Annotated in this window: 97 protein-coding genes, 1 other RNA gene and 1 pseudogene (2 of these 99 cut by a window edge); 38 read left to right on the forward strand and 61 right to left on the reverse strand. The window is 67.7% G+C overall.

Annotated elements, in window-relative coordinates:
- Together cysI and IB227_RS11280 are read left to right on the forward strand one after the other, a co-directional pair.
- On the forward strand, positions 1–1,050 hold the 3' portion of the coding sequence (gene cysI / locus IB227_RS11275) for an assimilatory sulfite reductase (NADPH) hemoprotein subunit (RefSeq protein ID WP_192287482.1). It extends 657 nt beyond the left edge of the window; 1,050 of the gene's 1,707 nt are visible here — the last part of the coding sequence; its start codon lies beyond the left edge, outside the window; it ends in the stop codon at positions 1,048–1,050.
- Complete coding sequence (locus tag IB227_RS11280) at positions 1,047–1,784, forward strand: phosphoadenylyl-sulfate reductase (RefSeq protein WP_132865416.1); 738 nt, start codon at positions 1,047–1,049, stop codon at positions 1,782–1,784. The genes cysI and IB227_RS11280 overlap by 4 nt, the downstream gene beginning before the upstream one ends.
- A 145-nt stretch (positions 1,785–1,929) precedes the next feature.
- On the opposite strand, the gene IB227_RS11285 is transcribed toward IB227_RS11280, so the two are convergent.
- From IB227_RS11285 to IB227_RS11310, 6 genes are all read right to left on the reverse strand, one after another.
- Positions 1,930–2,370, reverse strand: a complete 441-nt coding sequence (locus tag IB227_RS11285) for a BLUF domain-containing protein (RefSeq protein WP_165931199.1) — start codon at positions 2,368–2,370, stop codon at positions 1,930–1,932.
- A gap of 82 nt (positions 2,371–2,452) precedes the next feature.
- Positions 2,453–4,456 (reverse strand): TonB-dependent copper receptor, encoded by a 2,004-nt coding sequence (locus IB227_RS11290; protein WP_225591849.1) that lies wholly within the window; start codon positions 4,454–4,456, stop codon positions 2,453–2,455.
- A 129-nt stretch (positions 4,457–4,585) separates the two neighbouring features.
- Complete coding sequence (locus IB227_RS11295) at positions 4,586–5,011, reverse strand: DUF2946 family protein (protein WP_192287484.1); 426 nt, start codon at positions 5,009–5,011, stop codon at positions 4,586–4,588.
- An 87-nt stretch (positions 5,012–5,098) separates the two neighbouring features.
- Positions 5,099–5,839 (reverse strand): alpha/beta hydrolase, encoded by a 741-nt coding sequence (locus tag IB227_RS11300; protein ID WP_192287485.1) that lies wholly within the window; start codon positions 5,837–5,839, stop codon positions 5,099–5,101.
- A 20-nt stretch (positions 5,840–5,859) separates the two neighbouring features.
- Positions 5,860–6,141, reverse strand: coding sequence for a hypothetical protein (locus IB227_RS11305; protein WP_132865421.1), 282 nt, complete (start codon positions 6,139–6,141; stop codon positions 5,860–5,862).
- Between the two features lie 223 nt (positions 6,142–6,364).
- The gene (locus IB227_RS11310; protein WP_132865422.1) at positions 6,365–7,348 is read right to left on the reverse strand and encodes a LysR family transcriptional regulator; all 984 of its coding nucleotides are present in this window, start codon (positions 7,346–7,348) and stop codon (positions 6,365–6,367) included.
- A 165-nt stretch (positions 7,349–7,513) separates the two neighbouring features.
- On the opposite strand from IB227_RS11310, the gene cysG reads away from it, so the two are divergent.
- The 3 genes from cysG (at position 7,514) to IB227_RS11325 (ending at position 10,721) form a co-directional block, all read left to right on the forward strand.
- Entirely contained in the window at positions 7,514–8,977 is a 1,464-nt protein-coding gene (gene cysG, locus IB227_RS11315) for a siroheme synthase CysG (RefSeq protein ID WP_225591798.1), read from the forward strand.
- A 22-nt stretch (positions 8,978–8,999) separates the two neighbouring features.
- Positions 9,000–9,959 (forward strand): cysteine synthase A, encoded by a 960-nt coding sequence (cysK, locus tag IB227_RS11320; RefSeq protein WP_192287487.1) that lies wholly within the window; start codon positions 9,000–9,002, stop codon positions 9,957–9,959.
- Positions 9,960–10,136: 177 nt separating this feature from the next.
- The gene (locus tag IB227_RS11325; protein WP_132865425.1) at positions 10,137–10,721 is read left to right on the forward strand and encodes an O-acetyl-ADP-ribose deacetylase; all 585 of its coding nucleotides are present in this window, start codon (positions 10,137–10,139) and stop codon (positions 10,719–10,721) included.
- A gap of 112 nt (positions 10,722–10,833) precedes the next feature.
- Here the strand turns inward: IB227_RS11325 and IB227_RS11330 are convergent, their stop codons facing one another.
- The 5 genes from IB227_RS11330 to IB227_RS11350 all read right to left on the reverse strand — a co-directional run bounded on the left by IB227_RS11330 (position 10,834) and on the right by IB227_RS11350 (position 17,233).
- Entirely contained in the window at positions 10,834–12,159 is a 1,326-nt protein-coding gene (locus IB227_RS11330) for a M1 family metallopeptidase (RefSeq protein WP_192287488.1), read from the reverse strand.
- A gap of 262 nt (positions 12,160–12,421) precedes the next feature.
- Complete coding sequence (locus IB227_RS11335) at positions 12,422–13,426, reverse strand: class I fructose-bisphosphate aldolase (RefSeq protein ID WP_132865427.1); 1,005 nt, start codon at positions 13,424–13,426, stop codon at positions 12,422–12,424.
- A gap of 165 nt (positions 13,427–13,591) precedes the next feature.
- The gene (pyk, locus tag IB227_RS11340; RefSeq protein WP_192287489.1) at positions 13,592–15,058 is read right to left on the reverse strand and encodes a pyruvate kinase; all 1,467 of its coding nucleotides are present in this window, start codon (positions 15,056–15,058) and stop codon (positions 13,592–13,594) included.
- A 355-nt stretch (positions 15,059–15,413) separates the two neighbouring features.
- The gene (locus IB227_RS11345) at positions 15,414–16,058 is read right to left on the reverse strand and encodes an HAD hydrolase-like protein (protein ID WP_192287490.1); all 645 of its coding nucleotides are present in this window, start codon (positions 16,056–16,058) and stop codon (positions 15,414–15,416) included.
- Positions 16,055–17,233: a phosphoglycerate kinase gene (locus IB227_RS11350; RefSeq protein WP_192287491.1), complete on the reverse strand. Its 1,179-nt coding sequence runs from the start codon at positions 17,231–17,233 to the stop codon at positions 16,055–16,057. Before IB227_RS11350 ends, IB227_RS11345 begins: the two co-directional genes overlap by 4 nt.
- A gap of 81 nt (positions 17,234–17,314) precedes the next feature.
- Here IB227_RS11350 and IB227_RS11355 point away from each other — a divergent pair, with 81 nt between their 5' ends.
- Positions 17,315–17,875: a GNAT family N-acetyltransferase gene (locus tag IB227_RS11355; protein WP_192287492.1), complete on the forward strand. Its 561-nt coding sequence runs from the start codon at positions 17,315–17,317 to the stop codon at positions 17,873–17,875.
- Positions 17,876–18,131: 256 nt separating this feature from the next.
- Here IB227_RS11355 and IB227_RS11360 read toward each other — a convergent pair whose 3' ends face one another.
- The 3 genes from IB227_RS11360 to IB227_RS11370 form a co-directional block, all read right to left on the reverse strand.
- The gene (locus tag IB227_RS11360) at positions 18,132–19,511 is read right to left on the reverse strand and encodes a DUF3999 domain-containing protein (protein ID WP_192287493.1); all 1,380 of its coding nucleotides are present in this window, start codon (positions 19,509–19,511) and stop codon (positions 18,132–18,134) included.
- A complete protein-coding gene (locus IB227_RS11365) occupies positions 19,508–22,219 on the reverse strand; it encodes a DUF2339 domain-containing protein (RefSeq protein WP_192287494.1) in 2,712 nt (903 codons plus the stop codon). Before IB227_RS11365 ends, IB227_RS11360 begins: the two co-directional genes overlap by 4 nt.
- A gap of 97 nt (positions 22,220–22,316) precedes the next feature.
- A complete protein-coding gene (locus tag IB227_RS11370; protein ID WP_192287495.1) occupies positions 22,317–22,724 on the reverse strand; it encodes a helix-turn-helix domain-containing protein in 408 nt (135 codons plus the stop codon).
- A gap of 119 nt (positions 22,725–22,843) precedes the next feature.
- Between IB227_RS11370 and IB227_RS11375 the strand changes: the two genes are divergently transcribed.
- Positions 22,844–23,884 carry a pirin family protein gene (locus IB227_RS11375; RefSeq protein ID WP_192287496.1) on the forward strand — a complete coding sequence of 347 codons (1,041 nt, stop codon included), beginning with the start codon at positions 22,844–22,846 and terminating at the stop codon, positions 23,882–23,884.
- A 125-nt stretch (positions 23,885–24,009) separates the two neighbouring features.
- On the opposite strand, the gene gap is transcribed toward IB227_RS11375, so the two are convergent.
- On the reverse strand, positions 24,010–25,011 hold the full coding sequence (gene gap, locus IB227_RS11380) for a type I glyceraldehyde-3-phosphate dehydrogenase (protein ID WP_192287497.1): 1,002 nt from the start codon (positions 25,009–25,011) through the stop codon (positions 24,010–24,012).
- 211 nt (positions 25,012–25,222) lie between these two features.
- Here gap and IB227_RS11385 point away from each other — a divergent pair, with 211 nt between their 5' ends.
- Together IB227_RS11385 and IB227_RS11390 are read left to right on the forward strand one after the other, a co-directional pair.
- Entirely contained in the window at positions 25,223–25,867 is a 645-nt protein-coding gene (locus IB227_RS11385; RefSeq protein WP_132865437.1) for an OmpW family outer membrane protein, read from the forward strand.
- Positions 25,868–25,972: 105 nt separating this feature from the next.
- Entirely contained in the window at positions 25,973–26,791 is an 819-nt protein-coding gene (locus tag IB227_RS11390; protein WP_192287498.1) for a S1/P1 nuclease, read from the forward strand.
- 48 nt (positions 26,792–26,839) lie between these two features.
- Here IB227_RS11390 and IB227_RS11395 read toward each other — a convergent pair whose 3' ends face one another.
- Genes IB227_RS11395 through IB227_RS11405 form a run of 3 tightly spaced genes read right to left on the reverse strand, consistent with a single transcriptional unit; the run spans position 26,840 to position 29,305 of the window.
- Positions 26,840–27,409, reverse strand: a complete 570-nt coding sequence (locus IB227_RS11395; protein WP_192287499.1) for a hypothetical protein — start codon at positions 27,407–27,409, stop codon at positions 26,840–26,842.
- Positions 27,410–27,411: 2 nt separating this feature from the next.
- Positions 27,412–28,947 carry a TonB family protein gene (locus IB227_RS11400; protein ID WP_192287500.1) on the reverse strand — a complete coding sequence of 512 codons (1,536 nt, stop codon included), beginning with the start codon at positions 28,945–28,947 and terminating at the stop codon, positions 27,412–27,414.
- Positions 28,934–29,305, reverse strand: a complete 372-nt coding sequence (locus IB227_RS11405) for a BlaI/MecI/CopY family transcriptional regulator (protein ID WP_192287919.1) — start codon at positions 29,303–29,305, stop codon at positions 28,934–28,936. Before IB227_RS11405 ends, IB227_RS11400 begins: the two co-directional genes overlap by 14 nt.
- A gap of 121 nt (positions 29,306–29,426) precedes the next feature.
- Here IB227_RS11405 and IB227_RS11410 point away from each other — a divergent pair, with 121 nt between their 5' ends.
- The 4 genes from IB227_RS11410 (at position 29,427) to IB227_RS11425 (ending at position 37,146) form a co-directional block, all read left to right on the forward strand.
- On the forward strand, positions 29,427–31,385 hold the full coding sequence (locus IB227_RS11410; RefSeq protein ID WP_192287501.1) for an acetyl-CoA hydrolase/transferase C-terminal domain-containing protein: 1,959 nt from the start codon (positions 29,427–29,429) through the stop codon (positions 31,383–31,385).
- A gap of 300 nt (positions 31,386–31,685) precedes the next feature.
- The gene (locus IB227_RS11415) at positions 31,686–33,416 is read left to right on the forward strand and encodes a M10 family metallopeptidase C-terminal domain-containing protein (protein WP_192287502.1); all 1,731 of its coding nucleotides are present in this window, start codon (positions 31,686–31,688) and stop codon (positions 33,414–33,416) included.
- Between the two features lie 186 nt (positions 33,417–33,602).
- On the forward strand, positions 33,603–35,732 hold the full coding sequence (locus tag IB227_RS11420) for a type I secretion system permease/ATPase (RefSeq protein ID WP_192287503.1): 2,130 nt from the start codon (positions 33,603–33,605) through the stop codon (positions 35,730–35,732).
- Between the two features lie 10 nt (positions 35,733–35,742).
- Positions 35,743–37,146, forward strand: coding sequence for an HlyD family type I secretion periplasmic adaptor subunit (locus IB227_RS11425; RefSeq protein WP_192287504.1), 1,404 nt, complete (start codon positions 35,743–35,745; stop codon positions 37,144–37,146).
- A 55-nt stretch (positions 37,147–37,201) separates the two neighbouring features.
- Here IB227_RS11425 and IB227_RS11430 read toward each other — a convergent pair whose 3' ends face one another.
- The 14 genes from IB227_RS11430 to IB227_RS11495 form a co-directional block, all read right to left on the reverse strand.
- The gene (locus IB227_RS11430) at positions 37,202–37,597 is read right to left on the reverse strand and encodes a hypothetical protein (protein WP_192287505.1); all 396 of its coding nucleotides are present in this window, start codon (positions 37,595–37,597) and stop codon (positions 37,202–37,204) included.
- A 406-nt stretch (positions 37,598–38,003) separates the two neighbouring features.
- Complete coding sequence (gene tkt / locus IB227_RS11435) at positions 38,004–40,010, reverse strand: transketolase (protein ID WP_192287506.1); 2,007 nt, start codon at positions 40,008–40,010, stop codon at positions 38,004–38,006.
- A gap of 171 nt (positions 40,011–40,181) precedes the next feature.
- Positions 40,182–41,489 (reverse strand): dicarboxylate/amino acid:cation symporter, encoded by a 1,308-nt coding sequence (locus IB227_RS11440; protein ID WP_192287507.1) that lies wholly within the window; start codon positions 41,487–41,489, stop codon positions 40,182–40,184.
- Positions 41,490–41,545: 56 nt separating this feature from the next.
- Positions 41,546–43,189: a BatD family protein gene (locus IB227_RS11445; protein WP_225591800.1), complete on the reverse strand. Its 1,644-nt coding sequence runs from the start codon at positions 43,187–43,189 to the stop codon at positions 41,546–41,548.
- A 35-nt stretch (positions 43,190–43,224) separates the two neighbouring features.
- Positions 43,225–45,123 (reverse strand): VWA domain-containing protein, encoded by a 1,899-nt coding sequence (locus tag IB227_RS11450; RefSeq protein ID WP_192287509.1) that lies wholly within the window; start codon positions 45,121–45,123, stop codon positions 43,225–43,227.
- Positions 45,120–46,121: a VWA domain-containing protein gene (locus tag IB227_RS11455; protein ID WP_132865449.1), complete on the reverse strand. Its 1,002-nt coding sequence runs from the start codon at positions 46,119–46,121 to the stop codon at positions 45,120–45,122. Before IB227_RS11455 ends, IB227_RS11450 begins: the two co-directional genes overlap by 4 nt.
- Positions 46,121–46,573, reverse strand: coding sequence for a DUF4381 domain-containing protein (locus IB227_RS11460; RefSeq protein WP_192287510.1), 453 nt, complete (start codon positions 46,571–46,573; stop codon positions 46,121–46,123). The genes IB227_RS11455 and IB227_RS11460 overlap by 1 nt, the downstream gene beginning before the upstream one ends.
- Entirely contained in the window at positions 46,573–47,499 is a 927-nt protein-coding gene (locus IB227_RS11465; protein WP_192287511.1) for a DUF58 domain-containing protein, read from the reverse strand. Before IB227_RS11465 ends, IB227_RS11460 begins: the two co-directional genes overlap by 1 nt.
- Positions 47,500–47,567: 68 nt before the next feature.
- Positions 47,568–48,587: a MoxR family ATPase gene (locus IB227_RS11470; protein WP_192287512.1), complete on the reverse strand. Its 1,020-nt coding sequence runs from the start codon at positions 48,585–48,587 to the stop codon at positions 47,568–47,570.
- Positions 48,588–48,684: 97 nt separating this feature from the next.
- A complete protein-coding gene (locus IB227_RS11475; protein ID WP_192287513.1) occupies positions 48,685–50,574 on the reverse strand; it encodes a type IV pilus secretin PilQ family protein in 1,890 nt (629 codons plus the stop codon).
- Positions 50,575–50,593: 19 nt separating this feature from the next.
- Entirely contained in the window at positions 50,594–51,103 is a 510-nt protein-coding gene (locus tag IB227_RS11480; protein ID WP_225591801.1) for a pilus assembly protein PilP, read from the reverse strand.
- Between the two features lie 24 nt (positions 51,104–51,127).
- Positions 51,128–51,799, reverse strand: coding sequence for a type 4a pilus biogenesis protein PilO (pilO, locus tag IB227_RS11485; protein WP_243694036.1), 672 nt, complete (start codon positions 51,797–51,799; stop codon positions 51,128–51,130).
- Positions 51,796–52,551: a PilN domain-containing protein gene (locus tag IB227_RS11490; RefSeq protein ID WP_192287515.1), complete on the reverse strand. Its 756-nt coding sequence runs from the start codon at positions 52,549–52,551 to the stop codon at positions 51,796–51,798. The genes pilO and IB227_RS11490 overlap by 4 nt, the downstream gene beginning before the upstream one ends.
- Positions 52,551–53,609 (reverse strand): pilus assembly protein PilM, encoded by a 1,059-nt coding sequence (locus IB227_RS11495; RefSeq protein ID WP_132865456.1) that lies wholly within the window; start codon positions 53,607–53,609, stop codon positions 52,551–52,553. The genes IB227_RS11490 and IB227_RS11495 overlap by 1 nt, the downstream gene beginning before the upstream one ends.
- 213 nt (positions 53,610–53,822) lie before the next feature.
- Between IB227_RS11495 and IB227_RS11500 the strand changes: the two genes are divergently transcribed.
- Positions 53,823–56,255 (forward strand): penicillin-binding protein 1A, encoded by a 2,433-nt coding sequence (locus tag IB227_RS11500; RefSeq protein WP_192287517.1) that lies wholly within the window; start codon positions 53,823–53,825, stop codon positions 56,253–56,255.
- Between the two features lie 77 nt (positions 56,256–56,332).
- On the forward strand, positions 56,333–56,953 hold the full coding sequence (locus IB227_RS11505; protein ID WP_192287518.1) for a hypothetical protein: 621 nt from the start codon (positions 56,333–56,335) through the stop codon (positions 56,951–56,953).
- A gap of 249 nt (positions 56,954–57,202) precedes the next feature.
- Here IB227_RS11505 and IB227_RS11510 read toward each other — a convergent pair whose 3' ends face one another.
- The 7 genes from IB227_RS11510 to IB227_RS11540 all read right to left on the reverse strand — a co-directional run bounded on the left by IB227_RS11510 (position 57,203) and on the right by IB227_RS11540 (position 67,316).
- Positions 57,203–58,477 (reverse strand): citrate synthase, encoded by a 1,275-nt coding sequence (locus IB227_RS11510; RefSeq protein WP_132865459.1) that lies wholly within the window; start codon positions 58,475–58,477, stop codon positions 57,203–57,205.
- 296 nt (positions 58,478–58,773) lie between these two features.
- Positions 58,774–59,016, reverse strand: a complete 243-nt coding sequence (locus tag IB227_RS11515; RefSeq protein WP_132865460.1) for a type B 50S ribosomal protein L31 — start codon at positions 59,014–59,016, stop codon at positions 58,774–58,776.
- An 86-nt stretch (positions 59,017–59,102) separates the two neighbouring features.
- Entirely contained in the window at positions 59,103–60,038 is a 936-nt protein-coding gene (locus tag IB227_RS11520) for a nucleoside hydrolase (protein ID WP_192287519.1), read from the reverse strand.
- Positions 60,039–60,102: 64 nt separating this feature from the next.
- Positions 60,103–62,208 (reverse strand): ATP-dependent DNA helicase RecG, encoded by a 2,106-nt coding sequence (recG, locus tag IB227_RS11525; protein ID WP_192287520.1) that lies wholly within the window; start codon positions 62,206–62,208, stop codon positions 60,103–60,105.
- Between the two features lie 198 nt (positions 62,209–62,406).
- A complete protein-coding gene (locus IB227_RS11530) occupies positions 62,407–64,824 on the reverse strand; it encodes a TonB-dependent receptor (RefSeq protein WP_192287521.1) in 2,418 nt (805 codons plus the stop codon).
- A 56-nt stretch (positions 64,825–64,880) separates the two neighbouring features.
- Complete coding sequence (locus IB227_RS11535; RefSeq protein ID WP_225591802.1) at positions 64,881–66,071, reverse strand: SO2930 family diheme c-type cytochrome; 1,191 nt, start codon at positions 66,069–66,071, stop codon at positions 64,881–64,883.
- Between the two features lie 9 nt (positions 66,072–66,080).
- Positions 66,081–67,316, reverse strand: coding sequence for a parallel beta-helix domain-containing protein (locus IB227_RS11540; protein WP_192287522.1), 1,236 nt, complete (start codon positions 67,314–67,316; stop codon positions 66,081–66,083).
- A gap of 119 nt (positions 67,317–67,435) precedes the next feature.
- Between IB227_RS11540 and IB227_RS11545 the strand changes: the two genes are divergently transcribed.
- The gene (locus IB227_RS11545; RefSeq protein WP_225591803.1) at positions 67,436–68,467 is read left to right on the forward strand and encodes an AraC family transcriptional regulator; all 1,032 of its coding nucleotides are present in this window, start codon (positions 67,436–67,438) and stop codon (positions 68,465–68,467) included.
- A gap of 33 nt (positions 68,468–68,500) precedes the next feature.
- Here the strand turns inward: IB227_RS11545 and IB227_RS11550 are convergent, their stop codons facing one another.
- The 5 genes from IB227_RS11550 to IB227_RS11570 all read right to left on the reverse strand — a co-directional run bounded on the left by IB227_RS11550 (position 68,501) and on the right by IB227_RS11570 (position 73,938).
- Complete coding sequence (locus IB227_RS11550; RefSeq protein ID WP_192287523.1) at positions 68,501–68,884, reverse strand: RidA family protein; 384 nt, start codon at positions 68,882–68,884, stop codon at positions 68,501–68,503.
- Between the two features lie 716 nt (positions 68,885–69,600).
- Positions 69,601–71,760 (reverse strand): bifunctional (p)ppGpp synthetase/guanosine-3',5'-bis(diphosphate) 3'-pyrophosphohydrolase, encoded by a 2,160-nt coding sequence (locus tag IB227_RS11555; RefSeq protein WP_132865466.1) that lies wholly within the window; start codon positions 71,758–71,760, stop codon positions 69,601–69,603.
- Positions 71,761–71,867: 107 nt separating this feature from the next.
- Positions 71,868–72,167: a DNA-directed RNA polymerase subunit omega gene (gene rpoZ / locus IB227_RS11560; RefSeq protein ID WP_132865467.1), complete on the reverse strand. Its 300-nt coding sequence runs from the start codon at positions 72,165–72,167 to the stop codon at positions 71,868–71,870.
- 123 nt (positions 72,168–72,290) lie between these two features.
- Positions 72,291–72,911, reverse strand: coding sequence for a guanylate kinase (gmk, locus tag IB227_RS11565; RefSeq protein WP_192287524.1), 621 nt, complete (start codon positions 72,909–72,911; stop codon positions 72,291–72,293).
- A gap of 166 nt (positions 72,912–73,077) precedes the next feature.
- Positions 73,078–73,938 (reverse strand): YicC/YloC family endoribonuclease, encoded by an 861-nt coding sequence (locus IB227_RS11570; RefSeq protein WP_192287525.1) that lies wholly within the window; start codon positions 73,936–73,938, stop codon positions 73,078–73,080.
- Positions 73,939–74,048: 110 nt separating this feature from the next.
- On the opposite strand from IB227_RS11570, the gene rph reads away from it, so the two are divergent.
- From rph to pepQ, 8 genes are all read left to right on the forward strand, one after another.
- Positions 74,049–74,777, forward strand: coding sequence for a ribonuclease PH (rph, locus tag IB227_RS11575; RefSeq protein WP_192287526.1), 729 nt, complete (start codon positions 74,049–74,051; stop codon positions 74,775–74,777).
- Positions 74,774–75,163: a VOC family protein gene (locus tag IB227_RS11580; RefSeq protein WP_192287527.1), complete on the forward strand. Its 390-nt coding sequence runs from the start codon at positions 74,774–74,776 to the stop codon at positions 75,161–75,163. The genes rph and IB227_RS11580 overlap by 4 nt, the downstream gene beginning before the upstream one ends.
- Complete coding sequence (gene rdgB / locus IB227_RS11585) at positions 75,160–75,759, forward strand: RdgB/HAM1 family non-canonical purine NTP pyrophosphatase (protein ID WP_192287528.1); 600 nt, start codon at positions 75,160–75,162, stop codon at positions 75,757–75,759. The genes IB227_RS11580 and rdgB overlap by 4 nt, the downstream gene beginning before the upstream one ends.
- Before the next feature lie 47 nt (positions 75,760–75,806).
- Positions 75,807–76,271, forward strand: coding sequence for a hypothetical protein (locus IB227_RS11590; protein WP_192287529.1), 465 nt, complete (start codon positions 75,807–75,809; stop codon positions 76,269–76,271).
- 41 nt (positions 76,272–76,312) lie between these two features.
- Entirely contained in the window at positions 76,313–77,542 is a 1,230-nt protein-coding gene (gene hemW, locus IB227_RS11595) for a radical SAM family heme chaperone HemW (RefSeq protein ID WP_192287530.1), read from the forward strand.
- A 75-nt stretch (positions 77,543–77,617) separates the two neighbouring features.
- On the forward strand, positions 77,618–80,032 hold the full coding sequence (locus IB227_RS11600; RefSeq protein ID WP_192287531.1) for a DUF1631 domain-containing protein: 2,415 nt from the start codon (positions 77,618–77,620) through the stop codon (positions 80,030–80,032).
- Positions 80,029–80,376 (forward strand): PilZ domain-containing protein, encoded by a 348-nt coding sequence (locus IB227_RS11605; protein WP_192287532.1) that lies wholly within the window; start codon positions 80,029–80,031, stop codon positions 80,374–80,376. The genes IB227_RS11600 and IB227_RS11605 overlap by 4 nt, the downstream gene beginning before the upstream one ends.
- Before the next feature lie 82 nt (positions 80,377–80,458).
- On the forward strand, positions 80,459–81,784 hold the full coding sequence (gene pepQ, locus IB227_RS11610) for a Xaa-Pro dipeptidase (protein ID WP_192287533.1): 1,326 nt from the start codon (positions 80,459–80,461) through the stop codon (positions 81,782–81,784).
- Between the two features lie 140 nt (positions 81,785–81,924).
- Here pepQ and IB227_RS11615 read toward each other — a convergent pair whose 3' ends face one another.
- The 3 genes from IB227_RS11615 to IB227_RS11625 form a co-directional block, all read right to left on the reverse strand.
- Positions 81,925–83,910, reverse strand: coding sequence for a trehalase family glycosidase (locus IB227_RS11615; RefSeq protein WP_192287534.1), 1,986 nt, complete (start codon positions 83,908–83,910; stop codon positions 81,925–81,927).
- 111 nt (positions 83,911–84,021) lie between these two features.
- Positions 84,022–85,347: a Xaa-Pro aminopeptidase gene (gene pepP / locus IB227_RS11620; RefSeq protein WP_132865479.1), complete on the reverse strand. Its 1,326-nt coding sequence runs from the start codon at positions 85,345–85,347 to the stop codon at positions 84,022–84,024.
- A gap of 8 nt (positions 85,348–85,355) precedes the next feature.
- Entirely contained in the window at positions 85,356–85,901 is a 546-nt protein-coding gene (locus IB227_RS11625) for a YecA family protein (RefSeq protein WP_192287535.1), read from the reverse strand.
- 127 nt (positions 85,902–86,028) lie between these two features.
- Here IB227_RS11625 and IB227_RS11630 point away from each other — a divergent pair, with 127 nt between their 5' ends.
- The 8 genes from IB227_RS11630 (at position 86,029) to IB227_RS11665 (ending at position 90,305) form a co-directional block, all read left to right on the forward strand.
- The gene (locus IB227_RS11630; RefSeq protein ID WP_132866209.1) at positions 86,029–86,250 is read left to right on the forward strand and encodes a TIGR02449 family protein; all 222 of its coding nucleotides are present in this window, start codon (positions 86,029–86,031) and stop codon (positions 86,248–86,250) included.
- Positions 86,247–86,546, forward strand: coding sequence for a cell division protein ZapA (locus IB227_RS11635; RefSeq protein ID WP_132865481.1), 300 nt, complete (start codon positions 86,247–86,249; stop codon positions 86,544–86,546). Before IB227_RS11630 ends, IB227_RS11635 begins: the two co-directional genes overlap by 4 nt.
- An 85-nt stretch (positions 86,547–86,631) precedes the next feature.
- Positions 86,632–86,816, forward strand: a non-coding RNA gene (gene ssrS, locus IB227_RS11640) — 6S RNA.
- Positions 86,817–87,013: 197 nt separating this feature from the next.
- Positions 87,014–87,604: a 5-formyltetrahydrofolate cyclo-ligase gene (locus tag IB227_RS11645; protein WP_132865482.1), complete on the forward strand. Its 591-nt coding sequence runs from the start codon at positions 87,014–87,016 to the stop codon at positions 87,602–87,604.
- Positions 87,601–88,083 (forward strand): EVE domain-containing protein, encoded by a 483-nt coding sequence (locus IB227_RS11650; RefSeq protein WP_192287536.1) that lies wholly within the window; start codon positions 87,601–87,603, stop codon positions 88,081–88,083. The genes IB227_RS11645 and IB227_RS11650 overlap by 4 nt, the downstream gene beginning before the upstream one ends.
- Positions 88,084–88,222: 139 nt before the next feature.
- Positions 88,223–88,870: a ribose-5-phosphate isomerase RpiA gene (rpiA, locus tag IB227_RS11655; protein WP_132865484.1), complete on the forward strand. Its 648-nt coding sequence runs from the start codon at positions 88,223–88,225 to the stop codon at positions 88,868–88,870.
- 79 nt (positions 88,871–88,949) lie between these two features.
- Positions 88,950–89,402 carry a DUF192 domain-containing protein gene (locus IB227_RS11660; RefSeq protein WP_132865485.1) on the forward strand — a complete coding sequence of 151 codons (453 nt, stop codon included), beginning with the start codon at positions 88,950–88,952 and terminating at the stop codon, positions 89,400–89,402.
- A gap of 54 nt (positions 89,403–89,456) precedes the next feature.
- Complete coding sequence (locus IB227_RS11665) at positions 89,457–90,305, forward strand: SirB1 family protein (protein ID WP_192287537.1); 849 nt, start codon at positions 89,457–89,459, stop codon at positions 90,303–90,305.
- A gap of 155 nt (positions 90,306–90,460) precedes the next feature.
- On the opposite strand, the gene IB227_RS11670 is transcribed toward IB227_RS11665, so the two are convergent.
- Positions 90,461–90,652: a rubredoxin gene (locus tag IB227_RS11670; protein WP_132865487.1), complete on the reverse strand. Its 192-nt coding sequence runs from the start codon at positions 90,650–90,652 to the stop codon at positions 90,461–90,463.
- A 68-nt stretch (positions 90,653–90,720) separates the two neighbouring features.
- Between IB227_RS11670 and thiE the strand changes: the two genes are divergently transcribed.
- Positions 90,721–91,350 (forward strand): thiamine phosphate synthase, encoded by a 630-nt coding sequence (thiE, locus tag IB227_RS11675; RefSeq protein ID WP_192287538.1) that lies wholly within the window; start codon positions 90,721–90,723, stop codon positions 91,348–91,350.
- Positions 91,351–91,538: 188 nt separating this feature from the next.
- Positions 91,539–92,831: a glutamate-1-semialdehyde 2,1-aminomutase gene (hemL, locus tag IB227_RS11680; protein WP_192287539.1), complete on the forward strand. Its 1,293-nt coding sequence runs from the start codon at positions 91,539–91,541 to the stop codon at positions 92,829–92,831.
- Positions 92,832–93,050: 219 nt separating this feature from the next.
- Here the strand turns inward: hemL and azu are convergent, their stop codons facing one another.
- Positions 93,051–93,500, reverse strand: a complete 450-nt coding sequence (azu, locus tag IB227_RS11685; RefSeq protein ID WP_192287540.1) for an azurin — start codon at positions 93,498–93,500, stop codon at positions 93,051–93,053.
- A 137-nt stretch (positions 93,501–93,637) separates the two neighbouring features.
- Here azu and IB227_RS11690 point away from each other — a divergent pair, with 137 nt between their 5' ends.
- Positions 93,638–94,231 carry an HAD-IA family hydrolase gene (locus IB227_RS11690; RefSeq protein ID WP_192287541.1) on the forward strand — a complete coding sequence of 198 codons (594 nt, stop codon included), beginning with the start codon at positions 93,638–93,640 and terminating at the stop codon, positions 94,229–94,231.
- Between the two features lie 50 nt (positions 94,232–94,281).
- Here IB227_RS11690 and IB227_RS11695 read toward each other — a convergent pair whose 3' ends face one another.
- Both IB227_RS11695 and IB227_RS11700 read right to left on the reverse strand, forming a co-directional pair.
- Positions 94,282–100,416: an IPT/TIG domain-containing protein gene (locus IB227_RS11695; protein WP_192287542.1), complete on the reverse strand. Its 6,135-nt coding sequence runs from the start codon at positions 100,414–100,416 to the stop codon at positions 94,282–94,284.
- Positions 100,417–100,882: 466 nt separating this feature from the next.
- Entirely contained in the window at positions 100,883–102,109 is a 1,227-nt protein-coding gene (locus tag IB227_RS11700) for an acetylornithine transaminase (protein ID WP_192287543.1), read from the reverse strand.
- A gap of 69 nt (positions 102,110–102,178) precedes the next feature.
- Between IB227_RS11700 and IB227_RS11705 the strand changes: the two genes are divergently transcribed.
- Positions 102,179–103,042: an ion transporter gene (locus IB227_RS11705; protein WP_192287544.1), complete on the forward strand. Its 864-nt coding sequence runs from the start codon at positions 102,179–102,181 to the stop codon at positions 103,040–103,042.
- Between the two features lie 164 nt (positions 103,043–103,206).
- On the opposite strand, the gene IB227_RS11710 is transcribed toward IB227_RS11705, so the two are convergent.
- Positions 103,207–104,025, reverse strand: a complete 819-nt coding sequence (locus tag IB227_RS11710) for an NAD(P)-dependent oxidoreductase (RefSeq protein WP_192287545.1) — start codon at positions 104,023–104,025, stop codon at positions 103,207–103,209.
- 121 nt (positions 104,026–104,146) lie between these two features.
- Between IB227_RS11710 and IB227_RS11715 the strand changes: the two genes are divergently transcribed.
- Positions 104,147–104,824, forward strand: coding sequence for a hypothetical protein (locus IB227_RS11715; RefSeq protein ID WP_192287546.1), 678 nt, complete (start codon positions 104,147–104,149; stop codon positions 104,822–104,824).
- Positions 104,825–104,882: 58 nt separating this feature from the next.
- On the opposite strand, the gene IB227_RS11720 is transcribed toward IB227_RS11715, so the two are convergent.
- Positions 104,883–105,545 (reverse strand): serine/threonine protein kinase, encoded by a 663-nt coding sequence (locus tag IB227_RS11720; protein ID WP_192287547.1) that lies wholly within the window; start codon positions 105,543–105,545, stop codon positions 104,883–104,885.
- A gap of 126 nt (positions 105,546–105,671) precedes the next feature.
- Here IB227_RS11720 and IB227_RS11725 point away from each other — a divergent pair, with 126 nt between their 5' ends.
- A complete protein-coding gene (locus tag IB227_RS11725; RefSeq protein WP_132865497.1) occupies positions 105,672–107,681 on the forward strand; it encodes a bifunctional DedA family/phosphatase PAP2 family protein in 2,010 nt (669 codons plus the stop codon).
- 76 nt (positions 107,682–107,757) lie between these two features.
- Here IB227_RS11725 and IB227_RS11730 read toward each other — a convergent pair whose 3' ends face one another.
- The 8 genes and pseudogenes from IB227_RS11730 to IB227_RS11765 form a co-directional block, all read right to left on the reverse strand.
- Positions 107,758–108,375, reverse strand: a complete 618-nt coding sequence (locus IB227_RS11730; protein ID WP_192287922.1) for an LON peptidase substrate-binding domain-containing protein — start codon at positions 108,373–108,375, stop codon at positions 107,758–107,760.
- A 71-nt stretch (positions 108,376–108,446) separates the two neighbouring features.
- On the reverse strand, positions 108,447–109,817 hold the full coding sequence (locus IB227_RS11735; protein ID WP_192287548.1) for a DcaP family trimeric outer membrane transporter: 1,371 nt from the start codon (positions 109,815–109,817) through the stop codon (positions 108,447–108,449).
- 198 nt (positions 109,818–110,015) lie between these two features.
- Entirely contained in the window at positions 110,016–110,804 is a 789-nt protein-coding gene (dmpH, locus tag IB227_RS11740; protein ID WP_192287549.1) for a 2-oxo-3-hexenedioate decarboxylase, read from the reverse strand.
- Positions 110,801–111,841 (reverse strand): 4-hydroxy-2-oxovalerate aldolase, encoded by a 1,041-nt coding sequence (dmpG, locus tag IB227_RS11745; RefSeq protein ID WP_192287550.1) that lies wholly within the window; start codon positions 111,839–111,841, stop codon positions 110,801–110,803. The genes dmpH and dmpG overlap by 4 nt, the downstream gene beginning before the upstream one ends.
- Positions 111,842–111,851: 10 nt before the next feature.
- A complete protein-coding gene (locus IB227_RS11750; protein ID WP_192287551.1) occupies positions 111,852–112,790 on the reverse strand; it encodes an acetaldehyde dehydrogenase (acetylating) in 939 nt (312 codons plus the stop codon).
- A gap of 40 nt (positions 112,791–112,830) precedes the next feature.
- Positions 112,831–113,628 (reverse strand): fumarylacetoacetate hydrolase family protein, encoded by a 798-nt coding sequence (locus IB227_RS11755; protein ID WP_192287552.1) that lies wholly within the window; start codon positions 113,626–113,628, stop codon positions 112,831–112,833.
- Positions 113,625–113,828, reverse strand: a pseudogene (locus IB227_RS11760) (tautomerase family protein); the annotation flags it as partial. The gene IB227_RS11755 and the pseudogene IB227_RS11760, both read right to left, overlap by 4 nt.
- Before the next feature lie 19 nt (positions 113,829–113,847).
- Positions 113,848–115,092 carry the 3' portion of an MFS transporter gene (locus IB227_RS11765; RefSeq protein WP_192287554.1) on the reverse strand. 21 nt of this gene lie beyond the right edge of the window, so the window shows 1,245 of its 1,266 coding nt (coding positions 22–1,266); its start codon lies beyond the right edge, outside the window; the stop codon is at positions 113,848–113,850.

Here is a 115,092-nt window from a genome sequence, read left to right on the forward strand (position 1 = left end):
TTCGCCAACGACTTGGGGTTCATCGGCGTGCTCGACGATGCCGGCACGCTGCTCGGCTACGACGTCAGCATCGGCGGCGGCATGGGGGCGACCCACGGCGATGCCGAGACCTACCCGCGCCTGGCCAACATCGCAGGCTTCATCCCGCGCGACGCCCTGCTCGATGTCGCCACCGCGGTGGTCACCACCCAGCGCGACCTCGGCAACCGCGACCTGCGCAAACGCGCCCGCTTCAAGTACACCATCGACGACCACGGCCTGGACACCGTGATCGCCGAGATCCAGCGCCGCGCCGGCATCGCCTTCCAGCCGCGCCGCTCGCTGCCGTTCGCGCACAACGGCGACCGCTACGGCTGGAACGAGGGCGAGGATGGCCGCTGGCACCTGACCCTGTCGCTGCCGGCCGGCCGCATCGCCGACCTGCCCGGCGCGCCGCACCTGACCGCGCTGCGTGAGATCGCGCGCCTCCACGCCGGCGAGTTCCGCATGACCGGCAACCAGAACCTGGTCATCGCCGGCGTCCCCGCCGCACAGCGCGCGCAGATCGATGCGCTGGTGCGCAGCGCCGGGCTGGATGCCGGCAACCAGGCCCCCACCGCGCTGGCACGCGCCGCCATGGCCTGCGTCGCCCTGCCCACCTGCGGGCTGGCCATGGCCGAGGCCGAGCGCTACCTGCCCGACTTCAGCGCCAAGCTGCAGCCGCTGCTGGAACAGCACGGCCTGGCCGAAGCGCCGATCCTGCTGCGCATCTCCGGCTGCCCGAATGGCTGCTCGCGCCCATACCTGGGCGAGATCGCCCTGGTCGGCAAGGCACCGGGCCGCTACAACCTGATGCTCGGCGCCGACCATCGCGGCCAACGGCTGAACACCCTGTACCGCGAGAACATCACCGAGCCGGACGTCCTGTCCGCGCTGGAGCCGTTGTTCGCCCGCTACGCCGGCGAGCGCACGGCGGACGAGGGCTTCGGCGACTTCCTGCACCGCGCCGGCATCGTCGACCTGCCGACCTACCCCACCCACCGCCAGATTCCCGTGGAACTGCACGCATGAGCGCCCTGCCCCGATCCTCGAACGATGCCATCGTCACCCCGCCGTTGCCGGATGACCTGGGCCCGCTCAACGCCGAACTGGAGGCCCTGGACGCCGTCTCGCGCGTGCGCTGGGCGCTGCAGCATGCCCCCGGCACGCACGTGCTGTCGTCCAGCTTCGGCGCGCAGTCGGCGGTGACGCTGCACCTGCTCAGCAGCCAGCAGCCGGACGTGCCGGTGATCCTGATCGACACCGGCTACCTGTTCCCGGAAACCTACCGCTTCGCCGATGAGCTGACCGACCGGCTCAAGCTCAACCTCAAGGTCTACCGTCCGCTGGTCAGCCGCGCCTGGATGGAAGCCCGCCATGGCCGCCTGTGGGAACAGGGCGTGGTCGGCATCGAGCAGTACAACAACCTGCGCAAGGTCGAGCCGATGAAGCGCGCGCTCGACGACCTGCAGGTCGGCACCTGGTTCACCGGCCTGCGCCGCAGCCAGTCGGCCAGCCGCGCCGGCACCCCGGTGCTGCAGCGGCGGGGCGAGCGCTACAAGGTCAACCCGATCGCCGACTGGAGCGACCGCGACGTGTGGAAGTACCTCAAGCAGCACGACCTGCCCTACCACCCGCTGTGGGAACAGGGGTACGTGTCGATCGGCGACTTCCACACCACCCGCCGCTGGGAGCCGGGCATGCGCGAGGAGGACACCCGCTTCTTCGGCTTGAAGCGTGAGTGCGGATTGCACGAGGAAATCTGATCCGCGTCGCGATGCGCCCTGCGTGGCGCGACACCCGTCAAGGCGGCGGTGGTCAACGCGGCACGGGTTTGGCGGCCGAGGCCGCTGCTGCCTGCGTTGCCCCCCTCCCTCCCGCGCACCAGAGGGAAAGGCCAGGGCGGGGGCTTCAGCCCTCGGCCTGCACCTGTTCCCAGAACGAGAGCAGCTCACGCAACGCGGGAGTACCCTGCCCGGCTTCGGCAACGTCCTCCTGCAGCAGCTCCGCTTCACGCAGCCACTGCTGGTTGCTCAATTTCTGCAGCACGCTGCCCTCGGCATGGCTGCTGCCCATGTGCCACTGGCTGAAGTACAGCTGGTCGACGTGCCCATCGTGCAGCACGCGCACGTTCACGTGCATGGTCGAGGCCATGATGCGTTCGTAGACCCGGGCCACGCCCTCCTGGCTGCCTTCGAAGTACTGGAAGAACTGCTGCCCGTCGTACAGCAGCACGCCGGTCACACCGGCCAGTTGGTTGTGCGCCCGCGCATCCACCAGCAGATGGTCGATGTCGGCCGGCGTCAGCCCGGCAACAGCGGTACTTGCATATGCCACTGCGCGATACGTCATGTCCGTGGAAAGCTCCGAGCCAATGCCTGCCGAGCATGCCATAGCGCCCCCACCACCGCGAGCGGTGGCGGGGGCGCCGTCCTCAGTACCGGTAGTCCAGCTTCAGCCACGCGGCACGGCCCGGCTCGTTGATCCGCACCGGGTCGGCCGGGAAGCCGAAGTCGGCACTGCCGGCCAGGTTCAGGTGCTCGGCGTAGGCGCGGTCGAACACGTTGTCCACGCCGACGCTGGCGCGCAGGTGGTCGCTGATGCGGTACGCGGCGTTGAGCGAAAGCGTGGCAAACCCGGCCGTCGGCCCAAGGTCGCGCGCGATCACGTTGCCTTCGTCGGTGGCCACCCGGTTCTGCCGGTGCACGCCCCGCAACAGGCCACCGACCGACCAGCGGCCATGCTCGTAGGAGGCGTTCAGGCGTGCCTCCAGCGGCGGGATCTGCGGCAACGGCCGGTCTTCGCTGCGGTTCTCGCCCCAGGCGTAGGCCAGCGTGCCGCCCAGTTTCCAGCCCGGCGCGAGTCGCCACGCCAACCCCGCTTCACCGCCGGCGATCCGCGCCTCGACATTGGAGGCCTGCGTGGTGCTGCCCATCATGCCGCCGCTGCGGTAGGCAAACAGGATGTAGTCCTGAAGGCGCCCGGCATAGGCCGACACCCAGGCATCCAGGCGTTCGCTGCGGAACTGCAGGCCCAGATCCAGCTGGGTGGTCTTCTCCGGCCGCACGCCGCTGAAGGCATTGGGGCTGTCCGTCGGCCCGCTGTTGGCGGAGAACAGCTCCCAGTAGTCGGGCATGCGTTCGCTGCGGCCCACGCCGGCATACCAGGTCCAGGCCTGGCCATGGTCGCGCTCGTAGCGCAGGAAGCCACTGCCCAGGGTTTCGTCACGGCGTTGGCCGGCGGTCGGGTTGGGCATGTTCATCATGCCCGTCGTGGCCCGGCGGTCCTTGACCTGCGCCGTGTCCACGCGCAGCCCGCTGACCCAACGCTGCGCGGTACCTTCGCCAAAGGTCAGCTCGGTGAACACGCCCTGGTTGCTGAAGTCCGCATCGCGCGTCCACGCCGCCTGCCGCCAGGTGCCGCGGCCCATGCCGTTGCGGCTGCGATGGCGGCTGTCCTGCGCGTCCACGCCGGCAACGATGGCCACGTCCTGCCAACGCCATTCGCTGCTGACCCGGCCACCGGTGGTGCGCCGCTCGACGTTGGAGGCCATCGGCATCGGCATGCTGCTGTGCGGGTTCGGCGTGCGCAGCGTGTAGTTGTCCATCAGGTGGTCGGCGTTGTTGTAGTACAGGTTGGCCTGCAGCTTGTCCCAGGCGCCGGGCAGGTTGTCCTTCTCGAAACGTAGCCCGTAACTGTCGCGCTTGAAGCCGGCGCCATCCATGCCGCGGCCAGCATAGCGGGCGACCGCATCGCCGGTGCCGGCACTGAGTTCGACCACGGTGTCGGCATCGGGCGTCCAGCCGATGGCGGCATCGGCATTCCACTTGCGCCAGCGCGACGGCACCACCGCGCCGTTGCCGTCGCGGTAGTCGTCCGATTCGGAGCGGTTGCCGTTGACGCGCACATAGCCCGGCGTGCTGCCAAAGGTGGCGTCGAGCATCTGGTCATTGCGGTTGTTGGAGCCGCCCAGCGCGCTGGCCTTCAACTCCATGCCCGGCGCATCGAAGCGCGGGGTTTCACGCTCGAAGCGCACCGTGCCGGCCGAAGCCCCGGCCCCCCAGCGCACGCTCTGCGGGCCCTTGATCACGGTCAGCCGGTCGTAGGTTTCCGGGGCGATGTAGGACAGCGGGTTGTCCATGCGCGAGGGACACGCGCCGATCAGGTTGCCGTCGTTGCTGAGGATGTTCAGCCGCGAGCCGCCCATGCCGCGCAGCACCGGGTCGCCATTGGTGCCGCCGTTGCGGATCGCCGAAAAGCCCGGAACGGTCTTGAGGTAGTCGGCACCGTCACTGGCCGGCACCGGTTGCCGCGGCAGGCGCGGGTCGGTCACCCATTGCAGCGGCGAGGACGGCGCGGCGGCGGTGACCACCAGCGTATCCAGGGTCTTGGCCGGGTCACGCGCCTGGGCGTATCCCGGCGGTGAAAACAGCGCCATGCAGATGCAGGCAGACAGGCACGCCGGTGCACCCGGCATACGGGAAAGGGAAATCATGCAGTTCTCCAATACGACACAGCCGCGCCCTGCCCGATGGCAGCGCGCGACGAAGGAAAGAGGGGATGTCGTTCAGGAGAACAGCGGCGGGCCACGCACCGGGTGCGCGGGCCAGCGCAGGCTGGGCGGCAGTTGGATGCTGCGTGGTGAGGCCGGCGCAAGCCGGTACAACAACGGGGCCAGTACCAGCAGCACCGCCAACCATGGCAGCAACCGCGAGGCCATGGTGCAGTAGTCGCAGGCCTCGCCGTGCGCGGCATGCGGATCGGGCGGTGCCTTGGCCGGCGCTGCGGCCGGCGCATGCCCGGCCAGGTGATGCGCATGCGCTGCATCGGTCATCGCCGCATGGCCAGCGTGCGCCCCCGGCAGGGCCATCGCACGGGTGTGCTGGACGTGCCCGGCCTGCACCCAGCGACTGACCACCGGCGCCAACGCCATCAACAGCGTGGCGGCCAGGGCCAGATACAGCAGCAGGGTTTGAAAACGGGCCGTGCGCATGACCCGGGCATTCTATCGGCGCAGGCCAGGATTACCGGTTCAGCGCAGGTGCGACCGTTTGCCGCACGAGCGCCACCCGCGCCGGCCTCACCGCACCCAGCCCAGCTGCACGGCCTGTGCTTTCACCGCCGCCGCACAGGCCGGTGCCGCCGCCTGCAACAGCAGGTGCGGCCCTTGCATGTCCAGGCAGATGCAATCCGCCACGTTGCGTGTGATCAACCGCCCTGCGCCCGCGGCGAGCAGGCGGTCACCGCTCGCCCGCAGGTAGACCACCGACACCAGGATGCGTTGCAGCAGCCCGACCACATCCACCCGCATCGCCAGCCCGGCACGATGGCGCAGGACCCGCGGGCTGACCTGCCGCATTGCCCGCCGCAACGCACGGTCCAGCACAGGCGAACTCCAGCGTCCCAGCAACCACCAGCGCAGTACCGCCAATGGCACGCCGTGCACCGGTGCAACACGGGTGATCGGGGCCAGCAGCCGCGACAACGGCACCGGCGCACGCGCGAACGTGGTCGACAGGACCAGCCCGCGCAGGTTGGCGGGCGGATCGGCGGCGATGGCGATCGCCAACGGGCCGGAGAAGGATTCCCCCAGTAACACGAAGGGCGCTTGGTCGGGCAGAGCCGCACGGACCCGCCGTTCCAGTGATGGGTAATCCAACACGGCGTCGGCGGGATAGGCCATCACCTGCACCGTGGCAAAGGTGGTGCCCAGCGCTGCGATGAAGTCCTCGTGCAGGGTTCCCGTACCGTCCAGGCCGGGAAGGATCACAAGCCGGGTCACGCGCGCCTCGACGGGAGTTTCGAGGAGGATACGCTGCATACAGGTGCCTGGAACGGCGATCAGTTCACCGCGATCGCATGCCGCACCTTGAGGGCGCCGTAGCAGAGGTCGCAGACGATGGCCATGTCGTTGAATGCGGCGAAGGCCTCGGTCAGGCCGCGTTCCTGCTGGAACTTTTCCTCGCAGCGATGGCACCAGGCCTGCAGGTTGTTGGGGTCGCTGCTGTTCTCGATGAAGCCGGTGGGTGCCCCTTCGGCCCGCAGCATGTGCTGGCAGACCACCGCCGACACCCGCTGCCCATGCGGGCCGCAGTTCACCATGAGGGGTTCGTTCTCGTCCATGTGGGTTCGGCTCCTTGCTGAAAGGGGAAGCACTGCATCACTTCTCCGGCAATGGTTCCAGATAGGCCAACGACAGGGACCGGAAGGACGCCCTTCATGAAGGTAGGCCAACGGCGTGGACGGACCGCAGCCCGTTTGCGCCCCTTGCTTTGGCGCAAACGGGGAGAAGATCCGGGACAGGCACCGTCCCGCCTTCGCGGCGGAAGCCGCGCCTGCCGCCAGCTCAGCTGGTGATCGTCTGGGTCAACGATTCCCAGGTCGGCGGCGTGGGCCAGTTGGCCTCCTGGTTGCCGTCCAGCACGCGACGCAGGTCGCGCTTGTCGATCTGCGGGGCGAGCACGTGCACCAGTTCCAGTGCGTAGTCGCGCAGCACGCGGTCGCGCGGCAACACCGCCCAGGCAATGCACTCGGGGATCGCGGCCGGTGCCGGCCAGGCGCGCAGGTCGGTGTCGTTGCCGCTGACCGCCATTTCCGCCAGCAGGCCAACGCCCAGGCCTGCACGTACGTAAGTCTTGATCAGGTCCGCGTCCAGCGCGGTCAGTGCCAGGTCCGGCTCCAGCTCGCGCGAGGCAAAGGCGCGTCGCAACGACGAACTCGGCCGTTTGGAGGATTCGTAGCTGATCAACGGGTAGTCGGCCAATGCCGCCAGGTCCGGCACCGTGCCGGCCCGGTCCAGCGGATGGCCCTTGGGCACCAGCACCAGGCGACGCCAGCGGTACAGCGGCACCGCGATGCCGGTGGTGGGCTCGCTGCCGGCGGTGCTGATCACCGCGATGTCGGCATCGCCCTGGCTGAGCAGGTCCAGCGCATCGCTTTCGGCCGCCTGCTGCAGGTGCACGCTGACCTGCGGGTAGGCCTGCTTGATGCGCGCCACCGCCGGCGGCAGCACGAAGCGCGCCTGCGTGTGGGTGGTGGTCAGGATCAACTGGCCATGGCTCTCGCGACGCTGGTTGGCCGCGTAGGTGCGGATGTTGTTGGCCTCGGCCAGCACCGCACGCGAACGGCTGATCACTTCCTCGCCGGCCGGGGTCACCGATTCCAGGCTGCGCCCCTTGCGCACGAACAACAGGAAACCCAGCTCGTCCTCCAGCTGCTTGAGCTGCTTGGACAAGCCCGGCTGCGTGGCATGCACGCGCGTGGCCGCGAGCGTGATGTTGAGCTCGGCGTCGGCAATGGCGACGAGGTAGCGCAGTTGGGTCAGGGTCATCGCAGCAGGACAGGGAGAGGCGAAGGTGAGGCAACCGACTGTAGGTTAAATCCCACGAACAGCTTTATAACCAAAAGAGATAAGCAAGGCGACGCAAGTCATTTCCGGCCCATCGAGGGCAACGCTACGGTCAGCGGCCTCTCCCTACGATACCGCGCCACTGCCTTGGACGCCCCCCTGTTCCCGCTGTTTGCCGACCTCTCCGGTCGCGCCGTGTTGGTGGTGGGCGGCGGCGCGGTGGCCGAACGCAAGGTGTCGGCGCTGCTGCATGCCGGTGCCCGCCCGCGGGTGGGTGCTCCGGAACTGACGCCGCGCCTGCGGGAGCTGGCCGATGCCGGCCACCTGCAGTGGTTGCAGGGCAGCTTCGAGGACGCCTGGCTGGGCAAGGACATCTGGCTGGTCGTGGCGGCCACCGACGATGTCCCGACCAACCGCGCCGTCGCCGCCGCCGCAGGGGCACAGCGACTGTTCGTGAACGTGGTCGACGATGCCCGCCTGTCCAGTTTCCACGTGCCGGCGGTGGTCGAGCGCGGGCCACTGCAGATCGCCATTTCCAGCGGCGGTGCCGCACCGATGGTGGCCCGCCACGTGCGCCGCCAGCTGGAGCAGTTGTTCGACGGTGCCTGGGGCCAGCTGGTGGAGCTGGTTGGCCGCCACCGACGCAGCATCCGCAGCCGTTTCCCGGAGCTGGGCGCACGCCGCCAGTTCTTCGACCGGCTGATCGAGAGCCCCCTGCTCGGCCTGCTGCGGCGTCGCCAGGACGGCGCGGCCGATGCCCTGCTGTCCGAGGCCATCGCCGGCACGGTCGCTCCGGCCCAGGGCTCGGTAGTGCTGGTCGGCGCGGGCTCGGGCGACCCCGGGCTGCTCACGCTGGGGGCACTGCGCGCGCTCAACCAGGCCGACGTGATCCTCTACGACCGCCTGGTCAGCATCGAAGTACTGCAGTTGGCACGTCGCGATGCCGAGTACATCGAGGTCGGCAAGTCGGCCAAGGGCCACAGCACCGCGCAGCAGGACATCCATGCGCTGATGTTGGAGCACGCCCGCGCCGGCCGCCGCGTGGTGCGCCTCAAGGGCGGGGACGCCTTCGTGTTCGGCCGCGGCGGCGAGGAACTGCAGTTCCTGCGTGCGCATGGCGTGCCTTATGAGGTCGTGCCCGGCATCACCGCCGCCCTGGCCTGCGCCGCGTACGCCGGCATTCCGTTGACCCACCGCGACCACGCCCAGCAGCTGCGCCTGGTCACCGCGCACTGCAAGGACTCGATGGACACGCTGGATTGGCCGGAACTGGCCAAGGCCCGGCAGACCCTTGTGTTCTACATGGGCGTCGGGGCGCTGGAACAGATCCAGGCACGCCTGCTCGCTGCCGGACTGGCCGCCGGCACGCCGTTCGCGCTGATCGAGAACGGCTCGCGCCGCGAGCAGCGGGTGATCACCGGCTCGCTGCATGCCCTGCCCGAAACCGCCCGGCAACACCAGGTGCAATCGCCCGCACTGCTGGTGCTCGGCGAGGTGGCGGCGTTAGCCGACGAGCTGCACTGGTTCGGGGCCGCGCCGTTGCACGGCAGGACCACCCCGCCCTCACCTTCCACAAAGACGCCGCCGACGACACTGGCCGACGCCGCCTGACCCCTCTTCCCTGGAGAACCCCATGGCCATCTACAACAGCATTCTGGACACCATCGGCAATACCCCGGTAGTCAAACTCAACCGCCTGGCGCCGGCCGGCGTGGATGTGTACGTCAAGGTCGAGTCGTTCAACCCGGGCGGCTCGGTCAAGGACCGCCTGGCCCTGGCCATCATCCTGGACGCCGAGAAGAAGGGCCTGATCAAGCCCGGCGACACCATCGTCGAGGCAACCTCGGGCAACACCGGCGTGGCACTGGCCATGGTCGCCGCCGCACGCGGCTACAAGTTCGTCGCCACGATGGTGGAAACCTTCTCGGTCGAGCGCCGCAAGCTGATGCGCGCCTATGGCGCCAAGGTCATCCTGACCCCGGCCGCCGAGCGTGGCAGCGGCATGGTGCGCAAGGCCAGGGAACTGGCCGAGCAGCACGGCTGGTTCCTGGCCAGCCAGTTCGCCAATCCGGCCAACCCGGCCTTCCACCGCCAGACCACCGCCGCCGAGATCCTGCGTGACTTCGCCGGCAAGCGGCTGGACTACTTCGTCAGCGGCTGGGGCACCGGCGGCACCCTGACCGGCGTTGGCGAAGTGTTGAAACTGGCCCGCCCGGAGACCCGCATCATCGCCACCGAGCCGGCCGGCGCCGCGCTGCTGGCCGGCAAGGACTTCACCCCGCACAAGATCCAGGGCTGGACCCCGGACTTCGTGCCGGAGGTGCTCAACCGCGAGGTCTACGACGCGCTCTACTCGGTGCAGGACGAGCGCGCCATCGAGATCGCCCGCCGCCTGGCCGCCGAGGAAGGCATCTTCGTCGGCATCTCCTCCGGCGCCACGGTGGCCACCGCGCTGGAAGTGGCGGCCAAGGCCGAAGCCGGCTCGGTGGTGCTGGCGGTGGCCCCGGATACCGGCGAGCGTTACTTCTCCACCCCGCTGTTCGCCGACGTCAACGATGGCTCGGACGACGACTGGCTGGCCGGTCTGCCGTAACCGCCATTACTGGATGCATCCGTCGAAGGCCGCCTCCGGGCGGCCTTCGTATTTGCCGCCCGCGACGTGAAGACGAATCGCGCCCGATGAGACGGGACCGGTGCAGACTGGCCACGGGCAGGTCGCCCGGGTGTGCCGTCACACTTTTCTCATACAGGGAGCGGGAAGATCACAGCCATGAGCATCGAAGTCTGGCAGGGCGACATCACCGAACTGGCTGTTGACGCCATCGTCAACGCGGCCAACGAAACCCTGCTTGGCGGCGGCGGTGTGGACGGGGCCATCCATCGCGCGGCAGGCCCGGGCCTGCTGGCCGAGTGCGAGCGCCTGCCGGAACTGCGGCTGGGCGTGCGCTGCCCGACCGGCGAGGTCCGCGCCACCGACGGCTACAACCTGCCGGCCCGCCATGTGTTCCACGCGGTCGGCCCGGTGTGGCGCGACGGCCGTTATGACGAGGCCGCGCTGCTGGCCAACTGCTATTGGCAGTCGCTGCGCCTGGCCGAACAGATGGGGCTGGAATCGATCGCATTCCCGGCCATCAGCTGCGGGGTGTACGGCTACCCGCTGCACCAGGCCGCGACCATCGCCGTCACCGAAACCATGACCTGGCAGAAGAGCCACCCGCACCCGCTGCGCATCATCCTGGTGGCGTACAACGCGGCGGCCTTCAAGATCTACCAGCAGGCGCTGGCCAGGGAAGGCCTGAGCAGCGAGCCGGCGGCACCGCCGCTGGTGCCACTGGTCGGGCTGGCGGCCGGCTGAGGCCGTCCCTTCGGTTCAGGAACGGCCCTTCCCCTGCCTGCGGCACAGGGAGGCGACGGTCATGCGCCGTCGAGGATTCCGGGCAGGCCGGGACTGCATCCCGGCCTGCCGATCAGATCTGGCCGCCGGTGCCGTAGACCCACGCATCGAAGAACGGCTGCAGTGATCGCCCTGCCGCCGCTTCCATCGCCTGCTGGAAATCCCGGGTAACCACCGAGCGCCCGTCATTGGCCTGGGTATAGGCACGCAGCCCCTGCCAGAACACCGCCTCGCCCAGTTCGCCGCGCAGGCGATGCAGCACGTAGGCGCCCTTCTGGTAGACCACGGCGCGGTCATCGGCGCTGGGCCTGTTCCAGTCCGGATACACCAGCGCGCGGTCCGCCCCGCTCTCGCGCAGCTTGCCGATGCGTGCTTCCCAACGCGCCACCATCTGCTGGTACGCCGCCTCGCCCTGCGCATGCTGCAGCCACGCGGCGGTCATGAAGTTGGCCATGCCTTCGTTGAGCCAGAAGTGCTCCCAGCCCGCGCAGGTCACCCGGTTGCCCCACCACTGATGGGCCGCCTCATGGGCCAGCAGGCCCTGCCGGCCCGGGTCGTCCAGCAGCTCCTTGCCATAGGCTTCGGACAGCAGCGACAGCCCCGCCATTTCCTGGCCGATCGTGCGCGCCACCAAGGCCTGATGATAGTCGCCGTTGTAGGCCAGTCCGGCGCGTGCGGCGAAGAAGTCGAGCATGTCACCGGTGGCGGCGAACACCTGCGCCAGCTCGGCGTCGGTGCGGTCCACCGAATAGAAGTGCAGGTCGATGCTCCCGTGGCGCCGCTGCACGTGCCGGTACGGGCCGGCGGCGAAACCATAGACATAACCCGGCATCGGCGTGCGCAGCCGCCAGCGGCGCTCGATGCGGCCGTCGTCGAGCAGGCGGGACGGCATCACCTCGCCTACCGCGGTGGCCTGCACGGTGCCTGGCAGGCGCAGGGCAAGGTCCAGCGTGGCCCGTGCATCCGGCGCATCCAGCGAGGGCATCCATTGGCTGGTGGAGAAGACCGTGTAGGCCTCGTTGCGGGCGGGTGCGAACTCCAGCCCGAACGGTGGCTTGCCGTGGTAGCGCAAGGCCACGCTGGACGTTTCACCCGGTGCCAGTGGCGCGGGCAAGGTGATGCGCAGCTTGCCTTCGCCCTGCGTGAAGTCCAGCGAAGCCTCGTCCTGGCGTACCGCCGCAATCTGCAAGGCGCCGCTGTCCAGCTCCAGCTGCTGCAACGGGGTGTCACCGGCGCGGAAGCGCACGACCTGTTCGCCCTGGATTTCACCGGCGGCGATGTCCAGGTCCAGCATGGTCTGGTAATGCAGCACCTGGAAGTTCCGCTCCGCCGCGATGCCGGACAGCGGCAACCACAGGGCCAGTGCCAACCATAACCGGTGCTGTTTGCCTTCGCGCATGTGCTGCTGCCTTGTTCGGGAAGCCGCGATTGTAGGGGCAGGTTGCTTCTGGGGCTTACCCCTCCCCGGCTCTCCCCTTGGCTGCGCCAATGGGAGGGGGCCCAAAGCGAGTGCTGCGATGACCTGACAGATCGTACTAGACCGCCCCCTCCCTTTGGCGCAGCCAAGGGGAGGGCTGGGGAGGGGTAAGCCCTTCCTTCCAAAGAGCAGAAACGAAAACGCCGGCACAAGGCCGGCGTTCCCGATCAACATGGAGCGGCGATCAGCCGTTCCACTTGCCCAGCGCCGCCTGGCCGTTTTCCTTGGCGCGCTCGAACACGGTCTTCTGTGCTGCGGCGTAGTTGCCCTTCATGTCCTTGGCCCACAGCTTCAGCGCGGCCTGCTGCATGGCGCGGCCGTAGGAGAAGCTCAGCGGCCACGGCAGGTTGCCCAGCTGGTTCATGGCGTTGAGGTGCGCGGTGGACTGCTCGTCGCTCTGGCCACCGGACAAGAACACGATGCCCGGCATGATGGCCGGCACGGTCGACTTCAGGCACATCACGGTCGACTCGGCCACTTCCTCCACGTCCACCTGCTCGTCGCAGGTCTTGCCCGGAATGACCATCGAGGCCTTCAGGATGGTGCCTTCCAGCACCACGTTCTGCTGGTACAGCGCATCGAACAGCGAGCGCAGGGTGGCTTCGGTGACTTCGTAGCAGGTCTCGATGTCGTGGTCGCCGTCCATGATCACTTCCGGCTCGACCATCGGCACCAGGCCGCATTCCTGGCACAGGGCGGCATAACGGGCCAGCGCGTGGGCGTTGGACTCGATGCAGGTGCCCGACGGCATGCTCTCGCCGATGTTGATGACCGCACGCCACTTGGCGAAGCGGGCGCCGAGCTTGTAGTACTCCTGCAGGCGCTCGCGCAGGCCGTCCAGGCCTTCGGTGACCAGCTCGCCCGGGCAGCCGGCCAGCGGGTGCGCACCCTTGTCGACCTTGATGCCCGGGATCATGCCGTTGTCGGCCATGTACTTGGCGAACGGCACGCCGTCCTTGGTCGACTGGCGGATGGTTTCGTCGTACAGGATCGCGCCGGAGATGTGCTCGTTGAGCTTCGGCGTGGTCAGCAGCAGCTCGCGATAGGCACGGCGGTTCTCTTCCGTGTTCTCGATGCCGACGCTGGCAAAGCGCTTGGCAATCGTGCCGGTGGATTCGTCGATGGCGATGATGCCCTTGCCCGGTGCGACCATTGCCTGGGCGGTTTCAGCCAGCAGTTCGATGCTCATTGAGTTTCCTGTAACAGGGGTGCGGGAAAACCCGGATTATAGCCCGGCCCGCTCGCGAGCTGTCCGCCCGCAAGGTCTGGAACCGGTTTCAATCCGCCCTGTCAGGACAAATCTTGTCCGCCCCGATCAGCTTCCTGACCGGGGCGTTGTCTCACGCCCGCGCGATCAGAGTTCGCCCAGGCCGCTGGCGCGACCGTCCGCGCCCACTTCGAGCAGGCGCAGCGTGTTGGTGGCGCCGTGGGTTTCCATGTGCTCACCACTGGTGAACACCACGCGGTCACCGGCTTCCAGCTGTTCGGCCTCGACCAGCAGGCGGATGCTGCCACGCGCGGCTTCGCGCGGGGTCAGGCCACGGCTGTCGAAGTTGATCGGGAACACATCGCGCATCAGCGCCATCTGGCGGCGTGCACCGTCATGGCGGGTGACCGCGTAGATCGGCGCCTTGGCACGGAAGCGCGACAGGTAACGCGCGGTGCCACCGGATTCGGTCATCGCCACGATGGCACGCACGCCCACGTGCTGGGACAGGAACATGGTGGCCATGGCGATGGCCTGGTCGGCGCGCTCCAGGTTGCGCGGCGAGGCGTTGAAGTCGGTTTCGGTCTGGAACTGGCGTTCGGCGCCCAGGCAGATGCGGGCCATCGCCTCGACCGCCTTGACCGGGTAGGCGCCGGCCGCGGTTTCGGCCGACAGCATCACCGCATCGGTGCCGTCGATGACCGAGTTGGCCACGTCCAGCACTTCGGCGCGGGTCGGGATCGGGCTTTCCACCATCGACTGCAGCATCTGCGTGGCGGTGATCACCACCTTGTTCTGCGCCAGCGAGGCCTTGATGATCTTCTTCTGCAGGCCCGGCAGCTCGGCATCGCCGATTTCCACGCCCAGGTCGCCGCGGGCCACCATCACCACGTCGCTGGCCTCGACGATCTCCTCCAGGTTCTCGATGGCTTCGGTGCGCTCGATCTTGGACACCAGCGCCGCGTCACAGCCATGCTGCTGGGCGATCGCGCGTGCGTCGTTCATGTCCTGCGCATTGCGGCAGAACGAGACGGCGATGAAGTCCACGCCGATCTTGGCGACGATGCCGATCAGTTCCTTGTCACGCTCGGTCAGCGCGCCCAGCGACAGGCCGCCGCCCTGCTTGTTCAGGCCCTTGCGGTCGGACAACACGCCATCGTTGAGCACGGTGTTGATGATGCGCTCGCCCTGCACTTCGACCACCTGCAGCTGCATCAGGCCGTCATCGAGCAGCAGGACGTCCCCCGGGCCCACGTCCTGCGGCAGCCCCAGGTAGCTCACGCCCACCTGGCTGGCATCGCCGGACGGCGCGCTGCTGCTGGCGATCAGGTCGAAGCGGTCGCCCGCCTTGAGCGTGACCTTGCCTTCGGCAAAGCGTTCGATGCGGATCTTCGGGCCCGGCAGGTCGGCCAGGATGCCCACTTCCACGCCCACGCGCTGCGCGGCGGCGCGGACCTCGGCGGCGCGCTTGGCCTGGCCGGACGGATCACCGTGGGAGAAGTTCAGGCGGACCACGTTGACGCCAGCGCGGAACAGCTCATCCAGTACCCCTGGCGCATCGGTCGCAGGGCCGAGGGTGGCAAGAATCTTGGTGCGGCGCTGACGTTCAAGCATTGTGCGAAGTCTCCCTATCGAAGCCGCCGAAAGTAGCACATCCATTGCATGACAACGATGTCGCATACGATTTCATAAGACACTTTCTGCACTGTCCCAAAGACAGCTGGGACAGCCTGTCTGGACATACCGTACGGCATGACAACGCGGGTCCCATCGCTGTCCCGAGCTGCATGCACCGGGAACATGATGGCGCAATGATGCGGCGATGTCCGGGCCGCTGCGTGGCGGAGAAGGGACATCCCCACCGGACAGACGGGACAGGCTGCGCCGTGCCCGCGGGTGGAACGCAACGCCCCGGGGGAACCCTGCCCTGAAATGCACAGGCCCCGCGAAGCGGGGCCTGTGCGTTCGTTCAACCGTGCAGTACCGCAGCCAGTTCGCCCGGCGTCTCCGCCAACCGCCCTGCCCCGGCGGCGAGCAGTTCCTCGCGGCCGCCGAAACCCCACAGCACACCGACATTGCGCATGCCGTGGTGACGCGCGCCTTCGATGTCCATGCGGCGGTCACCGATCATCCAGCATTGCGCCGGCGCCAATGACAGCCGCTGCAGGGCCTCGGCGATCAACTGCGGCTTGTCGCTGCGCGAGCCGTCCGGCGTGGCACCGATGACGTCCTCGAAGCAACCGCCAAACGGCAGGTGCTCGATGATGCGCTGGGCATGCGGTTCGTTCTTGGCGGTGACCACGGCCAGGCGATGCCCGGCCGCGTGCAGGCCCTGCACGACCTCACCGATACCGGCGTAGATATCGTGCTCCTGCCAGCCAAGCACTTCGAAGCGCTCGCGGTACAGCTCCACTGCCTGCTCCACGCGCTGCGCATCGTTGAACAGCGGGCCGAAGCTGGTGCGCAGCGACGGGCCGATCCACTTGCGCAGCGCGGCCTCCGGCGGAACCGGTTGCTGCATCTTCTCCAGTGCGTAGGCCACGCAGCGGGTGATCCCGACGGCCGAATCAATCAGCGTGCCGTCCAGATCGAAGAAGAACACATCCCGGCTCACTGGCCGCGGGCCTCCAGCGCCGCCACCGCCGGCAGGGTCTTGCCTTCCAGGAACTCCAGGAACGCGCCGCCGCCGGTGGAGATGTAGCTAACCTCCTTGGCGATGCCGTACTTGTCCACGGCGGCCAGGGTGTCACCACCGCCGGCGATGGAGAACGCCTGCGAGCTGGCGATGGCGCGGGCCAGTGCCTCGGTGCCCTTGCCGAACGCGTCGAACTCGAACACGCCGACCGGGCCGTTCCAGACCACGGTGCCGGCCTTGGCGATCAGTGCGGCGTACTGCTCGGCGGTCTTCGGGCCGATGTCCAGGATCATGTCGTCGGCACCCACCGCATCGACCGCCTTGACCGTGGCCGGCGCGTCGGCGGCGAACGCCGGGGCAACCACCACGTCGATCGGCAGCGGGATTTCGGCGCCGCGCGCCTTGGCCGCGGCGTCGATGTTGCGCGCGGTGTCGAGCAGGTCGTTCTCGACCAGCGACTTGCCCACGCCATGGCCTTCGGCGGCGATGAAGGTGTTGGCGATGCCACCACCAACGATCAGCTGGTCCACCTTGCTCACCAGGCTGGACAGCAGCTCCAGCTTGGTCGAGACCTTGGAGCCGGCGACGATGGCCAGCAGCGGACGGGCCGGGTTGGCCAACGCCTTGTCCAGCGCATCCAGCTCGGCCATCAACAGCGGGCCACCGGCGGCAACCGGTGCGAAGCGGATCACGCCATGCGTGGACGCCTGCGCACGGTGCGCGGTGCCGAAGGCATCCATCACGAACACGTCGCAAAGTGCGGCGTACTTCTTCGACAGCGCTTCGTCGTCCTTGCCCTCGCCCACGTTCATGCGGCAGTTTTCCAGCAGCACGATCTTGCCCGGTGCCACATCCACGCCGTCCACCCAGTCCTTGACCAGCGGCACGTCCACGCCCAGCAGCTCGGACAGCCGCGTGGCGACCGGTGCCAGCGAATCGGCCTGGCTCCACACGCCTTCCTTCGGGCGGCCCAGGTGCGAGGTGACCAGCACCGCTGCGCCCTTTTCCAGCGCCAGCTTCAGCGTCGGCAGCGAGGCAGTGATGCGCTGCTCGGAGGTGATCCTGCCGTTCTCGTCGATCGGCACGTTCAGATCCTGGCGGATCAGGACACGCTTGCCGGAAAGATCGAGGTCGGTCATGCGAACGATGGACATGGCAGTATCTGCTCCGCAGGGGGTAGGAAACCCCCATTTTCGCCCGCCCCGGCAACCGGGGCAAACCCGGGGTTCGTTCCGATGCAGATACCGCTGCCCCAACCTGAACTGCACAGCAGCCGCCTGCGCCTGCGCGAGGTCCGCCAGGACGACGCCGCGGCGCTGTACGACATCCATTCCGACCCGGTGGTGATGCGCTACTGGAGCTACCCGGCCTGGACCGAACTGGCACAGGCCGAGCAGAAAGTGGCCGACATCCTGAGCCAACGGCGCGAGCAGGAAATACTGATCTGGGCGATCGCGGACAAGGCGAGCGACCAGTTGATCGGCACCTCCGTTGCCTTCGCGCTGAACCGCGACCAGGGCCGCGCCGAGATCGGCTACAGCCTGCGCCGTGACCGGCAGGGGCAGGGGCTGGCAGTGGAAGCGATGCGACTGATCGTGCCCTACCTGTTCGATGTGCTTGAACTGCGGCGGCTGGAAGCGGACATCGACCCACGCAACGCAGCCTCGTGCCGGCTGGTGGAAAAGCTTGGCTTCGTGCGCGAAGGCGTGCTGCGCGAGCGCTGGCACGTCAACGGCGAGATCACCGATACGGCGTTGTATGGGCTGCTGGAACGGGACTTCAGGCGCGGGGAATGACCCGCAACGCGCCGATGCGATGCTTCATACCGCTGCGGTTGCTGCGGGAGTGGAGCCTACCCCTCCCCAGCCCTCCCCTTGGCGGCGCCAAAGGGAGGGGGCGGTTCCGCGTGAGCTGTCGGGTCGCAGCACTGTCCGGCCACAGCAGAAGCCGCTCCTGGCCCCCTCCCTTTGGCGCAGCCAAGGGGAGGGCTGGGGAGGGGTAGCCTTCAAAAGCAAAAGCCCTGCGATCCAGCAAACCGGCAAGCGCCACCTCTCACTGCTTTCCGGCCTGACCACTGCGGATCAGGCTGAGCGCAAACCCGGCCACCACCAACGCCCCCAACACCAGCACGGCCCATAGCACGAGGTTCTTCCAGTCGCGCGGCGTCTGAGCCGGCTGGTACGCCGCGTCACCTGCGCGCTGCGCCTGCGCCCCCAGGCTTGCCGCAGCCGGTTGCCACTGCTGGCCGTTGCGTGCGCGCAGCGCATCCAGCATCGGGTCGAGCGCGGCCTGCGCCTGGCCCACGTTCGCGCTGCCCGCCACCAGCAGGTACGGCGCCCTGCCCTGCGCCAGGAACATCACGCTGCCCGGGCGGTAGCCCAATCGCAGCTCCGGGGCCTGCGCCGGCTCCGAACCGGGCTCTGCCTGCAGGCGCCATTCGCGGTCCGTAACCGTCCCCGAGGTCTCCAGCGGGGCCGAGCGCTGCTGCTGGCCGCCTTCGCTCAGGTTCCACGCATTCCAGCCCTGGGTCAGGGTCTGCCAGTGCGGGGTCTGGCCGTCCGCGCCGGTGCGGTCCAGGTCGCGACTGGAAACCGTCCAGCTCACCGCACTGTTGGCCGGCATCACCACATCCAGTCGCTGCACCGGCAGGCGTCCCTTGAGCGTGTACAGATAGCCGTCACGGGCGTTGCCACCGGATTGCGCCTGCAGGACCTGCCATTGCCAGTCGCCGGCGTCGACCATGTCGGCCATTTCACCGCGCAGGCCGCGCAGGGCCGGCGCACCGTGCCGCTGCAGTGGCACCAGCCGCAGGTAGCGCAGGCCGCTTTCGACCTTGATGGTGGTGTTGCGCAGGGCTCGGCCCTGGTTGTTCAACTGCACCAGCCGCACCTGCGGATCCAGCACCTGCCAGCCGCGCAGGTCATCGCTGCCTTCCAGGCGGTAGCCCAGGTCGAGCGTTGCCGAGGCGTCCACCCAATCAACCTGCAATGCACGCAGCTTGCCGGCATCCTTGTCCAGGTCCACCAGCCACACCGGATCGGCACTACCCGCTTCTCTGGCCCGTGCCACCGAGTTGCGGATGGACAACACCTTGCCGCCGCCGTCCCGCTCGACCACCACGCTCAGGTCATCATCCGCCGTCGCTGCGGACACCGGCAGCGCGAACCAGGACAACTCCACCGTGCGCAGCGGTGCGGACAGCGGCATGGCCGCTGCGTACACCGCGCTGGCCACCGGCTTGCCGTCGGCATCGAGCACGCGTACATCGCGCAGGTCGCGCCAGTACGCGGCGGCATACACGGAGGCATCCAGCGGCACCCGGTACGCGCCCGCGTCCGGCTGGGACAACTGCAACGGCCATTGCCGGGCGAAATCGTCGGCAGCCTGCGCGCCCATCGGCAACAGGGCCAGCCACAGCAGACGCTTGATCATGCGGATACTTCCTCGTTGTTGTTCGTCGCTGCCGCGCGTCGCGGCGGTGCCGGGGCCAGCCAGCCCACCAGGGTGCACAGCAGGCCATAGGCGATGAACGCGCCAATGCCCAGCAGGTCGCCGAGGTTGCCACGATCGACCAGCAGCAGCTTGGCCAGCACCACGCCCATCAGGATCGCGCCGGCCAGCCACAGCCCCCATTGCCCACGCCGCGAGCCGGATACCCAGCCCACCACGCCCAGCAGGCTCCACACCACGGTCAGGCTGGTCTGCGCCAGCTGGGTGCCGAGCAGACGATCACTCCACGGCTCGCCGCCCCACTGATGCACGGCGCGCAGGGTCATCACCGTCACCAGCACCAACGCGGCGACGGCCATCCCCACCAGCTGCGCCGGCGGCGCATGTCCGTCACGGCCCTGCCACACACGCATGGCGACCAGCACCAGCACTGCGACCTCGGCCAGTTCCAACGGATTGAACAGCACGATCCAGGGCAGCGGCGCGGCGTTGCCGGCGCTGGCCAGCGAGCCCAGCCACCACAGGCCAAGCACGCCGAACACCGCCGCCTGCAATGCCAGGCGGTAGCGATCGAAAGCCTCGCCCAACGGTTGCGCCAGCCAGTTCCAGCGACGCATCGACACCAGGCCGAGCAGCAACCAGGGCGATGCCAGCAGCAGCCCGACCCAGCCTTCGGCCAGCGTGAAACGCTCGCCGATGTGCCAGGCCAGCAGCGACAGCACGGTCGGCCACAACAGCCACCACGCCAACTGCGCCAGGCCCGCGATCACGCCGCTGCCGGCACGCAGGCACAACAGGCTGCGGATGCCGAGCACCGCGAACACCAGCCAGGCCCAGAGCCCGTACCCGGCAAACGGCTGGCCGTAGTTGTCGACCTGCAGGAACGCCAACGGGAACGCGACCACCAGGCATCCCAGCGTGGTCAACGACAACAGCAGGGCCGGCGCACGCCGCTGTACTTCGGCGGCCAGCCAACCGGTCACGCCGAACACCAGCAAGGCCACGTGCAGACGGCTGCTCCACGCCACATGCTGGTCGTTCTCGTGGAGCAGGTTGCCCAGCCACCAGAGCAGGCCCCAGCCGTAGGCAGCGATGGCCACCGGCAGGCGGCCTGCACCGCGGTACAACCAGGCGGTGGCCAAGCCAGCCAGCGCGATCAGCAACGCCCCCATGAAGGTCGCGTTGGCGATGGCCAGGGTGCCGTCGCCATAGGCATTACCCGCACCGATGAGCAGCGCGCCGCCGGCCAGCACCTGCAGGCCGATACCGGTCCAGCGCGCGAGCCTGCGCTCCTGCATGAGCCCCAGCCACACCAGGCCGGCCCCCTCCAGCGCGAACACCGAAGCGGTGACGCGCGCGGACAAGGCCAGCGGCACCGCCAACGTCGCAAAGCCCACCGCCAGGATCGCGTAACCGCGCGCCAGCACGTCCAGGCGCTCCTTGTGGATCAGCGCCTTGGCCAGCAGCGCATACACCACCGCCACGCCCAGCGCGCACAACGCCAGCGGCATGCGCTCGCCCTGCAGCAACCCGGCCTGCAGCGAGAACGCGATCAACGGCGTGCCGAACAACAGGCAACCATCGATGCGCGCGCTGCCCGGCGTGCTTGCCTTGCGTGCATACAGCAAGGGCAGCAGCAGGTAGAACACGAAGAACAGCACCAGGAACGGCTGGGTGCTGTTGAACTTGGCCGGTGCGTACTGCAGCACGCCCCACAGCGTGCCGATGCCCCAGGTGAAGGCGAAGCCCAGCAGGTTGAGGATGCGCCACGGGCGTACCCAGGCGATGGCGAAGATGCCGGCGTTGAGCAGCGCGTAGTACGAGAACAGGCCCACGTGGTTGCCACTGTTGCTGGACAGCCAGATCGGCGCCATGAACCCGGCCAGCACCCCCAGGATGGCCAACGTGCGTGACTCCTGCAGCACCGCCATCACCGACAGCCCGGCGATCAACACCACGCTGATCAGGAACGCGGGCACCGCGTCGATGAAGCCGTAGATCTTGAACGCGGCAAACACGGTCAGCAGCAATATGCCGATGCTGCCCCCCTGCAGCGCCAGGGCAAATGTCCTGTGGCTGTCACGCTTGCGCCAGGCGAAGACCAGCCCGGCCAGGGCCGCCACACTGACCGCCACCAGGCGCATCTGCGCGGAGATGCTCACCCAGCCCTGGTCACTGGCGTACTTGAGCAACGCCGCGACACCGGCCAGCAACACCAGCATGCCCACCTTGACCGGCACATTGCCGCTGGTGAACCACTGGCGGACACGTTCGATGCCACGTTCGATGAAATTGGGCCCGGAGGGCGCGGCCGGTGCGCGTCTCGGCTCCGGGGTTGGCTCCGGGATCTGCTCGACCGGTGCCGCAGACACGCGGACCGGCTCCGGCAAGGGCGGTGGTGCGGGAGCCGCCGACGTTACGTCGACCGGCGGCGCTGCCACGGCCGGCGCTTCGGGGATGGCCTCCGGCGGCTGCGTGGCAGGCTCCTCGAATGCGTCGGGTTGCATCCAGCCGTAGGGCCGCTCTGTCTCGCTGGCGGACGCCGGCTCCTGCGCTGCCAATGCCGCCTCCAGCGCCGTGACCCTGCGCTTGAGCGAGGACACCGACACCAGCGCGATCAGCAGCAGCACCGGCATCGCCAGCACCACGATCAGCAGCAGGATCCCGAACAACCACAGTATCTCTTCCATTACCGTCCTTGTACCCCGTCAGGTGCCGCACCACCTTAATCACGCGCTTGGGAAACGCAAGCCGTCACGCGACCACTTCACGCGCAGATAACATCCCTCAGGTCGCCGCCGCCACCGCCTCCCTGGCATCGAAGTCGCGGCGCGCCGCATCCATCGCCTCCCGGTGTTCATCGGCCCAGTGCAGCAGCGCATCCACCGGCTGCAACAGTGAACGCCCCAGGGCGGTCAAGGCGTAGTCCACCTGCGGCGGCACGGTGGGATGCACCGTGCGGCTGACCAGGCCATCGCGTTCCAGCGCCTTCAAGGTCCGCGCCAGCATCCGCGGCGAGATGCCCTGCAGCTCGCGGCGCAATGCGTTGAAACGCAGCGCCTGCGCCCGCAGGGCGATCACCGCCAGCAGGCTCCAGCGCTCACCGACCCGTTCCAGCAGCAGGCGCATCTGTTGGCAGTACGCCGCCCCCTGCTCGCGACCGCGCACGGTATCACCGGTGTGAGTAGCTGCCATCAACGTGCCTCCTTGTGCCGCCGAACCGTGCACCCCATCAATAAATCATGCCGATGGCTCGACCGCCAAGTACGCCGGGCCCCGCGTCCCGCATCCCGCATCCGCGTAAAGGAGTTCCCATGTCCGACCTGATCCTCCGCAACGAGCCGCTCGGCCGGCCCTGGCCCGGCACCGACCCGTTCCTGTTCTGCATGCACCACCTGGATCACTACCCTGCGGCCACCGCCGAGCAGGGCGTGGACATGCGCCAGCTCGGCGGGCGCGAACTGGGCCAGGACTTCAGTGGCAAGGACGGCTGGAGCATGTACCACGGCGTCACCGTGCCCGGTTTCCCGGCCCACCCGCATCGCGGCTTCGAGACCGTCACCGTGGTGCCGCAGGGGCTGGTCGACCACGCCGACTCGCTCGGTGCCACCGCGCGCTATGGCGACGGCGACGTGCAGTGGCTCACCACCGGCCGCGGCGTGCAGCACTCGGAGATGTTCCCGCTACGCGAGCGCGGGCAACCCAACCCACTGGATCTCTACCAGATCTGGTTGAACCTGCCGCCGCGCAACAAGATGACCGACCCGGAGTTCGTGATGCTGTGGGGCGAACAGGTCCCGTGGTACCGCCATGAAGGTGCGGCGGTCAAGGTCGTGGCTGGCCGCTACCAGCCGCAGGAGTCGGTACAGGCCGCCATCGTGCCGCTGGCGCCGGCGCGCAACTCCTGGGCTGCCAACCCGGACGCCGACGTCGCCATCTGGCAGATCCTGCTGCAGCCGGGAGCGACCTTGACCCTGCCAGCCGCGACCGGCACCGGCACCCGGCGCACGCTGTATGTGCACGGCGGCCAGCAACTGGAGGTGGATGGCACCGCCGTGGCCAGCCCCCGCCTGCTGGAAGTCGCCGCCGATGCCACGCTGCCCCTGCACAACACCGGTACCGAACAGGTCCGGATCCTGCTGCTGCAGGGCGTGCCGATCGGCGAACCGGTGGCGGCTTACGGCCCGTTCGTGATGAACACCGCCGGGGAGATCGAACAGGCCCGCCGCGACTATGGGCGCACCCAGTTCGGTGGCTGGCCGTGGCCCAGCTACGGCCCGGTACATCCGGCTGGACAGGGACGCTTTGCCAGGTACCCCGGCAGCGACACCATCGATACACCACCGACCGCCTGATCCCGGCAGCAAGGCACCCTCGCCCGGGCCGGCACGGTGCATTCCCCGCGACGGCGACCATTGATCGACGGCAAAAAGAAAGGGCGCCCTCAAGGCGCCCTTTCCCCATCCACGCAGCGTGCCGGTCAGGCAGCAACCACGCGCACCATTTCCAGGCACTTGTTGGAGTAGCCCCACTCGTTGTCGTACCAGCTGACCAGCTTGACGAAGGTGGAATCCAGCGCGATGCCGGCGTCGGCGTCGAACACCGAGGTGTGGGTCTCGCCACGGAAATCGGTGGCGACCACCTTGTCTTCGGTGTAGCCCAGGATGCCCTTCAGCGCGCCTTCGCTCTGTGCCTTCACTTCGGCGCAGATTTCGGCGTAGGTGGCTTCCTTTTCCAGCTCGACGGTCAGATCGACCACCGACACGTCCGAGGTCGGCACGCGGAAGCTCATGCCGGTGAGCTTCTTGTTCAGTTCCGGAATCACCACGCCGACAGCCTTGGCTGCACCCGTGGAGGACGGAATGATGTTTTCCAGGATGCCGCGGCCGCCGCGCCAGTCCTTGTTGGACGGGCCGTCAACGGTCTTCTGGGTGGCGGTAGCCGCATGCACGGTGGTCATCAGGCCGCGCTTGATGCCCCACTTGTCGTTGATGACCTTGGCCAGCGGGGCCAGGCAGTTGGTGGTGCACGAGGCGTTGGAGATGATGGCCTGGCCGGCGTAGGTCTTGTCGTTGACGCCGAACACGAACATCGGCGTATCGTCCTTGGACGGGGCCGACAGGATCACCTTCTTGGCGCCCGCATCAATGTGCTTCTGCGCGCTGACCTTGTCCAGGAACAGGCCGGTGGATTCGATGACGACATCGACGCCGACTTCGTCCCACTTCAGGTTGGACGGATCGCGTTCCTGGGTCAGGCGGATCTTCTTGCCGTTGACCAGCAGGTCCTTGCCGTCGACCGCAACGTCAGCCTTGAAACGGCCATGCACCGAGTCGTACTTGAGCATGTAGGCCAGGTAATCCGGCTCGAGCAGATCGTTGATGGCCACGATCTCGATGTCGTTGCCGAAGTTCAGCACTGCCGAACGCAGCACGTTGCGCCCGATGCGACCGAAACCGTTGATGCCGACCTTGATTGCCATGTTCACAAGCTCCTGCAGCCGCAAGCCCGTTGCGGCGGGGGTTGAAAGGGGCCGCCATTCTAACAGGTGCGGCCCCCCGGCCGTGGCGCTGCGGGGAGCGCGGCCAGATGACCGCCAGCTGAGTGCAAACGGCTGTTTGATCAGGATCAAAGCGCCTCGGCGGTGCGCCCCGGACACTGGCGCCACCTCCACCACGTAACGGAATTACAACATGCGCAAGACCTCCGCCCTGTTGCTCTCCGGCCTGGCCGCCGCCATGGCCCTGGCCGCCGCTCCCGCCATGGCCCAGTCCAAGGGTGACTGGACGCTGGGCGTCGGCGTGCACGCCGTCGACCCGAAGTCCGATGCCGGTGACCTCAACGGCGCCGCCCTGGGCCTGGGCGCCCTGCCGACCAAGGTCGACAGCAGCGTCCGCCCGACCGTCACCTTCGAGTACTTCGTCGCCGACAACGTGGGCATCGAAGTGCTGGGCGCCCTGCCGTTCAAGCACGAAATCAGCATCGACGGCGTCGGCAAGGTCGGCGAGACCAAGCAGCTGCCGCCGGTCGTCTCGCTGCAGTACCACTTCGCCAACAGCAGCAAGGTCACCCCGTTCGTCGGCCTGGGCGTGAACTACACCAAGTTCTTCAGCACCGACAGCAAGGGTGCCCTGGCCGGCACCAAGCTGAAGCTGGAGGACTCCTGGGGCCTGGCCGCGCACGCGGGCCTGGACTTCGCATTGAGCGAGAAGGGCGCGCTGCGCGTGGACCTGCGCTGGGCCGACATCGACTCCAAGGTCAAGGTCAACGGCAACACGCTGGGGACCGCCAAGGTCGACCCGCTGGTCTACGGCATGGCCTACGTCTTCAAGTTCTGAGCCACGCCGGAACCTGCCGTACCCACGCCCTCCCGGCCTCGCCGGGAGGGCGTTCTGCCATGAACGGCATGCTGTCCGGCCATCGGCTGCCGCTAGAATGCGCCGATGAACAAGCCGTACCGACTCTCCGTTTCCCTCCTGGCTGTCGCCTTCACCGCCCTGCTGCCCGGCCACGCCCTTGCATGGGGCGCACAAGGCCATCGACTGGTCGCGCGCGTGGCCGAAACCCGCCTGGACCCGCAGGCCAGGGCCGAGGTGGATCGCCTGCTGGCCACCGAACCCGGCGCCACGCTGTCCAGCATCGCCCCGTGGGCCGATGACCTGCGTTCGCAGGACCCCGGCCTGGGCCGCCGCTCGGCCGGCTGGCACTACATCAACATGGCCGAGGAAGGCTGCGACTACGACCCGCCCAAGCACTGCCCGAACGGCAACTGCGTGGTCGAAGCGCTCAAGGCGCAGTCGCAGATCCTGGCCGACCCGAGCAAGTCCGACGCCGAGCGTCTGCAGGCGCTGAAGTTCGTCGTGCACCTGGCCGGCGACGTGCACCAGCCCATGCATGCCGGCTACGGCCATGACCGCGGTGGCAACACCTACCAGTTGCAGTTCAATGGACGCGGCACCAACCTGCATTCGGTGTGGGACAGCGGCATGTTCTACCCGCTGCAGTTGAACGACGACCAGTTCCTGGAACGGCTTGAAGCCCTGCCCGCCCCGCGTGACGTCGGGCGCCCGCAACTGCAGCGCGATGCCACGCGCTGGGCCGAACAGTCCTGCAGGCTGGCCACCCGCAAGGGCGTGTACCCGGACAGCCGCAAGGTCGGCGAGGAGTACGCCGCCATCTGGCGCCCCGTGGCCGAAGCGCAGGTCCGCCTGGCCGGCGAACGCCTGGCGGCCCTGTTGAACGACCTGCTCGACAGACACTGATCACCAGTGCCCATTCCCCGGCGGCCGCCCGCCGCCGGGAACATCGCCTCAGCGCACGCCCGACTGGCTGCGCACCACCGTCCTGCCTTCGATCACCTCAAAGGTGAAGGCATAGGCCAAGGTCACCGGCACTTCCTCGATGCGCGTCGCGCCGCTGCAGTCATCCGCCGCACGCGGCGATACACCGGCGGGAAAGTGGCACCGTGCCGCCGGCACGAACGTCCATTGCGCGGTGGCGGCCTGGGCCGCCTGCAACAACCTCTGGTTGGCGGGATCGGCACCCGCCGCGCAGGCCGAATGGCCCAGCAATGGCTCACTGCGCTGCACCTGTCCGGCGGCATCCAGGATCACCTGCACGCACACCGTGGTGGCCGGCAGTGACGGTTGCCGTGGATCCTGCGGCAGTTGCGGCGACGGCACCTGCACCGGCCGGGGCATGCGGAAGCCCTCGCTCGCCGCCAGCGTATAGGCATTGACCGACCCACCTGCCGCGCCGCTTTCCGGTACCAGCAGCCGCCGGTCGACGCTGTAGCTCGACGCTTCACGTTCCTGGACGACCGCGTGGCCAACACAGCCGGACAGCACCAGCGCCAGTACGGCACCTATCCCCCTGCGCATGTTCAGCCCTCCGTCGCGTCGTCGGTGTGGGTCACCTCTTCGTCGAGGTCAAACCAGATCGGCACGCGCACCTTGCCGGCAACCGCCTGCCCGTCCCGGCGCGCCGGGGTGAAGCGCCATTGCCGAGCGGCGGCGATCGAGGCCGCATCGAATACGCCTTGCGGTCGCGACTGCACCACCGTGACGTCCGTGGCCGTGCCATCGGCCGCCACCTCGATCTCCAGCACGACCTTGCCACTGATGCCCTGATCCATCGCATCCAGCGGATAGGAGGGCGGCGCCTGCTGCTTGCTGATCACCACCACCTCGGCATCCCTGGCCGTCGCCACCGGAGAAGCACGCATTTCCAGCGCCCACACCGAACGGCCGTCCGGCGTGGAGACCTGGATGCCAGCGGGCACCTCGGCGTTCATCAACAGCATCGGCGAGGACACCAGCACGCCATCGGCCTTCAGGCTCCCGCTCAGGCGCAGCAACTTACCCTCCGGTTGCAGGGTGAATTCGCCGATCCAACCCACGCCCTTCTCCGAGGTCATGCGGAATGAGAACGGCTGTCCCAGTGGCTGGCGCAGTTCAAAGGTCTGCCGCGTGCCATCGAGCGTGGCGGTCACCACCACGCCATACAACGACAACGGCGCCGCCTCCGTGCTGCGCGCCGGCTGTGCCGCCCATGCCGCATACCCCAGGCCCGAGGACAACAGTGCCGATACCACCAGCATCGTCGCCCATTGCTTCGTTCCGGGTACAGGTCGCTTCAGCATGGCAATGCGCTCCTTCAATGGATGGTGGTCGTGCCAATGGCAACCCACAGGCAACGGGGACAACGCCAGCCCGGTTTTCAGCATGGCGTTGCCATAGCTGCGACGTGCGCCACGGCTGCCGGCAATGACGCGCTCGTCGCAGGAAAACTCCTGGTCCTCGCGGCAGCGCCGCACGGCCAGTGGCAACAGCGGGTTGAACCAGTACAGGCAACGCAGCGCGGCCCACAATGCGTTGATGAGGATGTCGCCGCGGCGCAGGTGCACCTGCTCATGGCGGACTACCAGCTGCTGTTCAAACCGCTCGTAACGGCGCTCGAAGTCCGCCGGCAGCACGATGCGCGGCCGCAGCACGCCCATCGCCGCCGGCAGGCCGACAGCCCCCTGCGCCTGCCACAGGCCGTCACCGCGGCGCTCGACCGGCCCAAGCCCACGCAGGAAGCGCCGCTGCTGCACCCACAGCCCGGCCGCCATGCACAGCGCACCGGCGGCCCACGCGAGCAACCACGCAACCGGACCAAATGCCGCCTGAGCCGGCGCCGCCAGCACCTGGGTGACCGGCCCCACCATCGCCGCTGGCAGCATCGGCGTTGCCACGACCTGCGGCGCAGGCAGCAGCACCGCCCCCAACGCCACCGGCACCGCCAGCCACAGCAGATACGCCGCGCTGGCCCCGAGCCAGCGGCGCACCGGTCCGCGCAATGCCAGCACCAGCAGCATCGCCGCGCTGCTGGACAGCGTGGTCTTCAGCAGCACCTGCAGCAGCTCAATGCTGTTCATCGTCCAACTCCTCCAGCAGGCGGCGCAGTTCGGCCACGTCCTCGGTGCTGAGCTTGCGGTGCTGGCTGAAATGCGCGACCAGCGGCGCGACGCGACCATCGAACAGGCGATCGATCAGGCTGCGGCTTTCTTCCTGCACCCATGCATCGCGCTGCACGAGCGGCGAGTACAGGTAACGTCGCCCCTCTTTCTCGGCGGCGATGGCGCCCTTGTTGAGCAGGCGGTTGAGCAATGTCTTCACCGTGGCCTCGGCCCAGTCGTTGCCACCGGGCAGGCGCGCCATCACCTCATCTGCCGAGAGCGGGTGGTCACCCCACAGCACCTGCATCACCACTGCTTCTGCCTCGCTGATCCGGATCATTGTTTACGCCTGTAAATTTTTATCGATTACACGAGTAAACGAACCCCCTGTCAAGCGTCCACAGGGGGATTCAGGCCCTGCGTGCTGTAATGCAGCCGACCACGCAGGAACCGTGCCCATGCCGCAACACCTGACCGATCTCGATGCTGCCGTCGACTGGCTGCTGGCCCGTGTCGACGGCCCCCTGCGCATCGCCGCACCGCTGGCATTGGGCAAACCGCATCGCCTCCTCAACCAGCTCTATGCGCGCATCGAGAACGATGCGGCGCGCCCGCTGCAGCTGTACACCGCGTTGTCGTTGAATCCGCCGATGGCCAAGGGTGATGGGCTGGAGGCGCGCTTCATGCGTCCGTTCGTCGAGCGCCACTTCGGCACGGATTTCCCGCGCCTGGCCTACGCCGACGCGATCCGCCGCGACGCCCTGCCCACCCATGTGCAGGTGGAGGAGTTCTACATGCAGTCCGGCGCCCTGCTCGGTTCGCGGCAGGCCCAGTGCGGCTACACCAGCCTCAACTACACCCATGCCGCCGATGCGGTGGCACAGCGCGCACCGCATGTCATCGTGCAGAAGGTGGCATTCCGCGAAGGCAACCGGCGGCTGTCGCTGTCCTGCAACAACGACATCACCCAGGACACGCTGGACGCCATCGCCCGTCGCCGCCTGCCGCGCCCCCTGCTCATCGCCGAAGTGGACCCGCAACTGCCCTGGCTGGGCGGCAGCGCCACGGTGGCCCCGGACTTCTTCGATCTGGTGGTGGTCCCGCCGGGGCCGTATCCGCAACTGTTCGGGTTGCCACGACAACCGGTGAGCGATGCCGACTACGCCATCGGCCTGTACGCCAGTGCCCTGGTGCGCGACGGCGGCACCCTGCAGATCGGCATTGGCACCCTGGCCGACGCGCTCAGCCATGCACTGGTCCTGCGGCATACCGACAACGCACGCTACCGGGCCATCATCGACGCACTGGACCCGTCACTGGCCACGCACCCGCTGGTACGCGAAGCCGGGGGCCTGGAACCGTTCGAGGTCGGCCTGTATGGCTGCAGCGAGATGCTCAACGAGGGCTTCCGCGTACTGGTGCAACGTGGCGTGATCCGGCGCAAGGTGCATGAGGACCTGGCATTGATGCAGCGCCTGGCCAATGGCAGCGCCTACACGGCCGACCATGCGACCCTCGCGGCGGAAGGCGAGTACCTGCACGGCGCCTTCTACCTCGGCTCGCCGGAGTTCTATGACTGGCTTCGGCACCTGCCCGAAGATGAGTGCCGGGCGATCGGCATGCGCCGCATCAGTGAGATCAACCAGCTCTATGGCGGCAATGAGGCACTGGAACAACTGCAGCGCCGCGACGCGCGCTTCTTCAACTCCTGCATGATGGCGACCGCCCTGGGGGCAGCAGTGTCCGACGCGCTGGAGGACGGCCGCGTGGTATCCGGCGTGGGTGGGCAGTACAACTTCGTGGCGATGGCCCACGCGCTGCCGGACGCGCGCAGCGTGCTGATGTTCCGCGCCGTCCGCGAGGAGGCCGGGAAGCCGGCCTCCAACGTGCGCTGGAACTATGGGCACACCACCATCCCACGTCATCTGCGCGACGTATTCGTCAACGAGTACGGCATCGCCGACCTGCGCCACCGCACCGACGAGGACTGCGTGATCGCCATGGCAGGCATCACGGATGCGGCGTTCCAACCCGCACTGCTCGAACAGGCCAAGGCCAGCGGCAAGCTGGCCACGGACTTCACCGCGCCGCCATCGTGGCGGCGCAATCGTGGCGATACCCTCGCTGCGGTGCTGGCGCCGTTCCGCGCCGATGGCGGCCTGCCGGACTATCCGCTGGGCAGCGATTTCACCGCCATCGAACAGGACCTGCTGCGCGCATTGACCTGGCTCAAGGCCAACACCGCCACCCCCAAGGCCAAGCTGCGCACCGTCATGGCAGCGATGGCCCAGGCCACCGGCGACAACGATGCGATGTACCTGCAGCGGATGGGATTGGACGCGCCCGGCACACTCGGCGACCGACTCAACGCACGACTGCTGCGGCTGGGATTGGCCCGCACGCTGCGCGCGGGTTGATGCCACGCGGTACCGTTGGGGGATTACCGTCGCTGCCGGCATCCCGGTGAGCAAAAGCGCAACATCATCGTCCCGGGACAGGCCATTCCAGACGTTTCCCATGGCATTGGCATGCCCGCAGGCATTCCATGGAGGTCGTGGCGCCGCCCCGTCGGTGGCCTCATCTGTACCGGACGCCCCATGCCCACATCATCGTGACCCAACACCCGGGCATGCAGGTCGCCGGCAATCCGCAGGCCCTCATCCCGCCCTGCGCCTGCGGGGCGCGATGAAGGCGCATATCACGCAAGGAGATCCGCCATGTCCCTCGGCATCGAGAAGACCGTCGCATCCGGCATCAACGCTATCGACACGCTCATTTCCTACCGTCAGTGGAGCCTGGACGCGAGCCGCACCCTCACCTGGACCATCACCCAGGCCGATGCGGTCTTCTCCAGCGACCCCTACGGCATCCGCGGCGAGCTGCCCTACTTCCGTGCGATTGATCGCGCCGCCGACATCGCGGTCATCAACCAGGCGATGGCGGTCTACAGCAGCATCCTGGACATCAACTTCCAGTATGTGGATGAACGCATTGATGGCGAGGCGGTGGTCCGTTTCAATGCCCATGCTGCCCCCTTTGGTGAGTATGCAGGGGGCGGCTGGGCCTACGGCCCCTACAGAAACTCGTGGGGTGGTGATGTCTGGACCTCCTGGCATACCGGCTACAACATGGAATTCACCCTGCACGAAATGGGCCATGTCCTCGGGCTGGACCACCCTGGGCATATCACTGGCCTACCAGTCGCAGGCTTCACTACGCTGCAGACCGTCATGTCCTACAGCGGCGGCCGGCCCGCTGTGATGCTGGATGCCGCAGGGAACTACATCGGACGAGCCAGTACCGATAACCTTGGCATCTACGACATCGCCGCATTGCAGTACCTGTACGGCGCCAACATGACGCACAACAATACCGACACGGTCTATGCCTTCACCCCCGATGCCGGCTTCTACACCACACTATGGGACGGCGGCGGCACCGACACGCTGGACCTGTCAGCGTTCTCGCTGGGCGCGCAGATCAACCTTGCCGAAGGCAGCTACAGCTCCATCACCTACGCCACGCCCTCCGGCGTCAGCTCACCCCTGCTCTACACCGGCAAGGACTGCATCGGTATCGCCTATGGCACCGTCATCGAAAATGCGATCGGCACGCGCGGCGACGACCTGATCCACGGCAATGCCGCCCACAACGCGCTGCATGGCGGTGACGGCAATGACGCCCTGTATGGCCATGACGGAGATGACCTGTTGGTTGGCGGTGCAGGCAACGACATCCTGGATGGCGGCACCGGCGCGGACCGCATGATCGGCGGCGCTGGCAATGACGTCTACTACGTGGACAACATCAATGATGTCGTCATCGAAGAGGTGAACGGCGGCATCGACACGCTCTACACGACCGCTGACAATGGCAATGCGCGCGCATACGCCAATGTCGAGAATTTCCATCTGGTCGATACCGGCATTACTCGCGCTTTCGTCGGCAACGTGCTGGACAACAGCATCGTTGGCACATCGGCCAAGGACTACCTGATGGGCCATGACGGCGATGACACCCTCATCGGCGGCAAGGGCAATGACGTGCTGTACGGAGGACGCGGCAGCGACACCTTCATCTTCAATCGTGGCGACGGCAGGGATACCCTCATGCCCGGTGAGTTCGATCCCGACGATGTGGATACGCTCCGCTTCGGAAAGGATGTCTCCGCCAATCAGCTCTGGTTCGAACGCGCCCGTGGGACCGACAATCTGACCATCCGGATCATCGGCACCAACGACTCGGTGAAGGTTTCCAGCTACTTCACCCAGAAAGACGCCATCCTTGACCGGGTGCAGGATTCCGTCGGACGTGTACTCGACATCGCCGGCATCGACCGGCTGGTGCAGGCCATGGCCGCGTTCTCGCCCCCTCCCCTGGGCCAGACCACGCTCCCGGCGAACCAGCAGCAGGCGTTGGCACCGGTGCTGGCCGCCGCCTGGGCCTGACCACCGCATCGACTGCGGTCACTGTTCAACCGTAGTCCAGACACTTCCCATGGCCGGGCATTGCCCGGCCGCTTTATCCATGGAAGGCAGCATCACATGCGCGACAGCCGTCGTGTCACGGACCCTGCGTCCGTCGCACCACCGTGCAGCCGCGCAACTCCATGATGCGTCTGACAGGAAGGCAATGTGACCCCGCCGCACCCCGCTCCACCGTCCGACAGTGGCCTGGCCTGCCTGGTGACGCTGGCGAGGTTTCACCAGATCCCCGCAAACGCCGAGCAGCTGCGCCACGACTTCGGCGAAGGAGATACGCCGCTGGACATGCCTGCCTTGCTGCAGGCTGCCCGCGCTCTGGGACTGCGCACCCGGCGACTCACGGTACCTGTCGAACGATTGCCGCGCATGCCGCTTCCGGCGATCGGCATCAATGCCCGGCATGGATGCTTCATCCTCGCCCGCGCCGACGAGGACAAGGTACTGATCCAGCGCCCGGGCGCCGAGCAGCCGGAGGTGATGTCACTGGCAGCCCTGCGGACGTACTGGTCTGGCACCTTGATCCTGCTGCAACCCCGGGGTGCCAACGGCCGAGTCACGCAGCGCTTCGGCCTGCGTTGGTTCCTGCCTGCCCTGCACAGGCACCGCGGCATCCTGCTCGAAGTGCTTGCCGCCAGCCTGTTCCTGCAGGTCTTCGCGCTGATAACACCGCTGTTCTTCCAGGTGGTGATGGACAAGGTGCTCGCGCACCAGGGCCTGTCCACCCTCAACGTGCTGATGTTCGGCCTGCTCGCGGTGGTGGTGTTCGAAAGCGTGCTCAGCGGGCTGCGCGGCTATGTCTCGGCGCACACCGCCAGCCGCATTGATGTCACGCTGGGCTCACGCCTATACCGGCACCTCGTCCATCTGCCGCTGGCCTACTTCCAGGCACGCCGGGTCGGTGACTCGGTGGCACGGGTGCGCGAGCTGGAGAACATCCGCAGCTTCCTCACCGGCAGCAGCATCACCCTGGTGATCGATGTGCTGTTCTGTGCGGTCTTCCTGGCGGTCATGTTGATGTACAGCCCTGTCCTGACGCTCGTCGTCATCGGATCACTGCCACTCTACCTGCTGCTGGCGCTGGCCATCACGCCGCTGCTGCGCACGCAGCTGCATGAAACCTTTGGTCGCGGCGCGGAGAACCAGGCGTTCCTGGTCGAATCCCTGACCGGCATCACCACGCTCAAGGCACTGGCCGTCGAACCCCAGGCCAGGCGCCGCTGGGACACGCAGCTGGCGGCCTACGTAGGCGCCAGCTTCCGGACCCAGGTGCTCTCGACCCTGGCCAATGAATCGGCCGGCCTGATCGGCAAACTGGTGACCGTGCTGACCCTGTGGCTGGGCGCTCGACAGGTCATTGATGGCCACCTCTCCGTCGGTCAACTGATCGCTTTCAACATGCTCGCCGGGCGCATCGCCCAGCCGGTCATGCGGCTGGCGCAACTCTGGCCGAACTTCCAGCAGACCCGTCTGTCGATGCAACGGTTGGGAGACATCCTCGACACGCCCACCGAATCGGCGGCGACCGGGCGCAACGTGCTGCCGGCCCTGCGTGGCGGCGTTGAGTTCCATCAGGTGCATTTCCGCTACCGTCCCGATGGTCCAGCCGTATTGCACGATTTCAGCCTGCAGGTCGCCCCCGGCGAGGTGATCGGCATCGTCGGCAGCTCCGGCTCGGGCAAGAGCACCCTGGCGCGCCTGCTGCAACGCCTGCATGTCCCGGAGCAGGGGCGCATCACCGTCGATGGCATTGACCTGGCCCTGACCGAGGTCAGCTCACTGCGCCGTCAGATGGGCGTGGTCCTCCAGGAAAACATGCTGTTCCATCGCAGCGTCCGCGACAACATCGCGCTCACCGACCCTGGTGCATCACTGGATACCGTCGTCCACGCGGCACGACTGGCCGGCGCACATGACTTCATCCTCGACCTTCCCGAAGGCTACGACACCGTGGTCGGCGAGCACGGGGCTTCGTTGTCCGGCGGCCAACGCCAACGCGTGGCCATCGCCCGCGCCCTGCTGCGCAATCCCCGCATCCTGATCTTCGATGAGGCCACCAGCGCACTGGACTACGAGTCCGAACGGCTGATCCAGACCAATATGCGCCAGATCTGCGCCGGCCGCACCGTGCTGATCATCGCCCATCGCCTGTCGACCGTGCGCAATGCCGATCGCATCATCGTCCTGGAACGCGGGCGGCTGGTCGAACACGGCAACCCTGCGCAGCTGCTGGCCAGGCCGGACAGCCGCTACGCCCAGCTGCACCGGATGCAGCAGGGATGAGCCGCGCAGCATGAAGCCGCTTTCTTTCCTCCGTCACCCGCTGCATGCCCTGCGACAATGCATCCTCGCGCGCCACCGCGCCGGCAGCCAACGGCTGGACCTGTCCTTCCTTCCTGCCGTCCAGGCCCTGCAGGAGACGCCGATCCACCCCGCCCCGCGCTGCATCCAGTGGCTGATCATGGCCTTCGCATTGAGTGCCCTGGCCTGGTCGATGCTCGCACGCCTGGACGTGGTGGCCATCGCCGAGGGCCGCATCGTCTCCAGCGACCAAAGCAAGCTCATCCAGTCACATGAAATGGCGGTAGTGAAAGCCATTCATGCCCACGACGGTCAGACGGTGCAGGCCGGTGACGTACTGATCGAGCTCGACGCCAGCCAGACCACGGCCGACAAGGATCGGCTCAGCAATGACCGCGATGACGCGCAGTTGGACGCCGCACGCGCACGCATCCTGCTCGAGGCCATCGACCAGCAGCACCCACCGGCCGACATCACCTCGCTGCTCCCGCAGGCAAGTCCGGAACAACGCTCGGCGGCCAATGCCTGGCTGCAGAGTCAGTACCACGAACTGCGCAGCGAGCTGGCCCAGAGTGAAGCGGTGATCACCCGCCGCAGCGCGGAGATCCGCGCCGCGCAGGTATCGGCCAATGCATTGGCGCAGATGCTGCCCATGACCCAGCGCATCACCGCCGACTACGCCAAGCTTGCCGGTGAAGGCCTGGTCTCCAAGCACCACTACCTGAGCAAGCAACAGGAGCAACTGGAGCAGGAGCGCCAGCTGTCCGAGCGCCGCAGCCATATCGTCGAGCTCAGCGCCTTGCACCAGGAGGCGCTTGAACGCCACCGCGGCACGCTCTCCCGGTACCGTCGCAGCGTGCACGACCTGCTGAACCAGAACGAGCGCCGCACCACCACCTTGCAGCAGGAACTGATCAAGGCCGAACGACGCGACATGCTGACCCGCCTGACCGCCCCCGTGGACGGCACCGTGCAGCAACTGTCCGTGCATACCGCCGGCGGTGTGGTGACCGCGGCACAACCCCTGATGGTCATCGTCCCCAGCAACCAGCCACTGGAAGTCGAGGCGCGCCTGCATAACCGTGACGTCGGCTTCGTGCGTGCCGGCCAAGCGGTGTCGGTGAAGGTGGAGACCTTCAACTTCACCCGCTACGGCATCCTGCACGGCACCGTGCTCAACGTCTCGCGCGATGCCATCGACGACGCCCGGCAGGGACCGCTGTACAGCCTGCGCATCGCCCTGCACGAAAGCCACGTGCGGGTCGGCCAGGAGAACGTACCGCTGGCACCGGGCATGTCCATCCGGGCCGAAGTGCGTACCGACCGGCAACGGGTGATCGACTACTTCCTCAGCCCGTTCAAGCGGCACGCCAGCGAAAGCCTGCGCGAGCGCTGAGTGGCATTGAAGCTACGGGGTCACCAACTCACCAGCACGCCCGTCACCGGAGGGTTCACCCCTTGCCGCGGCGCCTGCCGCGATAGATCAGGAACGGCCAGAACGCAGCCATCGCGCCACCCAGCACGCTGACAAGCAGGCGCCGCAGCAAGCTGACATCGCTGCTCCATGCCATGCCGATCAGCATCAGGCCAAACACGATCATCGGCCCACCGATGAACACTAGGGCGAACGCGCGCATGCGGCTGCTGGCGGCCGGCTCCTGCAACTTGCCGATGACGTCGGTGGTGGCGAAATGGATCTGCAGCGGATCGGTGGTCGAACGTATCTGTACGTCAGCCACGTCCTGACGCGCCTGCACCGGCTGGTTCAGATCGATTTCGCGCGCGGTGGGTCCCAACAGTTGGTCGATGTTGGTGCGTCCCACCAGTTCCTGCCGTTTGTCATCCATGCGTTGTTGTCCGTGTCATCGCCCAAGCCAAGCATGACAGGCCCCTGCCGTCGCCGCACCCTGCCACTCGGTCGCCCAGGCGATCGAGGTGGCCTGGAGGCGGCTGGCAGGCCCCACGTCTGCGTATTGCATCGGTCCGGCAGGCAGCACATCACCACCACGTCGCATCGCGCTTGCCATTTATCCGCCTTTGATCCTGCACCTGCTGCGGCCCCGAGCGCCATTCACTACCCGGAAGGATTCATGGGGCGCTTCGACTCCCCCTGCAGGGGCAGCGGAAGCAACGACGACGCAACGGAGGAAGGCTTGGAAGTACGCGGCCATCCCTGCGCGTGACGCTGCAGGGCTGCAGATACGCAAAGGCCGGGTTTCCCCGGCCTTTGCTCCACCTCAGCTACAGCGTCGCTCAGTTCGCGACCTGCGCCTTGGCGGCGGCCACCACCGCGTCGACGGTGATGCCGAAGTGCTGGTACAGCTTGTCCGCCGGGGCCGAGGCACCGAAGGTATCCAGGCCAACCACCGCACCGTCCAGGCCCACGTACTGGCGCCAGAAACCGGTGACACCGGCTTCCACCGCCACGCGTGCGCGCACCGCGTTCGGCAGCACCGATTCACGGTAGGCCGCGTCCTGGCGGTCGAACACGTTGGTCGACGGCATCGACACCACGCGGGCCTTGAGGCCGGCGGCTTCCAACTCGGCCTTGGCGGCCATGGCCAGGCCCACTTCCGAACCGGTGCCGATCAGGATCACGTCCGGGGTACCGGCGGCATCGGCGAGCACGTAGCCACCCCGCTCGATCTGCTGGACCTGCTCGGCACTGCGCTGCTGCGGGGCCAGGTTCTGGCGGCTGAAGATCAGGCAGCTCGGGCCGTCCTTGCGCACGATGGCCGCCTTCCAGCTGACCGCCGATTCGGCGGCATCGCACGGGCGCCACACATCGTTGTTGGGGATGTAACGCAGCGAGGACACGTGCTCGACCGGCTGGTGGGTCGGGCCATCCTCGCCCAGGCCGATGGAGTCGTGGGTGAACACGTGGATGACGTGCGCCGGGATCAGCGCGCTCATGCGCAGCGCGTTGCGCGCGTAGTCGCTGAACACCAGGAAGGTGGCGTCGAACGGCAGGAAGCCGCCGTGCAGGGCCAGACCGTTGGCGATGGCGCTCATGCCGAACTCACGCACGCCGTAGTGCACGTAGTTCGCCTGCGGGTCTTCGCCGACCACGGTGTGTGCGCCCTTCCACAGGGTCAGGTTGGAACCGGCCAGGTCGGCCGAGCCACCGATGATTTCCGGCAGCAGCGGCGCGAAGGCCTGGATCGCGTTCTGCGAGGCCTTGCGCGAGGCGATGTTCGGCGCTTCAGCCTGCACCTGGGCGATGTAGGCATCGGCCTTGGCGATGAAGTCGTCCGGCAGCTCGCCGTGCGAACGGCGGGTCAACTCTTCGGCCTGTTCCGGGAACTGCGCAGCGTACTTGTCGAACAGCTGTTCCCACTCGGCCTGGCGCAGCGTGCCGGTACCGCCTGCACGCCAACCGGCGTAGATTTCTTCCGGGATCTCGAACGGGCCATACGGCCAGTCCAGTGCCTTGCGGGTGGCTTCCAGTTCGTCCTTGCCCAGCGGCGCGCCGTGGCTGGATTCCTGGCCGGCCTTGTTCGGCGAGCCGAAGCCGATGGTGGTCTTGCAGCAGATCAGGGTCGGCTTGTCGAACTGCGACAGCGCCGCGTCGATGCCGGCCTTGATGCTTTCCGGATCGTGGCCGTCCACGTCGCGCACCACGTTCCAGCCGTAGGCCTCGAAACGTTCCGGGGTGTTGTCGGTGAACCAGCCTTCCACTTCACCGTCGATGGAGATGTTGTTGTCGTCCCAGAAGCAGACCAGCTTGCCCAGGCCCCAGGTGCCGGCCAGCGACGCGGCTTCGTGCGAGATGCCCTCCATCAGGCAGCCATCGCCCATGAACACCCAGGTGCGGTGGTCGACGACTTCGAATTCCGGGCGGTTGTAGCGCTGCGCCAGCAGCTTCTCGGCCAGCGCGAAGCCCACGGCATTGGCGAAACCCTGGCCCAGCGGGCCGGTGGTGGTTTCCACGCCCGGGGTTTCATGACGCTCCGGGTGGCCGGCGGTCTTGCTGCCCAGCTGGCGGAAGGCCTTGAGCTGCTCGATCGGCAGGTCGTAGCCGCTCAGGTGCAGCAGCGCGTACTGCAGCATCGAGCCGTGGCCGTTGGACAGCACGAAGCGGTCACGGTTGAACCACTTCGGGTTGTTCGGGTTGTGGCGGAGATAGTCGTTCCAAAGCACTTCGGCGATATCGGCCATGCCCATCGGCATGCCGGGGTGACCGGACTTGGCGGCTTCGACTGCATCGGCGGCGAGGAAACGAATGGCATTCGCCAACTGGCGGCGGGTGGGCTGCGTCATGGTTCGTCGGAATCGGGAGGCTCCCGCGGAACTGCGGGCGGCCTATTGTCCCACAAGCCACCGCCCGGATCAGGCCGCATTCCCTGCCTTCACGCATCGCAAAGCACCTGCCCATGGCAAGACGGCCACCCTGTTCAGGATGGCCGTCGCCTGGATACCGTGGGTGCCCGCTCAGCCTTGCGGCGGCGGCGCCGGCTCGGTCCCGTCCTGGCTCTCGCCACGCGCCACCAGGGTGGTCAGGGCCAGGTCGCCGGTCACGTTGAGCGCGGTGCGGCACATGTCCAGGAAGTGGTTCACGCCCAGGATCAGGCCGATGCCGACCGGGTTGACGCCGACCATGGCACAGATCAGCGCCACCACCGGCAGCGAACCGGACGGCACACCGGCGGTGCCGATGCCGCCCAGGATGCAGACCACCATCACCATGAACTGCTGGCCGATGCTCAGGTCCACGCCGAAGAACTGCGCCAGGAAGATCACCGTCACGCCCTCGAACAGCGCCGTGCCGTTCTGGTTGGCAGTGGCACCGACGGTCAGCACGAAGCGCGAGACCTTGTGCGGCAGGCCCATCTGGTCGGCCACGCGCATCGCGGTCGGCAAGGTTGCATTGGACGAGGCCGTGGAGAACGCCATCAGCGTCGCTTCCTGGGTTTCACGGAAGAACGCCATCGGTGAACGGCCGGCCAGCTTCACCGCAACGCCATAGCTGATGAACATGTGCACGGCCAACGCCAGCACCACCACGCCCACATAGGCCCCGAGCTTGACCAGCAGGCCGAAGCCGAAGATGGCCGCCAGGTTGAACATGAAGCAGGCCACCGCGTACGGGGCCAGGCGGATGACCAGGTTGATCAGGGTCATCGAGATTTCGAACAGGCCCTCGATCGCCTTGCGCAGCGTTGCCACCTTCTCCGCCGGCGACAGCACCATGCCCACGCCCAGCATCAGCGCGAAGAACATCAGCGACAGGATCTTGCCGTTGTCGGAGGCGGCCTCCAGCACGTTGTTCGGCACGATCGACAGCAGCATTTCCATGCCCTTGGGCTGGGAGCCGACACCGGCCACGATCTCCTTGCTGCGCTCGGCGTTCTCGGCCAGCAGCTGCGCGGCGACGCTCGGATCGACACCCGCGCCAGGCTTGAGCAGGTTGACCAGCACCAGGCCGATCAGCACCGCCAGACCCGACAGCACGATGGTGTAAGCCAGCGACTTCCAGCCGATGCGGCCGAGCGAGCGGATGTCGCCCATCTCGGACACGCCCATCACCAGCGCCGAGAAGATCAGCGGCACGATCAGCATGAAAATCAGGCTCAGGAACAGGCCCGACACCGGCGTGGTCAGGTACATGGTCACCCAATGCACCCACTCCGCGCCCGGCGATACCAGGTGCACGATCAGGCCCAACAACAGGCCAACACCGAAGCCAATCCCGATTTTCCAGTGGAACGGCAGCTTGCCGGCAGTTGCTGGGTTGGTCATACGCGGATTCCCCTTGGTCAGTGAAGCAGCTTAGCAGACGCCTCCACGGCGCCTTTTCAGCTTTGTCCCGGATAGAGAGGGTCCAGGAGCGGTTTTTCCGCCACTTTGCCGACATCGCGCCAACGCGGTCCCGCACGGAAGGCCTCGCGCAGCTGTGCCCGGGCCTGGCTGACATCGCCCTGGCCTGCCCAGCGCGCCCGTTGCATCCGCTCCAGCGCCTGGCGTTGCCCGGCGTCGCCAAGGCGGGCCAGCACCGCATCCAGGTCCCGCACACCGGCCATCGCGGCGAGGATCTGCACCACTTCGTCCAGGCCACCGGCATCCAACGCACGCCGCAGGTCGGCCTGGCTGTAGGCGGGCGCGGCAGTGCCGGTCGTTCCGGACACGCCCGGGCGCCGCTCCCGCACCGGTGCGTCGCGACGGCGCGACAGCCCCCAGATCAGCGTCACCAGCCACAGCAGCGCGAAACCCGCCGCCAGCGCCGGCCACAACCAGTCACGCTGACCGGCCGCCGCCAGTGCCAGGTCCGTGCCCTTCAGCGCCGGCGAATCGACCGCCGCCTGCGCCACCGGCGGGGGCTGCACGCCACCGCTGCCCTGCTCGACCTGCAACTGCAGGTCCGGCAACGCGGTCACCTGCGCCTGGCCGGCCCGCACGTCCCACCACCCCAGCCTGATGCCCGGCACCGTCAACGGGCCGGTCTGCTGTGGCACCACCGAGTAACGGCGGGTCAACTTCAACTGCGGGCTGCCGCCGACGAAGCTCTCGTCGTACTGCGGCGGCTCGGCGAACACCTGCGCGGCATCGCCCAGCGATGGCACCGGCAGGTCCGGGAACTGCGCCTTGGTCACGCCGGTAGCAGTGGCCTCGACCACGATGTTGGCCGCTTCACCGGTACGAGCGCTGTTGGGTGCCGTGGTGTAACGCAGCTGCAGGCTCTTCAGCGGCAACCACGGTTGCGATGCATTGGCCGGGACCGCGCGGACCTGCAGGGTCTGGTCCGGGGCACGTGCGCTGAGCTGGCCACTTTCGCGGCCGAGGAAATCATCGAAGAACCCACCCACGCCCTGCCCGCTGAAGCGCGCGCCAGGCACCTGCAACGCCCCGCTGCGCTCGGGCACCAGCATGAAGCGGCGTTCGACCACGTTGTAGCGACGTCCGCCGATATCGCGGGTGGAGGTGGCATCCTCGCCCACGCGTTGCAACGAGGCACCGGCCGGGGTGTCGAGTACCAGCTCGCCGGACGCCAGCTGCGTGGCGAAGTACAGCCGCACCACCACGCCCACGGTCTGCTGCACGTAGGGCTGGGTGTCGTCCACGGTGGTCTCGACGAAGGCCAGCGCGTTGCTGTCACGGGTGGCCAGCGGTGCCTGCGCGACCACCAGCCGCAATGGCGCGGTCTGCGCATTGCCCACCCGCAGCGCCGGGATCTGCAGCTCGCCATTGCGGCGTGGCGACAACGCGACCGAGAACAACGCACTGCTGCTGACCGTTCCGTTGCTCATCTGCATCTGGCGGTTGGTGTTCTGCCGGCTCAGGTCGAACTCGGCCCGCAACGGGCCGTAGTCCGGCTGTCCGGACTGGTCGGTCTCGATGTTGAGGATGACCGTCTCCCCCAGGCTGATGCTTTCGCGGTCCAGCCAGGCGCGGGTCTGTGCCTGTACCATGCCGATGCACGTGAGCAGCAGCCACAGTGCCATCCAACCCCTGCAGCAGAGGCGCCCGATCTTCGTCTTCATCGCTGTTCCCGCATCCGTCGCTCGTACTCGAGCTGGAATTTCGCCTTCAACAGATTGCCCGGCTCATCCGGCACGCGCTGCATCCAGGCGTCCAGCGCCTGTTGGCGCTCGCGCTGCTCCGGCGTCATCGCCGCGCGCGCCGCCGCGGCGGCACGCTCACCTTCACGCGCAGCGTCGGCCTGCTGGCGCATCGCCTGGGCCATGCGCTCGCGCTGCGCCGCATCGGCCTGCTGCTGCGCGCCGCCGTTCTCCGCATCCAGCGGCGGCTGCGGTTGCGCCTGGCCGCTGCCGCCCTGGTCCCGCCGCTGCTGGCCGTCCCTTCCCTGCTGTCCCTGCCGGGAGCCATCCTGCGGCTGTTGTTGATCGGACGGTGATTGCCGCCCCTGCCCTTGCTGTTGTGAGCGAGGGTCATTGCCATTCTGCTGCGACTGCTGCCCGGGGTTGCCCTGCTGCTGTTGCCCGGATTGCTGCTGCCCCGACTGTTGTTGTCCTGACTGCTGTTGTCCGGATTGCTGCTGCCCTTGCCGGTCCTGTTGATTCGGCTTGCCCTGCTGGCCTTGTTGACCCTGCTGGCCACGCCGTTTGCGCGCTGCATCCACCGCCTGGCGGTTGGCCACCGCATCCGGCATCCTCGGATGCAACTGCAGGGCGCGGTCATAGGCCTTGATTGCATCGTCGTACTTGCCCTGTCGGGCCAGCGCATTGCCCAGGTTGTACCACCCCTGGTCGGTATCGATGCCTTCGAAGCGCTTCTGCGCCGTACCGAAATCACCTGCGCGATAGGCATCCACGCCATCGTTCAAGCGCTGGTGCTGACGCTGGTCGGCACGCTGCCACAGGGTGCCCGGCTCGACGGCCGCGCGTACCGGCGTGGCCGCATGCGACGGCTGCAGCGTCGGCAGCAGCAGGCACAGCACGACCGCCGCAGCTCCCTGGCGCGGACGCCGGAATGCCAATGCCCCCAGCAACAGCAGCGGCAGCAACAACCAGTAGCCTTCGTCCTGCCAGGAGGTTCCCTGCGGCACCTGCCCGCGTTCGGCCTTGCCCACCTGCGGTTCCAACACATCCAACGCCTGCAGGTCCGCATCCGTGGGCGCGATGCGCCGGTAGCTGCCGCCACCGGCGGCGGCCAACGCACGCAGCGAGGTCTCTTCCAGGTGCGCGTGTTCGATCTCGCCGCGCACGTCACGGTAGGACGCGCCCTGCAGGCTGCCCAGGCCCAGTACCGACACCCGGTACCCCGCCGCCCGCAGCGGTGCTGCCGCGGCCAGCGCAGCGCCGTCGGCATGATCGGTGAGCACCAGCACGTCGCCCTGGCGGGCCCCGGACTGCTTCAGCAACGTGCCGGCCCAGGCCAATGCCTTGTCCAGCTTCTGTCCATCCACCGGCATCACTTCCGGCGTCAATGCGTCCAGGAACAGGGCGACATTGGCAGCATCATCGGTCAACGGCGCCACCGTGAACGGCTCCCATGCATAGGCCACCAGCGCCACCTCGCCTCCCTTGCGCTCACGCAGCAGGGTGGCCAGCTTGGCCCGCGCCTGCAACAGGCGCGAGGGCGGCAGGTCGGGCGTGCGGATGCTGCTGGACAGGTCCAGCAGGATCACCAGCGGTGTCTTGGATTCCCACAGCGGCTGTTCCACCTGGCGCCAGCTCGGGCCTGCCAGTGCCACCACTGCCAGCAACAGCCCAAGCAGCAATGCCAGCGTTCCCCAGACGCCGCCCCGCGCCTTGCCGCCGGTGGTCACATGCGGCAACAGGTGCGGATCCACGGCGTCATGCCAACGCGCGTGGCGACGGCGGCGGTACCATCGCGCCAGCATCGCCAGTGGCAGCAACAACAGGGCCCACAACCAATCCGGGCGGACGAAGTGCAGTGCGTCGAGCAGGTTCATGCGCGCAGCCCCCGCCAGGCCAGGCCCAACACGCCCAGCACCAGCGCACAGGCCAACGGCCACGGATAACGTTCGATGCGCGGGCGCACCGCGGGGCCCACGCTCTTGATCGGCTCCAACCGGTCCAGTTCGGCATAGATGCCGGCCAGTTCATCGGTATCGCGTGCGCGGAAGAAACGGCCGCCGGTTTCGCTCGCCACCTGGGTCAAGGTGGCTTCATCGACCTGGTCGTCGCCGCCAGCCAGTTGCACGCCGAACAACGACATCCCGCCGGTACCACCAAACGCCACCGTGTAGACGCGAACCCCTTCGGCCTTGGCCAGCTCGGCAGCTTTCAACGGCTCGAGCACGCCGGCGGTGTTGACGCCATCGGTCAGCACGATCAATACCCGCTGTCCTTCGGGCTGTTCGCGCAGGCGCTTGACCGCCAGCCCGATCGCATCGCCCAACGCCGTCTCACGACCGGCCAGGCCGACCACGCTGTCGCGCAGCTGCTCGCGCACGGTGGCACGATCGGCCGTCAGCGGCGTCAACGCATAGGCCTGCTGGCCGAACACCACCAGGCCGATCCGGTCACCTTCGCGGCGGTCCAGGAAGTCGGCCAGCACCGCCTTCGCGGCGGTCAGGCGATCAACCACGCGCCCACCCAGTTGCATGTCCGCTTCGCTCATGCTGCCGGACAGGTCCACCGCCAACATCATCTGCCGCCCCTCGCGCGGCGGCTCGACCGGCTCACCCAACTGCTGTGGACGCGCGGCAGCCGCACACAGGCACAGCCATGCCAGCCACAACAGCACGCCGGCAAACCACGCCCCGGCACTGGACGAGGACGCCTGCAACTGCAACCGGGCCGGGTCATACGGCACCCGCAGCGCAGGAGCCTGGCTGTCGCGCAGCGGCCACCAGCGCATCAGCACCGGCAAGGGCAGCAACAGCCAAAGCCAGGGCCAGGCGAACGGCGGCAACCATCCGGCGACCAGATCGAGCCACTGCTGCATCAGCGTTTCCCTTCCATCAGTTCCAGGAAACGCGCGCGGGCAAGGGCACGTACCTGCTCCACGCCCTGTACGTCCACCTGCGGGCGGTATGCCCCCTCCAGCAGGAGGCGGCCCTCGCCGTCACTGAACTCCCGCCCCTGACGGCCATCCAGGAACCTCAGCCAGGCTTCGCCCTGCAACTGTGCGGCGCGGGTATCCGCGCGGCGCGCGGCCCGACGCAACAGGTCCGATATCGCCGCCAGGCGTACCGGCCCCTCCAGCGCGGCGACGACCTGTCCATCGAACAGGGCCAGCCAGCGCCGGCGGCGGCGACGGCGCAGCCACAACAGCCCGGCCACGACCACGGTCACGACCAGAACTGCACCAATGACCATCCACCAGCCCGGTGGAAGTGGCCACCAGGACGGCGCGGCGGGAAGATGCACGTCACGCAACGGCAGTTTCGCGGCCATCAGTACGCTCCCTGTGCGCTGGCACCCAGCCATGCGTCGCTGGCCTGGTCCGACGCCAGCGGCGTTACCCGCACGCGTCGCCCCGGCAACTGCCGCAGCAATGTCTCCATCGGCCCGACCAATGCCTCATGCCACGACTGGCGCACGCCTTCGGCAACCAGGTCGAAACGCATCCGTCCCGCCGGCGTGGCGACTGGCAATAGGCAATGGGGCGGATCGGTTTCCAGTCGGTCCACCAACAGGATCAACTGGACCTCCACGTGCATCGACAGCGCCGACCATACCGCTGCCGGGACCGCCAGGGCGCTGGCCGGGTCAGCCAGGACGACGGCCCGTGCCCCCGGGTGCAGGACGCGCGCGGCGCGCTCCAACGCCAATTGCAGCCCCGCGTCGTCGGCGGGGGGCTCGGCGTACCAGCGCACCAGCGCATCCAGCACGCGCAACACACCGCGCGTGCCACCGGCGGGCGGAACCAGGGGTTGCTGCCGGGCACCGCGCAACGCTGCAAGCCGGTCACCGTCGCGCATGGCCGACCACGCCGCGACAGCGCCGGCACGCGCCGCCTGCACCGACTTGAAGCGCACGCGGGTACCGAAATACAGGGCCGCCGACGTATCGGCGATCACCAACGTCACCCGTTCGCGCTCGGTCTGGAACGTCTTGGTATGGGTGGCATCGGTACGCGCGGTCAGTTTCCAGTCGATATGACGGGCATCGTCTCCGGCCACGTACTCGCGCGACTCGGCGTACTCCATGCCACGCCCACGCATGCTCGATGCCGCACGGCCGCTGACCGCATAGCGACCGCGCCGCGCCTGCCGCCCCTGCACGCCGGCCTGGCGCAGGGCGATCAGCTCCGGCAGCGTCGGGCGCAGGCCGGCGTCAACTGCCGGCTCCCGTGTGGATTCCCTCGCCGGAGCGCTCATCGCCCGCCCCCGCTCAGGATGCCCGGACCATGGGCGCATCGATCCTGTCCATCACCTGCGGCCATGGCTCAGGGCAACGGCACGCTGTCGAGCAGCGCGGCGACCAGGCGCTCGCCATCCCAGCCTTCGGCAGCAGCCTCGTAGCTGGGCAGCACACGGTGGCGCAGCACGTCCGGGGCAACCGCGCGGATATCGTCCGGAGTGACGAAGTCGCGGCCAGCCAGCCACGCCCGGGCCCGGGCGCAACGCTCCAGGGCAATGGAACCGCGCGGGCTGGCACCCCAGGCGATGCGCCGCGCCAACGCCGCGTCATACGCACTGGCATCGCGCGAGGCCAGCACCAGCGCCACCAGGTAGCGTTCCAGCTGCGGCGCCATGTGCAGTTCCAACACCGCTCGGCGTGCCTGCTCGATCTTCTCCAGCGACAGCTTGCGCGCAGGTGCGGCCTTGGGCTGCATCGCCTGCAGGGCACGCTCCCGCGCCAGGCGCAGGATCTCGGTCTCGGCGCTGGCATCGGGGTAACCGATGCGCACATGCATCAGGAAACGGTCCAGCTGCGCCTCCGGCAGCGGGAACGTACCTTCCTGCTCGATTGGATTCTGGGTCGCCATGACCAGGAACACCTGCGGCAGCGCATAGGTGTTGCGACCCACGGTCACCTGCCGCTCGCCCATGGCCTCCAGCAGCGCCGACTGCACCTTGGCCGGCGCGCGGTTGATCTCGTCGGCCAGCAGGATGGGATGGAAGATCGGCCCGGCCTGGAATTCGAAACGCCCTTCCTGGGCGCGCCAGATATCGGTACCGGTCAGGTCGGCCGGCAGCAGGTCCGGGGTGAACTGGATACGCGCGAAGCTGGCATCCACGCGCGAGGCCAAGGCCCGGATCGCGGTGGTCTTGGCTAGGCCCGGCGCGCCCTCCACCAACAGGTGGCCGTCGGCCAGCAGCGCGATCAACAGGCGGTCGATCAGCAGTGACTGGCCGACGATCTCGGCGGCCAGTGCATCGCGCAGCGCGGTGAATTCCTCGTGCAGGGCGCTGGTCACGACCGCTGCGGTGGTCTCGTTGGGCAATTCGGGAGGCAGGTTCATAGGCGCAGTTTGACTGATCCGGCGTGAAATGGTTCCAACTATGGCCAACAACGAAAAAGGGCCGCTTGCGCGGCCCCTTTTCCAAGTGCGGTGAAGATCAGTTCGCGGCCTTGGCCACGCGCAGGATCTTCGGCGTCACGAACACCAGCAGCTCAGCCTTCTCCTTGCTGGTACCGCGCTTCTTGAACAGGTTGCCCAGGAACGGGATATCGCCCAGGAACGGCACCTTGCTCACGCTGCTGCGGTCGGAGAACTCATACACGCCACCGATCACCACGGTCTGGCCGTCCTCGACCAGCACGGCGGTATTGATCTCGCGACGGTTGATCGACGGGACCACGCCGTAGCCGTCCAGCTCCAGGAGTTCGTCAACCTCGTCCTTCTTGACGTTCATGTTCAGGAACACACGGTTGTCCATGGTGATCGTCGGGGTCACCTTCAGCTCCAGCAGCACTTCCTTGAACTGGACGCTGGGAGTGGCCGCGGTACCTGCGGTGCCACCGGTGATGGTGACGTAGCCGATTTCCTTACCCTGCTTGATCACGCCTTCACGCTGGTTGGCGGTGACGATGCGCGGATTGGAAATGACTTCGCCACGTCCTTCTTCCTGCAATGCGGACAACTCCAGATCCAGGTTGAAGTTCGCGCCCAGCAACGTGTAGGCCAGGCTCGGCTTGCTGGTACCCGTGGTGAAGCTGCCGGCCGGCAGATTCACGTTGAGCCCGCGCCCTGCGTTGCCGCCCCCGCTTGCACCGCTTCCGATCGTGGCGGTGTTGTCGCCATTGTTGTAATCACGCGTGCCGCCGATGCCGAACTTGGCACCCAGGTCACGTGCAAACGTATCCGAAGCAATGACGATCCGCCCCTCGATCAGCACCTGATCCACCGGACGGTCGATCACGTTGATCAGCTCACGCATCTGCGCGACCTTCTTCGGGATGTCGCTGATCATCAGGGTGTTGGTGCGTTCATCGGCCACCAGGCGGCCACGCGGTGACAGGAAGCCATTCTCCTGCGTCCCGTTACCCGCCCCGCCGCTGTTGCCACCGTTCGAGCTACCGATTCCCTTGGCCTCGGTCAGCGCCTTGAAGATGGCTTCGGCGCTGTGGTAGTTGATCTGCACGTAATCGGTGATCAGGTCCTCGCGGTTCTCGATGGCGATACGCGCGTCTTCCTTGTCCTGCTCGAACTTGGCCAGCTCCGGCTGCGGCGCCACCCAGACCACGCCGCCGTCACGACGCTTGTCCAGGCCCTTGGCGCGCAGGACGATGTCCAGCGCCTGGTCCCACGGCACGTTGACCAGCCGCAGGGTCACATTGCCCTGCACGGTGTCCGAGGCGACCACGTTGAGGTTGGACTCCTCGGCGATCAGCTGCAGGACCGTGCGCACCGGCACGTCCTGGAAGTTGAAGGTCACCGGACGGCCGCTGTAGCCGCGTGCCGCCACGGTCGCCGCCGCCTGCGCCACGGTCCTGGAGGTCACCGCACCGGTGGCGACATCCTCCTTGCGCGGCGTGATCTCGACCACGTACTCGTTGCCGGTCTGGTAGGCCAGCGATTCATACGGACCGTTCGTGCTCAGCACCAGTTGCGAACCATGCCCGGAGGGCTTGGCGTCGATGCGCTGGACCGGTGTCGCGAAGTCGGTGACGTTGAGCGGACGCTGCAGTTCGGCCGGCAGTACCGCGTTGCCAACGTCCACCACGACGTTGCCGCCCTGGTTGCGCAGGTCCGGGCTGGCTCCCTGGCCATCGAACTGCAGGATCAGGCGACCCGCGCCGTCATTACCCCGCTTGAAGTCGATCTTGGTCACGGAAACCGCGGACGTCGCCTGCTGCATGCCGGTGGCCATGCCACCTGCTGCCACCGGCGGCGTGGCCGCGAACGAAGAGCCGCACACCGCAGCCAACGCCACTCCCAGGGCGCAGACGCGGACCAGTGCATGGCGCCGGATGGGACGCAGGCTCAGGGCTTTGGTAAAAGTCATCGTGCTATCCCCTAATCAATCAACGATCGTCCAGTGCGAGCGAGGCTGGACGTTCCAGCCAGCCGCCAGCACCGTCCGGCACCAGTTCAATCAGTTCAATCCCGTCTTCGCGCACCGCCGTGACACGGCCATCGCTCTGGCCCATGTACACCCCCGGGCGCACGCGATAGGTGACCTTGTCCGGCCCCATCACCAGGGCAACGATGCCGTTGCCCCCGCCGATGGTGCCAACCATGTCGAGACTGTCCAGCGGATACGCCTCCAGCGGCTCCTTGCGACGGTTCGGATCCGGGCGCAGCTGGTTGCCGCCATCAGCGGACACCCACGCATCACTGAACGGATCGCGCAAGCCCTGCGCGGCGTACTCAAACGTTTCGAACTGCTGCATCACCGGCAGCGGGTCCAGCGGCTCGGCAGGACGTGCACGCACATCCGCCACCCACCTCTCGAGATTCGGCGCCTCACCAGGCGTGCTGCTGATGCCTCGGGCGCAACCGGCCAGGGCCAGCACGCACAGTGCGCCAAGCATGAAGGAAGAAGTCCTGCTCATCGCTTACCTGCCCCCCTTCTTCTTGCCCTTCTCAGCCTCGGCGGCCAGTCGTTCCTGCTCCTCGAGCTCGGTGTCGTCAAGGTAGCGGTAGGTCTTGACCGTACCGGACAACTCCAATGCCCCACCGGGACTGATCACGCCGCTGCCACCCTTGGGTTTCAGGTTGATGTCATGCATGGTCAGGATCACCACGCGCGGCAACGAGGCCACGCCACTGACGAACGCACCGAACTGGTGGTAACTACCGACCAGGCGCAAGGCGATCGGCTTCTCGGCGTAGAACTCCTTCACCGACTCCGCACCCGGCTGGAACAACTCGTTGTTCAGGCCGCTGGACAGCGCGGTCTGCGACACGTCGATGATCAGGTCCGGCATCTCGGTCTTGCTGGGCAACTGCCGCAGCATCTGCTGCAGCACCTGCTCCATCTGTGCCAACTGCTGCTTCAGCGGCTCGAGATTGGCAGCACGCTGCTGCTCCTTCTCGAAATCGCCGCGCAGGGTACTCTCGCGGCTTTCCAGCGTCGCCAGCTCCTCGCGCTGTCCACTGACCACCAACAGGTAGGCCAGGATCAGGATCAGGAAGGCCAACACCGCGCAGAACACCATCTTCGCGTTGCGCGGCCAATTGCCGATGTTGTTGAAATCCAGGTCTTTGGCGTTGAACTTCTTGCTCACGAGCGGGCCTCCTTCGGAGCAGGGGCAGCCGCCGGAGCGGTCTCGGCCTTCGGCTTGTCTGCCGCGGGTGCGGCAGCCGGCGCGGGGGCTGCTGCCGGTGCGCTGGTCGCTTCCGGGGCGGCCGGCGCAGTGCCTGCCGCGGCGCCACTGGCCTCCACGCCCGTCACCTGCGCCGGATTGGTCTCACCCGGGGCGGGCAGCTTCACACGCAGGGTGAACACGTACGGCAGGGACTTGATATCCACGCCGACGCCACCGCCCTGCTGGGCACGTGCCTCGATGATCGACAGTTCCGGATTGGTCATCCAGCCGGAACCTTCCAGATTGCGCATGTAGGTACTGACGCGCGCATTCGACTGGGTCCGACCTTCCAGGGTCAGCATCTCGCCTTCCTGCTTCAACGCGGTGAGCACCACGCCGTCCGGAATCGTGCGCACCAGCGAATCGAACAGGTGCACCATCTGCGAACGCTTGCCCTGCAGCTCCTCGATCACCGCCTTGCGGGCCAGCAATCGCGCCTTCTGCTTGTCCAGCCGCTCGATTTCCTTGTTCTGCTCCTTGACCTTGGTGATCTCGGCTTCAAGGAACGCGTTGCGGTCATTCTGTCCGCTGATCTGCTGGCTGTAGTAGAACCACAACAGGCCGGACAGGACCACACCGGCCAGCGCGGCGAAGCCGAGCATGCCGTAGAACTCACGCTGCCGTTGCTTGCGGCGCTCCTCGCGCCACGGCAGAAGATTGATCCGTGCCATCAGTCGAACCCCCTCATGGCCAGACCGGTCGCGATCATCAGCGCAGGTGCGTCCTGGGCCAGTGCGTGTGCCTGCACCTTCGGGCCCAGGGTCATCTGCGACAGCGGGTTGGCCACCGACGTCGCAACGCCCAGCTGCTCTTCAACCATCGTCGGCAGGCCCGGCAACGCGGCACAACCGCCGGCCAGGACCACATGATCGACGCGGTTGAACTCGCTGCCGGCATAGAAGAACTGCAACAGGCGGCTGATCTGCTGCACCGTCGCTTCCTTGAACGGCTCCAGCACCTCGACCTCGTAGCTCTCCGGCAAGCCGCCCTGGCGCTTGGCCAGACCGGCTTCCTCGTAGCTCAGCCCGTAGCGGCGCATGACCTCATCGGTCAGCTGCTTGCCGCCGAAGACCTGCTCGCGGCTGTACAGGCTGCGGCCGCTGCGCAACACGTTGAGCGTGGTCATGGTCGCGCCGATGTCCACCAGGGCCACCACCGCGTCACTGCCCACCGCCAACTCACTGGCTACCAGCGCGTACGCGTTCTCGATGGCGAAGGCCTCCACGTCCATGACCTTGGCGGTCAGGCCGCCAAGTTCCAGCGCGGACTGGCGCAGCTCGACGTTCTCCGAGCGCGACGCGGCCAGCAGCACCTGCACCATCTCGGGATTGTTGGGCACCGCGCCGATCACCTCGAAATCGAGGTTCACTTCGTCGATCGGGTACGGGATGTAGTTCACCGCCTCCAGCTCGACCTGCGCCTCCAGCTCGTCCTCGTCCAGGTCGGCCGGCATCGGGATCACCTTGGTGATCACGGCCGAACCGGCCACGGCAGCCGCAGCGCTCTTGGCCTTGCTGCCTGAACGGGCGACGGCGCGACGAATGGCTTCGCCAACCGCCTCGACTTCGACGATGTTCTTCTCGACCACCGCATTCGGCGGAAGAGGTTCCACGGCGTAGTGTTCCACGCGGAAACGATTACCGCTGCGGGAAAGCTGTAGCAGCTTCACCGCAGTAGAACTGATGTCGACGCCAATGATTGGCGCCTGACTTTTTGGGATAAGCCCCACGGATTCTCCCCTGCCGACGGGCACTTGGACGCAAGTGTTGCGTCCGCGCATTAATAACGGATTTTTCTGAAATGGCAACCATCCCGGGCACGAGACGCGATCCGCATCACACGCTCCGAAGACCCCCTTTGCACTCCCCAAGGATCCGGCCCCAGCCGTTCCCCTGCGTAATCTATACTCTGCGGCCACAAAAACCGCAATTGGGACCTTTGGATGGCACGTTTCCGTCGCTGGCTGCGCTGGCTGCTGGCCCTGTTCGTCGCCTTCGCCCTGATCGGGGCGATCGCCGCCGGAGCGCTCTATTACGTTGTCTCCTCCAAGCTGCCCGACGTCCAGTCGCTGCGTGACGTCGAGCTCCAGGAGCCGATGTATGTCTATGACAGCGAAGGGAAATTGATGGCGGTCTTCGGTGAGACCCGGCGCTATCCCATCCAGATGAAGGACGTCCCCGAGCGCCTGAAGCAGGCGTTCCTGGCCACCGAGGACGCCCGCTTCTACCAGCATGACGGCGTCGACTACAAAGGCGTGGGCCGCGCGATCTGGCTGCTGGCCACCACCGACGCCAAGCGCGTGCCCGGCGGCTCGACCATCACCCAGCAGGTCGCCCGCCAGTTCTTCCTGAGCTCGGAGTACAGCTACACCCGCAAGCTGGCCGAGATCCTGCTGGCCCGCAAGATCGAAAGCGAGCTGAGCAAGGACGAGATCTTCGAGCTTTACCTGAACAAGAGCTTCTTCGGTAATCGCGCCTATGGCATCGGTGCCGCGGCCGAGTACTACTACGGCAAGAAGCTCAACGAACTGGACCTGGATGAGATGGCCTCGCTGGCCGGCATCCCCAAGTTCCCGTCCAGCGGCAACCCGATCAGCAACCCCGAGCGCGCGCGCCAGCGCCGTGACAACTACGTGCTGCAGCGCATGGCCGAGTTGCACTTCATCAGCCAGGCCGAAGCCGACGCGGCCAAGGCCGTGCCGATGCATGCCGCCCCGCATGAGCCGCCGGTGGAGGTCTACGCGCCCTACGTGGCCGAAATGGTCCGCCAGGAGATGATCGCCAAGTACGGCGGCGACGTGCTCAACAAGGGCTACCACGTCACCACGACCATCAATGGCACCTGGCAGGAAGCGGCCAACATCGCCGTGCGCGATGGCCTGATGCTGTATGACCATCGCCACGGCTGGCACGGCGTCGAGCAGCATTTCGATGTCGCCGCCGATGCCGATGCCGCCACCCTCGCCCGCCAGATCGCCGGCATTCCGGCCCAGGCCGGCCTGCTGCCGGCGGTGGTCTCGGCCACGCATGCCGACGGCGGCATCAGCGTGGTGCTGGCCGACCGCACCGAACTGACCCTGCCGGCAGCCGCCAGCCGCTGGACCAACCGCACCCCGGCCAAGCTGGCCACCCGCGGCGACCTGATCCGCGTGCGCGCCGGCAGCAAGGAAGGCGAGTGGCTGATCGACCAGCTCCCACGCGGCCAGGCCGCACTGGTGTCGCTGGACGCCGAGAGCGGCGCGCTGCGCGCCCTGGTCGGTGGCTTCAGCTTCGCCGGCAACAAGTTCAACCGCGCCACCCAGGCCCGTCGCCAGCCCGGCTCGAGCTTCAAGCCGTTCATCTACGCCGCCTCGTTCGACAAGGGCTTCAACCCGGCCTCGATCGTGCTCGACGCACCGGTGGTGTTCCGCGATCGCCGCGGCAAGACCTGGCAGCCGCAGAACGACGGCGGCGGCTTCCGTGGCCCGATGCGCCTGCGCGAGGCACTGGTGCAGTCGCGCAACCTGGTCTCGGTGCGCCTGCTCGACAGCATCGGCGTGGACTATGCGCGCAAGTACATCAGCGAGTTCGGCTTCCAGGAAGCCGAGCTGCCGCCGAACCTGTCGATGTCGCTGGGCACGGCCTCGGTGACGCCGCTGTCGGTGGCGCGCGGCTACGCCGTGTTCGCCAACGGTGGCTCGCGCGTGGATACCTGGGTGATCGATGAGGTCAAGGACCGCGACGGCACCGTGATCTTCAAGGAGAACCCGGCCATGGCTTGCCGCGGCTGCGGCGGCCTCTCCGGCCCGGGCGCCGCGCCGGTCGCGCAGGTGGTGGACGGCTTCAATTTCGGTGCCGAAGCCGCCCCTGCCCCCGCCCCGAAGCCCGACAGCGCCACGCCCGACGCGGTCCAACCGCCGAAGCCGGTCAACCCGGATGCACGCACCGCGCCGCGCGCCATCGACGAGCGCACCGCCTACCAGCTGGTGTCGATGATGCGTGACGTGGTCCAGCGCGGTACCGGCACCGCGGCCAAGGTCCTGGGCCGCGAGGACGTCGGCGGCAAGACCGGCTCGACCAACGACCACCGCGACGCCTGGTTCTCCGGCTTCGGGGGCCCGTTCGCCACCACCGTGTGGGTGGGCCGCGACGACTTCCGCTCGCTGGGGTACCGCGAGTACGGTGGCAAGGCCGCCCTGCCGATCTGGATCGACTACATGCGCGTGGCCCTGAAGGATGCGCCGATCGCGCGCAACGACCCCCCGTCGGGCATGGTGCAGGCCACGCTCAACGGCGCCACCGAATGGGTCAAGAACGAGGACCTGGACCGCATGCAGGAGTTCGACTTCGAGCAGCAGGACCAGAGCGCCGACGACGCCGCGTTCGACATCTTCTGACGCATTGCCGCAGGCGGCGGGACGCACACCCCGCCGCCTGCCTACAATCGGGCCGCACCCACCGGGAGGAGCCCGCGATGCCATCATCCCCACAGAGCGCCCAGCGCAACGCACGTGGCCGCCAGCGGATCGCCCAGGAAGCCGCGCGCCTGATCGCCGAGAGCGGCATCCAGGACTTCGAACACGCACGCCGCAAGGCCGCCAGCCGGCTTGGCATCCACGAAGAAGCGTTGTGGCCACGCCTGGCCGATGTCGAGCAGGCGCTGCGCGAGCACCAGCGCCTGTTCGCCTCCACCACCCAGCCGGGCGCGCTGCGGCAACGGCGTGCATCGGCGATGCAGGCGATGCAGTTCCTGCAGGCGTTCCAGCCGCGCCTGGCCGGCCCGGTGCTGACCGGCCTGGCCGGTGACAGCAGCCCGGTCATCCTGCACCTGCACTGCGACGACGCCGAGGCCGTGCAGCACTTCCTGCATGACCAGCAGATTCCCGCCGAGGCACGCGCGTGGCCGCTGCAGCTGGCCGGGCATGCCTCGCGCCAGCATTACCCGGGCTGGGAGTTCGCCGCTGATGGGATTGCCTTCGAGCTGGTGATCCTGCCCGAGGACGCGGTGCGGCAACCGCCAGTATCCAGCGATGACGGCAAACCCCTGCCGCGTGCCACGCTGGCCCAGCTGCGCCAGCTGCTGGCCGACGAGTAGGAGCGCCCTGGGGCGCAAAACCGGAAACCTGCCGGCGCCGGTAATCCCGCGCTCGAGGAACGCCTGGTTCCCGGCAGTGCGTGGGCGGATGCCGTTCCTGCTTCGCCGCTGAAGCCGCTCCTACCGGGACCCCTCGTTGTAGAAGCGCCCGCGGGCGCGAAGCTGGAACACCCGGCACCCCGGAACACAAAGGCCCCGCATTGCGGGGCCTTTGTCGTCATGCCGCGGCGCATTGCTGCGCCGGTGCCATTACTTGTAGTCGCGCACGTCGTGGCCGGTGTAGACCTGGCGCGGACGGCCGATCTTCATTTCCGGGTCGACCTGCTGTTCCAGCCAATGCGACACCCAGCCGGCGGTGCGGCCGAGGGCGAACATGACGGTGAACATCTCGGTCGGGATCTGCAGCGCCTTGTAGATGATGCCGCTGTAGAAATCGACGTTCGGGTACAGCTTGCGGGCGACGAAGTACTCGTCCTGCAGCGCAGCCTGTTCCAGCTTGACGGCCACGTCCAGCAGCGGATCCTGCACGCCCAGCTGCTTGAGCACCTTGCTGGTCATCTCGCCGATGACCTTGGCGCGCGGGTCGAAGTTCTTGTAGACGCGGTGGCCGAAGCCCATCAGGCGGAAGCCGGAGGTCTTGTCCTTGGCCTTGACCACGGCGGACTCGACGTTGTCGGCGGTGCCGATCTCTTCCAGCATCTTCAGCACGGCTTCGTTGGCGCCGCCGTGTGCCGGGCCCCACAGCGCGGTGACGCCAGCGGCGACCGAGGCGTACGGGTTGGCGCCGGTGGAACCGACCAGACGCACGGTCGAGGTCGAGGCGTTCTGCTCATGGTCGGCGTGCAGGATGAACAGCAGGTCCAGCGCCTTGACCACGTCCTGGTTCAGGTCGTACTTGCCATCGGCCGACTCGAAGGTCTGCTTCAGGAAGCGGCTGACGTAATCCAGCGAGGTGTCCGGGGTGTTGGCCGGCAGGCCCTTGCCATGGCGGTAGATCAGGGCCGACAGGGTCGGCACCTTGGCGATCAGGCGCACGGCGGCCTGGCGGCGCTGCTCGGCGTCGGCCAGGTCCAGCGAGTCGTGGTACTTGGCCGAGAGCTGCGCGATCGAGGCAGCCAGGATCGCCATCGGATGGGCATCCTTGGCGAAGCTGCCGATCAGCGTGTTGATCGAGGCGTCAACGCCGGCTTCGGCGGTGAGTTCGGCTTCGAAGGCCTTCAGCTGGGCGGCGTCCGGGCGCTCGCCATTGATCAGCAGGTAGGCGACTTCGACGAAGCTGGACTTCTCGGCCAGCTGTTCGATCGGGTAACCGCGGTACAGCAGCACGCCATTGTCGCCATCGATGTAGGTGATGGCCGACTTGCAGCTGGCGGTGGCGGTGTAGCCCGAGTCGTAGGTGAAGAGACCGGTTTCCTTGGTCAGCTTCGAGATATCGACACAGTTATTGCCCAGAACGGGTTTGACGACAGGCAGAACGACCGACTTGTCGCCGGCGTTGAGCGTGACCTGATCAAGATCGGACACAGTGTGCGCTCCTCAAGTGGAAGGCGCCGACCATGGATCAGAGAGGTGACCGTGGCCAGACGCGTGAAGGAAATCCGCAGCTTTTCATGCTGTTTCCGGCTGCGGTTGCCACTATTATCGCACAGCAGCAATTCCAGATTGCGCAGACGAAAGTCTTATAGCAGCCCCGGCAATGCGACACAGCGTTATCGGCAATGTCAGTCGGATTGAGCATCGGTTCAGCAAGCTGCAGACAGCACAAAACATCGGCCACGCAATGCGCGGCCGATGTTTGTGTGCGTACAACAACAACCAGATTAGCGGGCGTAGCGCTTCTGGAACTTGTCGATACGACCGCTGGTGTCGATGACCTTGTGCTTGCCCGTGTAGAACGGGTGCGAGGCCGAGGAAATTTCGACCTTGATCAGCGGGTAATCTTCACCATCTTCCCACTTGACCGTCTCCTTGGAGGACATGGTCGAACGGGTCAGGAACTTGAAGTCGGAGGTGACGTCGTGGAAAACGACGTTGTGGTAATCGGGATGGATATCGGCCTTCATGGGCTCGCACCGTGTGGGCTGGTGGTCAAGAGCGGTATTATAGTCCCGGCTTGCCTCAGGAGCAAGCCGGGAATTCAACCCGGGTTTCAGGCGCCCAGGGCGCGCTGCACCTGGGCTTCGAACCGGGCCTGGTCGTAGCCGACCAGCAAGGTGGTGTTGTCCGGCGCGCCGGTCTGGCGGTTCCAGTCCACCACGGTCGCACCGCGGGTCCGCGCACCGGTCAGCTCGATCGACAGCGGGCGCTGCTCGAGCTGCGTGGCGCCGTCGGGCTGCAGCGCCCATGCCATGGCCAGGGCATCGGCGGCATACCAGTGCTCGCCGCGGCTGTCTTCCGACCACAGACGCGTCTTGCGCGAGATCAGCTCATAGAAGCGCGCCTTGTCCGAATCGGCGGCCAGCCACGTCTCCACGCTCCGGTGCAGCATGCCGTGGGCGATCGTGGCTTCCCAGTCGGCCACTTCGATATGCGGGAAGCTGGTGAACACGATGTGCGCCGCTTCCGGATCGAAGGCGATGTTGAACTCGGCCACCGGGGTGATGTTGCCGTGACCATTGATGGCACCGCCCATCACCAGGAAGCGCTTCACGCGCTGCGGCAGGGTCGGGTCCAGCTTCAGCGCCAGCGCGATGTTGGTCAGCGGGCCCAGCGCCACCAGCAACAGCTCGCCGGCGTACTGGTGCGACAGGCGCAGGATCGCCAGCGCGGCATGCTCGGCCTGGACTTGGCACGCGGCATGCGGCAGGTCGACGTCGCCAAAACCATCGCGGCCATGCACGTGGGCGGCGTCCTCGGCCGGGTAGACCAACGGGTCGGGCGTGCCGGCAAACACCGGCACGTCTTCACGGCCGGCCACTTCGCACAGCTTCAACGCATTGCGCACGGTGTACTCGAGCCCGACGTTGCCGGCCGCTACCGTCAGACCGATCACCTCGTGGCGTTCGTCGGCAAAGGCCATCAACAGCGCCAGCGCGTCGTCCACACCCGGATCGGTATCAATCAGCAACGGTATCTTCTTGCTCATCTTCTGCTTCACTTTGGTTGGCAATGGAGTCTGTCATCTCCTCCATGACAGGGGAAGCACGCGATCAGGCCGATGCGTAGCGCACCGCGCCACCGATCCAGCGCCGGACCACCCGGTCGGCCAGGTCCGGCGACTGCGCCAGCAGGCGCTCGGCCAGGTCGTGAACCGCCGGCAACATGCCCGCATCGCGCGCCAGGTCGGCCACGCGGAACGCGGCCAGGCCGGTCTGGCGGGTGCCCAGCAGTTCGCCGGGACCGCGCAGCTCCAGGTCCTTCTCGGCGATCAGGAAGCCGTCGGCGGTGTGGCGCATGGTTTCCAGCCGTTCGCGCGCCATGTTCGACAGCGGCGCCTGGTACATCAGCACGCAGCTGGAGGCGGTGGCCCCGCGCCCCACCCGCCCGCGCAGCTGGTGCAACTGGGCCAGGCCCAGCCGCTCGGCGTTCTCGATGATCATCAGCGAGGCATTGGGCACGTCCACGCCGACCTCGATCACGGTGGTGGCCACCAACAGGTCGGTCCCGGCGGACTTGAAGGCACGCATGGCCGCCTGCTTCTCGGCCGCCTTCATGCGCCCGTGCACCAGGCCGATGCGCAGTTCCGGCAACTGCGCCGACAGCGCCTCGAAGGTGGCCTGCGCGGCAGTGGCAACGACCTCGTCGCTTTCATCGATCAACGTGCACACCCAATACACCTGGCGCCCCTGCTGGCAGGCGACACGGATGCGCTCGACCAGTTCGGGACGACGTTCGGCGCTGATCACGATGGTCTGCACCGGCGTGCGCCCGGGGGGCAGCTCGTCGATGGCCGAGACATCCAGGTCCGAATACGCGGCCATGGCCAGCGTGCGCGGGATGGGGGTGGCGGTCATCACCAGCTGGTGCGGCACGACGCCGGCGCTGGCGCCCTTGTCGCGCAGGGCCAGGCGCTGGTGCACGCCGAAGCGGTGCTGCTCGTCGACGATGGCCAGCGCCAGGTCGTTGAACACCACGTTGTCCTGCATCAATGCATGCGTGCCGACCACCACCTGCGCGTGCCCGGAGGCGACGTCCTCCAGCACCTTGTTGCGCGCCTTGCCGGTGACCTTGCCGGCCAGCCACGCGACGCGCACGCCCAACGGCTCCAGCCAGCCACGCAGGTTGGCCAGATGCTGTTCGGCAAGCAACTCGGTCGGCGCGGCCAGCGCCACCTGCTTGCCGCGCTCGACCGCCAACATCGCCGCCAGCGCGGCGACCACGGTCTTGCCCGAACCGACATCGCCCTGCACCAGCCGCAACATCGGGTGGGCCCGCGCCAGATCCTTGCGGATCTCGTCGAACACGCGCTGCTGGGCACCGGTCAGCTTGAACGGCAAGGCGTCGAGCAAAGCCTTGACCAGCCCATCACGGCCACGCAGCGACGGCGCGCGATGCTGCTGCAGGGCGATGCGCTGGCGGCGCAGGCTCAGGTGATGGGCCAGCAGTTCCTCCATCGCCAGGCGACGCTGCGCCGGATGCGTCCCGGCGGCCAGTGCGGCGATGTCGGCCGTGGCCGGCGGGCGGTGCATGGTCAGCAGGGCGTCACGTAGCGATGGCAGGTTCAGGCCGGCCAGCAGATCGGCCGGCAGCAGTTCCAGCCGTGCCTCCTCCGGCAGGCGATCCAGCGCCTGCCCGATCAGCTTGCGCAGGCTGGCTGGACCGATGCCTTCCACCGCCGGATACACCGGGTCCAGCGCTTCGCCCAGCCCGGCCTCCTCGGCGTCGCCGAGTACCCGATAGCTGGGATGGACGATTTCCAGCCCGTGCTGCCCGGGGCGCGGCGTGCCATAGCAACGCAGCCGCGTACCGACGCTGAACTGCGCCACCTGCGCGGCGCGGAAATGGAAGAAGCGCAGCACCAGCGTGCCGCCGGAATCATCGCCGATGGCCACGCGCAGCATCGGCCGGTAGCGGAAACCACGCTCCACCGCCTCCACCCTGCCCTCCACCTGCGCGGCCAGGCCCGCCTTCAACGCGCGGATCGGCAGCAGCGTGGTGCGATCCTCGTAGCGCAGCGGCAGGTGCAGCCACAGGTCCTGCAGCGTGATCAGCCCCCGCGCCTCCAGCTTGGCGGCCACCCGCGGTCCGACGCCGGCAAGGCGGCTGAGCGGTTCGGTGGACAGGTCAAGGGATACGGCGTCACGACGGGCAGACATGTGACAAGGATGCCGTCATGTGCCCAAAACAGAAACCCCGGCCGCGGTGGGCGCCGGGGTTTCCTTCCCCTTGCAGCGTTGGAAGTCCGAGGTGAAAGGTGGGATGAGGGCTGTGTCTGGGCGCCTTCGGGGGACCTGCCTGTCCCCCTGCCCTCATCCCGGCCCTTCTCCCGTGCACGGGAGAAGGGCTTGGAACGCCTAGAACTTCACGGTCATTTCCAGACCGTAGGTGCGCGGATCGGTGATGGTCGCGCCGACCACGCCCAGCGGGCCACGGCCGTAGGTGTTCAGGCCGCGCACGTACTGCTTGTCGAACACGTTGTTGGCGTACACCGCCCAGTTGAAGTGGCCCAGCGGCGAGGTCCAGGCGATGCGTGCATCCGTGCGTTGCCGCGATTGGCCCACGTTGAGCAGCCTGCTGATGCCGCAGTCACCCTGCAGGTCGGAGGCCTCGTTGCAACGCTGTGCGCCGCGGTACGCCTGCCGGACCGAGAAGCGCAGCTGGCCGTTGCCACCGAGATCAGCCTGGTATGCGGCGCCGGCCGAAGCGGTGAAGCGCGGTTCGCCGGTCGGCTCGCCGTCCAGGTCGACCCCCTCGGGCGTCACGTAGTTCTTGTACTTGGAGTCGATCCACTCGGCCTGCGCATCCAGGCTGAAGGCATCGGTGACTTTCCAGCGCATGTCGAAGTCCACGCCGGTCGCTTCCAGGTCACCGGTGTCGAAGACGTAGCGCGGGATGTCGACCGGGTTGTTCGGGTCCGGGTCGACCAGGCGGATGGCCTGGCGGTTGTCATAGCGGTAATGGAAGACCGAGGCGTTGTACGAGAAGCGGGCGAAGCTCTGCTTGATGCCCATCTCCAGGTTCCACACGTCCTCGTTCTCGAACGCCGGGCCGATCTGCAGCGCGTTGAAGCCACCGGCCTTGTAGCCCTTGGCCAGCGACGCGAACACCATGGTGTCGTCATTGACGTGGTAGTCGATGACGAAGCGCGGGCTCCAGTCGCTCCAGCTCTTCTTGTCGCGGACCAGCTTGCCCTTGTTGACCATCGCCGGCGCATCGATGAAGGCCATGTCGAAGGTCAGCAGTTCACGGGTGATCGGAACGCCCATCCCGGCCAGCGCCTGGAAGAAGCCCAGCGCCTCCAGCGTGTCCAGCTTGGCCTCCAGGCCGGGCGCGTTGCGCGGCGTGTTGAGCCAGGTGAAGTCCTTCTCGTCGCGCGTGTAGCGCAGGCCGAAGGTCAGGTTGAGGCGGTCGGTGGCCTTCCAGATCACGTCACCGAACACCGCATAGGACGTGGTGTCGAGCGTGTTGAGGAAGCGCTCGTTCCACTTTTCGCCCACCAACGAGATCGGGATGCCGTTCATCTGCGCCAGCATCGAGGTGAAGCCGAACAGGCTGCCGTCGGGCGTGGGGGCGATGCCCATGTTGCGGACGATGTTGTCCACCGCCTCGGTGTTGGTATTGACCTCGCTGGTCTGGCGCGCGTCCTCGTTGAAGTAGCTGGCGCCCGCCACCCAGTCGATGTGGTCATTGCTGCCGGAGAACTTGAACTCCTGGTAGAAGGTCTCGTTGCTCTCGGTGTTCTTCGAGTCCACGTACAGGTCGGCGCGGTTGGTGCCGTCCTCCTCGGTGTGGTTGGTCGAGTCGTACTTGCGCCAGGAACTGGTCGAGGTGAAATTGCCCCAGGCCAGCGCATGGTCGACGATCAGGGTCACGCCATCGAACGTGCGCCATTCGGCATTGTCGGCATCGCTGTAGGTCTTGACCTTGCGCGGGTCCAGGTAGTCGTTGGGATCCACTGGCACGGTGGGGCGTGCCGGGTAGTCCGGCAGGGCCACGATGCCGGTGGTGACGCGGCCATTCTGGTCCAGGCTCTCATGGTCCCAGGTGATGTAGGCGGTGGTATTGTCGCCAAAGCGCGACTGCCAGGCCGCGCGCGTGGCCCAGACATTGTCCCCGCCCAGGTCCTTGCCGGTGGCACCGTCCTGGAACCAGCCATCGCTGGTATTGATCAGGGCGTTGAAGCGCAGCGCGGAGTTGTCGCCGGTGGGAATGTTCCACATCGCATCGGCGTACTTCTTGCCGTAGTTGCCGACCCGCACCGTCGCGCGCGCTTCCACGTCGGCCTGTGGCCGGCGGGTGATCAGCGAGATCGCACCGGCGGCGGTGTTGCGACCGAACAGCGTGCCCTGCGGGCCCTTCAGCACTTCGATGCGCTCCACGTCCACGAACGGCAACAGCACCCCGCCGCCGCGCCCCCCGTACACGCCGTCGACGAAGATGCCCACGGCCGGATCGGTGCCGATGCCGAAGTCGTCGGTTTCCACGCCGCGCAGCCGGAACGAAGGCTGGGTCGGCTGTACCGCATCGATCACCAGGCCCGGCACGAAGGCGTCGATGTCACCCAGGTTCTCGGCGGCCACGTCGCTGAGCAGGTTCTGGTCGACCACCTGCAGGGCGATCGGTACGTCCTGGATCTCCTGCTGGCGGCTCTGCGCGGTGACCGTGATCCGGTCCAGCGTGGTCGCCGCGTCCTCCGTCGCCGATTGCGCCATGGCCGTACCGGCCGTCCCCAGCACCACCAGCCCGGCCATCGCCCGCTGCAGCCCTGTCACCAGACTCCGTTGTTTCACTCGCATCGCCTCTCTCCCAGCAGTGGGTGAAACCGACCTCAACCGGCCGGCGGTCCCGTCGTGTTGACCGGCCCCGCGCCGGCCGTCGTATCGCAACTACCTTCAAGCCCATTGATCCATTGCCGGATCAATGCCAGACCTTCCTTGTGCACCACCGCCCTGCCCAGCTCGGGCATCATCACCGCCGGATCGTCGCTGTCCATGCGGAAGGCGATGATCGAGGCATCGGCGTCACCGGGCAGCACGTCATACAACCGGTTGCCGGTGCCCTTGCCGGCGGCGATGGGCTGCTTGCACAGGCCGAGTTTCAGGTGATCGCGGGTGGGTGCGTCCAGCCACAGCCCGGAGGTGATCGCCGGGCCGGTGCGGCTGTGGCAATGCCCGCAGTTCACGTCCAGGTAAGCGCGTGCACGCGCATCCAGCGATGCATGCGGATCGGTGGCATCGGCGGCCCGTGGTGCCTGCGCCGGGGCCGGCGCACCCTGCAGGTAACCCACCCGTGCCAGGTGCGCCAACTGGTTCTCGCGCCCCCCGGCGTAGTCGAAGTCACGGTTGAGGTTCCGGGCCTTGGGGCCGATCGGCAGCAACTTGCGCGACCGGTTGTCGGTGATGTGGCAGCCGCCGCATTGGTTCTGGTCCGGGACCTGGTAGCTCAGCGCCTCGCGCGCGCCGGCCGCGTCCACCAGCTCCAGTTCAACCGTATCGCCGGTGCGCTTGAGCGTGGCAACGGTCTGCTCGCGGTTCCATACATACGGCAACGCCACCCAGCCCTGTTGGCGATGCACCAGCAGCCGCGTTTCGATCAGGCGCACCCTGGACAGGTCCAGCGCCTCACCCTGCAACGAGGACTGCGAGGGCGGCGTACGCGCCACCGCCATGGCGTCAGCGCCGCCCCCTTCCGGCAGCGGGTAGTAGAACGTCTTGCTGAGGATGGTGCCGACCGGGAAATCGAAGGCATTCTCCGACTGATAGCCGGCGGCCTTTCCTTCCGGCATCCACACCGTGCGCAGCTTGTGCGCGTAGTCGCTGAACAACGGGGTGTTCAGGTCATACGGCACCACCCCGTCATTGAGTCGCAGCTTGCCCCCCTCGACCCGCAGCACGTGCCACTGGTCCAGCGTCGCAGGCTGGCCCTCGTCGAAGAAATGCACCGCCGGCTTGCCGCTGCACCCCACCAGGGCCAGCAGTACGCCGATCATCATGCCTACCCGCACACGCATCGCACGCATCGGTCGCCCTCAACCCCGCTTCAGGTCGATTGCCGGCAGGCGCGGCAATTCGCAATCGAACGGCTTGAGGTCCTTGCTCGGATTCTTGTAGCCCCCGGGGCCATCGGCGTTGATCACGCCGTTGACGTCGCGCAGGCAGATCTGGGGGCCCATCCGTACCCCGTCGACCACCCGGTTGGCGTTGAAGTAGCCATCCCACAACACGTCCGGGAAGTTGCCGGTCAGGCCGAAGGTGGCGACCTTCAGCGCCTTCAGGTCCAGGCCATCGGGGGAATCACCGCCGCCGGACAGCGTGTTGTTGTGGATGTAGATGCGCTCGGGGTAAGGGTCGAAGTTGGCCGACGCGCTGCTGTCCTTGTAGCCGGTGGAATAGACGCTGGAGACGATGATGTTGGCGGTGGCGTTGTCGCGTATCTCGTTGTCGAACACCTCGATGTCATCGTTTGAATTGATGACCACGCCCGAACCGGCCGGCACGCTGGCCACCGGCGTGCCCTTGGCACCGAAGTTGGCGTGGTTGTTGGCGATGACCTTGTTGTTGAACACGCGGATGTTGGCGCCCTGCTGCGACAGCCCGGGCATGTTGAACACCAGGATGCCGCCGGTGTTGCCGGTGGCCACGTTGTTGTAGACATCGGCGTTGCGGGTGTTCTCCACCTCGATGCCGGCCACGTTCTGCTCGGCGCGGCTGTCGCGCACGATCACCCCGTCGGACTGGCCGACGTAGATGCCCGCATCGGATGCACCGATGGAGATGGTGTTCTCGATCAGCACGTCCTTGGTCAGCACCGGGTAGATGCCGTAGGCACCGTTCTTGGTGCTCGGCCCGCCGGTCCACTGCACCTTGATGCCGCGGATGGTGATGTGCTCGGACTCGCTGATCTTCAGGCCGTCGCCCCTGGAGTCCTCGATGGTGAGGTTCTCGATGGTGAAGTTGTCACCATTGACCAGCAGCCCTTCGGCACCGGCCTTCTGCCCCTTGAAGCTGAGCACGGTCTTGTCCATGCCGGCGCCGCGCAGGGTCACCCCGTCGGCGCGCAGGGTCAGGCTGCGCTCGAACTGGTGCCGGCCGGCCGGGATCTCGATCACGTCCCCGGGCTTGGCGTCGAGCAGGCGTTCCTGCAGGCTGGCCGCAAATGCCCCATCGGCGGCGGCCACGGCCGGACCCGGCTCGGCCTGCTTCTGGCAACCGGACGCCAGCACCGCCACTGCGGCTGCCACCGCCCATTTATTGCTGCGCTGCATGATTCGGCCTCCCATACGCCGCCAGATGTTGCCGCAGTCTGGCTTTCAGCCAGTGTTCACGCGAAGGGCAGGAGCGGCATACTTGGGGGGGCAAAGCGGACAAGCTGGAGGGAGCTTCGATGCATCGCAGATCCGGGGACCGGCTGGCCATCGCCGATGTCCCCACCAACATGCTGTGTGGCCTGTTGCTGATGGGCCGCGAACTGGGCGTCAACAGCGAGAGCTGGCTGGCCGGCCTGCGCCTGAGCGTCACGCAGCTGGACGACCCGCGCACGCGCATTTCCTACCGGCAGGCGATCGAGGTCATCCGCCGCGCCCTGCCCACGCTTCCCATCGATAGCGTCGGACTGGCGATGGGCAGCAGCCAGAACGGCGGCAACTTCGGCCTGCTCGGGCTGGCGATGAAGACCGCGCGCACTTTCGGCGATGCGGTGCGCATCGGCCTGGACTACCAGCGCAACCTGGGCCCATTGATGACATTGAGCCTGCATGAGCACGATGCCCAGACCCTGGCGCTGGTCGCCACCGCGCCGGAGGAATCACATGACCTGTTGCCATTCCTGTGCGAGGAGTTGTTCTCCAGCGTGCTGATGCTGGGCCGTGAACTGGCCGGCGAGCGCTTCAGTCCGCTCTGGATGGAGCTGGGTTATCCCGCGCCCGACTACGCGGCCCAGTACGCAACGCTGTTCCGCTGCGAGGTCCGCTTCGAGCAGGCGCGGCATGCGGTGTTGCTCGACCGGCGCTGGATGGACCTGCCTTTCGCCAGCTACAACCCGGTGACCTCGCAGCAGGCCCTGGCGTTGTGCCATGGCCAGCTCGCCAGCCTGTCGATGCGCGGCGAGACCACCGCGGCGGTGGAGCGGCTGCTGCGCCCGCAGTTGCGGGACAACCCGCAGATGAGCGATGTGGCCCTGGCCCTGCACCTGAGCGAACGCACGTTGCGCCGGCAGTTGGCCGAGGAGGAAACCTCCTTCAGCGAGGTACATGACCGCATCCGCACCGAACGGGCCCTGGAACTGCTGCAGGATCCCGAACTGGGCATCGCCGCGATCGGCAACCAGCTCGGCTTCAACGACGCGCGTGAGTTCCGTCGCGCCTTCAAGCGTTGGACCGGGCAGACGCCGAGCCAGACCCGGCGTCCCCTGGCCTGAGGGCCTGCAGGCAGGCCCTCGCTGGCCGCTGGATTACTCCAGCACCATGATGGCGTCGACTTCGAACGCGGCGCCCTTCGGCAGGCCCGACACTTCGATGGTCGAACGGGCCGGGAACGGCGCCTGGAAGTACTCCTGCATCACCGCGTTGACCTTGGCGAACTCGCCCAGGTCGGTCAGGTACAGGCCCAGGCGCACCATCTTGTCCAGCGAGCCGCCGGCTTCCTCGGCCACGGCCTTGAGGTTGTCGAACGCACGACGGGCCTGTGCGGTCACGTCGCCGGGGACGATGTCACCAGTGGCCGGGTCCAGCGGGATCTGGCCGGAGAAGTAGACGGTGTTGCCGGCACGCACGGCCTGCGAGTACGGGCCGATGGCGGCCGGGGCGTTGGCGGTGTTGATGATCTGGCGGGACATGGGCAGCTCCACATGGGAAAAGGTCGGCCATTGTAACGTCGGCCCATGACGGGCCAGTCATCGCCCGCGCAATGGCCGGTTCATGCACATGGACAATTCTTCACCACGCGTTGCAGAGCCTTGCAGCGCAAGGGTTGTGCACGCTTATCCACAGGTTCCACCCGGGGTGCCGCACACGCATTGTGGAAAAAAGCCGCTCCGGCCCGCATCCGCCGCGCGTGACACGGCGCTACCGGCGGGCGGGATGCCGCGCAGGCGGGGGTCGAGCCCTGGCCAAACCAATTTGACGCGCGATGCTGAGGACGCCGGGATTGCGCCCCTGCCTATGGCGTCGTCTGGCTGGACAAATCTTCACCGCACACTGCAACGCCTTGGGACACAAGGGCTGCGCCCCCTTATCCACAAGTTCTCCGTGCAGTGCCACACACCGGTTGTGGAAAAGCGGTTCGGGCCTGCATTCGCCACGCACGGCTCGGCGCTACCGGCGCATGGTGACCACGCAGACCGGGCTGGACAAATCTTCACCACACGTTGCGAAGCCTTGGGGCACAAGGGCTGCGCGCCCTTATCCACAAGTTCTCCGTACAGTGCCGCACACCGGTTGTGGAAAAGCGCTTCCGGCCTGCATTCGCCAAGCATGACCCGGCGCTACCGGCACATGAGGGCTGCGTGGAAGGGATGCGCTCCCCGCCACGCTTGCCCAGGCCAAGCGCCGACTACTGCCGGCGCACTGCCTGCACCACCTGCAACCGACGCAGGCGACGCATCACTTCGGCCAGGTGGTTGCGGTCACGGACCTGGATGTTGAAGCACAGCACCGCCGCGTTGAAGTCGCGGTCCAGGTAATCCACGCGCTCGATGTTGGAGTGGCTCTGCGCGATGGCCGCGGCCAGCTGCGCCAGCACGCCGGTGCCGTTCTCCACTTCCACCACCAGCGCGGTGTCGTAGTCGCCCACCACGTTGGTGTCCCAGCCGATCGGCACCCAACGCTCGGGCGACTTGCGCAGCTCGGCCAGGTTCGGACAGTCCAGCCGGTGCACCACGATGCCCTTGCCGGCGGTGTGGTAACCCATGATGTCGTCGCCCGGGATCGGCTGGCAGCAGCCGGCAAAGCTGACCACGCCACGCTCGCTGCCGTTGATCAGGATCTTCTCCTGGCGGCGGCTCGGCGCATTGCCACCGCGCAGCTCGGCGTAGGACATCAGTGCCTGCGCGGCCTGGGTGGGCATCCAGTTGCCCAGCGCCACGTCGGCCAGGAAAGCCTCCAGGCGCGGATAACGCTGCTCGGCCAGGAACGCATCCAGGCGGCCCTTGGGCAGGCGCTCGATCGAGCTGTCCATCGCTTCCAGCGCGCGGTCGAGCATGCTGTGCCCCAGTTGCACCGCGTCCTCGTGCTCGAGCTGCTTGAGCTGGTGGCGGATGGCGGTACGTGCCTTGCTGCTGACCACGAATTCCAGCCATTGCGGCTTGGGCGAGGCCGAGCGCGCGGTGATGATCTCCACCGTCTGCCCGCTGACCAGGCGCGTGCGCAGCGGCACCAGTTTCTTGTCCACGCGCGAAGCCACGGCGCGGTTGCCCACGTCGGTATGCACCGCATAGGCGAAGTCCAGCGCGGTGGAGTTGCGCGGCAGCGCCAGGATCTTGCCCTTGGGCGTGAACAGGTAGACCTCGTCCGGGAACAGGTCGACCTTGACGTTGTCCAGGAACTCCAGCGACGAACCGGCGGTGCGCTGGGAGTCGATCAGCTCCACGATCCACGCGTGCGCGCGGCTCTGCGCGCTGTTGGGGCTGTCGCCACCGAACTTGTAGGTCCAGTGCGCGGCCACGCCGCGCTCGGCGATCAGGTCCATCTCCTCGGTGCGGATCTGTACCTCGATCGGCGAGCCGTACGGCCCGAACAGCACGGTGTGCAGCGATTGGTAGCCGTTGGCCTTGGGGATGGCGATGAAGTCGCGGAAGCGCCCGTCCAGCGGCTTGAACGCGGCATGCACCGCGCCCAGCGCGTGGTAACAGTTGGGCACGTTGCGCACGACCAGGCGGAAGCCGAACACGTCCATCACCTGGTCGAAGGTTTTGTTCTCCTCGCGCATCTTGGTGTAGATGCTCCAGGGCGTCTTGATGCGGCTGATCAGGCGGTGCTCCAGCCCTTCGCGCGCCAGCCGCTGCGACAACTGCACCTCCACCTGCGCCATCGCCTCGCGGCGGACCACCGGCTGGCTGCGGATGTGCTTTTCGATGATGGCGTGACGCCACGGGTACAGCGCGCGGAAGCCCAGGTTCTGCAGCTCGGACTTGATCAGGTTCATGCCCAGGCGCTGGGCGATGGGCGCGTAGATGTCCAGCGTCTCGGTGGCGATGCGGCGCCGCGCCTCGGCACTCTGCGCGCCCAGGGTGCGCATGTTGTGCAGGCGGTCGGCCAGCTTGATCATGATCACGCGCAGGTCGCGCGACATCGCCAGCAGCATCTTGCGGAAGCTCTCGGCGGCCGCTTCCTGGCGGTCGCGGAACTTGAGCTTGTCCAGTTTGGTGACACCGTCCACCAGGTCGGCCACGGCCTGCCCGAACTCGCCGGCCAGTTCCGCGGCGGTGAGCGGGGTGTCCTCGATGGTGTCGTGCAGGATCGCGGCGATCAGCGTTTCCACGTCCAGGCCGAGCTCGGCCAGGATGCGCGCGACGGCGACCGGATGGGTGATGTAGGGCTCGCCGGACTTGCGGGTCTGGCCCGCGTGCGCGGTCGCGCCCACTTCCCAGGCGCGACGCAGCAACGGCAGCTGCTCGGCGGGCAGGTAGCTGGCTGCGCGTTCGAGTTGGAGTACGTAGTCAGGTACCGCCCCGCCCGCGGGCGTGGCTACCTGGGCGGAAGGGCCTGGGTTCATGGCGGAAGACTATGCCAGCAGGCGATCTTCGGCAAACCCGGAATGCAGAACAGCCCGCACGGGGCGGGCTGTCCGATGTACTGCAGCGATGCGCTTGATCGAGCCGATCAATCGTCGTTCTTGGACATGTCTTCGTCGGCGACCACTTCGGCGGCGGCCCACTCCAGCGCTTCGCGCTCGACGCGCTCACGCTCGGCCTTCTCGACTTCCTCGATCAGCTCGTTGTCGATACGGCGGGCGGCGATTTCGCGCAGCGCCAGCACGGTCGGCTTGTCCTCGGTCTCGCTGTTGTCGATCGTCGCCTGGACACCATTGGCCAGCTGACGGGCGCGCTTGGACGCCATGATGACCAGCTCGAAACGGTTGTTAACGACTTCCAGGCAATCTTCTACGGTGATGCGGGCCATGCGGGCTCCCGGCGACCTGCACGGCCGCTCGAACGAATGAGGGAAAGGGGAGCGATTGTAGAGGCCCGGCCGCCCGGAAATCAAGCCGACGGCTGAACAGCCCCTTGTGAATCAATCGCTTGCTCAGTTTTCGGGGGCCAGCAGGGAGGCGATCAGGTCGGCATTTCGCCGCTGCTGGGGCTCCAGCCGCAACCGGCTGGCGGCGAAGATCGCGCACATCTCGCCCACGGCGGTGTCGAAATCCTCGTTGACGATGACGTAGTCGAACTCGTCGTAATGCAGCATCTCCTCGCGGGCGGCGGCCAGACGCTGGGCCATCACCGCCTCGCTGTCCTGACCGCGCTTGCGCATGCGCTCGTCCAGCGCCTGGCGCGACGGCGGCAGGATGAACACGCTCACTGCCCCCGGCACCTTGTCGCGCACCTGGCGGGCACCCTGCCAATCGATTTCCAGCAGCACGTCCTTGCCGGCGGCCAGCTGCGGCTCGACCGACTGCCGGGCAGTGCCCTTCCAGTCGCCGTGCACCAGGGCGTGCTCGAAGAAGTCCCCTTCACCGATCATCCGCTCGAACTCGGCGGCGCTGACGAAGTGGTAGTGCTTGCCGTTCTCCTCGCCCGGGCGCATGGCCCGCGAGGTGAAGGAGATGGACAGGGAGATCTGCGGGTCGCGCGCCAGGGTGGCGTTGACGATGCTGCTTTTGCCGGCCCCGGACGGGGCGGCGACGATATAGAGGGTGCCACGCATGGAAGGGTGGGCCAGCGTCGGAATGGCCCGGCATTGTAACGGGACGGGCCGTTTCGTGCCGAACGCGCCCTGCCGTGGAGCCCCGCCATGCCGCGCCGGCGCCTTGCCGGGGACGCCGATACCGGCTGCCGTGCCGAGCAGGGCCCGGCACGGCTGGACCGGCATGTCACTCGATGTTCTGGACCTGCTCGCGGATCTGGTCGATCAACACCTTCAGCTCGACCGAGGCGTTGGAGGTGCGGCTGTCCACCGACTTGGAGCCCATCGTGTTGGACTCGCGGTTGAACTCCTGCAGCAGGAAGTCCAGGCGACGGCCGACCGGCTCGCGCTGGCGCAGGATGCGGCGGATCTCGGCGATGTGGCTGCCCAGCCGGTCCAGCTCCTCGTCCACGTCCAGCTTCTGCAGCCACAGCACCAGTTCCTGCTCGGCGCGGCCCGGGTCCATCGGGTGCGGCAGGTCGGCCAGGCGTGCGGCCAGCTTGGCGCGCTGGCCTTCACGGATCACCGGGATCAGCTCGCGCACCTCGGCGGCGATGCGCTCGATGCTGTCCACGCGCTCGCTGATCGCCGTGGCCAGCTTGTCGCCTTCACGCTCCCGGGCCTGCACGAAGCCATTGATCACCTCGTCCAGCAGCGCCATGGCCTCGGCCTGCAGCGCGGTGGTGTCGGTGGCCTCGGTACGCAGCACGCCCGGGTACTGCAGCAGCTCGGTGAACTCGACCCGCAGGTTCGGGAAGCCCGAATGCAGCCGGACCGCCAGGTCCCCCAGCTGCTTCACCAGCACCTCGTTGACCGTCAGCGAGGTCGCCGCCTCCGGGCTGCGCAGGCGCATGACCAGGTCCAGCTTGCCGCGGCTGATGCGGCCGGACACGCGCTCGCGCAGCTGCGGCTCCAGCGCGCGCAGCTCCTCGGGCAACCGTACCCCGACTTCGAGGAAACGGTGGTTGACCGAGCGCAGCTCGCAGCCCAGGGTGCCCCAGGGCGTGACGCGTTCGCCGCCGGCATAGGCGGTCATGCTTCGAATCATGTGGAATTCCGGTGCGTTGCAAAGGGCGAATGGTACCCTAGGCGCCCCCGGACGCCGGCCCGTCGGCCGCCCGGGCGCCCCATTGAATACCCCTGTCATCCGGACCTTTCATGACCTTTTCCCGTCCCAGCGGCCGCCAGGCCGATCAGCTGCGCACCGTCACCATCGAACGCGCCTTCACCCGCCATGCCGAAGGTTCGGTGCTGGTGAGCTTCGGCGACACCCGCGTGCTGTGCACCGCCAGCGTCGAGAACCGCGTGCCCGGCTTCCTGCGTGGCAAAGGCGAAGGCTGGGTGACCGCCGAGTACGGCATGCTGCCCCGCTCCACCCATACCCGCTCCGACCGCGAAGCGGCACGCGGCAAGCAAGGCGGCCGCACCCTGGAAATCCAGCGCCTGATCGGCCGCACGCTGCGCGCCTGCATCGACCGCAATGCGCTGGGCGAACGCACCATCACCCTGGACTGCGACGTGCTGCAGGCCGATGGCGGCACCCGCACGGCGGCCATCACCGGCGCCTACGTGGCACTGGTGGACGCGGTCAACCTGCTGCTCAAGCGCGGTGACATCAAGCGCAACCCGCTGTTCGGCGCGGTGGCCGCGGTCTCGGTCGGCGTCTACAAGGGCCAGCCGGTACTGGACCTGGACTACGCCGAGGACAGCGACTGCGATACCGACATGAATGTCGTGATGAACGACGGCGGTGGCTTCATCGAGCTGCAGGGCACGGCCGAGGGCCATGCCTTCCGCCGCGACGAGCTGGACGCGCTGCTGGTGCTGGCCGAAAAAGGCATCCGCGAATTGTTCGAGGCCCAGCAGGCGGCACTGGCCCAGGCATGAGCCGGCGCATCGCCCTGGTCACGCTGGTGGTGGCCGACTACGACGAGGCCATCGCCTGGTACACCGGCAAGCTGGGCTTCCAGCTGCTGGAGGACATCGACCAGGGCCGCAAGCGCTGGGTGGTGGTCGGGCCGGTCGACGGTAGCTCCGCCGCGCTGTTGCTGGCCCGCGCCAGTGACGCCGAACAGCGCAGCCGCATCGGCAACCAGACCGGTGGCCGGGTCGGCTTTTTCCTGAACACCGACGACTTCCGGCGCGATCACGCCGCCATGACCGAGCGCGGCGTGCAATTCCTCGAGGCCCCGCGCGAGGAGCCCTATGCCACCGTCGCGGTGTTCCGCGACCTGTACGGCAACACCTGGGACTTGTTGGAGCCCAAGCAATGAAACTGGTACTGGCCAGCGGCAACGCCGGCAAATTGAAGGAACTGCAGGCCATGCTCGCCGCGCTGCCGCTGCAGATCGTGCCGCAGCGGGAGCTGGGCGTGGACGATGTGCCGGAGACCGGCCTGACCTTCGTCGAGAACGCGCTGATCAAGGCGCGTCACGCCTGTGCGGTGACCGGACTGCCGGCGCTGGCCGACGACTCCGGCCTGATCGTCGATGCACTGGACGGCGCCCCCGGCCTGTACAGCGCGCGCTATGCCGGCAGCCCGACCGACGATGCCGCCAACAATGCCAAGCTGCTCGACGCCCTGCGTGATGTCCCGGCCGAACGCCGCAGCGCCCGCTTCTACGCGGTGATCGTGCTGCTGCGCCACGCCAACGACCCGCAGCCGCTGATCTGCGAAGGCAGCTGGGAAGGCCGCATCATCGATGAACTGCGTGGCACCCACGGCTTCGGCTACAACCCGGTGTTCCTGGATGAGGAACTGGGCCTGACCGCTGCGGAAATGCAGCCGGAGCAGAAGAACGGCCGCAGCCACCGTGCCAAGGCGCTGCAGCAGCTCAAGCAGCAGCTGGCCCGGGTCAGGCTCGACTGAGGTCACGGCGGATGACGGCGCGCCGCTACCGGCCCCGGCTGGGACTCGTGCAACTGTTGGCGATGCTTGGCGGCATCACCGGGGCGATCCTGGGCGGCGTGCTGGCCTACAACGGCGAACAGCCGTGGTGGGCACCGCCACTGTGGGCGTCGGGCTGCGCACTGGTCATCGCGCTGATCGGCGCACCGATCATCTGGCAGCGCGTGGTCCTGGATGAAGCCGCCGGGCACCTGCGTTACCACAACATCGGCACCCTGCACCGATGGCGGCAGGTCCGGCTCCACGACGTGCTTGAAGTCCGCTACGACGATTTCGCCGACCAGCGCAGGGCCATGGTCTCCGGCCTGCTGCTGTATATGCGCAACGGCAGCCGCCCGGCCTACCACCGGCTGATGGACAACGATGCGGGAAGCGACCGAGGCGCCTCGCCGATGTTCCATGACATCACCGCGGCCGTGCTGCGCGCGCAGCCACGCTCACTGGTCGATCCGATCCTGCTGGACAGGCGCTGACCCGCCTCGCCCCCGCCCCCTCATTCCCGCCTGACCTGCCCATGTCGCACTCCCACGCCCATTGCCACCACGCGCCCGGTGAATCCTGTTCGGGCGACCACGGCCACGCTACCGGCCCGCAGCTGGTGCCACCACCGTTGTCGCTGTACGTGCACCTGCCCTGGTGCGTGCGCAAGTGCCCGTACTGCGATTTCAACTCGCACGCGGGCAAGGGCGCGCTGCCGTTCGATGCCTACATCGACGCGCTGATCCGCGACCTGGACCAGGACCTGCCACTGGTCTGGGGCCGGGTGGTCAGCAGCGTGTTCTTCGGCGGCGGCACGCCCAGCCTGTTCCCGCCCGAAGCGATCGATCGTTTCCTGCAGGAGGCCAGCGCACGGCTGCGTTTCGCGCCGAACCTGGAAGTGACGCTGGAGACCAACCCCGGCACCGCCGAGCACGGCCGCTTCGACCGCTACCGCGCGGCCGGCGTGAACCGCATCAGCTTCGGCATCCAGACCTTCAACGATGACGCGCTCAAACGCCTGGGCCGCATCCACGACAGCAACGAGGCCGAACGCGCGGTGAAGCTGGCCCAGGACGCCGGCTACACCAACTTCAACATCGACCTGATGTACGCGCTGCCGGAGCAGACCCTGGCCCAGGCCGAGCATGACCTGGAGCGCGCCTTCGCGCTGGACCCCACGCACATCTCGCATTACCAGCTGACGCTGGAGCCGAACACGGTGTTCTTCGCCCGGCCGCCGCGGGGCATCCCCGACGAGGACAGTGCCTGGGACATCCAGGAGCACTGCCAGGCACTGCTGGCCCAGGCCGGCTACGGCCAGTACGAGGTCAGCGCCTATGCCCGGCCCGGCTACCAGTGCGCGCACAACCTCAACTACTGGCGCTTTGGCGACTACCTGGGCATCGGTGCCGGTGCCCACGGCAAGATCAGCTCCGGCGCCGGGCAGCACGTGCTGCGCCGCTGGAAGCACAAGCATCCGCAGGCCTTCATGGACAGCGCCGGCACCCCGGCCAGCATCGGCGGTGACGACATGATCAGTCCCGAGCGGCTGCCGTTCGAGTACATGCTCAACCTGCTGCGCCTGCACGAGGGCTTCACCCTGCGCGATTTCACGTCCCGCACCGGGCTGTCCGCCGCCGCGCTGCAACCTGCGCTGGCCATCGCCGGCGACCGCGGCTGGCTGGCGATGGAGGGCGACCGCCTGCTCCCGACCGAGCTGGGCCGGCGTTTCACCAACGACGTGGTGGAGCTGTTCCTGCCCTGATCGTAAGAACCAAAGTGGCGAAGCTGTCACCAAAATGATAGAAAGCGCGGTCTAACGGGGGCAGAACACACCACGATGTCAGGGACCGCATCCAGTTCGTCCAGTCAGGCGCCTGCCCGGATCGCAGACGCGCCGGTCCCCGCCCGCGTCCGCCAGTTGCTCGAAGCCGTCTGGCAGGCCGCCGACGACGTCCTGCGCACGCCCCTGCAGCTGTGCATGGTGGAGCTGGAACGTGCGCTGTTCCAGCATGCCGAGAAGGCCCGCAACAGCCAGATCCAGTCGGACATCTACGCCCAGATGCGCACGCTGCGCGAGCAGGCCCCGCAGTTCCCGGGCCTGTTCCTGGATGCCCTGGCCAGGCAGCTGGCCAGCTTCAGGGATGCCCCGCAACCGATCGGCAACACCCAGGCCACGGCGTTCAAGACCATGACCCTGGTCGAGGACACCGACATCGACCGCGACATCGTGCTGCACGAGATGGCCCGCCGCGAAGGGACCCGCGGCATCACCGCCCTGCAGCTGCTCGGGCAGCGATTCGCGGTGCTCGCCGCACAACCGGCCTTCGACATCGAGCGGCTGCCCACCGGCCCGTATGCGCTGTGCCGCGCCCTGCGCGAGGCCGGCGAGCGGCTGCAGCTCAACCTGGAAAGCCAGCTGGCGTTGTACCAGGTGTTCGAACGCCAGGTCATGGACCGCCATACCGAGCTGGCCGACCGCCTCAACATCCTGTTCGCGCGCGAAGGCGTGCTGCCCGGGCTGGTCTACCGCCCGTACCTGGTCCGCCCCTCCGCGCCGCGCGGCAACGCCCCCGCCGGCAGGGACACCGGCAACGGCCTGGGCCCGGGCAGCCGTTCGGCCGGACAGGGCCCGCTGACCAGCTGGCAGGGCCAGGCCCCGGCGGCCTCCTGGGCCAGCAGCCTGTCGCAGGAACTGCAGCTGCCGGGCGGCCTCGCCGGTGCCGCCGCCGGCGCTGCCTCGGCGCCTGCGGTGTCCGGTGCGGGCACTGGTGGCGGCTCCGATGCCGCCGCTCCGGCCGGCAACCCGGTGCTGTCGGGCCTACACAACCTGCTGGATGCCGCTCGCCATGGCGTGGCCGGCGGCGCGGCCGGTTCCGCCAGCGCGGCGCCATCGGCCCTGGCGACCGGCGGCAGCACCGAGGGCTCCCATGCCGTGGCCGTGCCGAGCAGCGCCGTGATGGACCTGCTTGGCAAGCTGCAGAGCGCCGCGGCCGGCAACCGCCGCAGCATCGGCGACATCCACGGCGCGCTGCTGTCACAGATCAAGGCCGAACACGGCCCGACCGCGGCACTGTCCTCGCAGGACACCGACACGCTGGACCTGCTGGGCATGCTGTTCACCCAGATCCAGCGCGAGGTGCGCAGCGACGGCCCGGCCACCGGCCTGCTCACCCAGCTGCAGGTGCCGCTGCTGCGCGCGGCCATCAGCGACGCCAGCTTCTTCCAGCGCGACCAGCACCCCGCGCGCGAGCTGCTCAATGCCGTGGCCGAGTCCGGCGCGGTGTGGCTCAGCGACGACGACAGCGACCCGGTACTGCTGCAGAAGCTCAACGAATCGGTCGCCACGGTGGTCAATGACTACCAGGGCGACGAAACCGTCTTCACCGAGGCCAACGAGCGCATCCAGACCCATCTTCGCGCCGCCGCCCGGCGCGCCGAGGTCACCGAGCGCCGCCAGGTCGAGGCCGCGCGCGGCAAGGAGCGGCTGGAGGCCGCCAAGCAGCTGGCCAGCCGCACCATCGAGGACGTCTGCGCCAACAGCAACCCGCCCAAGTTCGTGCAGACCCTGTTGCGCAAGGCATGGTCGGACGTATTGACCCTCACCCTGCTGCGCCAGGGCGAACAGTCGGAGGAATGGAAGCAGCGCGAGCAGTCCACGCGCCGCATCAGCGAGATCACTGCGCTGAAATCCGGCACCCCGGACATCACCTTCGGCGACGAGATCGAGCAGTCGCTGCAGCAGGTCGGCTACCACCGCGACGAGGCCGGCGCGATTGCCCGCCGCCTGTCCTCGCCCGGCGGCGAGGACGACATCACCTCCAAGACCGAGCTGACCGCCAAGCTCAAGGCGCGCTCGCGCCTGGGCGAGGCCGGCGACCGTGACGAGGACGAGGAGCGCCGCCGCAAGGAACAGCCCGAGCGCACCCCGGCCGAGGAAACCCATTACCGGCAGCTGCGCACCCTGCCCTTCGGCACCTGGTTCGAGTTCGTGGTCAACCAGCAGGGTGACAGCCGCCGCCAGCGCCTGTCCTGGTACAGCCTGATCACCGACAACGCCCTGTTCGTGAACCAGCGCGGCCAGAAGATCGCCGAGCTCTCGCTCGATGCGATGGCCCGGCTGATGGCCAAGGGCCAGTTGCGCATGGTCACCGAGGACCGCGGCCGCCTGATCGACCGCGCCTGGCAGGCCACCCTGCGTACCCTGCGTTCGCTGGCCGGCAAGGCCCCTGCCGCTGCGGAGGAAAACGCATGATCACCGAAACCCGCCGCGCTCCCCGCATGCCGGTGCCGGAACTGGTGCCGGTCCGCGACATGATGACCGACGGCGTGATCGGCCGGCTCAGCAACATCTCCGAAAGCGGCATGCTGCTGATCGCCTCCGGCCCGCTGCAGGACGACGCGCTCTACCAGCTGCAGTTCACCATTCCCGACGGGCGCGGCGGCCAGCACCAGATCGATGCCGGCGTGCACCTGCTCTGGCGCGAGCCGGCGCACGCCCCGGAACAATCCTGGGCCGGATTCCGCTTCCTGACCATGGACAAGGCCCAGCGCGAACAGCTGGTGCACTGGATCGAAAGCAACCTGCCGAAGGCCTGAGTGACGAAAACGGCACAGCAGCCGTGGGCCGATTGCGGCAGAATCGTGGCCCCGCATCACGTCATCCAAGCGAGCCACCGCGATGAACCAGCACGATCCCGCCGCCCTGTATTCCGACCATCTGGGCGTGCTCATGCGCCGCGCCGATGAGGCACTGGCGCGCGGCGGCTTCGATCACCTGGTCGTCCCCAGCGGCACCCTGCACTACCAAGCCTTCGACGACCGCGACTACCCGTACGCGGTGAACCCGTTGTTCAAGACCTGGCTGCCGCAGACCCGGCTGCCCTGCAGTTGGCTGGTGCACACCCCCGGCAGGCGGCCGACGCTGGTGTTCTACCAGCCCTTCGACTATTGGCACGTGGTCCCGGACGCCCCCAGCGGCTGGTGGGTCGAGCACTTCGACATCCACATCATCCGCAAGCCGGAGGATGCGCTGCCGCTGCTGCCCAGGGACCCGGCCCGCTGCGCGATCATCGGCGAAGCGCAGAGTGCGCTGGGCGGCTTCGTGCCGAACAACCCGGAAGCGGTGATCCATTACCTGGACTGGTACCGCGCCTACAAGACCCCCTACGAAGTCGCGCTGATGCGCCAGGCCCAGGTGCTTGCCGTGCGTGGCCACAAGGCCGCCGAGGCCGCGTTCCGCGCCGGCGCCAGCGAATTCGGCATCCACATGGCCTACTGCAGTGCGGTCGGCCAGGACAGCAACGAACTGCCCTACGGCAACATCGTCGCGCTCAATGAGCATGCCGCGGTGCTGCACTACACCGAGCTGGGCCGCGTCGCCCCGCAGCCGCTGCGCAGCTTCCTGATCGATGCCGGTGCCTCCGCCCATGGCTACGCCAGTGACATCACACGCACCTACGCCGCCGCCGGCCATGACGAGTTCCAGGCGCTGATCGATGCCGTCGACGCCGCGCAGCGGAAGATGTGCGCGGCCGTTCGCAACGGCTTCGACTACAAGCAACTGCATGTGGATGCACACCTGTCGCTGATGGGCATCCTGAAGGACTTCGGCGTCATCAACGTCTCCCCGGAAGCCGCACTGGCCACCGGCGTCAGCGCCGCCTTCTTCCCGCATGGCATCGGCCACCTGATCGGCGCCCAGGTACATGACGTGGCCGGTTTCGCCGCCGGCGACCACGGCGGCCGCGTCGAGCGTCCGGCCGGCCACCCTTACCTGCGCATGACCCGTGTGCTGGCGCCGGGCATGGTGGTGACCATCGAGCCGGGGCTGTACTTCATCGACATGCTGCTGGACGAGGTGAAGCAGGCCGGCAACGCGGCCAGCGTGAACTGGGAGCGCGTGGACTTCTTCCGCCCCTACGGTGGCATCCGCATCGAGGACGAGGTGCTGTGCACCGAGGGCGAGGCCGACAACCTGACCCGCCCGGTGTTCGCCGCCGCCTGATCGGTCACGGCAGCGATGCCGTCCACCGCAGGGACAGGAAGCGCCGCGATCGCGGCGCTTCCTTTTTCACCTGAACGAGGCGCCGACGTCTGCCCTCATCTTCGACGACGGGGCGCGCCAGGCAGGCCCGCCGCCCACCCTCACTCGCGTCCCACGCCCAGCAGCCACAGGTAACTCGCCGCCGACCAGCTGAAGTTGCGCGCCTGGTAGCCCTTGCCGGTGGTCGGGTCGTAGTTCTCGTACATCGGCGCCTGCGCATCCAGCCCCTCGGCATTCAACAGCAGGCGTGCGGTCAGCTGGTCGGCCTCGCGCACGTGGCCATGGCGGCGCAGGGCTTCGACCCCGAATCGCGCCTGGTCCAGCCACAGCGGCCCGCGCCAGTAGCCCTTGATCGGCGAGAAGCGCGGATCATCGGCCGCCAGCGTGGGCAGCGGCATCGGCGTGGCGAAACGCTTCGGATCCAGCATCGTGGCGATCACCCCACGCGCCTGTGCATCACTGGCCAGCCCCGCCCACAACGGCGTCCAGCCCTCCGAGCCGAACACCCGGATATGCGCACCACTGCCCAGCCGCGCATCGAAGAACCAGCCCGCCTCGGCATCGTGGAAGCGCGCACCGATGCGCTGCTTCATCGCCTCGGCATCACGCAGCCAGGCATCGCGTTCGTCCGGCTTGCCCAGCACGCCGGCCAATGCCGCCAGGTCCAGCTTCTCGCGATAGAGATAGGCGTTGAGGTCGACCGACTCCTGGTCCAGCGACCAGGCGTTCTCGCCATTGCGCAGCATCTTCGCGTCATCGAAGCGCACCGCGTTGTCCATGCCGCTTTCCCACGCGGCGGCCAGGCGGGTGCCATCGGTGGCACCGAATTCGGCCAGGCCGTTGTGGTCGTGGTCGCGCTCGGCGAACCACCAATGGTGATAGCGCACCAGCTTGTCGTACATCTCGGCGACGAAACCGGCATCGCCGGTGGCACGGTGGATTTCCAGCGTCGCCCAGGCAGCCAGCGGCGGCTTGGTGTTGCGCCAGTTGTTCTCCTTCGCATCGAGGTAGACGCTGTCGGCGACCATGCCGTTGGCGGCCTGGTAGTCGAACATCGCGCGCATCTGGTCGCGCGCCAGGTCCGGTGCGAAATGGGCCAGCGCGACCGCGTGCTTCCACGAATCCCATGCCCAGAAGCCGTTGAAGTAATCGGCCGAGTAGGAGGGAATCACCCCGTCGTGGCGCAGGTCGCCGCGCGCCGCGCGCCAGTTGCCGATCAGGGTCTGCACGGCCTTCAGCGCGATGCGCTGCGCGGTCGCATCCGGCACGCCCGGCACGTGGCTGGGTTTGATCGCCTGCAGGTAGCCGTTCCAGCGCGCGCGATTGCGTGACCAGGCGGCATCGGCGTCGACCTCGACGGCCGGTCCCGGCCCTGCCGACAACTGCTGTTCCAGCACCAGCACCAGTGGCTTCGCCGCCTCCAGCTGCACCGGCTGGCTCGACGCGAAGACGACCTGGTTGCGCGCCTGCCGTGGCAGCAGCTGCACAACGTCCTGGTGCAGGCGGGTCAGCACGGTCTCGGCGCTGCCGACGAACGTCTGCGTCACCGCACCGGAATGCAGCACGAGCCGATCCCCCGGCGCCAGCATCGCTTCGTTCTCCACCGCCACGTCCAACGCGCGCGAGGTCGACGATTCCAGCTCGATGCGCACCAGCGCGCGCTGCGCATCGGCGAAGAACAGGGTCTGCCGCAGTTGCAGGCCCTGGCCCTGGAAATGGCGCTGCAGGTAGCCCGGCCCGGCTTGGCTGCCGACTTCGCGCAGCGTGATCACCGCGCCGCCTCCGGGCGGGGCCAGCGTCACCTGGGCGAGCCGCCGTCCCGCCCAGCGCCCGGCACCGATGCTGTGCACGAAGGGCCCGGAGAAACCACTGCCGGCGTCGCTGGCAAGCGGCAGGCTGTAGCCATGCCAGGCGCCGGCATCGAAGAAGATGTTGAAGCTGCGGTCGGCCGCACTGGCCGGCGTGCCATGCATGTCCAGCACATCGACGGCGGCATCGGCCACCGGTGGTGCCGCAACGGCTGGCCCGGAAAGTGCAAGGATCAATGCCGCGGCCAGCAGCCGGCGCAGGTGTGTGGTGGCACTCATCGGTTGTCCCCCGTGGATCGAACCGGGGAGTCTAAGCGTTCGGCCACGCAGGCGGCAGCGACGGCTTCCGCAACTTCGCAGGGCCATGCTCCCCATGGCCCTGGCGCGGCCTCAACGTCGCGCCATGAACGCTTCGATCTCCTCGGCGCTGCGCTCCAGCGCACCGGTCAGCACGTGGTGCCCCGCTGCGGTGATCAGCACATCGTCCTCGATGCGGATGCCGATGCCGCGCCAGCGCGGCTCCACGTCGCGATCGTCCGGCGAGATGTACAGGCCCGGCTCGATCGTGAACACCATGCCCGGTTCCAGCAGGCGCGACTCGCCGGCCACCCGGTAGTCGCCCACGTCGTGCACGTCCAGCCCCAGCCAGTGCCCAGTCTTGTGCCGGTAGAAGCGCTGGTAATGGCGCTCGATGATGTTCTCTTCCAGGTCGCCCTTGAGCAGCCCCAGCCGCAGCAGCCCCTCGGTCAGCACCTCCACCGCGGCCAGGTGGCCTTCCTCGTAGGCGATGCCCGGCCGCGCCTGCTCCAGCGCCGCCGCCTGCGCGGACAGCACCAGCTCGTGCAGCAGGCGCTGCTCCGTGCTGAAGCGGCCGTTGACCGGGAACGTGCGGGTGATGTCGCTGGCGTAACCCCGGAACTCGGCGCCGGCGTCGATCAGCACCAGGTCGCCCTCGCGGCTGCCGCCGTTGTTGTCGCGGTAGTGCAGCACGCAGCCGTTGGCACCGGCACCGACGATGCTGTTGTACGCCGGCCACGCATCACTGGCGCGGAACTCGCGTTCCAGCTCGGCCTGCAGTTCGTACTCGTGGATGCCCGGGCGGGCGACGCGCATCGCGGCACGGTGGGCCCGCACGCTGATGTCCGCCGCGGTCTGCATCAACGCGATCTCGTCGTCGGACTTGTACAGGCGTTGCTCGTGCAGCAGGTGGCCCAGTTCCAGGAATTCGTGCGGCGGCTGCGCGCCGTGCCGCACCTGCGAGCGCACCCGGTTCACCCAGCCGATCAGCTTCAGGTCGAAGTCCGCGTCGCGGCCAAAGTGGTAGTACACCCGCGAGCGGCCTTCCAGCAGGCCCGGCAGGATTTCGTCCAGGTCCTCGATGGGATAGGCGTCGTCCATCCCGTAGCGCGATACCGCGCCGTCCTGGCCGGCACGCGGGCCGTCCCACGCTTCGCGGTCCGGGTCGCGCTCGCGGCAGAACAGGATGCTCTCGCCGTGGCGACGCCCCGGGATCAGCACCAGCACCGCCTCCGGCTCCTGGAACCCGCTCAGGTACCAGAAGTCCGAATCCTGCCGGTACGGATAGAACGTATCGTGGCTGCGCACGCGCTCGGGGGCGGCGGGCAGCACCAGGATGGCGTCATCGCCGGCCGCTTCCATCAGCTGGCGACGGCGGCGGGCGTACTCGGCGGGGGTGATCCCGGACAGGCGCTTCATGCCGCTCCTCAGTTCAGGCGCTGGCGGTGCCGCGAGCCCATCACGCAGTCGCCGTGCAGCAGCAGCGCCGCCACGCGCACGAACTCCTCGATCTCGGCCAGCGCGTCCTCGTCCTCGTCGGCGCTGTCGAACTGGTCACTGGAGGACTGCGCCAGGCGTGCCAAGTCCTGCAGGGCCTCTTCACCCTCCTCGCTCAGCGCCGGGCGCTTGCCCGAGGCCAGGCCAAAACCGCCCAGGAACGCGCGGCACCATTCGAACAGGGCATCGGTGCGCACCTGCAGCGGGGCCGAGGCGTCGGCCAGGACCAGCTCGAAGGCGAAGTCGCGGTCTTCCAGCTGCGCCACGGTGGCCTGTCGCAACCGGTCCAGCACGCTGCCCGGCTCCAGTGCCGGCAGGTTGTCGTCGGCCAGCACCTTGGCCGGCCAGTCCGGCAGGTCATCACCGCCGGCGGCAAGCCAGCCGGCCAGCGCGCCGTGGAGTTCGGCCGGGGAAGCACCCAGGCCCAGCGACTGGCTGGCCTGGAGGATGTCGTTGACGACAGGAAGATCGGTCATGTCACGGGTCTGTAAAGCGGGAAAAGGATCGCCACCACGCCGTGCGCGGCAGCGGCTGCACAGTGTAGCAACCACGCGGTGTTGCCCTCCTTGACCGGCCCCTGCCTGCATGCCTATCGTGCCGACCATGGATGCCTTCGATCCCGCCGGCCAACTGGTCGCCCTCGCCGCCCGCCTCGAGCTGCTGCTCGAGCGCAACCAGCGGCTGGCCGACGAGAACCGCAGCCTGCGCCAACAGCAGGAGCAGCTGATCGCCGAGCGCTCGCAGTTGCTGACCAAGAACGAACAGGCCCGCTCGCGGGTGGAAGCCATGATCACCCGCCTCAAGTCGCTGGAGCAGCACACGTGAGCCAGAACGAGCCGGTCAGCGTCCGCCTCCTTGACCGTGAGTACACCGTCGGCGTGGAGCCGGACGAACGCGACAGCCTTGCCGCCGCCGCGCGCATGCTCGACCAGAAGATGCGCGAGATCCGCGGCAGCAACCGCATGGCGGCGGTCGACCGCGTGGCGGTGCTGGCCGCGCTCAACCTGGCCCATGAACTGCAGCAGGTGCGCGACGAGCAGGCTGCCCAGCAGCAGCGTTTCCAGAGCGCGCTGAACGATCTGAACCGGCGCCTGGACATCGCCATCGACAACGCCCGTTGAACAGTCTGAGCGGCTAAGCCAGATGAACTCGCCGGACGGGCAAAAAGACTGCCCCCGCGCACGCAACCCCGCTATACTGGCCCCGCGTTCTCTGCTGTGAACGACGGCGTGTGCAAACATTCGCCTTGTCCCTTAATGACGACCACGGGGGCGCGACGGAGCCGGGTGTGCAAGTCCGCCTTGTAGCGGGAAGCCCGATGGCCCCCCAACGCTCCCACTTGAACCCCGGGTTCAAGGTCGTTTCGCACGCATCGTCACCGCGGAGAATGCAATATTCCAGAACGGCGCCCAATGGGCGCCGTTCTTTTTTGTCCTTCTCCCACCGGGAGGAGGTGCCGGGGGGCGGATGAGGGGGCGGGAAACCCCAGTGAGACCAGCTGCATGAGGCTGCGCCATTGCCCTCTCCCCAACCCCTCTCCCGCCTGCGGGAGAGGGGCTTCAGGTCCTGATTCCGATACCCTGTGTCGATGACTGACGATCCTCGCCAACGGCTGCGCCAACAGCTGCGCCAGCGCCGCCGTGATATTCCCGCCGCCGACCGCATCGCCGCCGCCGAAGCACTGGCCGCGCACCTGCTTGCCCTGCCCTTTGCCCACGCCAGCGGCCATGTCGCAGGCTACTGGGCGATGGATGGGGAAATCGCGCTGCACCGCTGGCAGATGCAGTTGCCGCCGCAGCAGACCTACTGCCTGCCGGTACTGCACGGCAAACGGCTGCGCTTTGCGCCGTGGCGGCCCGGGCAGCCACTGGTCAGCAACCGCTATGGCATTCCCGAGCCCGCCGTGGACCCTTCCACGGCGCTGCACCCGGAAGAAATGGCGCTGGTCGTTGCGCCGCTGGTGGGCTTTGATCCGCACGGCCGGCGGCTGGGGATGGGGGGCGGCTGGTATGATCGCAGCTTCGCATTCCGGCAGCGCCAGGCCGCGCCGCCGTGGTTGGTCGGGGTTGGTTTTTCCGCCCAGCAGGTGCCGTCGCTGCCGGTCGAGGACTGGGACGTGGCGGTCGATGCGATCTGTACCGAGCAGGCCACTCTCTACCCGGAACCGTTGAACGCATGACCGCCCGCAAACGCTACTGGCTGATGAAGTCCGAACCGGACGTCTTTTCCATCGATGACCTGCAGCGCGTGGGCACCGAACCGTGGAATGGCGTGCGCAACTACCAAGCGCGCAATTTCATGCGCGATGGGATGAAGGTCGGCGACGGCATCCTGTTCTACCACTCCAATACCAAGGTGCCGGGCATCGTCGGCCTGGCCACGGTGGCCAGCGAGGCCTACCCGGACGACACCCAGTTCGACCCCAAATCCGATTACCACGACCCCAAGAGCACGCGCGAGGAACCGCGCTGGATGCTGGTGGACGTGGCCTTCGAGCGCAAGCTGGCGCAGGTGATCGCGCTGGACGAGATCAAGCTGCATGCCGACGAACTGGGCGAAGGCTTTCCGCTGACCGCCAAGGGCAACCGGCTGTCGGTGTTCCCGGTCACCGCCGCGCAGTGGAAGCGCCTGCTGTCGCTGGAAAAGAAATCAAGCTGACCCCGTAGGAGCGGCCTCGGCCGCGAAGCATGCGCTGTTCCCGCTGCGGGTATGCATGCAAGCGTTGGCGACACCGGCTTCGCGGGCAAGCCCGCTCCTACCCGCTCCACGCATTCCTCCAACTCCATCGAGTCCCACCATGTCCGAAGCCAAGCGCCTGGCCGCCGAAAAAGCCATCGAGTACGTCCAGAAGGGAATGATCGTCGGTGTCGGTACCGGCTCCACCGTCGCCTACTTCATCGAGGCACTGGCCCGCATCAAGGACCAGATCGAAGGCGCGGTATCCAGTTCGGACCAGAGCACCGCCCTGCTCAAGGGCCACGGCATCGAGGTGCTGGACCTGAACCACACCGGCGGCCTGTCGCTGTACGTGGACGGCGCCGACGAGTGCGACGGCAACAAGAACCTGATCAAGGGCGGTGGTGCCGCGCTGACCCGCGAGAAGATCATCGCCGAGGCCAGCAAGCAGTTCGTCTGCATCGTCGACCCGAGCAAGCAGGTCAAGGTGCTGGGCAAGTTCCCGCTGCCGGTGGAAGTGATCCCGATGGCACGCAGCCTGGTCGCCCGCGAGATCATGGCCCTGACCGGCGGCCAGCCGGTGTGGCGCGACGGCGTGGTCACCGACAACGGCAACCTGATCCTGGACATCCACAACCTGTCCATCACCGATCCGGTCAAGCTGGAACAGCAGCTCAACCAGATCCCGGGCGTGGTCACCGTGGGCCTGTTCGCGCGCCGGCCGGCCGACGTGGTGATCGTCGGCGGCGAACCGCCGCAGGTGCTTTGACCTTATGCGGGGCCCGGGGACAGGCCACGGCCGTCCCTCGCCCCGCACTGCCACCCACTCCTTCCCGACAGAGCCTTCCATGTCCCTACTGCGCTCCCTGTTGCTGCTCTCCCTGCTGACCCTCGCCGGCTGCGCCAGCGCCGATGGCAAGCATTGGGTGGAACTGGCCGGTACCCGTTACCAGGTGGAACTGGCCCAGAACGATGAAACCCGCGCCCGCGGCCTGATGTTCCGCGACCAGATGGATACCGGCAGCGGCATGCTGTTCATCCATGACTTCGAGGAACCACAGGCGTACTGGATGAAGAACACCCGCATCCCGCTGGACATCCTGTACTTCGACAGCCAGCGCCGCCTGGTCAGCCAGCAGCGCGACGTGCCGCCGTGCTCGGCCGGCGACATGTGCCCGCCCTACCCCAGCTTCAAGCCGGCCCGCTACGTGCTGGAGCTGAATGCAGGCCAGGCTGCCCGGTTGAAGCTGGAGGATGGCGCCGAGCTGACCTTCGGCCCGGGCATCCCCAAGGCGGATTGAACCGTCCCGGCGCCCGGCCTTGAACCGGCCGGGCTTTGCCCGCAGTCTTGGGGCATGTCTGATACACGCATCACCCTTCCGCACTGGGACGAGCTGGCCACCTTGGCCGATGACGCCCTGCCACTGCTGCCGACCGCGCTGCTGATTGCCCGTGACGAGTATCCCGAGCTGGATCCGGCCGCCTACGAGCGCCTGCTGCAGGCCCATGCCGACCACCTGCGCGTGGAGGTGGACGCCACCCGCGAGTGGCCGCTGAAGATCGCCGCCATCAACCACCACCTGTTCAACGAGGTGGGCTACAGCGGCAACAACGACGAGTACTACGACCCGCGCAACAGCTACCTCAACGAGGTGTTCGAGCGGCGCCTGGGCAACCCGATCTCCTTGGCGATGGTGCAGATCGAGGTCGCGCGCCGGCTGGGCCTGCCGCTGGAAGGCATTTCCTTCCCCGGCCATTTCCTGGTGCGGCTGCCGGTGGATGACGGCGTGCTGATCATGGACCCGTTCAACGGCGGTCGCCCGCTCGGCGTGGATGAACTGCGCGAGCGGGCGCGCACCAACCTGGGCGGGCAGGCACCGGACGACAGCGTGCTGGCGCAGATCCTGGACCCGGCCCCGCACCGCGCGATCCTGATGCGCATGCTGCGCAACCTGTATGGCGTGTACGCCGAGCGCGGGGAATGGGACCGCGCCGCGCGCAGTGCCGACCGCGTCCTCAAGCTGGCCCCCGAACAGGCCGATGCGGTACGCGACCGTGGCCTGGCCTACCTGCAGCTGGAACACCTGGCCGGCGCCCGCGCCGACCTGGCGCGCTACCTGAAGATGGAACCGGAGGCCAGTGACGCGGCCAGCATCCGCGACCGCCTGGTCGAGCTGGGCGGCGAGCGCCCCAAACTGCACTGATCCCGCAGGAGCGGCCTCGGCCGCGAAGCCGGTACCGCCCCGGAGCTGCAAGCAACGCCAACCCTCCCGAGGAGGTTACCTGCGACCCGCAGGCCCGCGCCTGCCGTCACCGGAGCCACCGCCGGCTCCGCGGCCAAGGTCGCCCCTGCCGGGGCTCAGTCCAGCTCGACCATCTCGAAGTCGTCCTTGGTCACGCCGCAGTCCGGGCAGGTCCAGGTGTCGGGCACGTCCTCCCAGCGCGTGCCCGGGGCGATGCCCTCTTCCGGCAGCCCATCGGCCTCGCGGTAGATGAAACCGCAGACGACGCACATCCAGTTGCGGAAGGTGGAGGCCGTGGCATCAGACATCGGGGATAATCGCTGCAATGAGAAACGGCGTTGATTGTCACACTCCCGCCGCCGTACCGGTAGCCATCATGTCCCCTGCTTCTCCCGCCGCCCGCGGCGTGTACCTGATCACCCCCGACGAAACCGACAGCGCGCGCCTGCTCGCGCGCGTGCGGCCACTGCTGGCCGGCACCACCTGGCTGCAGTACCGCAACAAGGCGGTGGATGCCCCGACCCGGCTGGCCCAGGCCACGGCATTGCAGGCGCTGTGCAGCGCGGCCGGGGTGCCGCTGATCATCAACGACGATGCGGCGCTGGCGCAGCAGGTCGGTGCCGCCGGCGTGCACCTGGGCGAGGACGATGGCGACATCGCCGCGGCCCGCGCCCTGCTCGGGCCGCAGGCCATCATCGGCGCCTCCTGCTACGACGAACTGGCACTGGCCGAACGTGCCGTGCAGGCCGGGGCCAGCTACGTCGCCTTCGGCGCGTTCTTCCCCAGCCGCAGCAAGACCACCTCCCGCCGCGCCAGCACCGACCTGCTGCGACAAAGCGCCGCACTGGGCGTGCCGCGGGTGGTGATCGGTGGGCTGACCCCGGACAATGCGGGGCCCGTTGTCGAAGCCGGCGCGGACCTGCTCGCGATCATCAGCGGCGTGTTCGCCGAGGATGATCCGGTGGCTGCGTTGCAGGCGTACCGGCGTTGTTTCCACACTGATTGAATTCACCTGACAGCTGAAAGGCACGGCTTTTCCCTTCTCCCGTCGGCGGGAGAAGTTGCCCCGAAGGGGCGGATGAGGGGAGCTTTTTGCGCCTGGAAGCCCCCTCACCCCCCCCTCTCCCGCAAGCGGGAGAGGGGCTTTGAATCCGCGCGCTTCAACGCTGTTGGAACCTTACAGAGGAGTTACCCATGAACCACGCCCAATCCCACGCCCTGTTCGCGCGCGCCCAGACGCTGCTGCCAGGTGGTGTCAATTCACCGGTGCGCGCGTTCAAGTCGGTCGGCGGTGAACCGTTCTTCGTGGAACGCGCCGACGGCGCCTACCTGCATGACGTCGATGGCAACCGCTACATCGATTACGTCGGCTCATGGGGCCCGATGATCGTCGGCCACAACCATCCGGCCGTGCGCGACGCCGTGCAGCAGGCCATCGGCAATGGCTTGTCGTTCGGTGCGCCGTGCCCCGCCGAAGTGACCATGGCCGAGACCATCACCGCGCTGGTGCCGTCGTGCGAGATGGTTCGCATGGTCAACTCCGGTACCGAAGCCACCTTGTCGGCCATTCGACTGGCACGTGGCGCCACCGGCCGCAACAAGATCGTGAAGTTCGAGGGCTGCTACCACGGCCATGGCGATTCGTTCCTGGTCAAGGCCGGCAGCGGCATGCTGACCCTGGGCGTGCCGACCTCACCGGGCGTGCCGGCCGGGCTGAGCGAACTCACCCTCACCCTGCCCTACAACGATTTCGAGGCGGCCACCACGCTGTTCGAACAGCAGGGCACGGACATCGCCGGCCTGATCATCGAACCGGTGGTCGGCAACGCCAACTGCATCCCACCGCGCGATGGCTACCTGCAGCACCTGCGCGCACTGTGTACGCAGTACGGCGCGCTGCTGATCTTCGACGAAGTGATGACCGGCTTCCGCGTCGCCCTGGGCGGTGCGCAGGCGCATTACGGCATCACCCCGGACCTGACCACCTTCGGCAAGATCATCGGCGGCGGCATGCCGGTGGGCGCGTATGGCGGCCGTCGCGAATTGTTGTCGCAGATCGCCCCGGCCGGCCCGATCTACCAGGCCGGCACGCTCAGCGGCAATCCGGTGGCGATGGCGGCTGGTTTGGCGATGTTGCAGCTGATCCAGGAACCCGGCTTCCATGACCGCCTCACTGCGGCCACCGCCAAGCTGTGCGATGGGCTGGAAGCGGCTGCGCGCGATGCCGGTGTTTCGGTCACCACCAATCGCGTCGGCGCGATGTTCGGCCTGTTCTTCACCGATGAGAAGGTGGAAACGTATGCGCAGGCCACTGCCTGCGACATCCCGGCGTTCAACCGCTTCTTCCACGCGATGCTGGAGCGTGGTGTGTTCCTGGCACCGTCGGCGTACGAAGCCGGCTTCCTGTCCAGCGCGCACGATGATGCGGTGATCGAGGCCACGCTGGTTGCAGCGCGCGAGGCGTTCAAGGTGGTGGCAGCGGGCTGAGCCTGCGGCACGATCTGCAGATAGAAAGGCGAAAGCCCTCCCTCATCCGCCCTGCGGGCACCTTCTCCCGCGTGCGGGAGAAGGGCTTGGTCTATCGCGAACTGAAATCGTGCAGCATCCCTGGCGCTCACGCTGCCCCCATCCCTTCTCCCGTCTACGGGAGAAGGTGCCCGCAGGGCGGATGAGGGCCGCTCCACGTGTGCTGCTACCACAGCCCGCTCAGCCGAAAACGAGCTTGCCCTTCATCAGTCCCCAATGCCCCGGGAACGAGCAGAAGAAGGTGTAGTCCCCCCCGCGCGCCAATTTGCTGGTCGGGAAGCGCACCCGGGTGGTCTGGCCACCACCGATCACCGGCGTGAACGCGATCACCCGCGCATCGTTCTTCGGCAGATAACTGTCGGCCAACGTCGCGCGCATGCCGGCCGTGGCCACCGGCTGGAAGTCCGGCGTACGGGTCAGCACCCAGTTGTGGCCCATCGCCGTGGCGCCCAGCTTGCCGGTGTGGCGCAGCGTCAGGTCGACCTGGGTGCAATCGGCGGCAACACGGATTTCCGGCAACGAGAACTGCATGCGGTCATTGCCCTCGATGGTCACCGCACAGGTGCGGGCCATGGCGGGTGCGGCGGGCAACAGGACCGCAAGGGCCAACAGCAGGGAATAACGCTTCAAGCACAACTCCGTGAATACGTGGGTTGCGGTGATTCTAGGCAAGCTGCGCGGATGGCACCTGCGACGGGATGTCGCAGGGATGCAGGAACCGGCGCGCGCGTCGATACTTCCCCTCCATCCCACCTGCCCCCGCCTTGATGCCTGCTCCCCATGCACTGCTGCTCGACTTCGATGGCCTGCTGGCCGACTACGACCACCGTCGGTTCCTGCAGGTGCTGGCAACCGCCGCGGGCGTCGAATCACCGCAACTGGATGCCGTGCTGCGCGGACAATCGTTGGAACTTGCCCATGCCCGCGGTGCATTGGCCGGCGGGGCATTGCTGGAGGCGCTGAACGATGCACTGGGCAGCACGCTGCAGGCCAAGGACTGGCTGGCCGCACGCCGAGCGGCGAGCACGCCGCGGCGTGACTGCATTGCCCTGCTCGGTCGCATTCCAGCCCACGTGCGCGTTGCGGTCCTGACCAACAATGGCGCGCTGACGTTGCCGCTCATCGCGCAACTGCTGCCGGACATCCGGGTGCTGGGCAGCGCCCAACTAGGTATGCGCAAGCCTGATCCCGCCGCCTATCAAGCCGCCTGCGACATGCTCGGCTGCCCGCCGTCGCGCACGTTGTTCGTGGATCACTTGTTCCGCAACGTGCAGGGCGCGCGTGCGGCAGGCCTGCTGGCCGATACCGCCTATCACGCGCAGTCGTTGCGGCGGCTGTTGCAGCGCCACCGCCTGCTCTGAACGGCATCGCTGGCTGATCGCGCCGGCCACCGCCGGCGCGATCCTACGCATCACGGCAAGGGCGTCCCGCTCCCGCTACCGGACGCCGTACACGTCGCCGCGTCGCCATGGCAGCGACGACGTGCGCCATCGCCGACGCCGAGCTCATCGCCTTCGCCGAACATCGGCACGCTGGCACCCTGCTGGCCGAACCGCACCTGCAGGCCAATGCTATTGCTGCGCATCGCATTGCGGCCCTGCTCGTGCCCGAGCAGCAGCGAGAACATCCAGCCGCTGTCCAGCTGCAGGTCCATCCCCGCCCCCAGCGCCAGCATGTCGTCGTTGTAGCTGCGCATCGCCAGCACGTAATCGGAGCCCTGCGGCCGCTGCACGTAGTTCATCGCGACATCACCGCGGTTCTCCAATGCGCTGCGGTACTCGATGCTCCAGTACGGACGCCAGTTCAGCCGCTCGCGCTTGAAGCTCAGGCTGCCTTCCAGGCCCACCGCCAAGGCACTGTTGTCCACGCGCTGGCGGCCATAGTGCAGGTCGTAGATGCCCAGCCCATGCTCGCGGTAGCCATCCAGGGTCGCGCGGTGGCCGTCGTAGCGGCCATACCCGGTCACGCTCATGCCGTTGGCATGGCGATGCTCATAGCCGACCGTCAGTGACCCGAACCACTGGTCTCCCTTGCGCGAGGCCTGTGCGCTGGCATTGGCCGGCTCGCTCCAGCGGGTCAGGTCGAAGTCCAGCCGGCCGTTGGCCAGCAGGCCGTCCACGAACAGGTGCTCGCCCAGCCGCCACAGCCCATAGGCCGCCAGCGAACGCTGGTCGGCATCGGCCTTGGAAGGGCTGCCATCGAAGTCGGTGCCCTGCCGGCCCCAACTGCCGGCCATGCCGAACAACAGGTTCTCGCCCACCGCGCGGTCGGCGCCGAGAGTGATGCCGCCGGTGTCGAAATCGAAGCCACCGCCCGCGCGCCCGTTGCGGCCAACCTTGCCGAAGGTGGCGGTACCGGCCAGCCACAGCCCCCAGCCCTGCGGCAAGGCCGGCAGCGCCGCCTCCGCCGCCTGGCCGACCGGCAGGGTCAGGCCCGAGGACTGCTGGCTGCCCGCATAGGCCAGCGCGAAGTTGAAGTTGCTGGCGTTGGTACCGCTGCGTACCTGGCGCAGGCGCGCGCGGATGTTGTCTCCCTGCACCTGGGCAAAGCGCACGCTGGCATCGACCTGCGCCTGCAAGCCACCACTGACCTGCCCGTCATGGGTCGGATCGGGGCGAGCATTGACGGTCAGCTGCAGCTGCACCGTGGCCGCGGCGAAGTTGCTGGTCGCCGCCTGGGTCGCCACCAGCACGGTGGTGCCCTCACCGACCAGGGTGACGGTACGCCCGCTGATCGTGGCCACCGCCGGGTTGCTGCTGGCATAGCTGAAGGCACCGGGACTGCTGCTATGCGGTGCCGGCAGTTCGAAGGCATCCTCGCCCTGGGTCCGGGTCAGGTCGCCCAGCCAGGACAGCTGCGGCGTCCCCACCGCGATGTTCACGTCCAGCCGGACCTGCGTGGCCGCCTGGTACATCGCGTTGCCGGCCTGGTCGGCGGTCAGCCCGCAGGTGCCGGCAGCGAGCATCGTCACCGTCGTCCCGCTGACCGTGCACACCGCCGGCGTGCTGGAGGCGAAGCTGACCGGGTTGCCCGAACCGCCCCCGTTGGCGCCCAGGGTGAAGCTGCCGCCCTGCACGTAGACCGGTTCGGCCGGCGTGGCGACGAAGGCGGAGATCACCTGCGCGCCGGCCTGCACCTGGAAATGATAGGCCTGCACACCGGTGAAGCCGTTCGCGTCGGTGACCTGCACGCTGAAGTCGTAGTTTCCGGCCGCGCTGGGCTCACCTTCGATGCGGCCGGACTCGAGCAGCGTCAGGCCCGGCGGCAACGCGCCGCTGGACAGACTGAAGCGGTACGGGCGGGTCCCCCCGCTGGCACCGAGCTGCTGCTGGTAGCCCACGTCGGCGGTGGCCGGCGGCAGTGCCGGGTCCAGCTGCAGGCTGGGCGCTGCCACCACCAGCGTGTAGTGGCGGGTCACGGAGAACGGACCGGCGCCGGTGCTGCTGTCGGTGACGGTGATGTCAAAGCCAAAGCTGCCCGCGCCGGTGGGCACGCCGGACAACTCACCATCGGCCGACAGGACCAGACCGGTAGGCAATGTGCTGGCCGCATAGGTGTACGGCGCCGTACCGCCACTGGCGGTCACGCGCTGCGTGTAGGCGTTGGACGCGGTGGCCGCTGCCAGGCTGGTCGGGCCCAGTTCCAGGGGCGGCACGCTCACGGTCAGGCTGACCCGCGCCGGCGCGGAGGTCCCGCCGGGGCCGGTGGCGACATAGGTGAAGGTGTCCGGGCCCGAATAACCGGGTGCCGGCACGTAGCTGACTACATCGCCGGCGATGCTGGCGGTGCCGTGCTGCGGTGCGGTGGAGATGGCGATCGCGGCGTGCACGCCGGTGATCGAGGACGCCAGATCGATCGGTGTACCCGGGCTCTGATACGGCACCATCACCGCCCTGTCCGCAGCAACCGGCGCGGCGGGGGTGGCGACGGTCAGGCTTACCGTGGCGATGTTGGACGTGCCACCGGTCCCGGTGGCCGTAAAGGTGAAGCTGTCCGTGCCGAAGTAGCCGGCCGTGGGCGTGTAGGTCACCACATCGCCAGCGACGCTGGTGGTGCCATGTGCCGCCGCGCTGCCGATCGCGATGCTGTGGTGCGTGCCGGTGATCGCGCCGGAGAGGTCGATCGCCGTGCCGGTGCTGTTGTACGGCACCGTGACGCCGGTCGTGTCCGCGGCCACCGGCTTGTCGATGAAGGTGTAGGTGGCGTTGCTGGTACTGGCCTGGCCGTTCACCGCGACGGTCACCGCAACCGGGCCGCTGCCGGCCGCCGGTGTGGTGACCGTCAGCGAGGTGGCCGACGCTGCCGTGACGGTGCCGTTGCCGGCGCCGCCGAAACTGACCAGGTTGTTGCCCGGCGTCGTGCTGAAACCGGTGCCACTGATCGTGACCACCTGGCTGGCCGGACCGGCATTGGGCGAGATGGTGCTGACCGTCGGCACGACGGCGAAGCTGTTGCCGATCGTCGACTGCGTGGTCGGATAGCCGCTGGGCGTGAACGCGCCCAGCACGAACCCCATGGCGGAACCCGCCGTGGTCCCGTTGTAGCCGAAGGTGACGGTGCAGCTGCCCGCCGGCACCACCACATTGGTGAGCTGCACGGTGTTCATGCTCGGCACCGATGCGGAGCCGACCAGGCAGCTCCCCCCCGGTACCGCGGGAATCCGCGAGACGAGCACCGGCGAAGTAAGCAGCACGCTGAAGGCGGGGCTGCTCGATGCATTCGGATTGGTGAAGGTGATCGTGACCTGTCCGGCCGCGCCGACACCGATCTGACCGGGTGAGAAATCGACCGCTGCGGCGATGCCGCCGGCCGCACCGATGTTGATGCTGTGCTGGGCCTGCGCGGCCGCGTTCCAGTTGCTGTCGCCCGCCTGGTTGGCGTTGATCATGCAGGTGCCGACAGCAGTGAAGGTCAGCGTGCCGCCCGCAAGCACGCAGCCACTGCTGCCTGCAGCCAGCGACACCGTCGGCGTCAATCCCGAACTTGCCACCGCGGTCACGCTGTAGGGCGCCCCGCCCACCTGCACCAGGCTGGGCAGCGATGGCATGAAGCCGACCGTCTGGTTGCCCTTGGCGATCGTCACGCTGACGATCGCGCCGACCGCGATGGCGGATGGAGCCTGGCTGTCGGTGACCCGGAGCTGATAGGCGAAGCTGCCGGCGACGGTCGGCGTGCCCGACACCAGTCCGGTCGACATGTTGAGCGAGGTGCCCGGCACCAACGCGCCGGCGTTCAGCGCATAGGTATAGGGCGCGGCACCGCCGGTTGCCACATTGCTCTGGCTGTAGTTGTCCCCCACGCGCGGAGCGGACGCCGCGCCGGCGTTGAGCACCAGGTTCGCCGGCGTCACCGTGAAACTCCGCACGACGTCAGCCGCAGGGGCCCAGCCGGCATCGCCGTCCTGGCTGGCGATGATCGAGCAGGTACCCGGCTGCAGCAGGGTCACCGAGGTACCGACGACCGAGCAGACCCCCATCGTGATCGAGGTGAAACCGACCGTGAGACCCGAGGATGCGGTGGCCGACAGCGCCAGCGGCGAGGCGCTGAGCGAGACATTGGGCAGCGCATTGAACGTGATCGTCTGGCTGCCCTGGGCCACGCTGACACTGTAGGACTGCACCCGGCTGTAGGGGCCGCCACTGCCGGCGCTGGAAGCGTCGGTGACGGTGATGTCGAAGTTGTAGGTTCCGGCGACGGTCGGCGTACCCGACAGCGTGCCGTCCGCCAGGGTCAGGCCCGGCGGAACCGCGCCGGACGTTCGCGCATACACGTAGGGCGTGGTGCCGCCGTTGGCGGTGAAGGTCTGCGAATAGGCGACACCGGCAGCGCCACCCGGCAACGCGCCGGACGCCGGCGACAGGCTCAGCACCGGCGCGGCGATCGTCAGCGACAGCGCGCCGGTGGTCTGCGAGAAGGGCCCGATGCCGAGCGTGCTGTCGGTCACCGTGGCGGTGAAGTTGAAGGTACCGCTGGCCGCCGGCGTGCCACTGATCGTGCAGTCGGTGTTGAGCTGGGTGCCCGCGGGCAGCGCGCCCGTGGCCAACAGGTTCGAGCAGTTGTAGGGCGCCCTGCCACCGGACGTGCTGATCTGCACGCCCGACAGCGCGACGCCCCGTGTCCCGTTGCCGATCAACGTCGAGGACAGCACCGGGTTGCTGACCGGCACGGTGACCGTGGCCGGAGCGGAGGTACCACTCGAGTTGGTCGCGGTGAAGGTGAAGCTGTCATTGCCGCGGAAGCCGATCGGCGCGAAGTACATCACCAGCCCCGCCGGATCGACCGCCACCGAGCCCCCCTGCGCGGTGGTGGTGGAGCCGACGGCATAGTTTGTCGGCGCGTGGGTGGCATGGCCGGCCAGGCTGAGCGGCACGCCGCTGGCGTTGTAGGTCACCGCCGCGGACGTGAACGAACTTGCGACCGGTACGTCCAGGTAGCTGTACTGGTTCGCGCCACTGGTCGCACTGGTACCGCCCGGTGTGGTCACCGTGACGTGATAGTTGCCGACCAGGTTGGCCGGCGCGGTGGCGGTGATCTGTGTGTTGCTGTTGATGGTGTAGCTGGCAGCGGCCCCACCAAACCACACCGCACCGGTTCCCGGAGCGGCAGCGAAACCGCTGCCGATGATGGTCACCGTGGTGCCGCCGACGCTTGGCCCGGAGGCGGGCGACACCGTGGTCACCGTGGGCGCGGCGACATACGTGTACATGTTCGCGGTAGCGGGCGCGCTGGCGCCACCCGGCGTGCTCACCCTGATGTTGTAGGTACCGGGCGCATTGGCTGGCGCGATGGCGGTGATCTGCGTGTTGCTGTTGATGATGTAGATGGCAGTGGCACCACCAAACTGCACCGCGCCCGTTGCCGGCGCGGCAGAGAAACCGGTACCGGTGAGGATCACCGTGTCACCGCCAACGGTCGGACCGGCGGTGGAGGACACCGCGGTCACGGTCGGCGCGGGCACATACGTGTACTGGTCCCCGAAGTGGGTCGTACTGGTTCCGTTGGGCGTGGTGACGGTGATGTCGTAGGTGCCCGCTGCGTTCGCCGGGGAGGTGGCGTTGATCGACGTGTCGCTGTTGATGACATAGCCGGCCGTGCTGGCGCCGAATTTCACCGCCCCGGTCAGGTTGGCAGCAGCGAAGCCGCTGCCCACGATGCTCACCGTCATGCCGCCCCCCGTCGGCCCCGCATTGGGCGCCACCGACTGGATCACCGGCAGCGACATCACCGAAATGGTGAACGCCTTCTCGTAAGTGGCGTTCTGCGAATTGGTGCTGCGGACGCGGACGCTCTTCTGCGTCCCTGGGGTGAACGTCGATGGATTGTTGGCCAACAGGCTGTTGCCGGAGATCTGGAAAGCCGGGTTGTCGGTGTCGCCCGCCCCCGTCACCAGCGTGTACGTGAAGGTCTCGCCCACCCCCGCATCACTGGTGGAGAACGTTCCCACCGTCGCATTGAAGCCGCCTCCGATGCCCACGGACTGGTTGCTGAGCTGGATGTCGGTGGGCACGGCATGGGCCAGCTGCGGGACGCACAGCAGCAGCGCCAATACCAGCGCGACGCACCCTCCCGTCAGCCCATGCGCGCGGCCATATGCATGGCGAGCCGATTCCGGCTGCCATGCCGCCAACCAACGCGCAACCGTTCCGCTCCCTGCCAAGAGCCGACTCGCCTGATGCATACAATTTCCCCCTGTTGACAACCACACCCGAAGACGGCCCACCCAGCGGGTGCCCGACCATGAGAACGCTCTTATCCAATCAACCGTAGAAACCGGGGAAATCCAATCACGCTCCTCCCGGGGGAGCGGAAGCTGCCAGCGGCATGCCCCATCGGCTCGAATCCGCCAAGCCAGCCAATACATCGGCCTGACCCGGCCGCACTGTAGTGCATCCGGGTTCTCGCCATTGCCTGCCCAATCGAGCGCCCCCCGCTCGTAAGTGGGCAAGAAAAAGGCAGGGTGCATCGCACCCTGCCCTCACTCAACGTGGCTGCACCCGGTCGCCCGGGCGCCCTCAGCGCCCCGCCATGTAGGCCGCAATCGCCTCACGCACGCGCTTGAGGCCTTCGGCGACCTCCTCGTCGGTGATGTTCAACGCCGGCACGAAGCGCAGCACGCTGGTGCCGGCCTGCAGGATCAGCACCTGCTTCTCGGCGGCCAGGTCCAGCAGCGCGCCGATGTCGGCCACGTACTCGGGCTTGAGCACCGCGCCGATCATCAGGCCCATGCCGCGCACCTGCTCGAACACGCCGAATTCTTCGCCGATGGCTTCCAGCCCGGCCTTCAGCGCGGCCGACTGGCGCACCACGTTGGCCTTGATCTCGTCGGAGGACAGCTTGCGCAGCGCCACACGGGCGACCGCCGCGGCCAGCGGGTTGCCGCCGAAGGTGCTGCCGTGCGCGCCCACGCCCATCACCTCGGCCACCTTCGGGCCGGCCAGCATCGCGCCGACCGGGAAGCCACAGCCCAGCGCCTTGGCCAGGGTGACGATGTCCGGGGTGACGCCCCAGTTCCAATGCGCGAACAGTTCACCGGTGCGGCCCATGCCGACCTGGATCTCGTCCAGCACCAGCAGTGCGTCGTGCTGGTCGCACAGCTCGCGGGCGCGGCGCATGAACTCGGCGCTGGCCGGCATCACGCCGCCTTCGCCCTGCACCGGCTCGAACATCACCGCGGCCACGTCGCCGCCGGCCATCGCCGCTTCCAGCGCGGCCACGTCGTTGAAGTCCACGTAACGGAAGCCGCCGGGCAGCGGCTCATAGCCTTCCTGGTACTTGGGCTGGGCGGTGGCGGTCACCGTGGCCAGGGTGCGGCCATGGAAGCTGCCACGGAAAGTGACGATGAAGCGCTTGTCCGGCGCACGGCCCTGCGCGGTGGCCCACTTGCGCACCAGCTTGATCGCCACTTCGTTGGCCTCGGCGCCGGAATTGCACAGGAACACGCGCTTGGCAAAACGCGAGGCCTCCACCAGCTCCTGCGCCAGGTGCAGCGGCGGCTCGCTGTAGAACATGTTGCTGGTGTGCCAGAGCTTGTCGGCCTGCGCGAACAGGGCCGCCTTCAGGTCGGCGTCGTTGTGGCCCAGGCTGCACACCGCGATGCCGGCCGCCAGGTCGATGAACTCCCGCCCCTGCGTATCCCAGACCCGCGCGCCCTGGCCACGCTCCAGCACCAGCTGGCGCGGACGGTAGACCGGAAGGTAGTAGTTGGACAGGGACAACAGCGGTTCAGCGGCGGCAGTCATGGCGTTCCGGAGGGGTGGGTGTGAAAGCCGCATTGTCCCCCATTCCACGGGCTGCGGCACAATGTACGGATGCGCCTGTTTTCTGCCCCCCAACTGAACCCCGCCAGCGAGTCCGGCTGGCGCCGCCGCTGGTTCGACATCATCCACCGCACCGACACCCCGCCTTCGCGCCGGTTCGACCTGCTGCTGGTCTGGGCCATCCTGGCCAGCGTGCTGGTGGTGATGGTCGACAGCGTGCAACGCATCCACGTGGCCTGGGCCAGCTGGTTCTACGTGGTCGAGTGGGGGTTCACCCTGCTGTTCACCGCCGAGTACGTGCTGCGCCTGCTGGTGGTGCGGCGGCCGCTGCGGTATGCGTTCAGCATCTGGGGGATCATCGACCTGCTGGCGATCCTGCCCTCGTACATCTCCTTCTTCGTGCCCGGCGCGCAGAGCCTGCTGGTGGTGCGCGTGCTGCGCCTGCTGCGGGTGTTCCGCATCCTCAAGCTGACCCGCTACATCGAGGAAAGCGGCGTGCTGATGCTGGCGTTGTGGCGCAGCCGGCGCAAGATCCTGCTGTTCCTGTCGATGGTGGTCACCATCGCGATCATCGCCGGCGCCCTGATGTACGTGATCGAGGGGCCGGCCTACGGCTTCAGCAACATCCCGACCAGCATGTACTGGGCGGTGGTGACGATGGCGACGGTGGGTTTCGGCGACATCGTCCCGCACACCACGCTCGGCCGCTTCATCACCTCGGCGTTGATCCTGGTCGGTTACAGCATCCTGGCCGTGCCGACCGGCATCTACACCGCCGAACTGGCCGGCACCATGCTGCGCGAGCGTCGCCAGGACACCCGCGGCTGCGTGGTCTGCGGCCATGAGGGCCACGAGGCCAAGGCCCACTACTGCAACCGCTGCGGGCATGAGCTGCCCGAGCCGCTGGAGCCCTGAGCGCCTACCGTGCTTCGCGGCCGAGGCCGCCCCTGCGAGGGGATTCCGAAACCGTTGGTAGGAGCGCTTTCAGGCGCGAAGCCGACGCTCCCTCCCACGCACCGCTTTCCATGTGCGTGGACAGCCCGTCGGCTTCACGACCGAGGCCGCGCCTACGGGGTTGCTCAGTCGAGGAACAGGTCCGGCAACAGCGGCCTGGACGGGTCCACCGCATAGCCTGACAGGTCGGTGACACCGGCCTCGGCCAGCACTTCATCGTCGATCAGGAACTTCCCGCTCAAGCCCGCCGCCGGGCGGGTCAGCACCGCGTGCGCGGCATCGGCCAGGATCTCCGGGCGGCGGCAGCCGGCCGGGTCCACGCCGGGAATCATGTTGATCGCGTCGGTGGCGATGATGGTGCGCGGCCACAGCGCGTTGACCGCCACGCCCTGCGGGCCGAACTCACCGGCCAGGCCCAGGGTGACGAAGCTCATGCCCATCTTGGCCAGCGTGTAGGCGGTATGCGGCGCCCACCACTTCGGGTCCAGGCTCGGCGGCGGCGCAAGCGTCAGGATATGCGGGTTCGGGGCCTTGAGCAGGTGCGGCAGGCAGGTCTGCGCGCACAGGAAACTGCCGCGTGCGTTGACCTGCTGCATCAGATCGAAGCGCTTCATCGGCGTGTCCAGCGCACCGCGCAGCCAGATCGCCGAGGCGTTGTTGACGAGGATGTCGATACCACCAAAGGCATCCACGGTGGCGGCCACCGCCGCGTTGACCTGGTCCTCCTCGCGGATGTCGCACTTCAGCGCCAGCCCCTGGCCACCGGCGGCGGTCACCGCCTCGGCGGCGCTGTGGATGGTGCCCGGCAGCTTGGGGTTGGGCACCGCCGACTTGGCGGCGATGGCCACGTTGGCACCGTCGCGCGCAGCGCGCAGTGCAATGGCCAGGCCGATGCCCCGCGAGGCGCCGGTGATGAAAAGGGTCTTGCCTTGCAGGCTGCTCATGCGCACTCCAACGGGTAGGAAACCTCCCGCATTATGCCGGTGCATCACGCCTGCGGTTCGACACTTTGCGTTCATGCACCATGCCGATACTGGTGCGGCATTCTCCCCCCGAGATCCAATGATGAAAACGCTGTACCGCACCACCCCGCTGCTGCTCGTGCTCGCCCTTGCCGCCTGCCAGAACCGGCAATCGGCCGGCGAAGTCCCGCCGGTGGTGCACGATGTCACCGCACACACCACCGGGCTGGGCAGCACCGGCGGCAAGCTGGACGCCAGCGCGGTGTGGAATGGGTCGCTTGATGCCTGCCGCAACGCTGCAACCGCCAGCGATGCCTGCCTGATCGACACCCTGCGCAAGGGCGGCGCCTCGGCCGCCGCACTCACCGCCGCGCGCAATCTGGCCGCGCAGGACAATCCGGGATATGTCAGCGCCTGGCAGAGCGTGGAAGGCGTGGGCGTGGCGACGCTGGAGTTCCCGTTCCGCGCCAACACCAACGAAGGCACCTGGCTGGTCGACGCCAGCGGCCGGACCGTCGACGTGGACCGGGACGTGCTGGACGACAACACCCGCAGCCTGCCTGAATACAAGGCGTTCATCGCCGGGCACCCGGACGCGTTCCCGTTCGCGCCGGCCATCGCCAGCGGCAGCGATGCACTGCCCGACGGCGGCGTGCGCCTGCGTTACCGCACGCCGCTGCGCAGCTGCCACGCCTGTGCCGACGAGGGCATGCTGACCATCGGCTACGACTTCGACGCCAAGCGGAATTTCAGGGGCAGGCAGTTGGTCGAGCTGCGCTGAGTCCCTTCCGGGCACCGGTGCCGGCCACGCCGGCCGGTGCCCCATCCCACGCTGCGGCTCAAGGCTTTGGTCCCTGCCCTTCGTTGTCTTCCCAGTGCAGGATGCGCCGGGTGACGAAGCGGTACACCGGCTTGCCGGTGGCGAACCACAGTTCGCGCACCCAGGAGTGGCGCTTGAGCAGCCGCCGCTCCACCGGCGTCAACGCCGCGCCGCAGTACATGCGCTTGTGCTTGAGCAGGTGGCGCAGGTCCTCGCGGGCCAGCAGCCGCATCCAGCGCGAGCGCGGGTTGCCGCAGACCGCCAGCTGGAAATCGATCAACGCCGGCGAACCATCCTCGCGCACCAGCCAGTTGGCCTCCTTGGCCAGGTCGTTGTGGGCGATGCCCTGGCGGTGCACGCGCTGCAGCAGGCGCCGCGCGGCGCGGAAATAGGCAAGGTCACCTCGGGGCGGGCGCTGGTACATGGCCGCCCCCTCCATGTAGCTGCGGTCCAGCCAGCGGCCGTCCCAGCCGAGCAGGCGCGGCGTGGCCTCCATGCCATCCAGCCTGGCCAACGCCCGCGCCTCGCGCCGGGCCAGCCACCAAGCCGGCAAACGCAGCCACGGCGGCGTGGCCCTGAGGTCACGGCGGACAAAGCGGCCGTGCTCCCCGTCGACCAGCAGGATACGGCCGAAACTGTCGGCTTTCAGCGTAATGAAGGTGTCAGGCGAAGAGTCCAGCATGCCCCCATTCTAGTGGCCTGCCGGGCTTTCATTCACCGACACGGCAGGTGAACGACCCGCCGCCACGCCAATGGAACCTGCAACGGAAGCAGCGGTCTGAACGGGCCCTGCCACTATAATCGCCCGATGAATTCTTCCTGGATCGACGCCACGCTTGCGTGGATCGCCGCTCATCCGGTTTTGGCCGGTGCCGCGATTTTCGCCATCGCCTTCTGTGACTCGGTAATCATCCTCGGCACCATCGTGCCGGCGTTGCCGCTGATGATCGCGGTGGGCGTGCTCATCGGCATGGGCGAGCTGTCCGGACCGTACGCGATCGCCTGCGCCACGCTGGGCGCGTTCGCCGCCGATGGCCTGAGCTACTGGGTCGGCCGTCGCTGGGGCGACCGGCTGCGCGGCGTCTGGCCGGTCAGCCGCTACCCGCAGCTGCTTGACCGCGGCGAGCTGATGTTCCGCCGCAACGCCTTCAAGAGCATCCTGGTGGCGCGCTACGTGGGCGCGATCCGTCCGTTCGTGCCCGCCATCGCCGGCATGGCGAACATGCCCTTCCGCAACTACCTCAAGGCCAGCGGCATCGCCTGCCTGTCCTGGGCGGTACTGTTCCTGCTGCCCGGCTGGGCGCTGGGCCAGGCCTACGACGCGGTGGCGGCGGTCGCCGGCAGCCTGTTCCTGGTGCTGGCGCTGCTCGGCGCGATGCTGGGCCTGGTCTGGGCCATCGTGCTGTACAGCTACCGCTGGTCGGCCGCGCGCATGGACGGTTGGCTGGCGCGCGTGCTGGCCTGGTCGCAGCGCCACCCGCAGTTGCTGGGCCGTTCGCTGACCGACCTGTTCGACCCCAAGCGGCGTGAATCGGTGCCGCTGGCGATGCTCGCCCTGATGCTGCTGCTGCTCGGCTGGGGCTGGTTCGTGCTGCTGATGGTGGTGGTCGCGCATGGCGAACCGCTGGCGCTGGACCTGGCCGTGCACAAGCTGATGCTGGCCCTGCGCAACCCGCTGGCCGACTATCCGATGGCCGCGCTGGCCTCGCTGGGCGACTGGCAGGTACTGCTGCCGGCCATCGGCGCGGCCATGGGCTACCTGGCCTGGCGCCGGCGCTGGATGGCGGTGGTGCATTGGCTGGCGGCGCTGGCCTTCGGCCTGGCCCTGACCAAGCTGCTGGGCGCCACGGTGGACGTGGTCCGCCCGCCCTCGGCCAGCAGTGGCTTCGGCTTCCCGTCGGTGGCGGTGACCATGGCCACGATCACCTTCGGCTTCTTCGCCGTGCTGATCGGCCGTGAACTGCCCGGCCGTACCCGCGTCTGGCCGTACCTGCTCTCCGGCGTGGTCGTCACCGCGATTGGCTTTGCCCGCATCTACCTGGGCGCACACTGGCTCAGCGACGTCATCGGCGGCATGTTGTTCGGCATCTTCTGGCTGCTGTTGCTGGGCGTGGCCTACCGCCGCCGCTTCAACCGTTCGTTCTGGGTCAAGCCGGTGGCCTGGCTGTTCTATGGCGTGTTCGTGCTGGCCGGCTTCTGGTATGCACCGCGCAACGTGCCGGCCAAACTGGCCAAGTTCGAGCCGGTGGCCGCCGCGCCGCAATCGATGGTGTCAACGCATTGGTGGCAGGACGGCTGGCGCGAGCTGCCGGCCCGTCGCAACGAGTTCGATGACGACCAGCGCTGGCCGCTGGACGTGCAGGTCGCCGGCCCGTTGGCACCCCTGCAGCAGCAGCTGGAGCGCAAGGGCTGGACCGTGCAGCCGCAGGCCGGCTGGCAGCAGGCGCTGGCGATGCTGGAGCAGAAAGCCTCGCCGCAGGACGTGCCGGTGCTGCCGGCCACCCTGGACAGCAACGTCGAGGCACTGCTGTTGCTGCACCCGGGCACGCGACCGGACGAGGTCTATGCGCTGCGGCTGTGGCCTTCGGCCGTACGCCTGGAGCCGGGGCAAGCCCAGGTCTGGCTGGGCAGCGCGCAGACGCTGCGCTTCCAGCGCCACCTGAAGCTGTTCGGCATGTGGCGCCCGCTGCGCGGCGTGGATCCCGCGCTGGATACGCTCAAGCAGTCGCTCGACGGCATGCCCAACCAGCAGCAGGTGCAGCCGGAAACCGGCCTGCCGTTGCTGATGATCCGCAGCCAGGGAACACCGGCGCCGTAACAGCGGTGATGCCCGCGGCGCCGGATCCGGCAACGTGGATGGAGCTCCAGGCGGTGGATGGAGCTCCTGGCGGAGGTCAGAGATCCTGTTCCTGCGGGATGTCGAAGCCGGGGATCCATTCGAGCAGGCGCTCCAGGCGCCGGTGCGGATCGTCTTCGTGCAGCAGCATCACCCGCTGCTGCTCCTGCAACGGCAACAGTTCCGCCAATCGCCAGCCCACCCAGGCCGCCTGGTCGAACTGTGCCGGGCCGGCCGAGGCGTACTCGCCGCCCGCCTGTTCAAGAATGCGTTCGAGCAGGATGCCGAGCAGCGCATGCTCCGGCTGCAGTTCATCGTCGCTGTCACGCTCGCGCCATTCCACCTCGGCCACGACCAGGCCGTTGTCACGCACGCGCGTCTGCCGCACGTGGAAGCGGCGACCGCCACGCAGGCGCAGCACCAGGACGCCATCGGCACCCACGTCGAAATCCTCGACCAGGGCTTCCACGCCCCACGCGGCGGGCGTTGCCGGCGTGCCGACCTCCTCGCCCTCCAGGATCAGACAGACGCCGAACGTGCCGCCCTTGCGCCCGCATTCGCGTACCAGGTCCAGGTAACGCGCCTCGAACACGCGCAACCCCAGCGAGGCACCCGGCAACAGCGTCGAATGCAATGGAAACAGCGGCAGGCTTTGCGTGGCAGTCATCGGCAACAGAAACGGCGGACCGGGGCTGATGGTACCCCAGCCCGCCGTGGGCCATCGTCGCAGGCGCCGGCAGGACGCCGTCAGAAGTTGTACTTCACGTGCGTGTGCACGCGGTTCATGTCGCCCTTCTCGCCGTTCTCCAGGCGACGCTGCGCATGGCTCAGCTCCACGCCCAGGTCCAGCTTGGGGAATGGCGAGTAGATCAGGTTGGCGCGCACCGACTGTGCCTTGTCGGTGACTTCATAGCCGGTCCAGGCCGTGTCGTTGTCGAGCACGGCGACCGAATAGACCAGGTTGCCGCGCAGCTTGGGCGAGAACGCGTGGCGCCACGCGGCGAAGCCACCGTAGCCGTCCATCGCGTGCAGGCGTCCTTCCTCATCCAGCACGGTGTCGCTGCCCAGCGCGAAGCCGAGGTAACGGCCCACGCCGGCACCGCCGCTGACCATGTAACGCAGGTCGTCATTGGCCCCCATGTTGAACTTGCCCGACACGCTCAGGGCACCGCCGCTTTCGTTGTGCCCGTCGTAGCGGAAGTTGCGCAGCAGCGCGGCAACGGTGAAGTGGCCCCAATCACCGCGGGTGAGCCAGCGCGCGGTCAGGTCCGGCATCACGTCGGTGCTGCTGTTGATGCGCGCGCCCTTGCCGCCGAACGGGGTGATCGTGGTCTGCGGGTTCTCCGCCGAGAACGACCACGCGCCGCGGGTATAACGCAGCTGTGCCTGACGCGAGAAGATGGTGCCTTCCGACGGACCGGTGAAGTCCACCGTGTCCGGCAGCGCCGCCACGTCCTGGAAGTTGGACCAGGTCTGGCCGGCCAGCCAGTTGTTCCAGCTCACGTAGGCCTGGCGCAGGGTGAGCGCGTAGGTGTTGGTGATGACCTCGTTGCCGGCGAAGGCGTTGCTGCCACCGCCGTACATGTCCGCCTCGATGTAGGCCTTGAGCTTGTCGCCGCGCTCGGTGGTGGTATCGGCACCGAGCCAGAAGCGCGAGAACTGCGCATGCACGTCGGTATAGCTGGCGCTGCGCCCCTTGCCATCGGCCGCCACCGGCGTGGCACCGGGGAAGTAGAACAGGCGCCCGGCCGAGCCGTCGGCGATCTCGCCGTCACTGGTACGGGTGTACATCGAATCGAGCTTGATGAAGCCGCCGAAGGAGAACTTCGTGCCCGGCATCGCGTTGGGCATCACGACGGCCGGCGCCGCTGGTGCGGCAACACGGGTGGCGTCGAGCGCTGTCGCCGTCGGCGCCGCAGCGGCATTGGCATTGGCATTGGCAGCATCACGCTGTTGGTAGGCCTGCAGCATGTCGCGCATCTGCTGCATTTCCTGCTCCAGCTGCGCCATGCGCGCCTCCATGGCCTGCGCATCCATGGCCTGCGCCAGCGCACTCAGCGGCATCGCCGCCAGTACCGCCGTGGTGGCCAGCGCGGCCAGTTTCTTGTTACCGATCATCGTTTTCCCCTCCCAGGGCAACAGGACACCGTTCCGGCGCCCGGAGGGGCGCCGGTCATGAAGAACGTCGTTTTCTTGCCATTGCCGTCCGGGCAGACCGAACGGCGTTCAGCGCGTCATTCCCGCCTGCGCGGGAGTGACGTCATGCGGGCAGGCAGGCGTGGCTGCCGCCTCAACGGCTGCCCGGCCTTCGGGCCCTCACACAAACCGCATCGCCGTCGTACCCATGCCATCGGCGCGTACCAGCACGTTGTCACCAGCAGCCACCGCCACCGCTGCGGTGATCGCGCCGGACAGCACCACGCTGCCGGCCGGCAGCGCCTGGCCGCGCTCGGCCAGCATGTTGACCAGCATCGCCACCGCCTCGGCCGGATTGCCGAGCACCGCGGCGCCGGCGCCGACCTCGACCACCTGGCCGTTCTTCTCCATCACCACGCCGAGCGTCTCCAGGTCCAGGCCCTGCACCGCCGTCGGGCGCGAGCCCAGCACGTAACGCGCGGCCGACGTGTTGTCGGCGATCACGCTGGGCAGGTCGAAACGGAAATTCTCGTAGCGCGAGTCGATCAGCTCGATGGCCGGCACCACGTAATCGGTGGCCGCCAGTACCTGGGCGACGTCGCACCCGGGTCCGGTCAGGTCCTCGCGCATGACGAAGGCGATCTCGGCCTCCACCTTCGGGTGGATCAGGCGCGCGGTGTCGACCACCGCGCCGTCGTCCACGGCATTGTCAGCGCCGAGGAAGCCGTAGATCGGCGTGTCCACGCCCATCTGCTGCATCTTCGGCTTCGAGGTCAGGCCCATCTTCATGCCGACGATGCGTATGCCAGCTGCCTGCTTGATACCGCGCAGGCATTCCTGGATGTCGTACGCCGCGTTGACGTCGATCTGCGGATGCGCATCGGTGATTCGGGTCACCTCGCGCACTTCCTGCTCGGCGGCCAGCAACTGCAGGGCGCAGTTTTCGATGATGGAGCGATCCAGCGTCATGCCTGTGCCTCCTGCGGCTGTTCGCCGCGCGCACGCAGCATGTCCAGTGCGACGTCCACGATCATGTCTTCCTGGCCGCCGACCATGCGGCGCTTGCCCAGCTCGACCAGGATGTCGGCGGTCTTCAGGCCAAAGCGCTGCGATGCGATTTCCGCGTGGCGCAGGAAGCTCGAATAGACGCCGGCATAACCCAGCGCCAGGGTTTCGCGGTCCACCCGCACCGGGCGGTCCTGCAACGGGCGCACGATGTCGTCCGCCGCATCCATCAGCGTGTACAGCGCGCAGCCGTGGTTCCAGCCCATGCGCTCGGCCGCGGCGATGAACACCTCCAACGGTGCATTGCCGGCTCCAGCGCCCATGCCGGCCAGGCTGGCGTCGATGCGGATCGCGCCCGCTTCGACCGCAGCGATGGAGTTGGCCACGCCCAGCGACAGGTTGTGGTGGGCATGGATGCCGATCTGGGTATCCGGCTGCAGCGCCTCGCGCAGCGCGCCGACCCGGTCACGCACATCATTCATGTTCAATGCGCCACCGGAATCGACCACGTACACGCAGGACGCACCGTAGCTTTCCATCTTTTTCGCCTCCACCGCCAGCGCCTGCGGCGTGGTCATGTGGCTCATCATCAGGAAGCCGACCGCATCCATGCCCAGTGCATTGGCCGCTTCGATGTGCTGGCGCGAGATGTCGGCCTCGGTGCAATGCGTGGCCACCCGCACGATGCGCGCGCCGGCAGCATGGGCGTTCTTCAGGTCATGCACGGTGCCGATGCCGGGCAGCAGCAGCGTGGCGATCTTCGCGTGCGAGACCGATTCGGCTGCGGCCTCGATCCACTCGATGTCGCTGTGCGCGCCGAAGCCGTAGTTGAACGAGGAACCCTGCAGGCCGTCGCCATGGGCGACCTCGATCGAATCGACCCGGGCCTGGTCCAGCGCGGTGGCGATCGCGCGCACCTGTTCCAGGCTGTAGCGATGGCGCACGGCGTGCGAGCCGTCACGCAGGGTGACGTCGGAGATGTAGAGCTTGTTGACGGTCATGTTCATGTCCTCACGCCGCTGCACGCGCGGCCAGCACCGAGGCGGCCATGCGCTCCCCGGTGGCCAGCGCGGCCGACGTCATGATGTCCAGGTTGCCGGCATAGGCCGGCAGGTAGTGCGCGGCGCCTTCCACTTCCAGGAAGATCGAGGTCTTCAGGCCGGTGCTCGGGCCAACGCCCGGCACGTTGACCGGCTCCTCGATGAGCTCGAACTGCACCTGCTGCTTGAGCCGGTAGCCCGGCACGTAGGCGGCCACGCGCGCGGCCATCCCGGTGACGGCCGCTTCGATGAGGGCGGTATCGACCACTTCACTGAGCACGTACACGGTGTCGCGCATCAGCAGCGGCGGCTCGGCCGGGTTCAACACGATGATGGCCTTGCCGACCTGCGCGCCACCCACGCTTTCAATCGCGCGCGAGGTGGTTTCGGTGAACTCATCGATGTTGGCGCGCGTGCCCGGGCCGGCGCTCTTGCTGGAGATGCTTGCCACGATCTCGGCGTACTTCACCTTGGCCACCGATGCCACCGCCGCCACCATCGGGATGGTGGCCTGGCCGCCGCAGGTGACCATGTTGACGTTGGCCGCCTCGATGTTGTCCTCCAGGTTCACGGTCGGCACGCAGTACGGGCCGATTGCCGCAGGGGTCAGGTCAACCACGCGGATGTCCGGTTTGGTCGCGCGCAGCAATGCGTCGTTGACAACATGCGCCGAGGCCGAGGTGGCGTCGAACACGATGTCGATATCGGCGAACAACTCCGATTCGATCAGCCCGGCCACGCCGCTGGAGATGGTCGCCACGCCCATGCGCGCGGCACGCGCCAGGCCGTCGGACGCCGGGTCGATGCCGACCAGCGCCGCCATCTGCAATTGCTTGCCGTGGCGCAGGATCTTGATCATCAGGTCGGTGCCGATGTTGCCGGGACCGATGATGGCCGCTTTCAGGGTCATGCAGAACTCCTGTCGTTCAAGGTGGGGGAGGAAGCAGGCGTCATGCAAAGCGGATCTCGGCGCTGCCCAGCGCGCCGACGCGCACGCGCATGTGGTCACCGGCGCTCACCGGGATCAGCGGCACCAGCGCGCCGGACAGGATCACCTCGCCCGCCTTCAGCGGCGTGCCGAGCCGACCGAGCGTGTTGGCCAGCCACGCCACGCAGTTGACCGGCGAGCCCAGTGCGGCGGCACCGGCACCCGTGGCCACCAGTTCGCCGTTCTTCTCCACCACCATGCCCAGCGTGCCCAGGTCCAGGTTCTTCGGTGGCACCCACAGTTCGCCGAGCACGTAGGCCGCGGCCGAGGCGTTGTCGGCCACGGTGTCGGTGATGCCGATGCGCCAGTCGCGGATGCGCGAATCGACGATCTCGAAGCACACCGACAATGCGTCGGTGGCGGCGAGCACGTCGTGGTGGGTGATGCCCGGCCCAGCCAGGTCACGCTTGAGGTGGAAGGCGATCTCGCCCTCGGCACGTGGCGCGATCATGCCGGCGGTGGACAGCACGCCACCGTTGGCGACCTGCATGCGATCGGTGAGGAAGCCGAAGTCCGGCTGGTCCACCTTCAGCATGCGCTGCACCGCCACCGAGGTGGCGCCGATCTTCTTGCCGACCACGCGCTCACCATCGGCCAGGCGGCGCGCCAGCAGGTCGTTGGAGATCGCATAGGCATCGCCCAGCGACAAGCCGGCGATGCGCTCGCTCAGCGGCTCCACCGCCACGCCGCTACGCAGCGCGGCGTGCAGTTCGGCACCGTGCCGCGCGATGGCGTCGGCCCCCAGGGACACAGCACTCATGCCTTCACTTCCTTCGCATCGCTCTTGAGCACGTCGCCGACCGCGAAACGCTGCGGCGGCACTTCGTTGACCATCACCCGGATCGCACTCATCGGCGCCTCCAGCTCGGCATGCGCCACCTGCGCCACGGCGCGGATGAAACGCTGCACTTTCTCTTCGTCACGGCCCTGTACCAGGGTCACCTGGATGATCGGCATGGGGTTACTCCTGCGGTTGCAATCAGGTCAGCTCGGCGCCCTTGGTCTCGGGCAGGAACAGCAGCACGATCACCGCGGCCAGCCCGAAGAACCCGGCGGTGGCCATCAGTCCGCTGGCCACGCCGTAGCTGTTGGCCAGGAACCCGATCAGCGCCGGTGCGATGGCGGCGATGGCGCGGCCGCCGTTGTAGACGAAGCCCTGCGCGGTGGCGCGCACGGTGGTCGGGAACATCTCGGCGAAGGTCGGCGCGAAGCCGCTGTAGAAGCCGGTGCCGAAGTAGGCCACGACGATGCCGAACGCCATCAGCGCCATCGGCGACTTGATCATCACGAACACCGGCACGGTCAGCGCCGAGCACACGAAGAACAGCATGAAGGCCTTCTTGCGGCCGATCGCGTCGGCGATGTAGCCGAAGGTGACGAAGCCGAATGCCGCACCCACCTGCATGATCACGATCCAGATCGTCGACTTGACCATGTCCAGGCCCGGGCCGCCGTCGGCGACCGGCGTGGCCAGGTAGGTCGGGATCCAGGTGAACAAGCCCCAGTAGCCGCACATCGCCGCGGTGACGAAGGCCAGACCGACCAGGGTGCTGCGCGCATGCGCGCCGAACAGCTGGCCCATGGTCTGGCCGAAGCTCAACCGCTGGGCCTGGTTGACCCAGATCTCCGGCTCCTTGACGTGGCGGCGCACGTAGAACGCCAGCAGCGCCGGCAGCAGGCCGACCACGAACACCCAGCGCCAACCCAGCGTCGGCACCACCAGCGCGGCGACGATCGCCGCGGCGGCGTAGCCGGAGGCGAACGCGCTCTGGATCCAGGCCAGGATCTTGCCGCGGTGCTGTGCCGGCCAGCTTTCGCTCACCAGCGCCGAACCTGCGGACCACTCACCACCGACGCCCAGGCCGACGATGATCCGGAACAGCATCAGCTGGCCGAGCGTGTCGGACAGGCCGCACAGCGCGGTGCCGATCGAGTAGCAGATGATGCTCAGCATCATCGACTTGGCGCGGCCCATGCGGTCGGCCAGGTAGCCGAACACCAGTCCACCGAACGCGGTGGCCAGCAGCGTGGCCGACATCACCATGCCCGCCTGCGACTTGTCGAAACCCAGGTCCGCACTGACGTGCTTGAGCACCATCGCGAACAGCATCAGGTCCATCACATCCAGCATCCAGCCCAGGTAGGCCGAACGGAACGTGCCCCACTGCTGCTTGCTGGCACCCTGCCACCAGCGGCCGCTGCTGGCGGCCGGTACCTCTTGGAT

Source organism: Stenotrophomonas sp. STM01, from assembly GCF_014852135.1.
Lineage (GTDB): Bacteria > Pseudomonadota > Gammaproteobacteria > Xanthomonadales > Xanthomonadaceae > Stenotrophomonas > Stenotrophomonas capsici.

What these genes read in the sequence shown, in the direction of transcription:
- IB227_RS11280 (WP_132865416.1), top strand. Translation starts at nt 1,047, where the DNA reads ATGAGCGCCCTGCCCCGATCCTCGAACGATGCCATCGTCACCCCGCCG.
- IB227_RS11285 (WP_165931199.1), bottom strand. Translation starts at nt 2,370, where the DNA reads ATGACGTATCGCGCAGTGGCATATGCAAGTACCGCTGTTGCCGGGCTG.
- IB227_RS11290 (WP_225591849.1), bottom strand. Translation starts at nt 4,456, where the DNA reads ATGGCGCTGTTTTCACCGCCGGGATACGCCCAGGCGCGTGACCCGGCC.
- IB227_RS11295 (WP_192287484.1), bottom strand. Translation starts at nt 5,011, where the DNA reads ATGCGCACGGCCCGTTTTCAAACCCTGCTGCTGTATCTGGCCCTGGCC.
- IB227_RS11300 (WP_192287485.1), bottom strand. Translation starts at nt 5,839, where the DNA reads ATGCAGCGTATCCTCCTCGAAACTCCCGTCGAGGCGCGCGTGACCCGG.
- IB227_RS11305 (WP_132865421.1), bottom strand. Translation starts at nt 6,141, where the DNA reads ATGGACGAGAACGAACCCCTCATGGTGAACTGCGGCCCGCATGGGCAG.
- IB227_RS11310 (WP_132865422.1), bottom strand. Translation starts at nt 7,348, where the DNA reads ATGACCCTGACCCAACTGCGCTACCTCGTCGCCATTGCCGACGCCGAG.
- cysK (WP_192287487.1), top strand. Translation starts at nt 9,000, where the DNA reads ATGGCCATCTACAACAGCATTCTGGACACCATCGGCAATACCCCGGTA.
- IB227_RS11325 (WP_132865425.1), top strand. Translation starts at nt 10,137, where the DNA reads ATGAGCATCGAAGTCTGGCAGGGCGACATCACCGAACTGGCTGTTGAC.
- IB227_RS11330 (WP_192287488.1), bottom strand. Translation starts at nt 12,159, where the DNA reads ATGCGCGAAGGCAAACAGCACCGGTTATGGTTGGCACTGGCCCTGTGG.
- IB227_RS11335 (WP_132865427.1), bottom strand. Translation starts at nt 13,426, where the DNA reads ATGAGCATCGAACTGCTGGCTGAAACCGCCCAGGCAATGGTCGCACCG.
- pyk (WP_192287489.1), bottom strand. Translation starts at nt 15,058, where the DNA reads ATGCTTGAACGTCAGCGCCGCACCAAGATTCTTGCCACCCTCGGCCCT.
- IB227_RS11350 (WP_192287491.1), bottom strand. Translation starts at nt 17,233, where the DNA reads ATGTCCATCGTTCGCATGACCGACCTCGATCTTTCCGGCAAGCGTGTC.
- IB227_RS11355 (WP_192287492.1), top strand. Translation starts at nt 17,315, where the DNA reads ATGCAGATACCGCTGCCCCAACCTGAACTGCACAGCAGCCGCCTGCGC.
- IB227_RS11360 (WP_192287493.1), bottom strand. Translation starts at nt 19,511, where the DNA reads ATGATCAAGCGTCTGCTGTGGCTGGCCCTGTTGCCGATGGGCGCGCAG.
- IB227_RS11365 (WP_192287494.1), bottom strand. Translation starts at nt 22,219, where the DNA reads ATGGAAGAGATACTGTGGTTGTTCGGGATCCTGCTGCTGATCGTGGTG.
- IB227_RS11370 (WP_192287495.1), bottom strand. Translation starts at nt 22,724, where the DNA reads ATGGCAGCTACTCACACCGGTGATACCGTGCGCGGTCGCGAGCAGGGG.
- IB227_RS11375 (WP_192287496.1), top strand. Translation starts at nt 22,844, where the DNA reads ATGTCCGACCTGATCCTCCGCAACGAGCCGCTCGGCCGGCCCTGGCCC.
- gap (WP_192287497.1), bottom strand. Translation starts at nt 25,011, where the DNA reads ATGGCAATCAAGGTCGGCATCAACGGTTTCGGTCGCATCGGGCGCAAC.
- IB227_RS11385 (WP_132865437.1), top strand. Translation starts at nt 25,223, where the DNA reads ATGCGCAAGACCTCCGCCCTGTTGCTCTCCGGCCTGGCCGCCGCCATG.
- IB227_RS11390 (WP_192287498.1), top strand. Translation starts at nt 25,973, where the DNA reads ATGAACAAGCCGTACCGACTCTCCGTTTCCCTCCTGGCTGTCGCCTTC.
- IB227_RS11395 (WP_192287499.1), bottom strand. Translation starts at nt 27,409, where the DNA reads ATGCGCAGGGGGATAGGTGCCGTACTGGCGCTGGTGCTGTCCGGCTGT.
- IB227_RS11400 (WP_192287500.1), bottom strand. Translation starts at nt 28,947, where the DNA reads ATGAACAGCATTGAGCTGCTGCAGGTGCTGCTGAAGACCACGCTGTCC.
- IB227_RS11410 (WP_192287501.1), top strand. Translation starts at nt 29,427, where the DNA reads ATGCCGCAACACCTGACCGATCTCGATGCTGCCGTCGACTGGCTGCTG.
- IB227_RS11415 (WP_192287502.1), top strand. Translation starts at nt 31,686, where the DNA reads ATGTCCCTCGGCATCGAGAAGACCGTCGCATCCGGCATCAACGCTATC.
- IB227_RS11425 (WP_192287504.1), top strand. Translation starts at nt 35,743, where the DNA reads ATGAAGCCGCTTTCTTTCCTCCGTCACCCGCTGCATGCCCTGCGACAA.
- IB227_RS11430 (WP_192287505.1), bottom strand. Translation starts at nt 37,597, where the DNA reads ATGGATGACAAACGGCAGGAACTGGTGGGACGCACCAACATCGACCAA.
- tkt (WP_192287506.1), bottom strand. Translation starts at nt 40,010, where the DNA reads ATGACGCAGCCCACCCGCCGCCAGTTGGCGAATGCCATTCGTTTCCTC.
- IB227_RS11440 (WP_192287507.1), bottom strand. Translation starts at nt 41,489, where the DNA reads ATGACCAACCCAGCAACTGCCGGCAAGCTGCCGTTCCACTGGAAAATC.
- IB227_RS11445 (WP_225591800.1), bottom strand. Translation starts at nt 43,189, where the DNA reads ATGGCACTGTGGCTGCTGCTCACGTGCATCGGCATGGTACAGGCACAG.
- IB227_RS11450 (WP_192287509.1), bottom strand. Translation starts at nt 45,123, where the DNA reads ATGAACCTGCTCGACGCACTGCACTTCGTCCGCCCGGATTGGTTGTGG.
- IB227_RS11455 (WP_132865449.1), bottom strand. Translation starts at nt 46,121, where the DNA reads ATGCAGCAGTGGCTCGATCTGGTCGCCGGATGGTTGCCGCCGTTCGCC.
- IB227_RS11460 (WP_192287510.1), bottom strand. Translation starts at nt 46,573, where the DNA reads ATGGCCGCGAAACTGCCGTTGCGTGACGTGCATCTTCCCGCCGCGCCG.
- IB227_RS11465 (WP_192287511.1), bottom strand. Translation starts at nt 47,499, where the DNA reads ATGAGCGCTCCGGCGAGGGAATCCACACGGGAGCCGGCAGTTGACGCC.
- IB227_RS11470 (WP_192287512.1), bottom strand. Translation starts at nt 48,587, where the DNA reads ATGAACCTGCCTCCCGAATTGCCCAACGAGACCACCGCAGCGGTCGTG.
- IB227_RS11475 (WP_192287513.1), bottom strand. Translation starts at nt 50,574, where the DNA reads ATGACTTTTACCAAAGCCCTGAGCCTGCGTCCCATCCGGCGCCATGCA.
- IB227_RS11480 (WP_225591801.1), bottom strand. Translation starts at nt 51,103, where the DNA reads ATGCTTGGCGCACTGTGCGTGCTGGCCCTGGCCGGTTGCGCCCGAGGC.
- IB227_RS11490 (WP_192287515.1), bottom strand. Translation starts at nt 52,551, where the DNA reads ATGGCACGGATCAATCTTCTGCCGTGGCGCGAGGAGCGCCGCAAGCAA.
- IB227_RS11500 (WP_192287517.1), top strand. Translation starts at nt 53,823, where the DNA reads ATGGCACGTTTCCGTCGCTGGCTGCGCTGGCTGCTGGCCCTGTTCGTC.
- IB227_RS11505 (WP_192287518.1), top strand. Translation starts at nt 56,333, where the DNA reads ATGCCATCATCCCCACAGAGCGCCCAGCGCAACGCACGTGGCCGCCAG.
- IB227_RS11515 (WP_132865460.1), bottom strand. Translation starts at nt 59,016, where the DNA reads ATGAAGGCCGATATCCATCCCGATTACCACAACGTCGTTTTCCACGAC.
- IB227_RS11520 (WP_192287519.1), bottom strand. Translation starts at nt 60,038, where the DNA reads ATGAGCAAGAAGATACCGTTGCTGATTGATACCGATCCGGGTGTGGAC.
- recG (WP_192287520.1), bottom strand. Translation starts at nt 62,208, where the DNA reads ATGTCTGCCCGTCGTGACGCCGTATCCCTTGACCTGTCCACCGAACCG.
- IB227_RS11535 (WP_225591802.1), bottom strand. Translation starts at nt 66,071, where the DNA reads ATGCGTGCGATGCGTGTGCGGGTAGGCATGATGATCGGCGTACTGCTG.
- IB227_RS11540 (WP_192287522.1), bottom strand. Translation starts at nt 67,316, where the DNA reads ATGCAGCGCAGCAATAAATGGGCGGTGGCAGCCGCAGTGGCGGTGCTG.
- IB227_RS11545 (WP_225591803.1), top strand. Translation starts at nt 67,436, where the DNA reads ATGCATCGCAGATCCGGGGACCGGCTGGCCATCGCCGATGTCCCCACC.
- IB227_RS11550 (WP_192287523.1), bottom strand. Translation starts at nt 68,884, where the DNA reads ATGTCCCGCCAGATCATCAACACCGCCAACGCCCCGGCCGCCATCGGC.
- IB227_RS11555 (WP_132865466.1), bottom strand. Translation starts at nt 71,760, where the DNA reads ATGAACCCAGGCCCTTCCGCCCAGGTAGCCACGCCCGCGGGCGGGGCG.
- rpoZ (WP_132865467.1), bottom strand. Translation starts at nt 72,167, where the DNA reads ATGGCCCGCATCACCGTAGAAGATTGCCTGGAAGTCGTTAACAACCGT.
- gmk (WP_192287524.1), bottom strand. Translation starts at nt 72,911, where the DNA reads ATGCGTGGCACCCTCTATATCGTCGCCGCCCCGTCCGGGGCCGGCAAA.
- IB227_RS11570 (WP_192287525.1), bottom strand. Translation starts at nt 73,938, where the DNA reads ATGATTCGAAGCATGACCGCCTATGCCGGCGGCGAACGCGTCACGCCC.
- rph (WP_192287526.1), top strand. Translation starts at nt 74,049, where the DNA reads ATGACCTTTTCCCGTCCCAGCGGCCGCCAGGCCGATCAGCTGCGCACC.
- IB227_RS11580 (WP_192287527.1), top strand. Translation starts at nt 74,774, where the DNA reads ATGAGCCGGCGCATCGCCCTGGTCACGCTGGTGGTGGCCGACTACGAC.
- rdgB (WP_192287528.1), top strand. Translation starts at nt 75,160, where the DNA reads ATGAAACTGGTACTGGCCAGCGGCAACGCCGGCAAATTGAAGGAACTG.
- hemW (WP_192287530.1), top strand. Translation starts at nt 76,313, where the DNA reads ATGTCGCACTCCCACGCCCATTGCCACCACGCGCCCGGTGAATCCTGT.
- IB227_RS11600 (WP_192287531.1), top strand. Translation starts at nt 77,618, where the DNA reads ATGTCAGGGACCGCATCCAGTTCGTCCAGTCAGGCGCCTGCCCGGATC.
- IB227_RS11605 (WP_192287532.1), top strand. Translation starts at nt 80,029, where the DNA reads ATGATCACCGAAACCCGCCGCGCTCCCCGCATGCCGGTGCCGGAACTG.
- pepQ (WP_192287533.1), top strand. Translation starts at nt 80,459, where the DNA reads ATGAACCAGCACGATCCCGCCGCCCTGTATTCCGACCATCTGGGCGTG.
- IB227_RS11615 (WP_192287534.1), bottom strand. Translation starts at nt 83,910, where the DNA reads ATGAGTGCCACCACACACCTGCGCCGGCTGCTGGCCGCGGCATTGATC.
- pepP (WP_132865479.1), bottom strand. Translation starts at nt 85,347, where the DNA reads ATGAAGCGCCTGTCCGGGATCACCCCCGCCGAGTACGCCCGCCGCCGT.
- IB227_RS11625 (WP_192287535.1), bottom strand. Translation starts at nt 85,901, where the DNA reads ATGACCGATCTTCCTGTCGTCAACGACATCCTCCAGGCCAGCCAGTCG.
- IB227_RS11630 (WP_132866209.1), top strand. Translation starts at nt 86,029, where the DNA reads ATGGATGCCTTCGATCCCGCCGGCCAACTGGTCGCCCTCGCCGCCCGC.
- IB227_RS11645 (WP_132865482.1), top strand. Translation starts at nt 87,014, where the DNA reads ATGACTGACGATCCTCGCCAACGGCTGCGCCAACAGCTGCGCCAGCGC.
- IB227_RS11650 (WP_192287536.1), top strand. Translation starts at nt 87,601, where the DNA reads ATGACCGCCCGCAAACGCTACTGGCTGATGAAGTCCGAACCGGACGTC.
- rpiA (WP_132865484.1), top strand. Translation starts at nt 88,223, where the DNA reads ATGTCCGAAGCCAAGCGCCTGGCCGCCGAAAAAGCCATCGAGTACGTC.
- IB227_RS11660 (WP_132865485.1), top strand. Translation starts at nt 88,950, where the DNA reads ATGTCCCTACTGCGCTCCCTGTTGCTGCTCTCCCTGCTGACCCTCGCC.
- IB227_RS11665 (WP_192287537.1), top strand. Translation starts at nt 89,457, where the DNA reads ATGTCTGATACACGCATCACCCTTCCGCACTGGGACGAGCTGGCCACC.
- IB227_RS11670 (WP_132865487.1), bottom strand. Translation starts at nt 90,652, where the DNA reads ATGTCTGATGCCACGGCCTCCACCTTCCGCAACTGGATGTGCGTCGTC.
- thiE (WP_192287538.1), top strand. Translation starts at nt 90,721, where the DNA reads ATGTCCCCTGCTTCTCCCGCCGCCCGCGGCGTGTACCTGATCACCCCC.
- hemL (WP_192287539.1), top strand. Translation starts at nt 91,539, where the DNA reads ATGAACCACGCCCAATCCCACGCCCTGTTCGCGCGCGCCCAGACGCTG.
- IB227_RS11690 (WP_192287541.1), top strand. Translation starts at nt 93,638, where the DNA reads ATGCCTGCTCCCCATGCACTGCTGCTCGACTTCGATGGCCTGCTGGCC.
- IB227_RS11700 (WP_192287543.1), bottom strand. Translation starts at nt 102,109, where the DNA reads ATGACTGCCGCCGCTGAACCGCTGTTGTCCCTGTCCAACTACTACCTT.
- IB227_RS11705 (WP_192287544.1), top strand. Translation starts at nt 102,179, where the DNA reads ATGCGCCTGTTTTCTGCCCCCCAACTGAACCCCGCCAGCGAGTCCGGC.
- IB227_RS11710 (WP_192287545.1), bottom strand. Translation starts at nt 104,025, where the DNA reads ATGAGCAGCCTGCAAGGCAAGACCCTTTTCATCACCGGCGCCTCGCGG.
- IB227_RS11715 (WP_192287546.1), top strand. Translation starts at nt 104,147, where the DNA reads ATGAAAACGCTGTACCGCACCACCCCGCTGCTGCTCGTGCTCGCCCTT.
- IB227_RS11720 (WP_192287547.1), bottom strand. Translation starts at nt 105,545, where the DNA reads ATGCTGGACTCTTCGCCTGACACCTTCATTACGCTGAAAGCCGACAGT.
- IB227_RS11725 (WP_132865497.1), top strand. Translation starts at nt 105,672, where the DNA reads ATGAATTCTTCCTGGATCGACGCCACGCTTGCGTGGATCGCCGCTCAT.
- IB227_RS11735 (WP_192287548.1), bottom strand. Translation starts at nt 109,817, where the DNA reads ATGATCGGTAACAAGAAACTGGCCGCGCTGGCCACCACGGCGGTACTG.
- dmpH (WP_192287549.1), bottom strand. Translation starts at nt 110,804, where the DNA reads ATGACGCTGGATCGCTCCATCATCGAAAACTGCGCCCTGCAGTTGCTG.
- dmpG (WP_192287550.1), bottom strand. Translation starts at nt 111,841, where the DNA reads ATGACCGTCAACAAGCTCTACATCTCCGACGTCACCCTGCGTGACGGC.
- IB227_RS11750 (WP_192287551.1), bottom strand. Translation starts at nt 112,790, where the DNA reads ATGACCCTGAAAGCGGCCATCATCGGTCCCGGCAACATCGGCACCGAC.
- IB227_RS11755 (WP_192287552.1), bottom strand. Translation starts at nt 113,628, where the DNA reads ATGAGTGCTGTGTCCCTGGGGGCCGACGCCATCGCGCGGCACGGTGCC.